This is a genomic window from Tropicimonas sp. IMCC6043 (genome assembly GCF_004146235.1).
Taxonomy (GTDB): domain Bacteria; phylum Pseudomonadota; class Alphaproteobacteria; order Rhodobacterales; family Rhodobacteraceae; genus Tropicimonas.
Genome location: NZ_SELO01000005.1, coordinates 1 through 110,366, shown reverse-complemented (window position 1 = coordinate 110,366; position 110,366 = coordinate 1). Strand labels below are relative to the sequence as shown.

General features: G+C 65.8%; 115 protein-coding genes, 1 tRNA gene and 1 riboswitch (1 of these 117 running past the window's edge). Of the genes, 64 read left to right on the top strand and 52 right to left on the bottom strand.

All coding sequences use genetic code 11. From position 1 onward, the window contains the following. Positions 1–328, bottom strand: the 5' portion of a protein-coding gene (locus EU800_RS07670) for a LysR family transcriptional regulator (RefSeq protein ID WP_371685592.1). It extends 578 nt beyond the left edge of the window; 328 of the gene's 906 nt are visible here — the first part of the coding sequence; its start codon is at positions 326–328; its stop codon lies off the left edge, out of view. A 103-nt stretch (positions 329–431) separates the two neighbouring features. On the opposite strand from EU800_RS07670, the gene EU800_RS07665 reads away from it, so the two are divergent. Beyond that, positions 432–1,352, top strand: coding sequence for an epimerase (locus EU800_RS07665; RefSeq protein ID WP_129630245.1), 921 nt, complete (start codon positions 432–434; stop codon positions 1,350–1,352). Here the strand turns inward: EU800_RS07665 and EU800_RS07660 are convergent. Beyond that, positions 1,272–2,210, bottom strand: coding sequence for an endonuclease/exonuclease/phosphatase family protein (locus tag EU800_RS07660; protein ID WP_242500441.1), 939 nt, complete (start codon positions 2,208–2,210; stop codon positions 1,272–1,274). The two genes, EU800_RS07665 and EU800_RS07660, sit on opposite strands and share 81 nt — an antisense overlap. Positions 2,211–2,356: 146 nt before the next feature. Next, the gene (locus EU800_RS07655) at positions 2,357–3,196 is read right to left on the bottom strand and encodes a hypothetical protein (RefSeq protein ID WP_242500433.1); all 840 of its coding nucleotides are present in this window, start codon (positions 3,194–3,196) and stop codon (positions 2,357–2,359) included. A gap of 382 nt (positions 3,197–3,578) precedes the next feature. Here EU800_RS07655 and ilvD point away from each other — a divergent pair, with 382 nt between their 5' ends. The 3 genes from ilvD (at position 3,579) to metG (ending at position 8,063) form a co-directional block, all read left to right on the top strand. Beyond that, positions 3,579–5,417, top strand: a complete 1,839-nt coding sequence (gene ilvD, locus EU800_RS07650) for a dihydroxy-acid dehydratase (RefSeq protein WP_129630241.1) — start codon at positions 3,579–3,581, stop codon at positions 5,415–5,417. A 133-nt stretch (positions 5,418–5,550) separates the two neighbouring features. Next, a complete protein-coding gene (locus EU800_RS07645) occupies positions 5,551–6,177 on the top strand; it encodes an ImuA family protein (RefSeq protein WP_129630239.1) in 627 nt (208 codons plus the stop codon). Between the two features lie 167 nt (positions 6,178–6,344). Then, positions 6,345–8,063: a methionine--tRNA ligase gene (gene metG, locus EU800_RS07640; RefSeq protein WP_129630237.1), complete on the top strand. Its 1,719-nt coding sequence runs from the start codon at positions 6,345–6,347 to the stop codon at positions 8,061–8,063. 122 nt (positions 8,064–8,185) lie between these two features. Here the strand turns inward: metG and xylA are convergent, their stop codons facing one another. The 5 genes from xylA to xylF form a co-directional block, all read right to left on the bottom strand. Further along, a complete protein-coding gene (gene xylA / locus EU800_RS07635; RefSeq protein WP_129630235.1) occupies positions 8,186–9,490 on the bottom strand; it encodes a xylose isomerase in 1,305 nt (434 codons plus the stop codon). Beyond that, positions 9,487–10,926 (bottom strand): xylulokinase, encoded by a 1,440-nt coding sequence (gene xylB / locus EU800_RS07630; RefSeq protein WP_129630233.1) that lies wholly within the window; start codon positions 10,924–10,926, stop codon positions 9,487–9,489. The genes xylA and xylB overlap by 4 nt, the downstream gene beginning before the upstream one ends. After that, on the bottom strand, positions 10,926–11,699 hold the full coding sequence (locus EU800_RS07625) for an ATP-binding cassette domain-containing protein (RefSeq protein ID WP_129630231.1): 774 nt from the start codon (positions 11,697–11,699) through the stop codon (positions 10,926–10,928). The genes xylB and EU800_RS07625 overlap by 1 nt, the downstream gene beginning before the upstream one ends. A 3-nt stretch (positions 11,700–11,702) precedes the next feature. Next, positions 11,703–13,001, bottom strand: a complete 1,299-nt coding sequence (locus EU800_RS07620; RefSeq protein WP_129630229.1) for a sugar ABC transporter permease — start codon at positions 12,999–13,001, stop codon at positions 11,703–11,705. A 90-nt stretch (positions 13,002–13,091) separates the two neighbouring features. Beyond that, positions 13,092–14,117: a D-xylose ABC transporter substrate-binding protein gene (xylF, locus tag EU800_RS07615; RefSeq protein ID WP_129630227.1), complete on the bottom strand. Its 1,026-nt coding sequence runs from the start codon at positions 14,115–14,117 to the stop codon at positions 13,092–13,094. Positions 14,118–14,349: 232 nt separating this feature from the next. Between xylF and EU800_RS07610 the strand changes: the two genes are divergently transcribed. Both EU800_RS07610 and EU800_RS07605 read left to right on the top strand, forming a co-directional pair. Beyond that, on the top strand, positions 14,350–15,609 hold the full coding sequence (locus EU800_RS07610) for an ROK family transcriptional regulator (RefSeq protein ID WP_129630225.1): 1,260 nt from the start codon (positions 14,350–14,352) through the stop codon (positions 15,607–15,609). Next, positions 15,606–17,159: a CRTAC1 family protein gene (locus EU800_RS07605; RefSeq protein WP_129630223.1), complete on the top strand. Its 1,554-nt coding sequence runs from the start codon at positions 15,606–15,608 to the stop codon at positions 17,157–17,159. The genes EU800_RS07610 and EU800_RS07605 overlap by 4 nt, the downstream gene beginning before the upstream one ends. An 86-nt stretch (positions 17,160–17,245) precedes the next feature. On the opposite strand, the gene EU800_RS07600 is transcribed toward EU800_RS07605, so the two are convergent. Together EU800_RS07600 and EU800_RS07595 are read right to left on the bottom strand one after the other, a co-directional pair. Then, positions 17,246–18,565 (bottom strand): cytochrome-c peroxidase, encoded by a 1,320-nt coding sequence (locus EU800_RS07600; protein WP_242500432.1) that lies wholly within the window; start codon positions 18,563–18,565, stop codon positions 17,246–17,248. A 55-nt stretch (positions 18,566–18,620) separates the two neighbouring features. Continuing rightward, the gene (locus tag EU800_RS07595; protein ID WP_129630219.1) at positions 18,621–19,655 is read right to left on the bottom strand and encodes a LacI family DNA-binding transcriptional regulator; all 1,035 of its coding nucleotides are present in this window, start codon (positions 19,653–19,655) and stop codon (positions 18,621–18,623) included. A gap of 186 nt (positions 19,656–19,841) precedes the next feature. On the opposite strand from EU800_RS07595, the gene EU800_RS07590 reads away from it, so the two are divergent. The 6 genes from EU800_RS07590 to EU800_RS07565 all read left to right on the top strand — a co-directional run bounded on the left by EU800_RS07590 (position 19,842) and on the right by EU800_RS07565 (position 26,075). Further along, complete coding sequence (locus EU800_RS07590; protein ID WP_129630217.1) at positions 19,842–20,900, top strand: sugar phosphate isomerase/epimerase; 1,059 nt, start codon at positions 19,842–19,844, stop codon at positions 20,898–20,900. Position 20,901: 1 nt separating this feature from the next. After that, a complete protein-coding gene (locus EU800_RS07585; RefSeq protein ID WP_129630215.1) occupies positions 20,902–22,047 on the top strand; it encodes a Gfo/Idh/MocA family protein in 1,146 nt (381 codons plus the stop codon). A gap of 25 nt (positions 22,048–22,072) precedes the next feature. Then, on the top strand, positions 22,073–23,629 hold the full coding sequence (locus EU800_RS07580) for a sugar ABC transporter ATP-binding protein (RefSeq protein ID WP_129630452.1): 1,557 nt from the start codon (positions 22,073–22,075) through the stop codon (positions 23,627–23,629). A gap of 1 nt (position 23,630) precedes the next feature. Continuing rightward, positions 23,631–24,623, top strand: a complete 993-nt coding sequence (locus tag EU800_RS07575) for an ABC transporter permease (protein WP_129630213.1) — start codon at positions 23,631–23,633, stop codon at positions 24,621–24,623. A gap of 44 nt (positions 24,624–24,667) precedes the next feature. After that, the gene (locus EU800_RS07570) at positions 24,668–25,618 is read left to right on the top strand and encodes an ABC transporter substrate-binding protein (protein WP_165354589.1); all 951 of its coding nucleotides are present in this window, start codon (positions 24,668–24,670) and stop codon (positions 25,616–25,618) included. Between the two features lie 193 nt (positions 25,619–25,811). Further along, the gene (locus tag EU800_RS07565) at positions 25,812–26,075 is read left to right on the top strand and encodes a hypothetical protein (protein ID WP_129630211.1); all 264 of its coding nucleotides are present in this window, start codon (positions 25,812–25,814) and stop codon (positions 26,073–26,075) included. 18 nt (positions 26,076–26,093) lie between these two features. Here the strand turns inward: EU800_RS07565 and EU800_RS07560 are convergent, their stop codons facing one another. Next, on the bottom strand, positions 26,094–26,333 hold the full coding sequence (locus tag EU800_RS07560; protein WP_129630209.1) for an Lrp/AsnC ligand binding domain-containing protein: 240 nt from the start codon (positions 26,331–26,333) through the stop codon (positions 26,094–26,096). Between the two features lie 90 nt (positions 26,334–26,423). Further along, the gene (locus EU800_RS07555; protein ID WP_129630207.1) at positions 26,424–26,996 is read right to left on the bottom strand and encodes a hypothetical protein; all 573 of its coding nucleotides are present in this window, start codon (positions 26,994–26,996) and stop codon (positions 26,424–26,426) included. Positions 26,997–27,200: 204 nt separating this feature from the next. Between EU800_RS07555 and EU800_RS07550 the strand changes: the two genes are divergently transcribed. Beyond that, entirely contained in the window at positions 27,201–27,554 is a 354-nt protein-coding gene (locus tag EU800_RS07550) for a hypothetical protein (protein ID WP_129630205.1), read from the top strand. A 19-nt stretch (positions 27,555–27,573) separates the two neighbouring features. Here EU800_RS07550 and EU800_RS07545 read toward each other — a convergent pair whose 3' ends face one another. The 3 genes from EU800_RS07545 to EU800_RS07535 form a co-directional block, all read right to left on the bottom strand. Then, entirely contained in the window at positions 27,574–28,629 is a 1,056-nt protein-coding gene (locus EU800_RS07545; protein ID WP_129630203.1) for a YeeE/YedE family protein, read from the bottom strand. A 55-nt stretch (positions 28,630–28,684) separates the two neighbouring features. Then, positions 28,685–29,065: a helix-turn-helix transcriptional regulator gene (locus tag EU800_RS07540; RefSeq protein WP_129630201.1), complete on the bottom strand. Its 381-nt coding sequence runs from the start codon at positions 29,063–29,065 to the stop codon at positions 28,685–28,687. A 155-nt stretch (positions 29,066–29,220) separates the two neighbouring features. Then, on the bottom strand, positions 29,221–29,568 hold the full coding sequence (locus EU800_RS07535) for a thioredoxin fold domain-containing protein (RefSeq protein ID WP_129630199.1): 348 nt from the start codon (positions 29,566–29,568) through the stop codon (positions 29,221–29,223). 121 nt (positions 29,569–29,689) lie between these two features. On the opposite strand from EU800_RS07535, the gene EU800_RS07530 reads away from it, so the two are divergent. The 10 genes from EU800_RS07530 (at position 29,690) to EU800_RS07485 (ending at position 38,654) form a co-directional block, all read left to right on the top strand. After that, positions 29,690–30,424, top strand: coding sequence for a cytochrome c biogenesis CcdA family protein (locus EU800_RS07530; RefSeq protein WP_129630197.1), 735 nt, complete (start codon positions 29,690–29,692; stop codon positions 30,422–30,424). Between the two features lie 31 nt (positions 30,425–30,455). After that, a complete protein-coding gene (locus EU800_RS07525; RefSeq protein ID WP_207209872.1) occupies positions 30,456–31,022 on the top strand; it encodes a thioredoxin family protein in 567 nt (188 codons plus the stop codon). Positions 31,023–31,220: 198 nt separating this feature from the next. After that, positions 31,221–31,700: a sulfur oxidation c-type cytochrome SoxX gene (gene soxX / locus EU800_RS07520; RefSeq protein ID WP_129630195.1), complete on the top strand. Its 480-nt coding sequence runs from the start codon at positions 31,221–31,223 to the stop codon at positions 31,698–31,700. A gap of 64 nt (positions 31,701–31,764) precedes the next feature. Then, the gene (soxY, locus tag EU800_RS07515) at positions 31,765–32,181 is read left to right on the top strand and encodes a thiosulfate oxidation carrier protein SoxY (RefSeq protein WP_129630193.1); all 417 of its coding nucleotides are present in this window, start codon (positions 31,765–31,767) and stop codon (positions 32,179–32,181) included. Positions 32,182–32,203: 22 nt separating this feature from the next. After that, a complete protein-coding gene (gene soxZ, locus EU800_RS07510; protein WP_129630191.1) occupies positions 32,204–32,533 on the top strand; it encodes a thiosulfate oxidation carrier complex protein SoxZ in 330 nt (109 codons plus the stop codon). Between the two features lie 81 nt (positions 32,534–32,614). After that, positions 32,615–33,472: a sulfur oxidation c-type cytochrome SoxA gene (soxA, locus tag EU800_RS07505; protein ID WP_129630189.1), complete on the top strand. Its 858-nt coding sequence runs from the start codon at positions 32,615–32,617 to the stop codon at positions 33,470–33,472. Between the two features lie 102 nt (positions 33,473–33,574). Then, on the top strand, positions 33,575–35,278 hold the full coding sequence (gene soxB, locus EU800_RS07500) for a thiosulfohydrolase SoxB (RefSeq protein ID WP_129630187.1): 1,704 nt from the start codon (positions 33,575–33,577) through the stop codon (positions 35,276–35,278). Between the two features lie 71 nt (positions 35,279–35,349). After that, positions 35,350–36,621 (top strand): sulfite dehydrogenase, encoded by a 1,272-nt coding sequence (gene soxC, locus EU800_RS07495; RefSeq protein WP_129630185.1) that lies wholly within the window; start codon positions 35,350–35,352, stop codon positions 36,619–36,621. Positions 36,622–37,042: 421 nt separating this feature from the next. Continuing rightward, positions 37,043–38,116 carry a c-type cytochrome gene (locus EU800_RS07490; protein WP_129630447.1) on the top strand — a complete coding sequence of 358 codons (1,074 nt, stop codon included), beginning with the start codon at positions 37,043–37,045 and terminating at the stop codon, positions 38,114–38,116. 112 nt (positions 38,117–38,228) lie between these two features. Further along, positions 38,229–38,654 (top strand): DUF302 domain-containing protein, encoded by a 426-nt coding sequence (locus EU800_RS07485; RefSeq protein ID WP_129630183.1) that lies wholly within the window; start codon positions 38,229–38,231, stop codon positions 38,652–38,654. 16 nt (positions 38,655–38,670) lie between these two features. Here the strand turns inward: EU800_RS07485 and EU800_RS07480 are convergent, their stop codons facing one another. Next, positions 38,671–39,567 (bottom strand): hydrogen peroxide-inducible genes activator, encoded by an 897-nt coding sequence (locus EU800_RS07480; RefSeq protein WP_129630181.1) that lies wholly within the window; start codon positions 39,565–39,567, stop codon positions 38,671–38,673. Between the two features lie 165 nt (positions 39,568–39,732). Here EU800_RS07480 and katG point away from each other — a divergent pair, with 165 nt between their 5' ends. Beyond that, a complete protein-coding gene (gene katG, locus EU800_RS07475) occupies positions 39,733–41,907 on the top strand; it encodes a catalase/peroxidase HPI (protein ID WP_129630179.1) in 2,175 nt (724 codons plus the stop codon). A gap of 108 nt (positions 41,908–42,015) precedes the next feature. On the opposite strand, the gene EU800_RS07470 is transcribed toward katG, so the two are convergent. Beyond that, complete coding sequence (locus EU800_RS07470; RefSeq protein WP_129630177.1) at positions 42,016–42,714, bottom strand: hypothetical protein; 699 nt, start codon at positions 42,712–42,714, stop codon at positions 42,016–42,018. Between the two features lie 244 nt (positions 42,715–42,958). On the opposite strand from EU800_RS07470, the gene EU800_RS07465 reads away from it, so the two are divergent. Further along, the gene (locus tag EU800_RS07465) at positions 42,959–44,182 is read left to right on the top strand and encodes a PepSY domain-containing protein (RefSeq protein ID WP_129630174.1); all 1,224 of its coding nucleotides are present in this window, start codon (positions 42,959–42,961) and stop codon (positions 44,180–44,182) included. Here EU800_RS07465 and EU800_RS07460 read toward each other — a convergent pair whose 3' ends face one another. The 3 genes from EU800_RS07460 to EU800_RS07450 all read right to left on the bottom strand — a co-directional run bounded on the left by EU800_RS07460 (position 44,183) and on the right by EU800_RS07450 (position 49,792). Next, positions 44,183–47,542 carry an efflux RND transporter permease subunit gene (locus EU800_RS07460; RefSeq protein WP_129630173.1) on the bottom strand — a complete coding sequence of 1,120 codons (3,360 nt, stop codon included), beginning with the start codon at positions 47,540–47,542 and terminating at the stop codon, positions 44,183–44,185. Then, positions 47,542–49,062, bottom strand: coding sequence for an efflux RND transporter periplasmic adaptor subunit (locus tag EU800_RS07455; protein WP_165354588.1), 1,521 nt, complete (start codon positions 49,060–49,062; stop codon positions 47,542–47,544). The genes EU800_RS07460 and EU800_RS07455 overlap by 1 nt, the downstream gene beginning before the upstream one ends. 145 nt (positions 49,063–49,207) lie before the next feature. Continuing rightward, positions 49,208–49,792, bottom strand: a complete 585-nt coding sequence (locus EU800_RS07450) for a GNAT family N-acetyltransferase (RefSeq protein ID WP_129630169.1) — start codon at positions 49,790–49,792, stop codon at positions 49,208–49,210. Between the two features lie 134 nt (positions 49,793–49,926). Here EU800_RS07450 and EU800_RS07445 point away from each other — a divergent pair, with 134 nt between their 5' ends. Then, positions 49,927–50,640: an AzlC family ABC transporter permease gene (locus EU800_RS07445; RefSeq protein WP_129630167.1), complete on the top strand. Its 714-nt coding sequence runs from the start codon at positions 49,927–49,929 to the stop codon at positions 50,638–50,640. Further along, a complete protein-coding gene (locus EU800_RS07440; RefSeq protein WP_129630165.1) occupies positions 50,637–50,963 on the top strand; it encodes an AzlD domain-containing protein in 327 nt (108 codons plus the stop codon). Before EU800_RS07445 ends, EU800_RS07440 begins: the two co-directional genes overlap by 4 nt. Positions 50,964–50,986: 23 nt before the next feature. Here EU800_RS07440 and EU800_RS07435 read toward each other — a convergent pair whose 3' ends face one another. The 6 genes from EU800_RS07435 to EU800_RS07415 all read right to left on the bottom strand — a co-directional run bounded on the left by EU800_RS07435 (position 50,987) and on the right by EU800_RS07415 (position 55,508). Next, positions 50,987–51,622, bottom strand: a complete 636-nt coding sequence (locus EU800_RS07435; protein WP_129630163.1) for a hypothetical protein — start codon at positions 51,620–51,622, stop codon at positions 50,987–50,989. Between the two features lie 41 nt (positions 51,623–51,663). After that, complete coding sequence (locus EU800_RS07430; RefSeq protein ID WP_129630160.1) at positions 51,664–51,804, bottom strand: aa3-type cytochrome c oxidase subunit IV; 141 nt, start codon at positions 51,802–51,804, stop codon at positions 51,664–51,666. A 154-nt stretch (positions 51,805–51,958) separates the two neighbouring features. Beyond that, positions 51,959–52,132 carry a hypothetical protein gene (locus EU800_RS26745; protein WP_165354587.1) on the bottom strand — a complete coding sequence of 58 codons (174 nt, stop codon included), beginning with the start codon at positions 52,130–52,132 and terminating at the stop codon, positions 51,959–51,961. A 173-nt stretch (positions 52,133–52,305) separates the two neighbouring features. Beyond that, positions 52,306–52,740 carry a DUF6173 family protein gene (locus tag EU800_RS07425; RefSeq protein WP_242500431.1) on the bottom strand — a complete coding sequence of 145 codons (435 nt, stop codon included), beginning with the start codon at positions 52,738–52,740 and terminating at the stop codon, positions 52,306–52,308. Between the two features lie 16 nt (positions 52,741–52,756). Beyond that, positions 52,757–53,797, bottom strand: a complete 1,041-nt coding sequence (locus EU800_RS07420) for an MBL fold metallo-hydrolase (RefSeq protein WP_129630158.1) — start codon at positions 53,795–53,797, stop codon at positions 52,757–52,759. Between the two features lies 1 nt (position 53,798). Then, positions 53,799–55,508, bottom strand: a complete 1,710-nt coding sequence (locus EU800_RS07415; protein ID WP_129630156.1) for an acyl-CoA dehydrogenase — start codon at positions 55,506–55,508, stop codon at positions 53,799–53,801. A 127-nt stretch (positions 55,509–55,635) separates the two neighbouring features. Between EU800_RS07415 and EU800_RS07410 the strand changes: the two genes are divergently transcribed. After that, the gene (locus EU800_RS07410) at positions 55,636–56,583 is read left to right on the top strand and encodes an L-threonylcarbamoyladenylate synthase (RefSeq protein ID WP_129630154.1); all 948 of its coding nucleotides are present in this window, start codon (positions 55,636–55,638) and stop codon (positions 56,581–56,583) included. Here the strand turns inward: EU800_RS07410 and EU800_RS07405 are convergent. Both EU800_RS07405 and EU800_RS07400 read right to left on the bottom strand, forming a co-directional pair. Beyond that, positions 56,546–57,037 (bottom strand): hypothetical protein, encoded by a 492-nt coding sequence (locus EU800_RS07405; protein ID WP_129630152.1) that lies wholly within the window; start codon positions 57,035–57,037, stop codon positions 56,546–56,548. The two genes, EU800_RS07410 and EU800_RS07405, sit on opposite strands and share 38 nt — an antisense overlap. A gap of 160 nt (positions 57,038–57,197) precedes the next feature. Further along, on the bottom strand, positions 57,198–57,764 hold the full coding sequence (locus EU800_RS07400; protein WP_129630150.1) for a TlpA disulfide reductase family protein: 567 nt from the start codon (positions 57,762–57,764) through the stop codon (positions 57,198–57,200). Between the two features lie 26 nt (positions 57,765–57,790). Here EU800_RS07400 and argH point away from each other — a divergent pair, with 26 nt between their 5' ends. Both argH and EU800_RS07390 read left to right on the top strand, forming a co-directional pair. After that, the gene (gene argH / locus EU800_RS07395) at positions 57,791–59,191 is read left to right on the top strand and encodes an argininosuccinate lyase (RefSeq protein ID WP_129630148.1); all 1,401 of its coding nucleotides are present in this window, start codon (positions 57,791–57,793) and stop codon (positions 59,189–59,191) included. Positions 59,192–59,202: 11 nt separating this feature from the next. After that, complete coding sequence (locus EU800_RS07390) at positions 59,203–59,394, top strand: argininosuccinate lyase (protein WP_129630146.1); 192 nt, start codon at positions 59,203–59,205, stop codon at positions 59,392–59,394. Positions 59,395–59,444: 50 nt separating this feature from the next. On the opposite strand, the gene EU800_RS07385 is transcribed toward EU800_RS07390, so the two are convergent. Next, entirely contained in the window at positions 59,445–60,230 is a 786-nt protein-coding gene (locus tag EU800_RS07385; RefSeq protein WP_129630144.1) for an ankyrin repeat domain-containing protein, read from the bottom strand. Positions 60,231–60,325: 95 nt separating this feature from the next. Here EU800_RS07385 and EU800_RS07380 point away from each other — a divergent pair, with 95 nt between their 5' ends. Then, a complete protein-coding gene (locus EU800_RS07380; RefSeq protein WP_242500430.1) occupies positions 60,326–60,940 on the top strand; it encodes a hypothetical protein in 615 nt (204 codons plus the stop codon). A 31-nt stretch (positions 60,941–60,971) separates the two neighbouring features. Here the strand turns inward: EU800_RS07380 and EU800_RS07375 are convergent, their stop codons facing one another. Continuing rightward, entirely contained in the window at positions 60,972–61,691 is a 720-nt protein-coding gene (locus EU800_RS07375) for a lysophospholipid acyltransferase family protein (protein WP_129630142.1), read from the bottom strand. A gap of 227 nt (positions 61,692–61,918) precedes the next feature. Between EU800_RS07375 and lysA the strand changes: the two genes are divergently transcribed. Beyond that, on the top strand, positions 61,919–63,187 hold the full coding sequence (lysA, locus tag EU800_RS07370; RefSeq protein WP_129630140.1) for a diaminopimelate decarboxylase: 1,269 nt from the start codon (positions 61,919–61,921) through the stop codon (positions 63,185–63,187). A 49-nt stretch (positions 63,188–63,236) separates the two neighbouring features. Further along, the gene (locus EU800_RS07365; RefSeq protein ID WP_242500429.1) at positions 63,237–65,798 is read left to right on the top strand and encodes a TIGR02302 family protein; all 2,562 of its coding nucleotides are present in this window, start codon (positions 63,237–63,239) and stop codon (positions 65,796–65,798) included. Between the two features lie 140 nt (positions 65,799–65,938). Here the strand turns inward: EU800_RS07365 and EU800_RS07360 are convergent, their stop codons facing one another. Then, complete coding sequence (locus EU800_RS07360; RefSeq protein WP_129630138.1) at positions 65,939–66,313, bottom strand: hypothetical protein; 375 nt, start codon at positions 66,311–66,313, stop codon at positions 65,939–65,941. A gap of 72 nt (positions 66,314–66,385) precedes the next feature. Here EU800_RS07360 and EU800_RS07355 point away from each other — a divergent pair, with 72 nt between their 5' ends. Both EU800_RS07355 and EU800_RS07350 read left to right on the top strand, forming a co-directional pair. Further along, positions 66,386–67,153 (top strand): alpha/beta fold hydrolase, encoded by a 768-nt coding sequence (locus EU800_RS07355; RefSeq protein WP_129630136.1) that lies wholly within the window; start codon positions 66,386–66,388, stop codon positions 67,151–67,153. 73 nt (positions 67,154–67,226) lie between these two features. Continuing rightward, positions 67,227–67,502, top strand: a complete 276-nt coding sequence (locus tag EU800_RS07350) for a hypothetical protein (RefSeq protein ID WP_129630134.1) — start codon at positions 67,227–67,229, stop codon at positions 67,500–67,502. A gap of 44 nt (positions 67,503–67,546) precedes the next feature. Here EU800_RS07350 and EU800_RS07345 read toward each other — a convergent pair whose 3' ends face one another. Both EU800_RS07345 and EU800_RS07340 read right to left on the bottom strand, forming a co-directional pair. Continuing rightward, the gene (locus EU800_RS07345; protein ID WP_129630132.1) at positions 67,547–67,729 is read right to left on the bottom strand and encodes a CTP synthetase; all 183 of its coding nucleotides are present in this window, start codon (positions 67,727–67,729) and stop codon (positions 67,547–67,549) included. A 183-nt stretch (positions 67,730–67,912) separates the two neighbouring features. Next, positions 67,913–68,176: a hypothetical protein gene (locus EU800_RS07340; protein WP_129630130.1), complete on the bottom strand. Its 264-nt coding sequence runs from the start codon at positions 68,174–68,176 to the stop codon at positions 67,913–67,915. Between the two features lie 171 nt (positions 68,177–68,347). On the opposite strand from EU800_RS07340, the gene EU800_RS07335 reads away from it, so the two are divergent. Beyond that, complete coding sequence (locus tag EU800_RS07335; RefSeq protein WP_129630128.1) at positions 68,348–68,608, top strand: hypothetical protein; 261 nt, start codon at positions 68,348–68,350, stop codon at positions 68,606–68,608. 34 nt (positions 68,609–68,642) lie between these two features. Here the strand turns inward: EU800_RS07335 and EU800_RS07330 are convergent, their stop codons facing one another. The 7 genes from EU800_RS07330 to EU800_RS07300 form a co-directional block, all read right to left on the bottom strand. Beyond that, complete coding sequence (locus tag EU800_RS07330) at positions 68,643–69,224, bottom strand: VOC family protein (RefSeq protein ID WP_129630441.1); 582 nt, start codon at positions 69,222–69,224, stop codon at positions 68,643–68,645. 144 nt (positions 69,225–69,368) lie between these two features. Continuing rightward, positions 69,369–70,616, bottom strand: coding sequence for a TCR/Tet family MFS transporter (locus EU800_RS07325; protein ID WP_256369759.1), 1,248 nt, complete (start codon positions 70,614–70,616; stop codon positions 69,369–69,371). A 64-nt stretch (positions 70,617–70,680) separates the two neighbouring features. Continuing rightward, positions 70,681–71,466 carry a 3-oxoadipate enol-lactonase gene (gene pcaD, locus EU800_RS07320; protein WP_129630124.1) on the bottom strand — a complete coding sequence of 262 codons (786 nt, stop codon included), beginning with the start codon at positions 71,464–71,466 and terminating at the stop codon, positions 70,681–70,683. Between the two features lie 86 nt (positions 71,467–71,552). Beyond that, the gene (locus EU800_RS07315; protein WP_165354586.1) at positions 71,553–72,080 is read right to left on the bottom strand and encodes a GNAT family N-acetyltransferase; all 528 of its coding nucleotides are present in this window, start codon (positions 72,078–72,080) and stop codon (positions 71,553–71,555) included. A gap of 23 nt (positions 72,081–72,103) precedes the next feature. Continuing rightward, complete coding sequence (locus tag EU800_RS07310) at positions 72,104–73,072, bottom strand: threonine/serine dehydratase (RefSeq protein ID WP_129630120.1); 969 nt, start codon at positions 73,070–73,072, stop codon at positions 72,104–72,106. Continuing rightward, positions 73,069–73,905, bottom strand: a complete 837-nt coding sequence (locus tag EU800_RS07305; RefSeq protein WP_129630118.1) for an alpha/beta fold hydrolase — start codon at positions 73,903–73,905, stop codon at positions 73,069–73,071. Before EU800_RS07305 ends, EU800_RS07310 begins: the two co-directional genes overlap by 4 nt. Continuing rightward, complete coding sequence (locus EU800_RS07300) at positions 73,902–74,591, bottom strand: haloacid dehalogenase type II (protein ID WP_129630116.1); 690 nt, start codon at positions 74,589–74,591, stop codon at positions 73,902–73,904. The genes EU800_RS07305 and EU800_RS07300 overlap by 4 nt, the downstream gene beginning before the upstream one ends. A gap of 131 nt (positions 74,592–74,722) precedes the next feature. On the opposite strand from EU800_RS07300, the gene EU800_RS07295 reads away from it, so the two are divergent. Continuing rightward, entirely contained in the window at positions 74,723–75,172 is a 450-nt protein-coding gene (locus EU800_RS07295) for a VOC family protein (protein ID WP_129630114.1), read from the top strand. A gap of 262 nt (positions 75,173–75,434) precedes the next feature. Here the strand turns inward: EU800_RS07295 and EU800_RS07290 are convergent, their stop codons facing one another. From EU800_RS07290 to fabA, 3 genes are read right to left on the bottom strand one after another with little or no spacing between them, the layout of a single operon-like run. Continuing rightward, positions 75,435–76,223: an enoyl-ACP reductase gene (locus EU800_RS07290; protein ID WP_129630112.1), complete on the bottom strand. Its 789-nt coding sequence runs from the start codon at positions 76,221–76,223 to the stop codon at positions 75,435–75,437. Positions 76,224–76,229: 6 nt separating this feature from the next. Beyond that, positions 76,230–77,459 (bottom strand): beta-ketoacyl synthase N-terminal-like domain-containing protein, encoded by a 1,230-nt coding sequence (locus EU800_RS07285; protein ID WP_129630110.1) that lies wholly within the window; start codon positions 77,457–77,459, stop codon positions 76,230–76,232. A gap of 28 nt (positions 77,460–77,487) precedes the next feature. Then, positions 77,488–78,000 (bottom strand): bifunctional 3-hydroxydecanoyl-ACP dehydratase/trans-2-decenoyl-ACP isomerase, encoded by a 513-nt coding sequence (fabA, locus tag EU800_RS07280; RefSeq protein WP_129630108.1) that lies wholly within the window; start codon positions 77,998–78,000, stop codon positions 77,488–77,490. A 174-nt stretch (positions 78,001–78,174) separates the two neighbouring features. Here fabA and irrA point away from each other — a divergent pair, with 174 nt between their 5' ends. From irrA to ybgC, 5 genes are all read left to right on the top strand, one after another. Then, positions 78,175–78,591 carry an iron response transcriptional regulator IrrA gene (irrA, locus tag EU800_RS07275; protein ID WP_129630106.1) on the top strand — a complete coding sequence of 139 codons (417 nt, stop codon included), beginning with the start codon at positions 78,175–78,177 and terminating at the stop codon, positions 78,589–78,591. Between the two features lie 172 nt (positions 78,592–78,763). Continuing rightward, the gene (locus tag EU800_RS07270) at positions 78,764–79,828 is read left to right on the top strand and encodes an HlyD family secretion protein (protein ID WP_129630104.1); all 1,065 of its coding nucleotides are present in this window, start codon (positions 78,764–78,766) and stop codon (positions 79,826–79,828) included. Continuing rightward, the gene (locus EU800_RS07265; protein WP_129630102.1) at positions 79,818–80,894 is read left to right on the top strand and encodes a DUF2955 domain-containing protein; all 1,077 of its coding nucleotides are present in this window, start codon (positions 79,818–79,820) and stop codon (positions 80,892–80,894) included. The genes EU800_RS07270 and EU800_RS07265 overlap by 11 nt, the downstream gene beginning before the upstream one ends. Next, positions 80,891–81,529, top strand: a complete 639-nt coding sequence (locus tag EU800_RS07260) for a hypothetical protein (RefSeq protein ID WP_129630100.1) — start codon at positions 80,891–80,893, stop codon at positions 81,527–81,529. Before EU800_RS07265 ends, EU800_RS07260 begins: the two co-directional genes overlap by 4 nt. Before the next feature lie 162 nt (positions 81,530–81,691). Continuing rightward, positions 81,692–82,084 (top strand): tol-pal system-associated acyl-CoA thioesterase, encoded by a 393-nt coding sequence (gene ybgC / locus EU800_RS07255; RefSeq protein WP_129630098.1) that lies wholly within the window; start codon positions 81,692–81,694, stop codon positions 82,082–82,084. A 236-nt stretch (positions 82,085–82,320) separates the two neighbouring features. Here the strand turns inward: ybgC and EU800_RS07250 are convergent, their stop codons facing one another. Further along, positions 82,321–83,436, bottom strand: coding sequence for a DUF389 domain-containing protein (locus EU800_RS07250; protein WP_129630096.1), 1,116 nt, complete (start codon positions 83,434–83,436; stop codon positions 82,321–82,323). Positions 83,437–83,712: 276 nt separating this feature from the next. Next, positions 83,713–84,888, bottom strand: coding sequence for a phosphoglycerate kinase (gene pgk, locus EU800_RS07245; RefSeq protein ID WP_129630094.1), 1,176 nt, complete (start codon positions 84,886–84,888; stop codon positions 83,713–83,715). Positions 84,889–85,030: 142 nt separating this feature from the next. Between pgk and EU800_RS07240 the strand changes: the two genes are divergently transcribed. The 7 genes from EU800_RS07240 to metK all read left to right on the top strand — a co-directional run bounded on the left by EU800_RS07240 (position 85,031) and on the right by metK (position 92,227). Next, positions 85,031–85,534, top strand: coding sequence for a peptidylprolyl isomerase (locus EU800_RS07240; RefSeq protein ID WP_129630092.1), 504 nt, complete (start codon positions 85,031–85,033; stop codon positions 85,532–85,534). Then, the gene (locus EU800_RS07235) at positions 85,524–86,141 is read left to right on the top strand and encodes a peptidylprolyl isomerase (RefSeq protein ID WP_129630090.1); all 618 of its coding nucleotides are present in this window, start codon (positions 85,524–85,526) and stop codon (positions 86,139–86,141) included. The genes EU800_RS07240 and EU800_RS07235 overlap by 11 nt, the downstream gene beginning before the upstream one ends. Positions 86,142–86,817: 676 nt before the next feature. Then, the gene (locus EU800_RS07230) at positions 86,818–87,834 is read left to right on the top strand and encodes a PhoH family protein (protein WP_129630088.1); all 1,017 of its coding nucleotides are present in this window, start codon (positions 86,818–86,820) and stop codon (positions 87,832–87,834) included. A gap of 105 nt (positions 87,835–87,939) precedes the next feature. Then, on the top strand, positions 87,940–88,440 hold the full coding sequence (ybeY, locus tag EU800_RS07225; RefSeq protein WP_129630086.1) for an rRNA maturation RNase YbeY: 501 nt from the start codon (positions 87,940–87,942) through the stop codon (positions 88,438–88,440). Between the two features lie 38 nt (positions 88,441–88,478). Then, positions 88,479–89,420 (top strand): hemolysin family protein, encoded by a 942-nt coding sequence (locus tag EU800_RS07220; RefSeq protein WP_129630084.1) that lies wholly within the window; start codon positions 88,479–88,481, stop codon positions 89,418–89,420. Between the two features lie 14 nt (positions 89,421–89,434). After that, entirely contained in the window at positions 89,435–90,991 is a 1,557-nt protein-coding gene (gene lnt, locus EU800_RS07215; RefSeq protein WP_129630081.1) for an apolipoprotein N-acyltransferase, read from the top strand. Between the two features lie 11 nt (positions 90,992–91,002). Further along, a riboswitch (SAM-SAH riboswitch) is annotated at positions 91,003–91,054 on the top strand. Positions 91,055–91,057: 3 nt separating this feature from the next. Then, complete coding sequence (gene metK, locus EU800_RS07210; protein ID WP_129630080.1) at positions 91,058–92,227, top strand: methionine adenosyltransferase; 1,170 nt, start codon at positions 91,058–91,060, stop codon at positions 92,225–92,227. Positions 92,228–92,339: 112 nt separating this feature from the next. On the opposite strand, the gene EU800_RS07205 is transcribed toward metK, so the two are convergent. The 3 genes from EU800_RS07205 to EU800_RS07195 all read right to left on the bottom strand — a co-directional run bounded on the left by EU800_RS07205 (position 92,340) and on the right by EU800_RS07195 (position 93,590). Then, positions 92,340–92,534 (bottom strand): hypothetical protein, encoded by a 195-nt coding sequence (locus EU800_RS07205; protein WP_129630078.1) that lies wholly within the window; start codon positions 92,532–92,534, stop codon positions 92,340–92,342. 176 nt (positions 92,535–92,710) lie between these two features. Beyond that, positions 92,711–92,929, bottom strand: coding sequence for a hypothetical protein (locus tag EU800_RS07200; RefSeq protein WP_129630076.1), 219 nt, complete (start codon positions 92,927–92,929; stop codon positions 92,711–92,713). 7 nt (positions 92,930–92,936) lie between these two features. Beyond that, positions 92,937–93,590, bottom strand: a complete 654-nt coding sequence (locus EU800_RS07195; protein WP_129630074.1) for an alpha/beta hydrolase — start codon at positions 93,588–93,590, stop codon at positions 92,937–92,939. Positions 93,591–93,744: 154 nt separating this feature from the next. On the opposite strand from EU800_RS07195, the gene EU800_RS07190 reads away from it, so the two are divergent. From EU800_RS07190 to EU800_RS07145, 11 genes are all read left to right on the top strand, one after another. Further along, complete coding sequence (locus EU800_RS07190; RefSeq protein ID WP_129630072.1) at positions 93,745–94,218, top strand: Rrf2 family transcriptional regulator; 474 nt, start codon at positions 93,745–93,747, stop codon at positions 94,216–94,218. A 71-nt stretch (positions 94,219–94,289) separates the two neighbouring features. Further along, positions 94,290–95,333 carry a cysteine desulfurase family protein gene (locus tag EU800_RS07185; RefSeq protein ID WP_129630070.1) on the top strand — a complete coding sequence of 348 codons (1,044 nt, stop codon included), beginning with the start codon at positions 94,290–94,292 and terminating at the stop codon, positions 95,331–95,333. 26 nt (positions 95,334–95,359) lie between these two features. Further along, positions 95,360–96,883, top strand: a complete 1,524-nt coding sequence (gene sufB / locus EU800_RS07180) for a Fe-S cluster assembly protein SufB (RefSeq protein ID WP_129630068.1) — start codon at positions 95,360–95,362, stop codon at positions 96,881–96,883. Positions 96,884–96,904: 21 nt separating this feature from the next. Next, the gene (locus EU800_RS27895) at positions 96,905–97,036 is read left to right on the top strand and encodes a hypothetical protein (protein ID WP_256369758.1); all 132 of its coding nucleotides are present in this window, start codon (positions 96,905–96,907) and stop codon (positions 97,034–97,036) included. Beyond that, on the top strand, positions 97,033–97,344 hold the full coding sequence (locus tag EU800_RS07175) for a heavy metal-binding domain-containing protein (RefSeq protein ID WP_129630066.1): 312 nt from the start codon (positions 97,033–97,035) through the stop codon (positions 97,342–97,344). Before EU800_RS27895 ends, EU800_RS07175 begins: the two co-directional genes overlap by 4 nt. A gap of 76 nt (positions 97,345–97,420) precedes the next feature. After that, positions 97,421–97,726, top strand: coding sequence for a hypothetical protein (locus tag EU800_RS07170; RefSeq protein WP_129630064.1), 306 nt, complete (start codon positions 97,421–97,423; stop codon positions 97,724–97,726). Positions 97,727–97,905: 179 nt separating this feature from the next. Next, entirely contained in the window at positions 97,906–98,661 is a 756-nt protein-coding gene (gene sufC / locus EU800_RS07165) for a Fe-S cluster assembly ATPase SufC (RefSeq protein ID WP_129630062.1), read from the top strand. Between the two features lies 1 nt (position 98,662). Further along, entirely contained in the window at positions 98,663–99,964 is a 1,302-nt protein-coding gene (locus tag EU800_RS07160; RefSeq protein ID WP_129630060.1) for a SufD family Fe-S cluster assembly protein, read from the top strand. Between the two features lie 4 nt (positions 99,965–99,968). Then, a complete protein-coding gene (locus EU800_RS07155; RefSeq protein ID WP_129630058.1) occupies positions 99,969–100,475 on the top strand; it encodes a YIP1 family protein in 507 nt (168 codons plus the stop codon). Between the two features lie 10 nt (positions 100,476–100,485). Next, complete coding sequence (locus EU800_RS07150) at positions 100,486–101,100, top strand: Yip1 family protein (RefSeq protein WP_129630056.1); 615 nt, start codon at positions 100,486–100,488, stop codon at positions 101,098–101,100. Then, complete coding sequence (locus EU800_RS07145) at positions 101,093–102,313, top strand: cysteine desulfurase (protein WP_129630054.1); 1,221 nt, start codon at positions 101,093–101,095, stop codon at positions 102,311–102,313. Before EU800_RS07150 ends, EU800_RS07145 begins: the two co-directional genes overlap by 8 nt. A 19-nt stretch (positions 102,314–102,332) precedes the next feature. Here EU800_RS07145 and EU800_RS07140 read toward each other — a convergent pair whose 3' ends face one another. Continuing rightward, a complete protein-coding gene (locus tag EU800_RS07140) occupies positions 102,333–103,415 on the bottom strand; it encodes a hypothetical protein (protein ID WP_165354585.1) in 1,083 nt (360 codons plus the stop codon). Between the two features lie 169 nt (positions 103,416–103,584). Between EU800_RS07140 and EU800_RS07135 the strand changes: the two genes are divergently transcribed. After that, a tRNA-Arg gene (locus tag EU800_RS07135) sits at positions 103,585–103,661 on the top strand. A 579-nt stretch (positions 103,662–104,240) separates the two neighbouring features. Here the strand turns inward: EU800_RS07135 and EU800_RS07130 are convergent. Then, entirely contained in the window at positions 104,241–104,483 is a 243-nt protein-coding gene (locus EU800_RS07130; protein WP_129630050.1) for a helix-turn-helix transcriptional regulator, read from the bottom strand. 361 nt (positions 104,484–104,844) lie between these two features. On the opposite strand from EU800_RS07130, the gene EU800_RS07120 reads away from it, so the two are divergent. Then, entirely contained in the window at positions 104,845–105,039 is a 195-nt protein-coding gene (locus tag EU800_RS07120) for a hypothetical protein (RefSeq protein WP_129630046.1), read from the top strand. A gap of 350 nt (positions 105,040–105,389) precedes the next feature. After that, positions 105,390–107,195, top strand: a complete 1,806-nt coding sequence (locus tag EU800_RS07115) for an amidohydrolase (RefSeq protein ID WP_129630044.1) — start codon at positions 105,390–105,392, stop codon at positions 107,193–107,195. A 327-nt stretch (positions 107,196–107,522) separates the two neighbouring features. Here EU800_RS07115 and EU800_RS07110 read toward each other — a convergent pair whose 3' ends face one another. Both EU800_RS07110 and EU800_RS07105 read right to left on the bottom strand, forming a co-directional pair. Next, a complete protein-coding gene (locus EU800_RS07110) occupies positions 107,523–108,314 on the bottom strand; it encodes a DUF1194 domain-containing protein (RefSeq protein WP_129630042.1) in 792 nt (263 codons plus the stop codon). Between the two features lie 387 nt (positions 108,315–108,701). Further along, positions 108,702–108,896, bottom strand: coding sequence for a hypothetical protein (locus EU800_RS07105; RefSeq protein ID WP_129630040.1), 195 nt, complete (start codon positions 108,894–108,896; stop codon positions 108,702–108,704). A gap of 648 nt (positions 108,897–109,544) precedes the next feature. Between EU800_RS07105 and EU800_RS07100 the strand changes: the two genes are divergently transcribed. Further along, a complete protein-coding gene (locus EU800_RS07100; RefSeq protein ID WP_129630038.1) occupies positions 109,545–110,072 on the top strand; it encodes a DUF6647 family protein in 528 nt (175 codons plus the stop codon). Positions 110,073–110,366: the final 294 nt, after the last annotated feature.

Below are 110,366 nucleotides of genomic sequence, written 5' to 3'. Positions count from 1 at the left end.
GAAGGATGTGCAGCGAGACGAAGTTGCTCGCCGTGAGCCGCACCGTGCCGGCAATCTCTGCCGATCGCCCGGCCGCGGCGAGGGCCAGCCGGCCGGCGGCCTCGCGCATGGCACGGGCGGCCGGCAAAAGCTCCAGCCCGACCTCGGTCGGGACCAGCCCGCGCGGCTGGCGGACGAAGAGGCTGAGCCCGAGCGCGTCCTCGAGCGCCTTGATCTGTCGCCCGAGCGTCGGCTGCGAGAGGCCGAGCTGGCGGGCGGCGGCTGTGAGCGATCCGGTCTCCGCGACGGCAGCGAAGGCCTGGAGACGGGACCAGTCGAGGTCTGTCACGGAGGTGCCCATGCAAAATTGAATATCATATGTAGATTTCTGGGCAATTTCACTTCGCATGTGAATGGAGATATCGGTTCTGTCTCAAACGAAAGGACATGCGATGACACGGACAGCTCTCATTCTCGGCCCGACCGGACGGTTCGGGCGCAACATGGCCGACGCCTTCGAGGCAGCCGGCTGGAACGTCATCAGGTTCAGTCGGACGCGGGATCGGCTGGAAGACGCCGCGCGCGATGCCGAGGTGATCGTTCACGGCTGGCATCCTCCCTATCACCGCTGGGCAAACGAGGTGCCGGCGCTGACGAACAAGCTGATCGCCGCGGCACGGCAGAACGACGCGCTGGTGATCGTCCCGGGGAATGTCTACCCCTACGGTGCTGACGCGCCGGAACGGCTTACCGCGGAGACGCCGCATGCCGCGCGCAACCCGCTCGGCCGGATCCGTGCCGGGATGAACGCGGCCTTCCGCGAGTCCGGCGTGCGGACGCTTATCCTTCGCGCGGGCGACTTCATCGACACCGCGCCTTCGGGCAACTGGTTCGACAGGATCCTCGCCTCCGGGCTCCGGCAGGGCCGGTTCAGCTATCCTGGCCCGATGGACCGGATCCATACCTGGGCCTATTTGCCCGACATGGCGCGCGCGGCGGTCATGCTGGCGGAGCGGGCGGATCGGCTCGATCTTTTCACGGACCTGCCCTTCCCGGGATACGGCCTGACGGGCACCGAGATGCACGCCGCGCTGGAACGGGTCGCAGGGCGGCCGCTCCAGGTGCGCCGGATGGGATGGTTGCCACTCCGCGCGATCGCCATGTTCCTGCCGACGTGGCGTGGTCTGGTCGAGATGCGCTACCTTTGGAGCAAGCCGCATTTCCTCGACGGAGCGGCCTTCCGGGATGTGCTGCCGGAATTCGAGCCGACGCCGCTCGAGACGGCCCTCGCCTCAGCTATCCGGCACCAGGTCAACCCAGACGAGACGGTGGCGAGACGCCCGGCGCACAGTGGCGAGCGCGTCGCCGTCTGAGGGCCAATGGACGCCGCTGGCCGCGACCTCGAGATCCGCCGAGGGCAGGACGTAGTCGACGCGGAGGTTCCCCGGACCGCCCTCTGCGGAGGCCCGCCATTCGGCGGTGTCGTGTGCCGGGTCCCCACTGTGCTGGGGGTCGGAGGCTGCAGCGGCGCCGCGGCTCGTGGGCGCCGGATCCTGCAGGCGGGGATCCGAGAGGAGCGCGTCTGCCGCGCCGTGGCGACCCTCGCCATCCACGGGGTCGAGATTGGCGTTGCCGAGGATCACGTAAGGCGCCTGCGGCGCCGGCGTTTCGAGCGCGCCGTTCAGCAGAGCGAGCCAGAGCCGAATCTCGTCCGCATTGCGCAGGCCGTTGCGGTCCTCTGGTCCATCGAAGACCGGCGGCGTGGCGCTGAAGGCAAGGAGCGACAGCGCGCGGCGGCCCGGCCAGCGGATCGGGACGATCCAGTGGCCAGTGGTGGACAGGCGCTGGACCGCCTGGGCTTCGGGTGAGGGGAAGGGCGCACCGCCTGCCAGAGGCAGCTCGGCACCGGGCAGGTCCGCCCAGAGCAGCGCGGACAGATTCCGCACGCCGGACGTGTCGATCGGGAAGCGACTGAGCAGGGCCATGCCACCCTGGCCGGCAAAGCGACCGTAACCCTGGGCATCGCGCGGCTCGCCGAGGCGTCCGTTGCCGTCCATGTCGAGGCCAGTGGCCATGCCGGTATTGGGGCGCAGGCCGAAACGGTGGGGGTAGGGCGCACCGGCCGCAGCCAGCCGATCGGCGAAGGCGCCGAGCGCAGCCAGGCCGGCGTCGAAGTCGAAGCCCGTCAGCATCAGGATGTCCGGGTTCACCTCGGCGATGACGTCGATCACCGCGGCGATCTGGTCGTCCTCGCCTTTCAGGATATCACGCAGAAGAAGGCCCGGCCCGCCACGCGAGAGGTCCGGCGAGAAGCTGGCGATACGGACCGTCTCAGCCGCCGCCGTTCCGGCCAGCCATACGGCCAGCAGCGCTGCGATCAGGTGGCGAAGACCTCTCCGTTCGCAGCGGGCGCTGTCGAGCGCCGCCGGATCTCGAGGATCATGTCGGCGACCCGCGACATGGCGATGCCGCGCATGAAGAGGCTCAGCGGCAGGAAGGCCCATAGCGCCACCATCCAGATCATCGTCTGCGCATCGGTCAGCATCACGTCGTCAAAGATCGCCGCCGCCGCCTTGCCGATCGCCGGGATCAGGAATGGCAGAAGAAACCCTAATGCCGTGTTAACGCGCGCGTCGCGATTCAGCCGGTCCACCACGTCGCCGCCGGCGGTCGGGTCGAAGGTCGGCAGGTTGATCCAGACGTTGAAGGCGCCCGAGCGCGACGGCCAGTTATAGAGCCGCAGGATCAGGTAGAAGAAGGTGAGCGCGAAGAGCGAGATCAGATAGGCCATGCCGGCGGCCGAGCGCACGGCGTGGATCTGGGCCGGTGTGGCGCCCTCGGGAAGCGACAGGATGACGAGTCGCACCGGGCTGTAGGGGAAATCGAGCGCTTGTCCGATCAGCGACCCGATGGCCTGGATGAAGAGCGTGAGGCCCGAAGGATCATACTGACCGCGCGCCAGCACCGAGAGGAAGAAGACGGTCAGGAAGAGGGACAGGTAGCGGATCCGGTTGAAGGGCGGGGCGTCCCGGAACTCGACCAGGCTGGGATAGACGGTGGAGTATTCCGACAGCGTCAGCAATCCGCAGGCCAGAGCCACCAGAACGACGATCTGCGAGGAATCCGCGCCCGCATTGGGAACGAGCAGCGACGGCAGCAGGATCACCACCATCACCAGGATTGCGCGCGTAAAGGCGCTGGTCGCCTTCGAGAACACTGCTCGATACCTCCTGCCGGATGGCCGCTTTACGATGCCGCTTCGTTGCTCCGGCGTGGAAATGTCCTGATGGACGGTGTGCCACAATTCTACGGAACCATTGCCGGCAACACGGCCACCTCTCAAGTCGCTGTTAAGGTTAATTGTTCCTTTTGGGCAGTTTTGGGAACGAATTGGTGCGCCAATGCATCAAGTTTGTGATGAAAAAGTGGCCCTTGCGGTCCGGCGCGGGCGGGGGACGAGATCTGGTGGTCGTCGACCGCGAAACGGGCGGCCAATCGGGCAATGCGGTACGTCGAGCAGCGTTCAGTCTTGTTTCTTGGCCGCATAGGCGGCATGTGGGGGCAAGCGCGAAACGAGAAACAACACGAGTCATCCGAAAATGCCCCACTACCGTTCCAGAAGATCCACCCATGGGCGCAACATGGCCGGGGCGCGCGGCCTCTGGCGGGCCACCGGTATGACGGATGGCGATTTCGGCAAGCCGATCATCGCCGTGGTGAACAGCTTCACCCAGTTCGTTCCGGGTCATGTGCACCTGAAGGACCTGGGCCAGATGGTCGCGCGCGAGATCGAGGCGGCGGGCGGCGTGGCCAAGGAGTTCAACACGATTGCTGTCGATGACGGCATCGCGATGGGCCATGACGGGATGCTCTATTCGCTTCCCTCGCGCGAATTGATCGCGGATTCGGTCGAATACATGGTCAACGCGCATTGCGCCGACGCGATGGTCTGCATCTCGAATTGCGACAAGATCACGCCCGGCATGCTGATGGCGGCGATGCGGCTGAATATCCCGGCGATCTTCGTCTCCGGCGGCCCGATGGAGGCCGGCAAGATCGACATCGCCGACCTGGAGATGACGAAGATCGACCTCGTGGACGCGATGGTCGCGGCGGCCGATGACCGGTTCACCGACGAGCAGGTCCAGCATATCGAGGAGAACGCCTGCCCGACCTGCGGCTCCTGCTCGGGCATGTTCACCGCCAACTCGATGAACTGTCTCGCCGAGGCGCTGGGCCTAGCACTGCCGGGCAACGGCTCGACGCTGGCCACGCACGCGGACCGCAAGGAGCTTTTCCTCGAAGCCGGTCGCAAGATCGTCGAGATCACCAAGCGCCATTACGAAGGCGAGGAAAAGGGCCTTCTGCCGCGCGAGATCGCGACGTTCGACGCGTTCGAGAACGCAATGAGCCTCGATATCGCCATGGGCGGGTCGACCAACACGGTTCTGCACCTTCTTGCCATCGCCTATGAGGGCAAGGTCGATTTCACCATGGCCGACATGGACCGCCTGTCGCGCAAGGTGCCCTGTCTCTGCAAGGTCGCGCCGAATATCCACAACGTTCACATGGAGGACGTGCACCGCGCCGGCGGCATCTTCTCGATACTCGGCGAACTGCATCGCGGCGGGTTGCTGCATACCGATGTCTCCACCGTGCATTCCAGCACGATGGGCGAGGCGATCGCCAAATGGGACATCACGGTCGCCAACAACCCGGAGGCCGAGCAACTCTTCCGCGCCGCCCCTGGGGGCGTGCGCACCACGGTCGCCTTCAGCCAGGCCAACCGCTTCAAGGAGCTGGACACGGACCGCGAGAAGGGCGTGATCCGCTCCGTCGAACACGCCTTTACCAAGGAGGGCGGGCTTGCGGTGCTCTACGGCAATATCGCCGAGAATGGCTGCATCGTGAAAACCGCCGGCGTGGACGCGAATATCCTGCAATTCTCCGGCCCGGCCCGCGTTTTTGAGAGCCAGGACGCGGCGGTCAACGGTATCCTGACGAACCAGGTGTCCGAGGGCGAGGTCGTGGTCATCCGCTACGAGGGTCCGCAGGGTGGCCCGGGCATGCAGGAGATGCTCTACCCGACCTCCTATCTGAAGTCGAAAGGGCTGGGCAAAAAATGCGCCCTGCTGACCGATGGCCGCTTCTCGGGCGGCACCTCGGGCCTTTCCATCGGCCATGTCTCGCCGGAGGCGGCCGAGGGCGGTTTGATCGGGCTGGTGGAAACCGGAGACCTGATCGATATCGATATCCCGAACCGCTCCATCAGGCTCGCCGTCGCCGATGAGGTGCTGGAGGAGCGCCGCGCGGCCAAGGGCGCGCTTCCCTGGACACCGGCGGAGTCGCGCAAGCGGGCCGTTTCCACCGCGCTCAAGGCCTATGCGATGCTGGCCAGCTCGGCGGCGAAGGGCGGGGTGCGTATCCTGCCGGAGTGATCGCGGAGCCGGTGTCGCTGAGATCGGCGCGGCTTGACCGCGCCGGCCCGGCTTTCGCTTTGCGTCCGGCCCATTTTCGCGCGTTGCACGATTCCATAGTTGAGAACAAAACGGAAACATTTTACACTTCCCCATGTCTCGCCACGCCGCCCTGCTCTCAGGCGCGCCCCTGTCCGGCCGCCCCGCTTTGCCCGTTCTGGGCGAGATGGCGTTAGTGCTGGCGCGCACCCACGAATTCTGCGGCCCCGCCCGCCGCACACTCGCGCTGGAGCTCGCGGCCGCCTGCAACGGCCCCGTGCTCTGGATCACGCCCTCCTGGGCCACCGAATGGCTGGGCGGCGAGGGCATCTGCGAGAGGATCGACCCCGGCCGCCTGCTCCTGCTGAGCGCGCAGCGCGAAGAGGACCTGCTCTGGTCGATGGAGGAGGCGCTCCGGAGCGGCGCCGTGCCGCTGGTCGTGGCGGATCTTCCCGCTCCGCCCGGCCTCACGCCGGTCCGTCGCCTGCATCTCGCCGCCGAGGCGGGAGCGGCCGTCGCCGCCGGCCCCGCACCGCTGGGCCTGCTGCTGACGCCGGGCGAGGGGGGCGCTGCCGGGATCGAGAGCCGCTGGTCGCTCGCGCCCTGCCATGGCGCGGGGCGCTCTGCCTGGCGCCTCGAGCGGCTGCGCAGCCGCAGCGCGCCACCGGCCGGCTGGCGGCTCGAGGAGCGGGCCGCCGGACCGGATGGCCGCCTGCGCCTCCGCCCCGCCGCCTCCGACTGACGCCCTGCTTCCGGCCGATGCGCGGGCGGGGCGGAGTCCGGAACCGGAAATGGCGGCGACACGGGTCGCGGCACCCGGAACCCGGACTACCCGACGCAGCCTGTCCGCTTCCCCTCCGCCCCTGCATCGGCTAAAGCCTGCCGCGAACGAAACGGAGCAGGTCCCGCATGTCGCGCATTCTGATCACCTCGGCCATTCCCTACATCAACGGGATCAAGCATCTGGGCAATCTCGTCGGAAGCCAGTTGCCGGCCGACCTCTTCGCCCGCTATTGCCGGGCCCGCGGCCACGAGGTGCTTTTTCTCTGCGCCACCGACGAGCATGGCACCCCGGCCGAACTCGCCGCTGCCAAGGCCGGAATGCCGGTGGCGGAGTATTGCGCCCAGATGCACCGCACCCAGGCGAAGCTCGCCGCCGGCTTCCGGCTCAGCTTCGATCATTTCGGCCGCTCCTCCTCGCCGCAGAACCACCGGCTGACCCAGCATTTCGCCGGCAAGCTGGCCGAGAACGGTTTCATTGCCGAAGTGACCGAGAAACAGGTCTATTCCCACGCCGATGGCCGCTTCCTGCCGGACCGTTATATCGAGGGCACCTGCCCCAATTGCGGCTACGACAAGGCCCGCGGCGACCAGTGCGAGAACTGCACCAAGCAGCTCGACCCGACCGACCTGATTGAACCCCGTTCCGCGATCTCGGGCTCCACCGATCTCGAGATCCGCGAGACCAAGCATCTCTACCTGCGCCAGTCGGCGCTGAAGGACGATCTCGACGCCTGGATCGACTCCAAGACCGACTGGCCGGTGCTCACCACCTCGATCGCCAAGAAGTGGCTGCATGACGGCGACGGGCTCAAGGATCGCGGCATCACCCGCGACCTCGACTGGGGCATCCCGGTTAGGAAGGGCGAGGAGGAGTGGCCCGGCATGGAGGGCAAGGTCTTCTACGTCTGGTTCGACGCGCCGATCGAATACATCGCCTGCGCCGCCGAATGGGCCCAGGCACAGGGGCTCGACGAAGCCGACTGGCAAAGCTGGTGGCGCACCGACGCGGGCGCCGACGACGTCCGCTACGTGCAGTTCATGGGCAAGGACAACGTGCCCTTCCACACGCTCTCCTTCCCGGCGACCCTGATGGGCTCGCGCGAGCCTTGGAAGCTCGTCGACTACATCAAGTCCTTCAACTACCTCAACTATGACGGCGGGCAGTTCTCGACTTCGCAGGGGCGCGGCGTGTTCATGGACCAGGCGCTGGAGATCCTGCCAGCCGATTACTGGCGCTGGTGGCTGCTCTCGAACGCGCCCGAGACCTCGGACAGTGAGTTCACTTGGGAGAAATTCCAGGGCGGCGTGAACAAGGACCTCGCCGATGTTCTGGGCAATTTCGTCTCCCGCGTCACCAAGTTCTGCCGCTCGAAATTCGGCGAGGAAGTGCCGGTCGGCGGAGACCTGACCGAGGAAGGCGCAAAACTCATCGCCGAACTCGACACACGGATTGCGGCTTATGTCGCGCACATGGATGCGATCGACATCCGCAAGGCAGCGACCGAGTTGCGCGCCATCTGGGTCGCCGGCAACGAGTTCCTGCAAACGGCTGCGCCCTGGACCAGCTTCAAGACCGACCCGGACCGCGCCGCGTCCGACATACGACTCGCGCTCAACCTGATCCGGCTCTACGCGGTGATCTCCGCGCCGTTTCTTCCGGATGCCTCGGCGAAGCTGATGGAAGCGCTGCGTTGCGAGACCGCCGACTGGCCCGGGGACGTCGGCGAGGCGCTCGCCTTCATGAAGCCCGGCCACAGCTTCGTCGTGCCGAACACGCTCTTCGCGAAGATCCCGGACGAGGACCGCGAGGACTGGGCGGAACGTTTCGCAGGACAACGCACCTGAGCGGTCCCTGGCCAGGAAGGCTGCGGGACGCATGCCGCTCACGTATCAACGAGGCGGTCGGATCAGCGAAGTAGACGGGTCGGGAGGACGACGTCCCCCCGACCCGCGGCGTCGATCGTGTCTCAGACGAAGCGGTTGACGTAGTTTTCCAGCCGCTCCTGCTGACCCGAACGCGGCTCGGGATTGATGCCTTCGGCCAGAACCCGCTCTGTGATGCTTTCGAGCGAACCGTTGGCGAGCATGTCCCTCGCGACATCGCCGTCCCAGCCGGCGTAGCGCGCCGACCGGGCCGCTTCGAGACCGCCATCCTCGAGCATCGCGGCCGCCGCCTTGAGCCCGCGGGCGCAGACATCCATGGCGCCGACATGACCGGCGATCAGGTCTTCCGCGTCGAGCGACTGGCGCCGCAGCTTGGCGTCGAAATTGGTGCCGCCCGTGGTGAAACCGCCGGCCTTCAGGATTTCGTAGTAGGCCAGCGCGACTTCGGGCACGTTGTTGGGGAACTGGTCTGTGTCCCAGCCCGACTGGTAGTCGTTGCGGTTCATGTCGATCGAGCCGAGCAGGCCGAAGGCGGCGGCCATCGCCAGTTCGTGCTCGAAGCTGTGGCCGGCGAGGATCGCGTGGCCCTGCTCGATATTCATCGCCACCTGGCCTTCCAGCCCGAACTCCTTGATGAAGGAATAGACCGTGTTCACATCAAAATCATATTGATGCTTGGAGGGTTCCTGCGGCTTGGGCTCGATCAGGATCTGGCCCTTGAAGCCGATCTTGTGCTTGTAGTCCACGACCATTTGCAGGAAGCGGCCGGCCTGCTGACGCTCCCGCACGAGATCGGTGTTGAGCAGCGTCTCGTAGCCCTCGCGCCCGCCCCAGAGGACGTAGTTCTCGCCGCCGAGCTTTTGCGTCGCATCCATGCAGGACTTCACCGTCGCCGCGCACCAGGCGAACACGTCCGGATCCGGATTTGTCGCCGCGCCCGACATGAAGCGGCGATGTGTGAACATGTTGGCGGTGCCCCAGAGCAGTCTTGTGCCTGTGGCCTCCATCTTCTCGCCGAAATAGTCGACGATCTCCTCGAGGTTCCGCTTGTATTCCGGGAAGCTGTCGCCGCCCGGGGCAACATCGGCGTCGTGGAAGCAGAAGAAGGGCTGGCCCAGGATGTCGAACATCTCGAAGGCCACGTCGGCCTTCAGCCTCGCCATCTCCATGCTGTCCTGCGGATACCATGGCCGGTCGAAGGTGCGTCCGCCGAACGGATCGCCGCCCTCCCAGGCAAAGCTGTGCCAATAGGCCACCGCGAAGCGCAGGTGGTCCTCCATCCGCTTGCCCAGCAGGATCTCGTCGGGATTGTAGTGTCGGAAGGCCAGGTCGGATGTGGAATCGGGGTCGTAGGCGACCTTGTCGATACCGTCGAAGAAGTTCGTCATGAGAGTCCTCTGAGGGCTTGGTAGGTGTCCCGATACCGTTCATGGGCATCGGCGAAGGCGACCGTCAGACCCTTCACGGGTTCGACGGTCTTGCTGATTTCCGGAACCGGCGCGACTTCCGCGCCGGCACCGGTCGCGGCCATCAGCGCTAGCCGCGCGGCGCCGAAGGCGCCGCCGAAATCGCCGGCGACAGGCACTTGCACCGGAATGTCGAGCGCGGTGGCGATGGCCTTGAGCCAGTAGTCCGAGCGGGACCCGCCGCCGACTCCGATCAGCCGCTCGAAGCGGGTGCCGGTCGAGGCAAGCGCATCGTAGCAGTCGCGGATCGCGAATGTGACGCCTTCGAGCACCGCCGCCGTTCCCGCGGCTGTGTCGGTGGCGTGTTCCAGACCGGTGAAGCTGCCGCGGATCTGCGCATCGTTATGCGGCGTCCGCTCCCCGCCGAGATAGGGCAGGAAGAGCGTGCGTCCGGGCGCGCGCAGATCGCCGAGCGATCCGGTCAGCGCCGCCGCGTCGGAACCGACGAGACCGGCATACCAGTTCAGCGCGTCGGTCGCGGCGAGGATGACGCCCATCTGGTGCCAGGTGTCCGGCAGGGCGTGGCAGAAAGTGTGGACGGCCGTCGCCGGATCGGGCTGGTAGGCGTCAGAGGCAGCGAAGAGAACGCCCGACGTGCCGAGCGAGATGAAGGCGTCGCCCGCCTTGACCACGCCAACACCCACGGCCGAGGCCGCGTTGTCACCGCCGCCGCCGGCAACGATCACGCCCTCCCGCAGGCCCCAGCGGTCCGAGAGCTCCTTGCGAAGCGTGCCGGAGGCCTCCGAGCCCTCGACCAGGCGCGGCATGTGATCCCGCGAGAGGTCGGAGGCGGAGAGCAGCGCATCGGACCAGTCCCGCTTGCCGGTGTCGAGCCAGGAGGTGCCGGCAGCGTCCGACATCTCGGACACCGCCTCGCCGGTCAGCCAGAGCCGCAGGTAGTCCTTGGGCAGCAGGACTTTCGCCAGCTTCTCGAAGATCTCCGGCTCGTGCTTCTGGACCCACATGACTTTTGGCGCGGTGAAGCCCGGAAACACGATATTGCCCGATACCTCGCGCCAGAGGGGCGCGGCGTCGAGCGCGGCGGCCTCTTCGTGGGAGCGCGTGTCGTTCCAGAGCATGCAGGGGCGGAGAACGTTCTCCGACGCGTCCAGCAATGTCGCGCCATGCATCTGCCCCGAGAGGCCGATACCCTTCACTTCGGCGAGCGACGCCGCGGCCGCCAACCCGTCCATCGCCGCCGAAGCGGCCGCAAGCCAGTCGGCGGGCGATTGCTCCGACCAGCCGGGATGGGGGCGCGAGACCGACAGCGGCGCTGTCGCCTCGGCGACCACCTTCTGATCGGAATCGATGAGAAGCGCCTTGAGCCCGGAGGTTCCGAGATCCAGACCGATATACATTACTCTACTCCACTCTCCGGGTTCTTGCCGAGGATGATCATCCCCAGAATGTCGTCCTCACTCACCTCGTTCACGCGTACGGTTCCCACGAGCTTGCCGTTCTTCATCACTGAGGCCCGGTCGCAGAGCTGCTTCACGGCGTGGATGTCGTGGTCGATGAGGAAGATGCCGAGCCCCTGATCCTTCAGTTCCTCGATCAGCTTCGAGACCATGGCCGTCTCCTCGACTCCGAGCGCCGCGGTGGGCTCGTCCATGATCAGGATCTTCGCGTTGAAATAGACCGCACGGCTGATCGCCACCGATTGCCGCTGGCCGCCCGAGAGGCCGGCCACAGGGGTGTGGAAGCGCTGGAAGTTGGGGTTGAGCCGCCCCATGATCTTGCGCGTCTCGGCCTCCATCATCGCGTCGTTCACCAGCCCCGTCGAGGTCACGATCTCGCGGCCGAGAAAGAGGTTGGAGGCGGCGTCGAGATTGTCGGCCAGCGCCAGCGTCTGGTAGATCGTCTCGATATTGTAGTTCCGCGCGTCTCGGGGCGAGTTGATATGCGCCTCCTGGCCGTTGACGAAGATCTGACCACCGTCGCGCTTGTAGGCGCCCGAGAGCATCTTCATCAGCACCGACTTGCCGGCGCCGTTATGGCCGAGCACGCCGACCACCTCGCCGGGGTAGAGATCGAGGGTGACGTCGTCGACGGCGTGGATTCCGCCGAAGGACTTGCGCATGTTGCGCATCTCGACCAGCGGCGTGCCATTGTTTGCGGTGTCAAGTGGCATGAGTCAGTCTCCTGTCCGCTTGCGGTAGAGGATGTCGACATAGACGGCGAACACCAGCACGATACCGACGACGATGTTCTGGTAGGGCGCCTCGACGCCGACCATCGCCATGCCCGATTGCAGCGACTGCATGATCAGCGCACCGAGGATGGCGCCATAGATCGTGCCGATGCCGCCCGAGAGCGCCGTGCCGCCGATGACCGCCGCAGCGATCACGCGGAGTTCGTCGAGCGTGCCGATGTCGTTGGAGTGGAAGTTGAGGCGCGCCGAGGCCACCACCGCCGAAAGGCCGCAGAGAAAGCCGACGATTGCGAAGACCTTGACGGTCAGCAGCCGCGTGTTGATGCCGGCCAGCTCGGTGGCCTCCGGGTTTCCGCCGGTGGCAAAGATGTAGCGTCCGAGGCGCGTGCGTTGCGCCACGACAGTCATCACCACGGCAACGAGAATCAGTAGAAGCACCGAATAGGGAACGCCATAGACGGCGGAATAGCCCTCCGGCATGGCCTCACCACGTTCCTCGAAGACTCGGCGCAGGCGGCCGATCGGGATCTCGTAGGAATTGAGGATCCAGACGAAACCGAGGATCGCGCCGACCGCGATGGCGACGATGACCGTTTCGGCCCAGATCGGCTTCAGCGGGAAGCCGTGCGCTTTCTTGTTGCTGCGGGCCTTGAAGAACAGGAACAGGGTGACAGCGGAGGCCAGCAGGCCGAGGATCCAGGATCCCGTGGCGCCCATCGTGCCCTCGATGCCGCCGAGCGTCACGAAATTGGCGTCGAGCGGGCCGACGGTCTGGCCTCGCGAGAGGTGCCACGCGACGTTGCGCCAGACGAAGAGGCCGCCAAGGGTGACGATGAAGGCGGGGATAGTCAGGTAACCGATCAGCCAGCCATGGAAGCAGCCGATGGCGACGCCGACGATCAGGCCGACGATGATGGTGACGGGGGCGATCACGGAAGATCCGAGTTCGAGGCCGAACCATTGCGGCAGGACCAGCGTCTGCATCATGGCCATGATGGCCGAGCAGGTGGCGAGCACGGCGCCGACCGAGAGGTCGATATGGCGGGTGACGATCACGAAAACCATGCCGGTCGCCATGATGGCAACGGAGACGGTCTGGATCGTGAGGTTGAAGATGTTGCGGGGGGTGAGAAACCGGCCGCCCGTCCAGACGTCGAAAACGATGCAGATGATGACGAATGCCCCGATCATGCCGAGCAGGCGGGTATCGACTTCCATCGTGTCGAGGATGTTCCGGCGGGTATGAGTCGGCAGGTCGCGCTGTGCGGTGCTGTCAGACATGTGGGCGCTCTCCGGGATGCGCGTTCCGTTTGCCCCCGCCGTAATCGGCGGGGGCTTGCTTCAGGACTCGTTTGCTCGTGCGAGTGGCGCTCAGTTACAGGGAGCGGGGCCGCTCTCGACGCCCTGACAGAGCGCATCGACCGAGATCCAGCCGGCATCGGTGACCACGGTCAGGTTCTCGGCAGTCACCGGGACCGGTTCGAGGAACTTGGCGGTCATCGTGGTGCCCGACGGCGAGGTCCATTCGATGGCCCCGTCGATATCGGCCATCGCCGTGCCGCCCGCGAGCGCCACGGCGATTTCGCCGGCGTTGCGGCCGAGGTCGCGCGCGTCTTTCCAGACAGAGACCGTCTGGGTGCCCTTGGCGACGCGGTTCAGAGCGGCATGGTCGCCGTCTTGGCCGGAGACCGGGATCCCGTCCATGCCCTGAGCGGTAAGCGCGGCCACGACTCCGCCGGCGGTGCCGTCGTTGGAGGCAACCACGGCATCGACCTTGTTGTCGTTGGCGGTCAGGATCTGCTCCATGTTGCGCTGTGCGTTGGCGGGCAGCCAGCCGTCTGTATAAGCCTCGCCGACGATGGTGATGTCACCGGAATCGATCGCCGCCTGCAGGATTTCCTGCTGGCCGCCACGGAGGAAGTCCGCGTTCGGGTCGGTGGGCGAGCCCTTGATCATTACGTAGTTGCCCGTCGGTGCAGCGGCAAAGACCGCGCGGGCCTGCATCCGGCCGACCTCGACGTTGTCGAAGGTCAGGTAGAAGGCGCGCGGATCCTCGATCAGGCGGTCATAGGCGATGACCGGGATGCCCTCGTCGGCAGCAGCCTGCACGGCAGGGATGATTGCCTCGGTGTCCTGGGCAAGCACGATCAGCGCGTCGACACCCTGGGCCATCAGCGCTTCGATATCCGAAAGCTGCTTGGAAGACGAAGATTGCGCGTCCGCCGAGACGTAGTTGGCGCCACCGGCCTCGAGGGCTGCCACCATCGCGGCCTCGTCGGTCTTCCAGCGCTCTTCCTGGAAGTTCGACCAGCTGACGCCGACCGTGAGGTCCTGCGCGAGCGCGGTCGTGGTGAAAGCGGTTGTCAGTGCGGCAGCCGCGATGAAAAGGTTACGCATGAATTCCTCCCGAATTGTCTGCCCTATGCGTTTTGGGCGGACGGCTCCTTCGCAGGCAGCCGTTCCACACAAGAGGATTGACTAAATTAATTTACTTGTCAAAATAAAAATCAGGCTTGTGACGGCGTTTGGCACCAGAAAATGACTGGATCATACGAGAAATGCATGTTTGCGGTCACAGTTTCTGCGATGCAGAAAGTGATTTCTTTGGAGGGGTGAAGGAAATGCGCCAGTGAACGCGCGGGATCTGCCGGCCGCAAGTCTCCCGCCCGCAGGATGTGGCCCGATCTTTCCGGCCCATGATTCGACGGTGCCGCCGCTCCGGCAGCAGATCTTCGATTGCGTGCGCTCGCAGGGGCAGATCCCGCGAATCGACGTCGCGAAGCGGCTCGCGGTGAGCCCGGCCACCGTGAGCACGCTGGTGGCCGACCTGAAGTCGTCCGGTCTTCTGGTTGAGGTCGAGGCGCCGCGCGAGCCCGGCGGCCGTGGCCGTCCGCCGGTCGCGCTCGCCGTGCGTCCCGAGGCCGGTTATGTCGCCGGCATCAAGCTCTCGGACCTGATGCATACCGGCGTCATCGTCGATTTCGCCGGTCAGCCTGTGGCCGAGGCAAGCCTGTCGCGCAGCAGTCTTCGGTCCGATTTCGAACTGCTGGCCGGGGAGGCCGAGGATCTGCTGGCGCGGATGCTGGCCGAGGCCGGAATGCGCCGCGACGCGCTGTCCGCTGTCGGAATCGGTGTGCCCGGGATGGTCGACCACGCCCGGGGCATCTCGCTCTGGTCGCCGATCATCCGCGAGACCGGGCTTCCCATCGCTGCGATGATGTCCGAGCGACTCGGTTTGCCGGTCGAGGTCGACAATGACGCCAACCTGCTGACGCTGGCGGAGTTATGGTATGGCGCTGGGCGTGAACTCGCCGATTTCGCCGTGGTGACGCTGGAATACGGCGTCGGCATGGGGCTGGTGATGAACCACCAGCTCTATCGCGGCGCCCATTCGGTCGGCATGGAACTCGGCCACACCAAGGTGCAGCATGACGGGGCGCTCTGTCGCTGCGGCCAGCGCGGCTGCCTGGAAGCCTATGTCTCGGACTACGCGCTTGTGCGCGAGGCCGGGGTGGCGCTCGACATGCACCGCACGGCCTCGGGCTCCGCACAGGTGATCCTTGAGAGCCTCTACGACCAGGCCAAGGCGGGCAACGAGGCGGCCCGCACGATCTTCCGCCGCGCCGGTCGCTTCCTCGCCGCGGGGCTGGCCAATGTCATCAACCTCTTCGATCCCTCGCTTGTGATCCTTTCGGGCGCGCGGATGAGATATGACTATCTCTATGCGGAGGAGGTGTTGCGGGAGGCGCGCACGCTGTCGCTGAATGTCGGTCGCGCCCTGCCGCCGATCGAGACCAACGCCTGGGGCGACCTTGTCTGGGCCCGCGGCGCGGCGACGCTGGCGCTGGCTAAGGTCACGCAGGAGAGGGCGCGGGAGGCGTCGGGATGAAAGCTGCCATGATCCTGGCCCTGATGGCCGGACCTGCCTTTGCCGGCGAGGTCCGCTTCGTCGACGCGCGCGCGGCGCTGCCCGTCGAGCACGTCTATTCCGGCGGCTGGGAGCATTTCGTCGGCGGAGGCCTGGCGGTCTTCGACTGCAACGACGACGCGCGCCCGGAGATCTACGCCGCCGGTGGCACCGCGCCGGCGCGGCTCTTCGTGAACCGGACGGAGAGTCCGGGATCTGCTCTTGAATTCGAGCTCGGCGAGGGCGTGCCGGAGCTTTCCGGCGTCACGGGCGCCTATCCGCTCGACATCGACAGCGACGGCATCCTTGACCTCGCCGTGCTGCGTGTCGGCACGAACATTCTCCTGCACGGGCAGGGCGATTGCCACTTCGAAGACGCGACCGCCGCGCTCGGTTTCGATGGCGGCGCACGCTGGTCCACTGCCTTTTCCGCGACATGGGAACCGGGAAATACCCTGCCCACGCTCGCCATCGGCAATTACGTCGACCGCGACGACCCCGAGGGCCCGTTCGAAGCCTGCGACGTGAACGAACTGCACCGGCCCGAGGGCGAGCGCTATCGCCCGCCCCGGATCCTCGAGCCCGGCTTCTGCGCCCTCTCCATGCTCTTCTCCGACTGGACCCGCAGCGGTCGCCAGGACCTCCGCGTCTCAAACGACCGCCATTACTACGTGCGTGGCGGTTCGGAGCAGATGTGGCGCATGGACGAGGAGCCGCGCCTGCTCGGAGACGCGGATGGCTGGGAGAAGATCTCGATCTGGGGCATGGGCATCGCCAGCCGCGACATCTCGGGCGACGGTCGTCCCGACTTGGTGCTGACCTCGATGGCCGACCAACTGACACTTCTGTCCGATGGCGAAAGCGGCTACCGGCTCGCGCCCTATACCATCGGCACCTTCGCGCAACGGCCGCATCTGGGCGACGATGGCCGCCCCTCGACCGGCTGGACGGCGCAGTTCGGCGATGTGAACAACGACGGCCGAGACGACCTGTTCATCGCCAAGGGCAATGTTGACCAGATGCCCTCGAACGCGATCAACGACCCCAACAACCTGCTGATCCAGCAGGCTGACGGCACCTTCGCCGAGCGCTCGGTCGAAGCCGGCGTAGCGACGCTCGATCGATCGCGCGGTGCTGCACTGGCCGATTTCGATGGTGACGGACGGCTCGATCTCGCCGTGGTCAACCGTCGCGCACCCATGGAGCTCTATCGCAACGCGACCGAAGCCGCCGGCAACTGGTTGCAGATCCGTCCCCGCCAGGACGGTGTGAACGGTTTCGCAATCGGTGCCTGGGTCGAGTTGCGCGGGGCGGACGGCGCGATCGTGGCGCGTGAACTGACCTCCGGCGGTGGCCACGTTTCGGGCCGGAGCCTGCCGGAGCATTTCGGCCTCGGCGCGGCGGAGGAGGTCGAGGCTCGCGTGATCTGGCCGGATGGCGCGGTGAGCGACTGGCAAAAGATCCACGCCAATTGCTCCGTCGAGCTTTGGCGCGGGCAAGACGGTGGCCTCGACATGAGCGTGATCGAGTAGTCCCGGCGTCTTCTGTTCGAAAATGTCCCGGGGGAGTCGTCGCGCAGGCGGCGACGGGGGCTGCGCTCCGTTCGCGGCCGGTGATGTTAGCGATCCACTGGCAATCCGCTCGGAACGGTCTCGGGTATGCCCAGCCGGCCGTCTGCTCCCATGTCGCCGGTCAGACTCTCCAGGAACGCCAGGAGCGCAGCGAGATCGGCCTCGGACAGGTTGACCGGCGTGGTGTCGAGCGCAGCGAGGATGCGGCCTTTCTCCTCGGGGTCGTCCAACGCGGCCCAGAGCGGCTTGCCGTCGAACTCCTGAAGGATCGTCTGGCTCCGGTCGAACTGCGCGATCCCGGTGGCCGGGTCGAGGTGGTAGGCGATGAATCCGCCGAGGTCGCGGTGGGAGCCGGTGTGGCCATAAGGGGCGGTGAGCGTCACGTTGCGCAGGGATGGGGTTCGGAAGGCATAGAGGTCTTCGGCGTGGCCAGTGACACGAAAGCGGCCCTCGTCGCGCGAATGACGTTCGAAACGCTCGGCCTTTCCGGGACCGAACTGCGGCACGCCCATCGCGTGGAAGGCGTGGTCGGTCTGGAATGGGCCGGAATGGCATGTGGAGCAGCCGGCATCGCCGTAGAAGAGTTCCATGCCGCGCAGCGCCTCACCGGTGAGCGGCGCCTCGCCGCGCAGGTGGCGGTCGAAGGGGCTGTCGTCGGAGCGCCATTCCCATGCGACGAAATCGGCGATGGCGTCCGAGACGTCGGTAAAGGCGATCGGCCTGCCTGCGGCCACCTCCGGCAGCGCGGCCGCGAAGGCCGCCTGGTATTCCGGGATCGCCCGCACCCGGGCCGCAATCAGATCCCAGGCGCCGCCGTCGCCGGTGATCCGGCCCGAACGAACCGCCTTGGAGACCTCGTTTTCGCTGTAATGGCCCGCCATCTCGTCCTGCGAGAGCACCGGGAACATGGTCTGCGCCGAGAGCACGCCGGAGAAGCCCTGGACCATCTCCTGGTCGAGCGGCGTGCGCAATCCGCTGGGGCGGTCCGGGTCCGTCTGGATCCGGCCGTCGTGGAACAGCGTGGTGAATTCCGTCGCTCCGAGGTTGAAAAGCCCGGGCGCGTTTCGCGGGATGCGCTGCTCGGGCATGTTGTCGGGGTCCGGGCGGCGGTCCGGTCCGAGCCCGGTCGCGCCTTCGCCGAGATCGAGTGAGACACCGTCCGACGTGCCGAAACGCGGGTGGTGGCAGGTCGCACAGGAGATGTTCCGGTTGCCCGAGAGGATCGGGTCCCAGAACAGCAGGCGCCCGACTGCGACCAGTCCTTGGTTTACCTCGGCATATGCCGCGTCGGTGACCGGTAGCGGCAGGTCCGCGGCAGCGGCCGGGGCGGCGAGGAGGCAGGCGAGAAGCGGGGCAAGACGTGTCAACGGGACCTCCGGGTGTTTCGGGCGAGTGTAGCGCCGGGACGCGGGCTTGCGAAGATCAGCGCGGCGGGGGCGCGGTGCTTTCGCGCACCGCCAGCGTGACCGGCAAAACGACATGCGGGGCAGGGCGGGCGACCCGTTCGGCCGGTGCCAGTAGCATCCGCTCCAGCAGCATCCGCGCCGCCGCCCTTCCGATATCGGCGCGCGGTTGGTGGATCGTCGTCAGGGCGGGGACGGCGTGGCTCGCCATCTCTAGGTCGTCGAACCCGACCACCGAAATCTCGTCCGGCACCTTGATCCCACGGCGTTGCGCCTCGCCGATGAAGCCGAGGGCCATCTCGTCGGAAGCGCAGAAGACGGCCGTCGGGCGATCTGCTGCCGCGTGCCAGGCGCGCGCCGCCGCCGCGCCGGATTCGAGCGAGAAATCCCCCGGGAAGGCCCAGGCGTCGGGAAGCGACAGGCCTGCCTCGGCAAGCGCCGCCCGCGCGCCCGCGAGCCGGGCGATGCTCAGCACGTTCCCAGGCGGTCCGCAGGCGTGACCGATTCGCCTGTGCCCGAGCGCCAGCAAGTGGCGTATCGCCTGCGCCGCCGCGGCGTGGTTGTCGATCGTGACCTTCGGCCGCGCGACCTGCTCGATCCATTCGCAGGCGAAAACCAATGGCGGACGAAGCTCGGGCGGGCCTCGGTCGAGCAGCGCGTCGTGGCGCAGCATCCCGTCGAGGACGATCAGCCCGTCGACATGGGCGTGGCTGGCATATTCCGGGAACCGGTGCTCGTCGCGCGTCACCGGCGTGGTGTCGTTGATGAAGACGTTGAGCCCGGCTTCCGACATCACCTCGGCGATGCCCGAGAGGATGCGCGAGAAGAACGGGTTGGCGATATTTGGCAGGAGCACGGCCACTGCACCGGTCTCGCGCCGGCGCAGGTTCCGCGCCGCCTGATTGACGACATAACCGGTCTCGCGAATGGCGCGGAAGACCGCCTCGCGCGTGATCTCGCTGACCACGTCGGGATTGGTGAGCGTTCGGCTCACGGTTGCCGTCGATACCCCGGCGGCCTGGGCGACATCGCGAATGGATGGCGCGCGCAGCATCTTTCTCCTTCGGTTCCGCGACGGATCGATGCCGGATGCGTCGATCTGCAGCCTGCGCGGATTTGGCCTTGTAATCGATTACACGCAAAATATTATGCCGATGTAAAGGATTACATCAACGATTCGCATATGCCGGGGAGGGGCTGCGCGGAGCGCGGTTCTCGTTGACCGGCAGGGAGGCAAGCGATGAAGACGATCAAGGGGCCCGCCCTGTTCCTGGCGCAGTTCGCCGGCGACGCGGCGCCGTTCAACTCTTGGGACAGCATCACCAAATGGGCCGCCGATTGCGGCTATGCCGGCGTTCAGGTGCCAAGCTGGGACGGGCGCCTGATCGACCTCGCGAAGGCGGCCGAGAGCAAGGATTACTGCGACGAGTTCAAGGGCGTGGCGGCGGCCAACGGCGTCGAAGTGACGGAACTTTCGACGCATCTCCAGGGCCAGCTCGTGGCTGTCCACCCCGCCTATGACACCGCCTTCGACGGTTTCGCGGCCCCTGAGGTGCGCGGCAACCCGACAGCACGCCAGGAATGGGCGGTCGATCAGGTGAAGAAGGCGCTCACGGCGTCGCGTAACATGGGAATCACGGCGCATGCGACCTTCTCCGGCGCGCTGGCCTGGCCGTTCATCTATCCCTGGCCGCAGCGGCCGGCGGGATTGATCGACACCGCCTTCGACGAGCTGGCCCGGCGCTGGAAGCCGCTCCTGGACCATGCCGAGGAATGTGGCGTGGATGTCTGCTACGAGATCCATCCGGGCGAGGACCTGCATGACGGGGTGACCTACGAGATGTTCTGGGAGCGGACCGGCCGCCACGCGCGCGCCAAGATGCTCTACGATCCGAGCCACTACGTCCTGCAATGCCTCGATTATCTGGACAATATCGACATCTACAAGGACCGGATCGGGATGTTCCACGTCAAGGACGCGGAGTTCAACCCGACCGGCCGGCAGGGCGTCTATTCCGGCTACCAGCCCTGGGTGGACCGTGCCGGGCGGTTCCGGTCGCTCGGCGACGGGCAGGTCGATTTCGGCGCGGTCTTCTCGAAGATGGCGGCCAATGATTTCGACGGCTGGGCCGTGGTCGAATGGGAATGCTGCCTCAAACACCCGGAGGACGGGGCGCGGGAAGGGGCGCAGTTCGTCCGCGATCACATCATCCGCGTCACCGAGGTGGCTTTCGACGATTTCGCCAGCGGCGGGACCGACGAGGCAGCGAACCGGAAGATGCTGGGAATCGGAGACTGACATGGCACGTATCAAGCTGGGCATGGTCGGCGGCGGCAAGGACGCCTTCATCGGCGCGGTCCACCGCATCGCGGCGCGGATCGACGGGGAATACGAACTGGTGGCCGGGGCGCTCTCCTCCACGCCGGAGCGGGCGAAGGAGAGCGGCGAGGCGCTCGGCCTTGCTCCCGACCGGATCTATTCGGATTTCCGCGAGATGGCGATTCGCGAGAAGCGGCTGAAGGACGGGATCGAGGCGGTGGCGATCGTCACGCCGAATCACGTCCACTACCCGGCGGCGCGGGAGTTCCTTAAGCGCGGCATCCACGTGATCTGCGACAAGCCGCTGACATCGACGCTGCCGGATGCGCGCAAGCTCGCCAAGCTCGCCGCCGAGAGCGACGCGGTCTTTGCACTGACGCATAATTACACCGGCTATCCGATGGTGCGGCAGGCGCGCGAGATGGTCGCGGCGGGCGAGCTCGGCACGATCCGCGTGGTGCAGGTCGAGTATCCGCAGGACTGGCTGACCACGGCGGTCGAGCAAACCGGGACCAACAAGCAATCGGAATGGCGCACCGACCCCGAGCGCTCCGGCGCAGGCGGCTCGACCGGCGACATCGGCACCCACGCCTTCAACCTCGCGAGCTTTGTCAGCGGGCTCGAGCTGGAAGCGCTGGCGGCCGATCTCCAGAGCTTCGTGCCGGGCCGCCGGGTCGACGACAACGGCCACGTGATGCTGCGCTTCAAGGGCGGTGCGCGGGGCATGCTCTGGTGCTCCCAGGTCGCGCCGGGCAACGAGAACGCCCTTCGCATTAGGGTCTATGGGGATAAGGGCGGCCTGGAATGGGCGCAGGAGGATCCCAACTACCTCTGGCATACGCCCTTCGGCGAGCCGAAGCGGCTGCTGACGCGCGCGGGCGCCGGTGCCCGGGACGTGGCGGCGCGGGTCTCGCGCGTGCCCGGTGGTCATCCGGAAGGGTATCTCGAAGGTTTCGCGAATATCTACACCGAGGCCGCTCGCGCAATCCGCGCCAAGCAGGCGGGCGAGGCGATCCCGAAGGACGTCCTGTTCCCGACCGTCGAGGACGGGCTGCTGGGCGTGGCCTTCGTCGATGCCTGCGTGCGCTCCTCGGCGCGCAACGCGGCCTGGGTCACGCTCGCATGAGGTTCGGATGACCATCACCGAGGCGATGGAAACCGCCAAGCGCGGCGGACCGAAACCGGCCCCTGTGGCCGGGCCGGCCGCCGCGCCTGTGCTCGCGCTGCGCGACGCGCAGCGGTCCTTCGGGCCGGTGCAGGTCCTCTTCGACATTTCGTTCGAGTTGTTCCCGGGCGAGGTCCACGCGCTGATCGGCGAGAATGGCGCGGGCAAGTCGACGGCGATGAAGATCATGTCGGGCTATCTCGCGCCGACCGGTGGCACGGTCGAACTCGACGGCGCGCCGGCCCGCTTCGCCAGCTCGCGCGAGGCCGAGGCGCGCGGCGTGACGCTGATCCACCAGGAGTTCAACCTCGCGCAGCTTCTGAGTGTCGAGCAGAACATCTTTCTCGGTCACGAGATCCGGCGCGGGCCGCTGCTCGATCATCGGGCGATGCGGGCACAGGCGCGCGAATTGCTGGAGCGGCTGGAGACGCCGCTCGACCCGACGGCGCGCACCGCCGATATCTCGGTGCCGGAAAAGCAGATGGTCGAGATCGCCAAGGCACTGACACGCAAGGCGCGCGTGCTGATCATGGACGAGCCTACGGCGGCGTTGACGACGCGCGAAACCGAGGTTCTGTTCCGCCAGATCGAGAGGCTCAAGGCGGAGGGCACGGCGATCCTCTATACCTCGCACAAGCTCGACGAGGTGGCCCGGATCGCCGATCGCATCACCGTGATGCGCGACGGGCACATCGTGCGGACTGCGCTTCGGGGCGAGATGAATGAGGACCAGATGGCCGAAGCCATGGTCGGGCGCGACCTCTCGGACATGTTTCCGCCGAAACGCCCGGCGGACGGCACCGAGCCGGTGCTCGAGGTGCGCGGCCTCTCTGTCGGGAATGTCGTCCGGGACGTGTCCTTCTCGCTGAGGCGTGGCGAGATCCTCGGCTTTGCCGGGCTGGTCGGTTCTGGCCGCACCGAGTTGATGGAAGCGCTCTTCGGCGTGCGCGACGCCACCGGAACGGTCTCGATCAACGGCCGGCCGCTGACGCTCGGCTCGGCCGAGGCGGCAATGGCGGCGGGCCTTGTCTATCTGCCCGAGGACCGCAAAGAGCACGGGCTGATCCTGACCCAGGACATGCGGCGAAACCTGACGCTCCTGGCGCTGAAGAAGTTCTCGCGCGGGTTGATCGACCGCAAGGCCGAAGAGGCTGCGCTCGACCGGGCGATCGATGAGTTCGACATCCGCGCGCCGTCGCGCGAGGTGCTGGTGGGCAACATGTCGGGCGGCAACCAGCAGAAGGTCCTGCTGGCCAAGATCATGCTGGCCGATCCGCAGATCGTGCTGATCGACGAGCCGACCCGCGGCATCGACGTCGGCACCAAGCAGCAATTCTACACCTTCATCCACCAGCTTGCCGAGACCGGCCGCTCGGTGGTGGTTGTCTCGTCGGAGATGACCGAGGTGATCGGGCTCTGCGACCGGGTCTGCGTCATGCGGCGCGGCCGGATCGAGGGCGAGGTGAGCGGCGACGAGGTGACCGAGGACGCCATCGTGCGCCTCGCTATGGGACTCGAGCAGAAGGGCAATGGCGATGGCTGACATGACCGGGACTGCCCCGGCAACACGACGGCGCAGGTTCGAACTCCAGGCGCTCGGGCCGATCCTTGCGCTGGTGGTGCTGGTGGTGATCGGAACGGCGCTCAACCCCGATTTCCTCGCCTCCAGGAACATCACCAACGTGCTGTCGCGCTCGTCCTTCATTGGAATCATGGCCGTCGGCATGACCTTCGTCATCACCGCGGGCGGGCTCGACCTTTCGGTGGGGTCGATGACCGCCTTCATCGCCGGCATCATGATCATGGTGATGAACGCGCTGATCCCCTCGCTCGGCACGAGCTGGAACGTGATCCTCATCGGCATGGGGGCCGGCCTCGCGCTCGGGGCGCTCGCCGGCGCGGTCAACGGTTTCCTGATAACGCGCATGGGAATTGAGGCATTCATCGTCACACTGGGTTCGATGGTGATCTTTCGCTCGCTGGTCACCTGGATGGCGGACGGCGGAACGATCTCGCTGAATTTCTCGCTCGGTTCGCTCTACGAGCCGGTCTACTACGGCGGTCTCTTCGGCATCCGCTGGCCGATCATCGTCTTCGCGCTCGTCGCCGTGCTGGGCGAGATCGCCATGCGCCACACTGCCTATGGCCGCCATTGCGCCGCCATCGGTTCCAACGAACAGGTGGCGCTCTACTCGGCGGTCCGCGTCAAGCGCGTGCGCATGATGACCTATGTGGTGCTCGGCACTCTGGTCGGTCTCGCCTCGGTGCTCTACGTGCCGCGGCTTGGCTCGGCCTCGAACTCCACGGGCCTGCTCTGGGAACTCGAGACCATCGCCGCGGTCATCATCGGCGGCACGTTGCTGTCGGGCGGCTTCGGCCGGGTCTGGGGCACCGTCGTGGGGGTCCTGATCCTCGGGCTCATCGACAACATTCTCAATCTCACGGACCTTGTCAGCCCCTATCTCAACGGGGCGATCCAGGGCGTGATCATCATCCTGGCGGTTGTGCTGCAGCGCGCCAGGAAGTCATCCCGCTGACGGGAACAAGGCCCCGTCGCGGGGCAAAACATGGGAGGAAGGCAATGAAAATGAAGCATCTCTTCGGAGCGACGGCGATTGCGATGGCGCTCGGCGCGACCGGGGCCCTGGCGCAGGAGACCACGGTGATCGGCGTCTCGATCCCGGCCGCGACCCACGGCTGGGCCGGTGGCATGAATTTCCACGCGCAGGCAGCGATCGACCGGCTCGAGGCGACCTATCCCGAGCTCGACTTCGTGCTCGCGACCGCCTCGGATCCGGCCAAGCAGGTCAACGACATCGAGGACATGATGGCCACGCGCAACATCGACGCGCTGGTCGTGCTGCCCTTCGAGTCCGAACCGCTGACCGCGCCGGTCAAGCGCGTGAAGGAGTCGGGCGCCTGGGTAACGGTGATCGACCGCGGACTTTCCGAGGAAGGAATCGAGGATCTCTATGTGGCTGGCGACAACCCGGGCTTCGGCCGTGTCTCCGGTGAGTTCTTCAAGGAAATGATGCCCGACGGCGGCAAGATCGTCGTTCTGCGCGGCATTCCGACGACGATCGACAACGAGCGTGTCGAGGGCTTCCAGGCAGCGATCGAAGGCACCGGCATCGAGATCCTCGGCATGGAGCATGGCAACTGGAACCGCGATGACGCCTTCACGGTGATGCAGGACTTCCTGTCGAAATATCCCGAGATCGACGCCGTCTGGGCTTCTGACGACGACATGGCGATCGGCGTACTGGCCGCGATCAAGGAATCCGGCCGGATGGACGAGATGTGGGTGCTCGGCGGCGCCGGCATGAAGGAGATGGTCAAGCGCGTCGCCGACGGCGACCCCTACGTGAAGGCAAACGTGACTTATCCGCCGTCGATGTCGGCCACGGCGATCGAGATCACGGCGCTTAACTACGTCTCGAACGCGCCCGTCTCGGGCAAGTTCGTCATCGGCTCGGTGTTGATCACCAAGGACAACGCCGAGAAGTTCTACTACCCCGACAGCCCCTTCTGATCCCGCGGGATCGACTTCCCCATGGGGCTTTGCGTCCGGCGGAACACTCCGCCGGGCGCATCTTGTTTCGGCGCCCTTAGCGGGCGGTGTCGCTGGCGTCAGGCTTCCGGACATGAATTGGATGGCCGGTTCCGGCTGGTCACTGGCACGGCGACCGCTACCATCGCTGGCAGCAACAGATCGAGGACATGGCATGTCGAAAGAAGAGCTTATCACCGCGCTCGATTACCTGAGTGCCGGCAATTTCCAACCAGGGCCGGAGATGGAGGAGGCGCACCGGATCTGCCAGGCGCAGGAAGGCGTGTCGGAGTACGACTGGATCCACGCTCTGGTCCACCGGATCGAAGGGGACGACGCGAATGCAGCCTACTGGTACCGCCGTGCCGGCAGGACTCGTCACCCGGGACCGGTCGAGGAGGAATGGAGCCTCGTCCGGTCCTCTCTCGAGCAGCGCTGATCGCGGTGCAGGCCGCGATCAGAATGCGCGGAAAGTCATTATGGTCAGCGTGCGCTGGACATTGGGGATACGGGCCACGTTCTCGTTGATGAAATGGCCGATATCCTCCTCCTCGGGGATGTAGAGCTTCAGAAGAAGGTCGTATTCGCCAGAGGTCGAAAACAGCTCGGAATGGATTTCGCGGAGCGCGATGGCGTCGGCCACCTCGTAGGTCGTGCCGGGGGCGCAGCGGATCTGGACGAAGACGCAATGGCTCATGCGGAGGTGCCTTTCGGTATCGGCGGACCGGCCGGCGGTCCGGATCTCGGTTGGCACGACACTAGCCGACATGGCGCCCGGCGCAATCGCCTATCTGCCCGGCCGCGCGCTGCGGCACATCGCGACGAGACGGGGCGGGTCGAGCTCGTCGGGTGCGATACCCAAGAGCGTCACGGTTTCGCCGGCGGGAAAGTGCAGGCGGGCATTCCCGTCGCCATCGTCGCGAACTGCGATCTGTTCGGGCCGGACGGATACACCGAAAGCGGCGGAGAACTCGCCGAGGTCCAACCGGTCCGGATACGGCCCGTCTAGCGTGAAACCGGTGATCACGGCATGGCCGAAATCATCGATCTGCGCGATCCAGTCGTCGCTCTCGGCGTCGGCAGGCCGGCGGCGCCGCCGGCGGACGCGGCCGCCCGACATGCAGCGCGCGACCCGGAGCCAGTCCGAATCCGAACGCGCCTCCCAAGGCGCGTCTCTCCCGGTCTTACGAAAGACGATCGTGTCGACGCCGAGGTCGAAGAGCTCGCCGAGGCTCGGAGCCTCGCGGATCGAAGCGGCGGCGGTGGCGACCCGGTCAGGTTTAGAGAGCGGCGCCTCGTTCCGCGCCGCGTGCCTGCGGGAGGGGGCGGTGAAATCTTCCCGGACGGTCGCGTTTGCCATGGCATACCTCACTTTCCCGCCTTTCATCGCGCAGATCCCTTAAGGAATGCCTTACCCGGAACGCGGCACGGAGCGCGGTCGCGATGCAGCTTGTTGTCAGGGCATTCCGGGCCGCTGCCGGTGTCGTGCAAAGCCGAGCCGCCCGAGCGTCGCTGTTGCCGTTCAAGCGATTCGGGCGCAGGTTGTCATGGTGGAGGAGGTTGCATGCCGATCTGGATGTATTTCACCAAGCCAGTCGAGTCGCCGAAGGATATCCCGCCAAGCGCGATACCGGTTTATTCCCGCCACCCGCCCGGAGCGAACCGGAGACCCCGGAACGACGATGACCGATGGGTCGTGGTGGCGCTGCCGCGTGGACAGTCCCTAGCCAATCTCGCGGTGACAAAGCGTATCAAGGCCGAGATGACGATCTCGATGGCGAAGGACGGTGCATTTTTCCAGCACGAGTTCTTTACCCGGGTGACGTTTACGTCCTTCTCGTACCAGGACAACACCCACGGGCCGCACTCGGCGAGCGTCGCCTTCTCCTACCTGGACGCCGAGACCATCCAGCCCTGATGAGGGCGCGCCTTCCGGCTCAGAGCGTGGCGAAGCCGCCGATCAGCTGGCGCAAGCCCAGCCAGGCGCCGATCACGATGGCGCCGAGAGTGAGCGGTGCGGAGAAGGCGAGGAGCGAGAAGGCCGAGAGGCCCTGTCCCACCGAGCAGCCGACGGCGATGGCGCCGCCGAAGCCCATCAGAACCCCGCCACCGATCTGGCGCCGCAGTTCGCGCGGGTCCTCGCAGGCCTCCCAGCGGAAATGGCCGCGCCGGAGCGAGCCAATGCAGGCGCCGCAGAGCACACCGACGACCGAACCGACGCCGAAGCTGACTTTCATCCCCGAGGCCAGCATGGTGAAGAGCACGGTGTCGCCGAGTGGCGCGGAGAACGTATGGCTCTCGACCGGCACCGCGCCGAAGCTGCGGTCAGCGACCCAGGCGGTGCCTGCCCAGCCGGCGGTTATGGCGAGGCCGACGACCACCGCCCAGAACACTGCCTTGCGTGCGTGGCGCATCCGCGCGGGCGCGAGCGCCGCGGCCAGGATCAGTGCGCCGAAGGCAATGCCGACGGGGATCGGCGACAGGCCCGTCGCACCGGCAAGAAGATGGGCGAAGCCCGCGGGGGCGTCCGTCGCCCAGAGGTTGTCAGGAAAAATCGTGACGCGCAGCGCGGCAAAGGGGCCGGAGATCACCGAATAGGCGGCGATTGCCATCACCAGCACGATGACGAAGGCGCGCAGGTCGCCGCCGCCGACGCGTGCCAGGACGCCGTAGCCACAATTGCCCGCCAGCGCCATGCCATAGCCAAAGAGCAGCCCGCCCAGGATGTGGGCGACGGGGTTCCAGCCACGGTTGAGATAGAAGCTTGTCTCGGGATCGAACAACCCGGCGGCGGCAAGCGCGAAACTGCCGATAACCGCGGTGCCGATCGCGATGGCCCACATGCGAAGCCGGATGTCGGAGCCGCCATAGAGTGCGTCCTCGATGGCGCCGAGGGTGCAGAACCGGCCGAGCCTTGCGGCCAGCCCGAGTCCCAGACCTCCCAGAAAGCCGAAGATCGCCACCAATGTGGCGTCTCCCAGTGCGTCGCCCATTACAGCCCTCCCCAGCTGGCTCGCCGGACAGGCGTCTGATGCGCGCGTTACCGGTCTAGCAGGCGTCGCTGTCCTTGCAGAACAGCTCGTAAACGGTCTCGAGTATCTTGCGCGGGCGGTCGTCGGTCAAGGAGTAGTAGATTGTTTTGCCGTCGCGGCGCGGCTGCACCAGCCCCTCGAGCCGAAGCCGCGAGAGTTGCTGGCTCACCGCCGCCTGGCGTGCGGAGAGCAGTTTCTCCAGCTCGGTCACAGATTTCTCGCCGGTCACGAGGTGGCACAGGATCATCAGCCGTCCCTCGTGGCTGATCGCCTTGAGGAAGGTCGATGCCTGCGTGGCCTTGTCGACGATCTGGTCAATTTCCTCGTCCGTCGTCAGCTCGCTGATGATCGGCAAAATGGCCTTGGCCTTGGATTCGCGGTTCGAAAGGTCTTCCATGTCCATTCCATTCCTTTCCAAGCGCTATGGCAGGGTTGCCATCTGCTGGGGCGCCGTATGACAGCACCCCCATAATAGTGGTCCGCGAGGACCGCTCGGAGGCGGCTCATCCCGGAAACCGGGCTGCACCTCGCGAATTCCCTTCGCGACTGGACCTAGCTCCCGCCCTGATCCAGCGGTTGGAAATCCGTCACATCCGAGAGCATCTTTCCCAGAAGCCCCCAGAAGAAGTCTTCGCCCGGATAACCTTCCAGGCGAGCAAGTTCCACGCTGGCATCGTCGACCAGCACGAAGGTCGGGGTGAAACTCACCCGACGTTTGAGAGAGAGTGCGTTCATCGCCTCGCTCCCGAGTTCAACGCGACGCAGCGGTGCATAGGCGCCCTCCGACGTCTTCGGATAGATCGGACCGATCTCCGCATTCCACCGGGTGCAGTAGACGCATCCATGTTGCTCGACCATCACAAGCTCGACCGCCCCGGCGGCAAACGCTGTCAGGCTCATCGCGCCTCCGACAATCGCAGCGCGCAGAATGCATGCAAGATCCGACATGAAGGTCCGATTGACTGTCCGATTTCTTACCAACATAATCTGAATGTGTGAATGGGACAAGGGGAGGAGATCGATGCCCGAGGTTACCTGGGCGGGTGCGGCCCTCGCGGGGCTGCTGTCATTTCTCTCACCCTGCATCCTGCCGATCGTTCCGTTCTATCTCTCCTACATGGCTGGCGCCGGCATGCAACAGATAACGGCCGAGGGAGAGGTCCCGGCGCATGTCCGTCGCCGCGCGGTTCTTGCGGCAAGTTTCTTCGCAGCCGGGATTCTGACCATTTTCATGGCGCTCGGGGCCTCGGCCTCGGTCTTCGGACAGCTTGTCGGCCAGTACATGGACATCCTGCGCCTCGTCGCCGCAGCGATTATCATCGCCATGGGGCTGCATTTCCTCGGGATCATCCGGATCGGTTTTCTCTATCGCCAGTTCCGTGCCGATGCAGGCAATACCTCCAACGTGTCGCTTCTCGGCGCCTATGTGATCGGGCTTGCTTTTGCCTTCGGCTGGACGCCCTGTGTCGGGCCGGTGCTGGCGGCGATCCTCTTCACGGTCGCTACCGAGGGCGGTGGTATGGGGCAGGGCGCGCTGATGCTGCTCGTCTACGGGCTCGGCATGACGCTACCCTTCGTGGCGGCCGCCTTCTTCATCGGCCCGTTCATGCGCTGGATGAAGGGGTTCCGGAAGCATCTGCCGGTCGTGGAAAAGGTCATGGGCGTGCTGCTCGTCGCTTTCGGACTGCTGATCGGGACCAACTCGGTCAACCTGATCGCGGAATTCATGCTCAACTACATGCCCGTCATCGGATAGCGCTGGCGGGCGACATCAGGGGAGGACGCCCATGTTGAAACGCGTGATCGGCGCCATTGCGGCGCTCCTTCTTGCTGCGCCGCTGGCGCTGGCGGAAATCGGCGACGACGGGCTCCACAAGGAGCCTTGGATGCGCGACACGTTTAAGGATCTGCGCGAGGATCTCGAGGAAGCCAATGCCGAGGGCCTCCGGCTGATGCTGATCTTCGAACAGCGGGGCTGCATCTATTGCAAGAAGATGCATGAGGAGGTCTTCTCCAAGCCCGAGATCAGTGACTACATCGCAGAAAATTTCTTTGTCGTGCAGCTCAACATGCACGGGCAGACCGAGGTCACCGATTTCGACGGCGAGGTGCTCACCGAATCCGACATGGCCAAGAAATGGCGGCTGATGTTCACGCCGCTGATTCTCTTCCTGCCGGAGGATTTGCCGGAGGACATGTCGGCCGCCGAGGCCGCGGTGGCGACGATGCCCGGCGCGTTCGGCGCCTCGACGACCGGCGACCTGCTCGTCTGGGTGGCCGAGAAGGGCTACGAAGGCGAGGAGGATTTCCAGCGCTACCACGCCCGGAAGCTCGCCGAACGCCGCGAAAACTAACGATTTCACGAAAGAATATGACCGGGTGGCGCAACATCTGCCATGATGCGCTGCACCCACCGGGCGGAATCTGTCCGGACTTAAAATTCATGAAAGCGAATTTGTTGTTGCTTCCGGCGAGGCCGGTGCGCTAATGTGTCCCGAGCGAACGGAGGAACAACGCAGCAATCGCCGCCAGGCGTCGCTTCGGGAGGACATATGAAACGCGCATACTTTGCGGCCCTTGCCGCCACCATCCTTGCACCCGCCGCCCTGGCAGACGTCGTCGCCCCGGGCGACGTCGTTTTCGACGAGGCCGGCGCGCTCGAGACGTCTCTGACCAGCCAGCCGGGCAATCCGGAGGAGGGGGCCAAGGTGATCTCGACCAAGTCGATCGGAAACTGCGTTTCCTGCCACGAGATCGGCGCGATGCCGGATGTGCCATTCCAGGGCAATATCGGTCCTGCGCTCGACGGCGTAGCCGATCGCTGGTCCGAGGCAGAGATCCGGGGGATCGTTGCCAACGCCAAGAAGACCTACGATGGCACGATGATGCCCGCCTTCTACAAGGTCGATGGCTTCATCCGTCCGGGCGAAGGCTACACCGGCAAGGGAATCGCCGAGGCGGACATCACGCCGCTTCTGACCGCTCAGCAGATCGAAGATGTCGTCGCCTACCTCGCGACGCTCAAGGAATAACGGATATCAACCCCATTCGGAGCCGCGCCCCGCGCCCGGCGCCGTCCCAACCAAGGAGAGAGAGATGGACATCTCACGACGCGAGACGCTGGCCCTCGGTCTCGGCGCCGCCGCGCTGGCCTTTCTGCCCTTCCGCGTGAATGCCGCCACCGAAGACGCCATTGCTGCCTTCACCGGTGGCGCCGAGATCGGCGAAGGCGGCATCACTCTGGATGCCCCGGAGATTGCCGAGAACGGCAACACGGTTCCGATTGGCGTGAATGCGCCGGGCGCCGCGGCGATCCTGGTGCTTGCCACCGGCAACCCGACGCCGGGCGTGGCCCAGTTCAAGTTCGGCGAGCTGGCTGGTTCGCAGTCGGCCTCGACCCGGATCCGCCTTGCCGGCACGCAGGAAGTCATGGCCATCGCCAAGATGGCCGACGGCAGCTTCGTCAAGGCAAGCTCGACCGTGAAAGTCACCATCGGCGGCTGCGGCGGCTAACAGAGTTTCAGGAGACAAGAAAATGGCTGAAGGTGTTAAGCCCCGCGTCAAGGCGCCCAAGAAGGCCGCCGCTGGCGAGACCGTCACGATCAAGACCCTCATCTCGCATCCGATGGAATCGGGTCAGCGCAAGGGCAAGGACGGCAATCTGATCCCGCGCTCGATCATCAACCGCTTCACATGCGAGTTCAACGGCAAGTCGGTCATCGACGTGACCATGGAGCCGGCGATCTCCACCAACCCGTATTTCGAGTTCGATGCGGTGGTGCCGGAAGCGGGTGATTTCAAGTTCACCTGGTACGACGACGACGGCTCGGTCTACGAGGACGTCAAGTCGGTCGCCATCGGCTGAGCCCCGACACAGGGTGTGCGAAGGAATGTCCGCTCCGGCGTGAACACCGGGGCGGGTCACCCAAGAGGGAGGACACGAGACATGAAATTCAAGGCAATGACGGCGCTGGCCGGTCTGCTTGCCATCTCTGCCGTCGGAGCCGCGAATGCCGACCCGGTGGAGGACGAGCTGGTGATCAACGACGAGATCGAGATCGTCACAAGGACCGCCGCTCCCGAGCACATGGAGTATATCGACGAGATCATGTCGGGCTGGCTGTTCCGCGAGGACGACACTCGTGACATGGAGCGCGACGATTTCGACAACCCGGGCATGCTTGCCGTCGAGGCGGCGATGGAGGTCTGGGAAACGGCGGACGGCACCGAGGGCAAATCCTGTGCCGATTGTCACGGCTCGGTGGAAGAGGCCGACATCGCCGGCGTGCGCGCGGTCTATCCGAAATGGCACGAGGCGTCTGGCGAGGTCCGTACCCTCGAGATGGCGATCAATGACTGCCGCACCGAGCAAATGGGTGCTGAGCCTTGGGGCTACACGAGCGCTGACCTGACCAACATGTCCGCGCTGATGTCCTACATGTCGCGTGGCCTGCCGATGAACGTCGCCATCGACGGACCGGTCCAGGCGACCTGGGAACGGGGCAAGGAAATCTACTACACGCGCTACGGTCAGCTCGAACTTGCCTGTGCCAACTGCCACGAAGACAACTATGGCAACATGATCCGTGCCGACCACCTGAGCCAGGGTCAGACCAACGCCTTCCCGGCCTACCGCCTGAAGGACGCGGCCCTCGTTCCGATCCACAAGCGCTTTCAGGGCTGCATTCGCGACACCCGCGCCGAGACCTTCTCGCCGGGCAGCCCGGAATTCGTGGCGCTCGAACTCTACGTCGCCTCGCGCGGCAACGGCCTGTCGGTCGAAGGTCCGTCGGTCCGCAACTGAGAACCGGATTGCCCTGCATGGTCCTGGACTGTGCAGGGTTTTCTGTAACGTGATTCATTCAATTTTGCGCATATGTTTTGCGCATACAGGGGAAATAGACGCATGATCTCGCGCCGTGACTTCCTTCAGGTCTCGATGGCCGCCTCCGCCATCGTGGGTGCGTCGGGCTTCGGCAACTGGGCCCGTCTGGCCGCGCAGCAGACGCTCACGCAGGACCAGCTTCTGGAATTCGACACTTTCGGAAACGTCACGCTGATCCATGTCACCGACATCCACGCGCAGCTCAAGCCGATCTATTTCCGCGAGCCGCAGATCAATATCGGGGTGGGTGAAGCCCGCGGGCGCGTGCCGCATGTCACCGGCGCCGACTTCCGCAAGCTCTACGGCATCGCGGACGGCTCGATGCCGGCCTATGCCCTGACCTATGACGCTTTCTCTGCGCTCGGAAAGGAATATGGCAAGGTTGGCGGGCTCGACCGGGTCGCCACTGTGGTGAACGCCATCCGCGCCGCCCGTCCCGATGCGCTGCTGCTCGATGGCGGCGACACCTGGCACGGCTCCTATACCTGCTACCATTCGGCCGGCGCCGACATGGTCAACGTGATGAACAAGCTCGCGCCCGACGCGATGACCTTCCACTGGGAATTCACGCTTGGCTCGGAGCGGCTGCTGGAACTGGTGGAGGAACTGCCCTTCGCCGCTCTCGGCCAGAACATCTTCGACAAGGAGTGGGACGAGCCCTCCGAGTTTTTCGAGAGCTACAAGATGTTCGAGCGCGGCGGTACCAAGATCGCCGTGATCGGCCAGGCCTTCCCCTATATGCCGATCGCCAACCCGGGCTGGATGTTCCCGGAATTCTCCTTCGGCATTCGCGACGAGCGGATGCAGGAAATGGTCGACGAGGCCCGCGCCGAAGGCGCCGAGCTGGTGGTGGTGCTCTCCCACAACGGTTTCGACGTGGACCACAAGATGGCCTCCCGCGTCTCCGGTATCGACGTGATCCTGTCCGGCCATACCCACGATGCGCTGCCGGAGCCGGTGCTGGTCAACGACACGATCATCATCGCGTCGGGCTCGAACGGCAAGTTCGTCTCCCGCGTCGACCTCGACGTGCGCGACGGCCGGATGATGGGCTTCAAGCACAAGCTGATCCCGATCTTCTCCGACGTGATCGAGCCCGATGCGGAGATGACCCAACTCATCGACGAACAGCGCGCGCCCTATCTCGACCAGCTTACCGAGGTGATCGGCCAGACCGCGGACGACCAGCTGCTCTACCGGCGCGGCAATTTCAACGGCACCTGGGATGACCTGATCTGCGATGCTCTGATCGAGGAGCGCGATGCCGACATCGCGATGTCGCCAGGCGTCCGCTGGGGGCCGTCGATCCTGCCCGGCCAAGACATCACGCGCGAGGATATCTGGAACGTCACCTCGATGAGCTATGGCAAGGCCTACCGCACCGAGATGACCGGCGAGTTCATCCACGTCATCCTCGAGGACGTCGCCGACAACCTGTTCAATACCGACCCCTATTACCAGCAGGGCGGCGACATGGTTCGCATCGGCGGCATGGGCTACACGATCGACGTCTCCAAGCCACAGGGTGAACGGATCAGCGACATGGTGCACCTGAAGTCGGGCGAAAAGATCGATCCGGCGAAAACCTATGTCGTCGCCGGCTGGGCCTCCGTCAACGAGGGCACCGAGGGGCCGGAGATCTGGGACGTGGTCGAAAGCTACATCCGGCGCCAGGGCGTCGTGAGCTTGGCGCCCAACACCTCCGTCGTCGTCAACGACATCTGACACACCCATTCCGAACACATGGCCACCGGCCTCCCCGGTGGCGAAACGCAACACATGGAGGGACATCTCCGATGACCAGGAAGAGCAAGGGTCTCGAGACTTCTCGGCGCCGGTTCCTGACCGGGGCCGCGGCTGCCGGCGCGGGCGCCGTGGCCGCAGCCACCGCCCGGGCCGCCACGCCCGATCCGCTGATCACCGAGGTTCAGGACTGGGCCAGCATCACCGGTGAGGGCGTCGACGCCACGCCCTACGGCCTGCCGATCAGATACGAGGCCGACGTGATCCGCCGCAACGTGCCGTGGCTGACGGCCGACCCGATCTCCTCGATTAACTTCACGCCGATCCATGCGCTTGACGGCACGATCACACCGGCCGGCTGCGCCTTCGAGCGCCACCACTCCGGCGCGATCGAGCTGCGCAAGGAGGATTACCGCCTGATGATCAACGGCCTGGTCGACAAGCCGCTGGTCTTTACCTACGAGGATCTGGAGCGCTTCCCGCGGGAAACCCGCGTCTACTTCCTCGAATGCGCCGCCAATACCGGCATGGAATGGGCGGGGGCTCAGCTCAACGGTGCGCAGTTCACGCATGGCATGATCCACAACATGGAATATACCGGCGTGCCGCTGCGGACCTTGCTGAACGAGGCAGGCGTGCAGCCGGAGGGCAAGTGGATCTATGTGGAAGGCGCCGACGCCTCCTCGAACGGCCGTTCGATCCCGCTCGAAAAGGCGCTTGACGACTGCCTCGTGGCTTTCAAGGCCAATGGCGAGGCGCTCCGGATGGAGCATGGCTACCCTGCCCGCCTGGTCGTGCCGGGCTGGGAAGGCAACATGTGGATCAAGTGGCTGCGTCGGGTCGAGGTGACCGAGGTGGCGGTCGAGAGCCGCGAGGAGACCTCGAAATACACCGACACGCTGGCCAATGGCGTCAGCCGCAAATGGACCTGGGAGATGGACGCGAAGTCGGTCATCACCTCGCCCAGCCCGCAGGCGCCGATCACCCACGGACCCGGCCCGCTGGTCATCACCGGGCTTGCCTGGTCGGGCCGCGGCGCGATCACCGGCGTCGACGTGTCGCTCGACGGGGGCATCAACTGGCAGAAAGCGCGGCTGGCGGCGCCGGGAGAATCCCGGGCGTTGACGCGCTTCTATCTCGATATCGACTGGCAGGGCGAGGAGATGCTCCTGCAATCGCGGGCACGCGACGAGACCGGCTATGTCCAGCCGACCAAGAACCAGTTGCGCGAAGTGCGCGGGCTGAACTCGATCTACCACAACAACGGCATTCAGACCTGGTGGGTCAAGCCGGACGGGGAGGCTGAAAATGTCGAAATTTCCTAATCAGCTCGCCCTTGTCAGCGTGGTCGGCGTCTCGGCCATCGCGCTGGCGGTCGGCCTCTCCGAACGCGCCGCGCAAAAGGCGGCCGAAGCCGCCCATGCCGAGGCGATCCAGGTCGCCGAAGCCTTGGCTGCGGAGCAGCGGGCGGCCGGGGAGGTCGCAGCGGCTGAGCCTGCCGAGGCAGCACCCGTGACTGATGAGGTCGCAACGGCCGAGCCTGCAAACGTGGAACCTGTGACCGAGGAGGTCGCAGCGACCGAGTCCGCCGATGCGGCACCAGTGACCGAAGAAACCGCTGTGACCGAAGCGGCGCCTGCGCCCGACGCGGCACCGGCCGCTGTCGCCAGCGCCACGCTGGACGGGACGACCGACACGCTGGAGGGGCAGGGCGACACCGATCGGCTCGCCGGCGACGACACCGCGATGGCGCATGGTCCCTATGGGCTCGGCCGCCTGGCCCTGCCCGAGGAAATCAACGCCTGGAACCTTGACATCCTTCCCGACGGCACCGGTCTGCCCGATGGCGAGGGCGATGTCTGGACCGGCGACGAGATCTTCTCCGAATACTGCGCCGTCTGCCACGGCGACTTCGCCGAAGGCGTCGACAACTGGCCCAAGCTGGCCGGCGGCATGGGCACCCTCGACCGCGAGGATCCGTTGAAGACGGTCGGGTCTTACTGGCCGTATCTTTCGACCACTTTCGACTATGTGCGCCGCTCCATGCCTTTCGGCAACGCCCAGACCCTGACCGATGACGAGGTCTATTCGATCGTCGCCTATATCCTCTATTCCAACGATCTCGTGGACGAGGATTTCGTGCTCTCGAAGGAAACCTTCCTCGATGTCGAGATGCCGAACGCCGATGGCTTCATTCTCGACGACCGAGCGGAAACCGAACTGGAACGCTTCTCGCAAGAGCCCTGCATGGAGAATTGCAAGGACTCGGTCGAGATCACCATGCGTGCCGCGGTGCTTGACGTGACGCCGGAAGAGACCCGCGCCAAGACGATTGCCAAGCTGATAAAGGACACCGACCCGAAGGCGCCGAAGGCCGAAGCGGCGGAGGCCGAGGGTGTCGAGACGGCTGCGGCACCGGTGGCCGAGGCCGCACCCGCTGCCGAGGAAACGGCGCCTGCTGTCGAAGCTGCGGCTCCCGCCGCGTCGGAGGCTGCGCCCGATCCGGCCCTGGTTGCTGCCGGCGAGGCGGTGTTCAAGAAGTGCAAGGCCTGCCACATGGTGGGCGATGGCGCCAAGAACCGGGTCGGCCCGGCGCTGAACGGCGTTGTCGGCCGAACGGCGGGATCGGCTGAGGGCTTCAAGTATTCCAAGCCGATGCTGGCGGCCGGCGAGGAGGGGTTGGTCTGGGACGAGGCCGCGCTGCATGAATACCTCGCCGACCCGAAAGGCTATATCAAGGGCAACAAGATGGCCTTCGCCGGCCTGAAGAAGCCCGATGACGTCGATGCGGTGATCGCCTATCTGAAGGCGCATCCGTGAGCCTGTGCCGCGGACACATCGCTGACATGCCATGCTGACAGAATGCCGGGCGGCCCTGCGCCGCCCGCGCGTCCCGGGGGGCAACCCCTGACCCTAGCAAAGTGAGGATCCCATGAAAGCGTATCTTGCCGCCGCCTGCCTTGCCGCAGCTCCCGCCCTTGCCCAGGACGCCGTGCTGACCGATTTCAACGGCAGTTTCGACGACGCGACCTTCGCGGTGGAATCCGCGATCGTCGGCCAGGGGCTTGTCATCGACTATGTCAGCCACACCGGCGAGATGCTGAACCGGACAGGTGCCGATGTCGGCAGCGACGTGAAGATTTTCGATGCCGCCGACATCTTCCTCTTCTGCTCGGCGAAACTGTCGCGCGAGGTGATGGAAGCCGACCCGATGAATGTCGTCCATTGCCCCTACAACGTCTTCGTCCTCGACCGGGACGGGAAGGTGCAAATCGGACACCGGACCTATCCCGAAGGGCCGATGCAGAAGGTCCAGGAACTGCTCGCAAGCATCGTCGCGGAAGCCGCGGCCGACTGACGGCCGCTCAGCCGCGTCACGCGGCGCGGGTCGCCGTTTCCCGCACCAGCTCGGCGATCTCCGTGAAATGCGCGGTAAGCGGCGAGGTCTTGCGCCACACCATGCCGATCACCCGCTTCGGGCGCGGCGCTGGCAGGCGCGCGACCGAAACCGCGGCCGAGCGGGTCTCCACCGGGACGGCCATTTCGGGGATCAGCGTCACGCCGATCCCCGCGCTGACCATCTGCACCAGCGTCGACAGCGAACTGCCCTCCATCAATTCCCTCGGCGAAGATGACGAGAGCTGACAGAAGGAGAGCGCCTGGTCCCGGAAGCAGTGCCCTTCTTCCAACAGCAACAGGCGCATTTCGCGCAATGTGTCCGGGTTCGGAACCGGCAAGTTGGCCTCCGCGAGCGGGCGCACCAAAACGAACTCCTCGTCGAAGAGTGCATGCTCCACGAGCGCCGGTTCCGAGATCGGCAGGGCGACAATGGCGGTGTCGAGCCGTCCCTCCAAAAGGCTCTCGATGAGCCGCGCGGTCACCGCTTCGCGCGGGAACGGCTCGAGCCCGGGGAAGCGGTTCGGCATGGCGCGGATCAGCCGCGGCAACAGATAGGGCGCGACGGTTGGGATCACGCCGAGCCGGAGCCGGCCGGTCAGGGGCCCGTTGGCGCGGCGGGCGAGGTCCTCGATCTCGTCGACGGCGCGCAGGATGCCGCGCGCATGGTCTGCCATCGCCTCGCCGAGCCCGGTGAGCCTTACCCGCCGTGTCGTTCGCTCGATCAGCGGCGCGCCGACAAGCGCCTCGAGTTCCTTGACCTGCACCGAGAGCGCGGGCTGGGAGATTGCACAGGCGTCGGCCGCCTGGCCGAAATGGCCGCAGCGCGCCACCGCCTCGAAATAACGGAGATGTTTCAGGGTGAGGCTTTTCATAAGCAAATCCTATCGGACCTATTTGAACATCCAAATTCCTCCTATTGAATGACTCTGCTAGAAACAAGCTCGAACGAGAGCGGAGATTCGCCGGAGCCACGCGCCCGGTCTCCGCGCCCGACCCGGAATGGCCCCCGAGGGGGTACGTCAGCGATGGAGGAAAAGATGGACGGCAACGATTCACCGACGGCAGGCAAATGCCCGGTCATGCATGGCGGAAACACCGCGATGGGAACGGGGGTCATGGATTGGTGGCCGAACGCGCTCAATCTCGACATCCTGCACCAGCATGACACCAAGACGAACCCGATGGGGCCCGACTTCGACTACCACGAAGAGCTCAAGAAGCTCGACGTGAAGGCACTGAAAGCCGATCTCACCGCGCTGATGACCGACAGCCAGTCCTGGTGGCCGGCCGACTGGGGCCATTACGGCGGATTAATGATCCGCATGGCCTGGCACGCGGCCGGGTCCTACCGTCTTGCCGACGGCCGCGGCGGCGGCGGTACCGGCAACCAGCGCTTCGCGCCGCTCAATTCCTGGCCGGACAATGTGAGCCTCGACAAGGCCCGCCGCCTGCTTTGGCCGATCAAGAAGAAATACGGCAACGCGGTGAGTTGGGCCGACCTGATCATTCTCGCCGGCAACATCGCCTACGAGTCGATGGGCCTCAAGACCTTCGGCTTCGGCTTCGGCCGCACGGATATCTGGCATCCGGAGAAGGACACCTATTGGGGCGCCGAGAGGGAGTGGCTTGCGCCGTCCGACGAGCGCTACGAGGATGTCGGCAACCCGGCGACCATGGAGAACCCGCTCGCCGCGGTGCAGATGGGCCTGATCTACGTCAACCCCGAGGGGGTGAACGGCAAGCCCGACCCGCTGAAGACCGCCGAACAGGTGCGCGAGACCTTCGCCCGGATGGCGATGAACGACGAGGAAACTGTGGCGCTCACCGCCGGCGGCCACACCGTCGGCAAGACCCACGGCAATGGCGACGCGGATGCGCTCGGCCCGGACCCGGAATCGGCCGGCCCCGAGATGCAGGGCTTCGGCTGGGCCAACCCGAACATGCACGGCAAGGCGGCGAACGCAGTGACCTCGGGGATCGAGGGTGCGTGGACTTCGGAGCCGACAAAATTCGACATGGGCTTCTTCGACATGCTCTTCGGCCATGAATGGGAGCTTCGGAAATCGCCCGCCGGCGCAAACCAGTGGGAACCGGTCGACATCAAGGAAGAGGACAAGCCGGTCGATGCGACCGATCCGTCGGTCCGCCACAACCCGATCATGACCGATGCCGACATGGCGATGAAGATGGACCCGGCCTACAACGCGATCTGCCAGAAATTCATGGCCGATCCGGAGTATTTCCGGGACACCTTCGCCCGCGCCTGGTTCAAGCTCACCCATCGCGACATGGGGCCGAAAGTCCGCTACATCGGCCCGGACGTTCCGGCGGAGGACCTGATCTGGCAAGATCCGATCCCGGCCGGGCCGACCGGCTACGACGTCGCAGCGCTCAAGGCGAAGATCGCCGGCTCCGGCCTCTCGATCTCGGACATGGTCTCGACCGCCTGGGACAGCGCCCGCACCTATCGCGGCTCGGACATGCGCGGCGGCGCCAACGGCGCGCGCATTCGCCTCGCGCCGCAAAAGGACTGGGAAGGCAACGAGCCCGAGCGGCTGGCGCGGGTGCTTTCGGTGCTCGAACCGATCGCCGCGGAAGCGGGCGCGAGCCTCGCTGACACGATCGTGCTGGCGGGCGGCGTCGGCATCGAGCAGGCGGCGAAGGCGGCCGGTCACGAGATCGAGGTGCCCTTCGCGCCGGGCCGCGGCGACGCCACCGACGAGATGACGGATGCGGACTCCTTCGACGTTCTGGAACCGCTGGCCGATGGCTACCGGAACTGGCTGAAGAAGGACTATGTCGTTAGTCCCGAGGAGCTCCTCCTTGACCGCACGCAGCTCATGGGGCTCACCGCGCCGGAGATGACGGTTCTGATTGGCGGCATGCGCGTGCTCGGCACCAACCATGGCGGCACGGCGCATGGCGTGCTGACCGAAAGGGTCGGCGCGCTGACTAATGACTTCTTCGTCAACCTGACCGACATGGCCTATCGCTGGGTGCCCGCTGCCGACGGCAGCTACGAGATCCGCGACCGGGCGACCGACGCGGTCAAGTGGACCGCCAGCCGCGTCGACCTCGTCTTCGGCTCGAACTCGGTTCTGCGCGCCTATTCGGAGGTCTATGCCCAGGATGACAACGCCGGGAAGTTCGTCAAGGACTTCGTCGCCGCCTGGGTCAAGGTGATGAACGCGGACCGGTTCGACCTCGCCTGAGGCGGCAGAACTGCGCAAATTGAAAGCCGGCCCCGCGATTCGGGGCCGGCTTTTTCATACGGAAGACCCTTCCGCAAGTTTCTAGTGCCTGCCTTTCCGACAGAACAATCAGCGGCTGCAGATCCCCTCCGTCTCTGCCTCCTTCCAGGGAAGTTTGACGCGCCCCGGCGGGTCTTGGCGCTCTAGGCCGGAGAAGACGGGCTTCAAGATCGCGTAGAGCCGCCCCGTACGGCTTCCGTCGGGATCGAGGGCGCGGCAGCATACGAACTCCCCGACGAGCGATGCCTGCTGCTCGTAGCCATACTCATCAAAACGGCGATCGGGGGCGAGGTCGTAGAGATAAGGGTCATCCTTGCTCCCATGCTCCGACGCGGCCCGCCAGGGCGCGTATCCAGTGCTGTCGCGGTGTTGCCACTGCCAGACATGGGTCATCTCGTGGGCTAGGAACATCGCGTCGGCGAGCGGCAGCGCGTCGGGATAGCCGGCGAGAAAATCGTCCTCCCAGACCTTCCGCGAAACGAAGAGGCGTTCACCGAGAACGAAGCCGGCGACTTTCCACCGGACTTTCGGCTTGGTCTCCTTCGGGTAGATCCGCTCGCGGCAGGTAACATACGGGCGGGGTGGGCGGTTGGCAGGAACCCCCGCGATCACCGCGCCGCGGGTGACACGCACCGCTTCGGTGTCGAGGGCGGTCCCCTGGACGGTGGCGCTGAAGGCCCGCTCGGCACCGGTGAGCGATCGCGTGGTGCAACCGCCGAGAGCCAGCAGCAAAATGGCCAGGCAGGTAAAGAAGGAAGGGCGGGGCATTACGGCTCCTGTTGCCGAACGATGCGAGAGGTCTGCGTGCCATCACCCCAGGGAGGTGGCTGCCCGTCGGAAGCTCGCTGGGGAAGATGGTCGTGTCGTCTATATCAGCTTCCGGACCGGTCTTCCGGCATTTTCGCCATGCGTAACGAGCCGGGCAGGCGCCTTCCCTCGCGGCAAAGGGCGACGGAAGCCGAGTGCCGGGGCGTTCAAGGCTCCGTGTGTCATCTGTAATCGGATCCCCTAAATGACCTTCCGCAAGATTCTCTTCTGGAGTCATCTGACCGCCGGCATCTCCGCCGGCTTCGTCATTCTCGCCCTCGCAATCACCGGCGTGTTGCTGACCTATGAGGTTCAGATCACCCGCTGGGCCGAGCACGGCCTCGAGGTGAGCATGTCGGAGGGCGCGCCGCTTCCGGCCGACCGGCTCTCCGAACTCGCCCTTGCTGCGACCGATGGCCAGGCTTCGACACTCGTTTTCGAGAACGCCCCCGCGGCCCCGGTCACCGCAACCATCGGGCGAAATGACAAAGTCTTCCTTGATCCCTACAGCGGCGAGGTCCTTTCCTCCGGGCCAACCGCCATACAGGATTTCTTCGGTGCGGTGATGACATTGCACCGCTGGCTCTCCCTCTCCGGCCGCAGCGAGACCGGCGCGGCGATCACCGGCGCGGCCAATCTCGTCTTCGCCTTCCTGCTGCTCTCCGGCGCCTGGCTCTGGCTGCCTCGGATCTGGCGATGGGGCATGCTGAAGTCGCGGCTTCTGTTCCGGCAGACCTACCCGGACACGAAGGCCCGCGACTTCGCCTGGCACCATGTCTTCGCATTCTGGAGTGCCATCCCGCTCTTCCTGATCGTCCTTTCCGGCGTCGTGATTTCCTATCCCTGGGCCAGCGACCTCGTCCTTGCGGCCTTCGGCGAGGAGACGGTGGCCACGACGGAGAGCGACGGGCACGGAACCGGTGGCGGCCGCGGGCTGGGCAGGGGGCTCGGCATGGGACGTGGCGGCGGTGAGGGCGGCGATCATTCGGAGCATGAGGACGCGGACGCGGGCAACGGGTTGCTGCTTCTGCCCGGCGGCGTCGGGCTGCAGGCGATCCTCGAGACCGCCGAGGCGCATGACCCGGCGTGGCGCCGGGTCGTGTTGACGCTTCCCAAGGAGGCGCCGGCCATCGAGGTCAGCGCGACGGTGGACACCGGCACTGGCCGGCAACTCGCGCGTCAGGAAACGCTCGCGGTCTCGCAGCGGACGGGCGAGGTTGTCAGCGTCACCGGATATTCCGACCGCCCGGCCTCGACACGGGCGCGGATGTGGCTGCGCTTCATCCATACCGGCGAAGTCTACGGGCTCGCCGGGCAGACGATCGCCGGGCTCGCCTCGCTGGCGAGCGTCTTCATGGTCTATACCGGCCTCGCGCTGAGCTACCGCAGGCTGATCCGGCCGCTCTTCCGGCGCCGCAGCCCTGCCTGATCAGGCGCGCTTCCGCCGGCTCGACACCCAGGCAATGGCGGTGAAACCCGCCGCCACGGCAAGGCTGCCGGCGATGGCCAGAAGCAACCGTCCCAGTCCGGGCGGCAGACCCTCCGGCAAGCCGGGCATGGGGGTCGCCGCGCCGGGCCAGAACAGCGCGAGGTTGACCGCGATGACCAGCGCCGCCGCCAAAGCGGCGAGCGCACGGATCCCGGCCGCCATCCGGTGCCCCCTGAGCATCCGACCGAGCGAGCGAAGCGCGCGGGTGGCGTCGGCCTGGATCACCATCAGCGAGGGCACCATCATCAGCACGATGAAGAAACCGACGGAGAGGCCGTAGACCAGCGTGACAACGGTGGGCTTGAGAAAGAGCGACTGCCGGCTCTCCTCGAACATCAGCGGCGCGAGGCCGAGCACCGTGGTCAGCGTGGTCAGCAGGATCGGGCGCAGCCGCTCGACGCTGCCGGCGACGGCCGCAGGAAGGATCGCCATGCGGCGGGCGTAGTCCTGAATCGTCGTCACCAGCACGATGGCGTCGTTGATGATGATGCCGGACATGCCGATGAGGCCGATTACCGTGAAGAGCGACATCGCGAGGCCGAACTGCGCATGGCCCCAGATCGTGCCGATCAGGCCGAAGGGGATGACGGCGAGCACGATGAGCGGGCGGAACCAGCTGCCAAAGACCCAGCCGAGCACGAGGTAGATGCCCAAAATACAGAGCAGGAAGCCGACCAGAGCCTCGCCTAGGAAATCGTCCTCCTGCATCGACAACCCGCCGAGTTCCCACTCGACGGAATGGCGCGCGGCGATGTCGGGCAGGATCTCCGTCCGAAGCGCGGCGCCGATCTCGGCCGCGCGCTCGGGGCTGTCCTCGGCGAGGCTACCGGTCACGGTGACCTGCCGGCGGCCGTTCTCGCGGTTCACGGTGGAGAAGGCGGGCGTGCTCGTGGTTGTCGCGATCTCGCCCAGCGGCACGTAGTCGCCCGAGGGTGTGCGCATTCGCGTGGTCTCGAGGAAATTGCCGGACTGTTCCTCCTCCGGCAGGCGCACGGTGATCGCGGTGGTCCGCGTGCCGGACGGAAATTCCACCGCGGTTATACCGTTCAGCCGCCCGAAGAGCTCGGCGCCGATTGCCTCGGTGGTGAAGCCGAGCGCTTCGCCCGCCGGCGTGAGCTCGAGAACCATGTCTTCCTTGCCCATGGGTAGGCTGTCCTGAAGACCGGTCACTTCGGGATACTGGCCGAGCGCCGCGATCAGCTCCTCGGCGGCGGCCTTGAGCGCGAAACTGTTCGGCCCATAGAAATTGACCGCCAGCGAGTCGCCGCCCGGGCCCGCGCCCTGGCTCCGGAAGGAGAGCAGCGCGAGCCCGGCCGGGCGGACGACCTCCTGTTGCAATGCGCGGACGAATTCCTGTGCCGAGAACTCCCGAAGGTCGGCGCCGACAAGCCCGATATCGATCGAGCCGAGCGTGTCGGGATCCATCGTCGACTCACCGGGGATACCCTTTGCGGCGGTTCCGCCGACCTGGGTCACGGAATGCACCACCGGATAGATGCCGCTGCCGGCCTCGAGCTCTGTCGCAACGGCGGCGACGGCGCGGTCGAGCTCGCGGGTGAGGTCCCGCGCATCCTCGCGTGTCGCGCCGGGCAGGAAGGCGAAATTGCCGGTGACCGAGCCGCGCTCGGGTGCGGTGAAGAAGGCCCAGGGCACGTCGCCGCGCAGCACATGGGAGAAGGAGAAGGCCAGCAGCAACAGCATCGCCGAGACGACGAGATAGCGCAGTCGCAGCACCCAGTGCATCAGCGGCGCAAAGACGGTCTCGGAAACCCAGGCGAAGCCGCGATTGAACTGGTAGCTCGGCCAGTCGTACCAGCGTCGTCGGGTACCGGCCGCCAGCGCGTGGCGCATGTGGTTGGGCAGGATCAGGAAGCTCTCGATCAGCGAGGCGACCAGCACCGCGCTGACCACGAAGGGAATGTCGGCGATCAGTGTTCCGAAACCGCCGCCGACGAAGAGCAGGCCGAGGAAGGCGAGCACTGTCGTGGCGGTCGAACTGAAGACCGGGCCGATCATCCGCCGCACCGCGTTGACGGAAGCGAGATCGGGGCTCTCGCCGAGCTTGCGGGCGCGGAAATCGGCGTGTTCTGCCACGACGATGGCATCGTCCACCACGATGCCGAGAGTGATGATGAGCGCGAAGAGCGACATCATGTTGATGGTCAGCCCGCCGGCATACATCACCGCCACAGCCGCCAGCATCGAGATCGGGATGCCCATGGCGACCCAGAGCGCGGTGCGCGCGGAGAGGAAGAGGAAGAGCACGACGAGTACGAGGACGAGGCCGGAGAGGCCATTGTCGAGCAGGATGTCGAGCCGGTCGGTGATGTCCTGCGCACGGGTGTTGATGAGGCGGATATCGACGCCTTCGGGAAGTTCCGGCCGGAGGTCCTCCGCCAGCCGCCGCACAGCGGCTTCGATCTTGATCGCGTCACCTTCGGCGGAGCGGTCGACCCGGATCAGAACTGCCGGCATGTCGTCCACGAAATAGGCGCGGCCGGCATCCGAGGAGGTCACGACAACCTGCCCGAGATTGCGGACATAGAGCTTGGTCGCGTCCGGGTTTACCCGGACGGGAAGGTTGCGGATGGCGTCGGCGTCGCGGGTCTCCTCGCCGGCGCGCAGCCGCACTGCACCACCCGGAACGTCGCCTGCGGGGCGTGTTTCGACCTCGCGCGCGATGCCCTCGGCGATCTCGCGCAGCGAGATGTCGTGGCGGATGCGGGCGACTTCCGGCACTTCGACCTCGATCTGCGGCGCGGCGACGCCGAGGATCGAGGTGCGGGTGATGCCCTCGCGGTAGAGCCGGGCGAGAAGGTCGTCGCCGATCAGGCCGAGCTGGTCGGGGCCGATCGGCCCGTAGAGGATGACCTCGGTGACCTTGTCACGCCAGACGCCGCGGCGGACCACCGGCTCCTCGGCCGCTTCGGGCAGGGTCTTCACCGTTTCGACGGCGGCTTTCACCTCCTCGGTGGCGCGCGCCATGTCCCATCCAGGTTCGAGAACGAGGGTGATCGTTGTCGAGCCGTCCCTCGAGACGGCGGTGGAATCACTCACCCCCTCGACGCCCTGCAGCGCCGGCTCCAGCAGCGCCACTACCGCGCGGTCGATCTCCTCCGGTCCGGCGCCGTCCCAGTCGACAGTCACGGTCACCGTGTCGATCACCACGTCTGGGAAGAACTGCGAGCGGATCTTGCCAGTGGCGACGAGGCCGAGCACCAGCATCACCACCATCAGAAAGCTCGCCGCCGTGCGATGACGGGTGAAATAGCCCAGCACGCCGCCTGTCCCGCCGGTCATCACTGGCCCTCCGCCATCTTGGCTTCGAACTTCTCGACCGTCTCGCGCGGCACTTCCGGATGTGCGAGCTGCTCCAGCCATTCGGCGCGTTTCTCGGGCTTCATCTGCTCGCTGGCCTCGATGAAGGCGACGATCGCGGCGCGACGCGCGTCATCGAGCGCGATCATGTCGGGACCGGCGGCGGGCGCGGTTTCGGGTGCCGCGGCGGCCTCGGTGGATTCCGGCGCTGCGCCGGCCTCGGCCGGGGCAGGCGCGGCGACCGGCGCGACCTGGATGCCGGGGCCAAGCTGCAATGCCCGCTCGGTTACATAGCTCCGGCCAAAGGGAACGTCGCCGAGGATCACGCTGTCGCCCTGGTGGCGCAGCATCGTCGCCTGAAGCTCCTCGAGCCGGTTGTTCTCGCCGATGAGCAGCAGGCGCCCGTCGGTCGTCACCGCCGTCGCCGGCACACGGGCGACGTTTTCCAGCGGGCGCTCGGGGATCTGCACCGTGACGAAGTCTCCCGGCTGGACGACATTCGGATCGGGATCGATGAGGCTGGCATAAACCAGGCGGCCGATCTGCCCTTCGTCGCGCTCGGCGCCGGCGCGGTCGAGCCGGGCGGGCAATGTGGTGACGCCGCGGCCGCGCTGAATCAGCACCTCGATCTCGGCCTTCCGCAGCGCGCCGCTGTCGTTCAAAAGCCGGGAAAACTGCGTGTTGGTGACCCGGAACGCGACTTCGATCCGGCTCGGATCGACCAGCACCCCGAGTTGTTCATTGGCCGAGGCCAGCCCGCCCTCGACGGCGCTCACCTCGCTTACAACACCCGCGAAGGGCGCGCGCAGGGTCGCGTCTTTCAGCGCCCGGCGCGCTTCCTCGAGCGCGATCTCGCGCCGGCGCAGGGTGATCTCGGCCTGCGCCAGCCGCGCCTCGTCGCCGGCCACCACCTGGCGGCGGTTGAGCAGCGTCTGTTCGGCAGCGGCGCGGGCCAGAACGGCCGCTTCGACATCGGCCTCGGTCGCGACGCCGCGCGCGCGCAGCCCGGTCTGGCGGTCCGCGGCCTGTTTGCGCAGGTCGAATTGTTCCTCGGAGGCATCGGCCTCGAGCCGCGCCAGTTCCAGGGCCGATTGCGCTTCGGCGCGCCCGGCCTCGGCTTCCGCGAGATCGGTTTCGGCCAGCGCGACCGTGCTGGCGAGCTTCGCGGGGTCGATTGAGAAGAGCTCCTCGCCTGTCTCGACCAGCCCGCCATCTCGGAAGTTCTCGGAGAGCGACACCAGTTGTCCAGGGACGGCGGCGCGCAGCTCGAGCGTCCGGCCGCTGACGAGATGGCCGTAGGCGGTGATGACCGGCGCGAGCGTCGCGGCCTCCAACGTGCCGACATTCACCGAATAGGCGCGTTCGCGCGGCTGTTTCTTCGCCGCAGAGCTGCCGACGCGATCGCCCCAGGCATCCACGAGGATATTTCCCGCCGCGAGCAATAGCGCGAGCGATACGCCTCCAACGGCAAGCCCGAAACCGGCGCGGAAAATGACACCCATCCCATTAACACCCATGAATATGTTGTTGCGATTTTTCCATCAGGAACACGAGACCGCAGCCGCGGTCAAGGTCCGTCGAACCGGTTTGACCTGACGGCCGGTCTCCGCAACGTGCCCGACAACCCGTCCCGCCAAAGGTCGGAACTCACCCGGGCAGTCGCAGGCTCATTGTCGTTGCGTGCCGGAAGCCGAAGAGCCGCGAGAATATCCCGAGTTCCTTTTGCTCCGTCGGCGTGAAGCCGATGCGCTCGTAGAGTGCGCGGGCGCGCGGGTTGCTGTCGACGACGTCGAGCCGAACCTCGGCCATTCCGCGCCGTGCCGCTTCGGCCATCACCGCCGCGATGAGTGCCGAGCCGATCCCCTGGCCGCGGGCGGCGCAGGTGACGAAGATCCCGTCCATCAGCAACTGTCCGTCTCCAAGTGGTCGGTCCAGAAGATCCAGCAACGGCCCGCGCCAAGCCGCGCCCAGCAGGCCGTAGACCCGCGCCATGTCGCCGAAGCCGGCGGTGATCAGCCCGCCGGTGGCGGTCTTGAACCCGGCCACGCCGAGAAGCACCCCCTCCCCCGAGACCGCACAGAGCGCATGATCGGAGTTTAAAGCAGAGGCAATGAAGCGCAGCGCCTTGTCCTCCGGCGCCAGAAGCCGCCCAAGCTTCCCCGAGAATGCTTCCCAGAAGAGCGCCGCGACCCTCAGGCGATCCGCCTCCGGAAATCCGGCCTCGATCTTCATCCCCTTGTCACCCTGCCCACCGACTCCATGCCGCGCAGTCTGGGCCGGGCGGCCGGGCAGGGCAAGCCGCCGGGGACGGTTGCATGCCGCAGCGCAGAGGCGTAAGCGGCAGGGGCCAGTTCTGGAAAACATCCATGTTCGCAACAGCCTCCGTGACGTCCTTCTTCGAAGGTCTACGCGTCTCCATGCCCTTCCTGCTCGTCGCCGGCCCGTTCGGCCTGCTCTTCGGTGTCGTGGGCACCGAGGCGGGGCTGAACATCGCGGAAGTGATGGGATTCACCATCTTCGTCGTCGCCGGTGCGGCGCAGCTCACGGCGCTGCAGCTTCTGGCCGATAACGCGCCGGTGGTGATCGTGCTGCTCTCCTCGCTCGCGGTGAATCTGCGGATGGCGATGTATTCGGCCTCGCTCGCGCCGCATCTCGGCGCCGCGCCGCTCTGGCAGCGGGCGCTTGCCGCCTACTGGATGTTCGATCCGAACTATGCCGTCGCGATGGCCCGCTATGAGACCGGCCCCAAGATGCCGCTCGCCGAGCGGGTGGCCTTTTATTTCGGCTCGTCAATGGCGATCGCGCCGCTCTGGTACGCGATGACCTTTGTCGGCGCCCTGATCGGCCGCACCGTGCCGCAGGGACTGGCGCTCGATTTCGTCCTGCCGATCAACTTCCTCGCCCTGATCGGGCCGGTCCTGCGTACACCGGCGCATGTGGCTGCGGCGCTTGTGGCGACGCTGCTGGGGCTGCTGACGGCGGGGATACCCTACAATCTCGGCCTGCTGGTCGCGGCCGCGGCCGCCATCGCCACCGGCGCCGAGGTCGAGCGGAGGATGAACCGGAGGACTGTCGCGTGATCCCCGAGACCTTGAACCTGTGGCCGATCATCCTCGTCCTGGGGCTCGGCACCTTCCTGATCCGGTTTTCCTTCCTCGGCCTTTTCGCCGACAAGGAGCTGCCCGGCTGGCTGCTGAGGCATTTGCGATACACGCCGGTGGCGGTCTTTCCGGCGCTGGTCGCGCCGCTCGTTGCCTGGCCCGAGGCTACTGGCGGCGCGCCCGATCCGGCGCGGATGCTGGCCGCCTTTGCCACGCTCGGCGTGGGCTACTACTGGCGCAACCCTCTTTACGGATTTCTGGCCGGTTTCGCGACGCTCTATCTCGGGCTGGCGCTTCTCTAGCTGGCAGTCAACAGCGGCCCGGCTCAGCGCGGGTCGGGGCCGTATTCCACCAAGATGCCTTCGCGTGCTGCGGGTGAATCGACGATGTCGGAGCGGTCGTCCGGGCTGTCGTCGTAATAGCGCCGGATGGTCACGCCGGGGACCTTGTCAAAGGCCCGCATCGTCGCCTTGGGGAAGGGCGAGCGCGGGACCCATTCAAATCCGGGAACGCGGCGAAGGATCGTGTTGATCGAGGTGGTGCAGAGCGCGTTGGCCACCGCCCCGCGCGCCTCGACGCCTTGCAGGACCATCTCTGCCTGCTCCGGTGTGACCACCACGTCATGGCGGATCACGCGGTAGGTTTCGCGGGCATGGTAGTCGATGAAGAAATCGACCTTCTCGTCAGTGATGCCATAGAACAGGTCTGCCCGCTGGGCCAGGAACGGGTGCTTGAACGTGCCGGCCGGGTTGAAGATCACCCGTTGAGAGGCACTCACCATGAGGGCGCTGTGGGCGCCCTCGTTGGAGCGGTTGTTGACCATGGTGAACAGCGTCACCATCGGCGGGCCGTCGTCGCGATACGCAACGCGTGCGACATCCGCATCGCTGGCCCAGGGGCCAGGATCGCCGCAGGCCGCGAGCAGGATTGGCAGGCAGAGGGCCAGCAGGAGCTTTCGCATCAGGCCCTCCCCGGGCAGCTTTGTCACGGATTGCGGTCGGATCAGCCGTTGACGATGGCGAGCAAGATCAACACCAGGATGCATGCCACGATCGTCTTGGCAACAAAGCGAACGAAGCCCTCGAAGGTCTTCTCATGCACGGCAATGTCCATGCTCCCGGCGCTCGATTTCTTCTCGGACATTGGCGTGTCTCCTCATCAGTCTGTCCTGTCGCCCGACCTGACTACCCGAGTTTTTAGGTCCTGTTAAGACCGGGCGGACGGAAAGAAAAGGATCCGCGGCGACATGTGAATTCCATCGCCGCGGAGAGCCGGCCGGGACCGGCGCGCGGTGCCGCTAGAGATAGAGGCCGGGGTTCTTCTGCCGGCGTTTTTCCTTCTCCGCCGTGAGCCGCCGCAGGGTATGTTCCATGTTCTCCGCCGCTGCGGGGACCTTCTCGTGGTCGGTCGGCTTCGCCTGGGGCGCGGGCTCCTTTTTTGCGGCGTCCGGGGTCTTCGATGTGTCGGTCATGGATGTTCAGCCTCCACGCCTCCCGAATCGGGATGGCTCTCCTCCTGTTGGTTTCCTGTCCCGGCCGCCGGTTGCCGCGTCGGCCCGGACCGATGAAATGGTGCCACGCTTTGCCGGTCTGTCCACATGATTCGGATCAACTGGCGGTCCGGTTCCCACCGGCCCGCCGCGCGTCAGCCCCGATCCTCGCCTTCGGCAAGCTCCTGCGCCAGGCGGAATCCGATGCGGCGCGCGGCGGTCGCCTGCGGTTCCTTGGGCAGCGCCCGCAGAATCACGTTGAGTTGGCTTACATGCTGGATGAGCTGGGTGCGCGTGCCGTCCGCGTCCATGCCATAGAAGGTCACGATATCGGGGTCGAAATAGCCGATCCCCTCGATTCGCAGTACGCCGGCGGTGGCGCCGGTGAAACCCATTGCGATCTCGTGCTCGCCGTCGAGTTGTTCCTCGAAATTCTTGATGTAGAGGATTAGCCGCTCATAGGCCCATTTCGCCGGGCTCTTGCGCTCCGGCGATTCCAGCACCCGCTCGGGCAGCGGCTCGATCTCGACGCTGCGGGTCTTGGGGTCGGCATGGATTGCGCGGGCACAGGGTGCCTTTGTCTCGGTCATCGCGTCTCCCCACCGCTCAGGCGCGGCGCCAGAGCCAGGCCCCGTCGGCGCGTCGCGCCCGTGTTGCCTGGCGGGTTTGCAGGAGATGATTGAGGTGTCCGACGGATTCCGCAAGGGCAAGCCCGTATTCGCCGGCGCCGATCTCGCGCCGGAAGAGCGGTGCGAAGCAGTCCTGCGCGGTGCGGGGCTCGCCAAGGTAGCTCAACAGGCGCTCGAGAGCGGAATGGTGGTTCTCGATCAGCTGTTCCATGCGCGCCGGCAGGCCGGTGAATGGCAGCTTGTGGCCGGGCAGGACGAGTTGGTCCTCGCGGGCGAAGGCAGAGAGGCGGGTGCAGGACTCGATCCAGGCGCCGACCGGGTCCGCCTCGGGCTCGGTCGGGTAGACGCCGAGATTGGGCGAGATCGAGGGTAGCAGTTGGTCGCCGCCGAGCACGAGGGCGTCATCACGGCTCCAGAAGGTCGCGTGTTCGGCGGCGTGGCCGTCGCCAATGCGGATGTCCCAGTCGCGCCCGGCCATGCGGATCACCTCGCCCTCGGCCAGCCGGGTGAATCCGAGTGGCATCGGCCAGACGACGTCGGCGAAGTTGAAAGGCCGCTCGGCGGCGCGTTCGGCATAGGTCTCCGGGTCCATCCCGGCCGCGCGCCAGAACGCCAGGGTCTCCGGCGGCGGGAGGTGCTGCTCGTCGAGCGTGAGCATCCGCGCGTAGAGCCAGGCGGTGCGGGTGGTGGCAAGCTCGGCGCCGTGCTCGGAACGGAACCAGCCGGCGAGCCCGACATGGTCTGGGTGATGGTGTGTGACAATCACCCGGATGACCGGCTTGCCGCCAAGCGGCCCGGACAGAAGGGCTTCCCAGATCGCGCGGGTCTTGCGGCTCGACAGGCCGGTATCGATCACCGTCCAGCCGTCGCCCTCATCGAGGGCATAGATGTTGACGTGATCGAGCGCCATCGGCAGCGGCAGCCGAAGCCAGAGCACGCCCTCGGCGATCTCGAGCGCGGTGCCCTCGGCGGGTGGTGTCTCATGCGGGTAACGGATCGGCCCGGCGGCGTCTCGCATCTCAGACCGCCTCCAGCGCGTCGACCGAGAGCGCGTAGAGACCCGCCGCGCCCTCGCGCAGTTCGGCGATCAGCGCCGCGTGTTCGGGCAGGATGCGCCGGATGAAGACGCCGGCGAGCGCGCTGCGCGGGCCGTCGCCACCCTCTTCCATCGCCGCCATGAGGTGATAATGCGCACCGAGCACGCGGGCGAAGGCGCGCAGATAGGCGGTGCAGCCGGCGAACCGGTCCTGCATTTCCTGAGCGACGAGCCACTCGGTCGCCTCGCGGAGGTTCTCGGCGGCCTCGAAAACGGGCTGGGCGAGATCCGGCAACCGTTTCCGGGCTGACTCGGCGACGGTCTCGACTTCGTCCAACAGCGCCTGCGCCGCCGCGCCGCCATCGGCCATCTTGCGGGCCACCAGATCCATCGCCTGGATGCCGTTGGTGCCTTCGTAGATCTGGGTGATGCGCACGTCGCGAGCAAGCTGCGCCGCGCCGGTCTCCTCGATATAGCCCATGCCGCCATGGACCTGGAGACCGAGCTGCGCCACCTCATGTCCGATATCGGTGCCGTGCGCCTTGGAGATCGGCGTCAGCAGGGCGGCGCGCGCCTCCCACTCGCCCTCGCCGGTTGCCCGGGCGAGGTCGATCGCCACCGCATTGGCAAGCGCGACGGCGCGCGCTGCAAAGGTCTCTGCCTTCATCCGCGTCACCATCCGGCGCACGTCCGGATGCTCGATGATCGTGCCGGTGCCACCGACGCGGCCCTGCTTGCGCTGCGTCGCATAGGCGATGGCCTGCTGCGTCGCCGCCTCTGCGAGCCCGATCCCCTGGGTCGCGACACCGAGCCGGGCGTTGTTCATCATCGTGAACATCGCCGCCATGCCGCCATTCTCCGCGCCGACGAGCCAGCCCGTCGCGCCGTCGAACTCCATCACGCAGGTCGGGGATCCGTGGATGCCCAGCTTGTGCTCGACGGACAGGACCTTCACCGCATTGGCCGCCCCCGGCCGGCCCTCCGCATCGGGCAGGTTGCGCGGCACCAGGAAGAGCGAGATGCCCTTGGTGCCCGCTGCGGCGCCTGGCAGCCGGGCCAGCACGAGATGGCAGACATTCTCGACAAAGTCGCAATCGCCCCAGGTGATGAAGATCTTCTGCCCGGTGACGGAATAGGTGCCGTCGCCGTTCGGCTCGGCCCGCGTCACCAGTGCGCCGACATCCGAGCCCGCGCCCGGTTCGGTGAGGTTCATCGTCCCGGACCATTCGCCGGAGATGAGCTTCGGCAGGTAGAGCGCCTGGATCTCGGCGCTGGCATGGGCGCTCAGCGCCTCGATCTGACCCTGTGTCAGCAGCGGATGGAGTTGCAAGGAGAGGCAGGCCGAGGACATCATGTCGTTGATCGCGGTCTGCAACGCGACCGGCAGGCCCATCCCGCCATGGGCCTCGGGCGCCGAGACGCAGACCCAGCCGCCCTCGGCCAGCGCGTGATAGGCCTCCGCATAGCCCGGCGAGGACCGCACCCGTCCGTTCTCCAGCACCGACGGGTGGAGGTCGCCGGCCCTGTTGACCGGCGCAAGTGCCTCTTCGCAGAGCTTTCCGGCCTCCGCGAGGATCGCCTCGACCATGTCGGGTCCGATCTCGTCAAAGGCCGCTGTCTCGCGCAGCCGGTCGAACCCCACGACCTTCTCAAGCAGGAACCGGAAATCGGTGAGCGGCGCACGGTAGGACACTGAAATCTCCCTCGACGTCTTGGCCTTGGCTTGGGCCGGCGCGGGGCGTATCACCCCCTGAATCGCGTTTCACCCTAGCCAGTGCCGGAACGCGGAACAAAGTTGGACGCAGCGTCACGGAACTCGCATGGACCGGAACACCGATTGCCTCGCCGCCGATCCGGCCGGCATCGACCGCGCCTCGGAGCTTCTGGCGGCTGGCCAGCTCGTAGCCTTCCCGACCGAGACGGTCTACGGCCTCGGCGCGGATGCGCGGCAAGGTGCGGCGGTGGCGCGGATCTTCGAGGCCAAGGGACGGCCGCGGTTCAATCCGCTCATCGTCCATGTGGCAGATCTCGCGACAGCGGAGCGATACGGGCACTTCGACCACGACGCGCTGGCGCTCGCCAATGCCTTCTGGCCGGGCCCGCTGACCCTCGTGGTGCCGATCCGTGCCGAGGCTGGCCTCTCCGATCTTGTCACCGCCGGGCTGGGGACCGTCGGCCTCAGGGTGCCGCGCGGTGACGTGGCGCAGACGCTCCTGCGTCGCTTCGCAGGGCCGGTCGCCGCGCCCTCGGCCAATCCCTCAGGCAAGATCAGCCCGACCCGCGCCGAGCATGTGCTGGATGGGTTGGCGGGGCGCATCGCTGCGGTTCTCGATGGCGGCGCGGCCGAGGTCGGCGTCGAATCGACGATCGTCGGCTGCTACGACCATCCGCGACTGCTGCGCCCCGGCGGGCTTCCGATCGAGGCGATCGAGGCCGCTCTCGGCCGCAGCCTTGCCCATGCGCCGCCGGGCGGAACGCCCAACGCGCCGGGCCAGCTCGCCTCGCACTACGCGCCGGATGCGGCGTTGCGGGTTGGGGCGGAGACGGCCGAGGCGGGGGAGATCCTGATCGGCTTCGGGCCACAGGCCAGCGACGCCGCGTTCAACCTCTCGCCCTCGGGCGATCTGGTGGAAGCGGCAGCCAATCTCTTCGAGATGCTGCGCCAGGCGGATGTGTTGGGCCGTCCGATTGCCGTATCGCCGATCCCGGAGCACGGGCTGGGGCGGGCGATCAACGACCGGCTGAGTCGCGCTGCGCATCCGCGCTGAGCGGCTGTCCATCCGCGACGTCGGACGCGTCCGGCTCGAGCGCGAGGCCGAGCCGCTCTCCGACGTCCGTATCCGCAAGCCCCAGGCAGTCCAGCGCCTCGCGCGCGCTGCGGAAGTTCTCGATCTCGAGAGCTTCGATATCGGACATGAGCGACTGCATCATCCGCGCCATGCCAAAGGCGAGGTCACCATATGCAAGATGGACCCATTTTACCCGTCCGGCGAGCCCTTCGTAGCTCGTCCGCAGGCGCTTGTGCAACTCGTGCTGGTCCTGAAAGCCGATATCCGTCGAGGTCACATCATGCACGTGAACCAGTTTCGCCATGTCAAAGCGGTGTCGCGGATCGGCAATCACGCTGGACAGAAGGTCCTGCTGATCCTGCCGAGTCACGTCACCCCAATATTCGACGTAGAGCAGATCGATGTCCGCAAATATGAGGTATCTGTAAGGCAATCGCCGTCTCTCGAGCTGGCACGTTCGCCTTATGATTTTATCATGCGCGTCGAGGTTAGTGAAACGCCGTTGCCGAATAGGTGCTATTCTCTCAGACGCGATCCGCGTCGCCAGATAGGTCCGCCTGGCGCGGCGCCGGGCGGTCCGGGCGTTGGAACTTTCAGCTTCCGGTTGAGAGTGCCTCTAGGATCTGCCGGGCCGAGTCGCTGTCCCATTCGGCATCGCCAATCAGGCGGCCCACCTCGGCGCCCTCCGGGTCGAGGATCACTGTTACCGGCAGGCCCAGCACTGCGAAGGAGCGGGCGAGCGCTTGGCGCGGGTCGCGATACTGCACCAGATCGGTGGCGCCGATCTCCTCCATGAACCGCGTGATCGCGGCCGGGGGATTGCGACCAACGGCGACGGTGATCACCTCGACCGGTTTGCCTGCCATCTCGGATTGCAGGTTCGCGAGCGTTGGCATCTCCTTGCGGCAGGGCGCGCACCACGTGGCCCAGAAATTGACCACCAGCCACTTGCCGCGATGGTGGGCGAGGCTCACGGGGGCATCGGACATGTCGACGACGTCGACCGCTTCGACCGACTTTGGTGCATCGTGCAGAACGAGCTTTTTCATGTCGCCTTCGCGCAGCGCCGCGATTGCCTCGATATCCGCGGCGAGCCCGGGCGCCGTATTTGCCAAGAGCGCGAGGCAGGTATAGACCGTCGCGGCCACGAGATGCTTCATTTCCAATCCTTCCGGGGTCCGAGACCATGAGTGATGCCAGAGCCGAGGCCGCCAACCAGATGTGGGGCGGGCGCTTTTCCAGCGGGGTCGATGCGATCATGGAGGCGATCAACGCCTCGATCGGTTTCGACCGCCGCCTTGCCCGACAGGATGTCGAAGGCTCCCGCGCTCACGCCGCGATGCTGGCCGCGACAGGCATCATTAGCGATAGCGACGCAGAGGCGATGCGGGAAGGGCTGCTCACAATCTTGTCAGAGATCGAAGGCGGTGCGTTCGAGTTTTCCACTGCGCTGGAGGACATTCACATGAATGTCGAGGCGCGGCTGAAGACGCTTATCGGCGAGCCCGCCGGCCGGCTGCACACGGGCCGCTCGCGCAACGACCAGGTCGCGACCGATTTCAAGCTCTGGGTGCGGGACCAGTATGACGCGGCGATTGCAGGGGTGGAGGCACTGCAACGGGCACTGCTGGCACAGGCCGAGGCCGGTGCCGACTGGGTCATGCCGGGCTTCACGCATCTTCAGGTCGCCCAGCCGGTGACCTGGGGCCATCACATGCTGGCCTATGTGGAGATGCTGGGCCGTGACGCGGGCCGCCTTCGCGATGCCCGCGCCCGGATGAACGAGAGTCCGCTCGGCGCCGCGGCGCTGGCCGGCACCTCCTTTCCTATCGACCGGCACATGACGGCCGCCGCGCTCGGCTTCGACCGGCCGGCGGCGAATTCGCTCGACGCGGTGAGCGACCGGGATTTCGCGCTGGAATTCCTCTCCGCGGCGAGCATCTGCGCGATGCATCTGAGCCGGCTTGCCGAGGAACTGGTGATCTGGTCCTCCGCGCAGTTCCGTTTCGTCACCCTGTCGGACGCATTCTCCACCGGCTCCTCGATCATGCCGCAGAAGAAGAACCCCGACGCGGCGGAGCTGATCCGGGCCAAGATCGGCCGGATCTTCGGCGCCAATGTCTCGTTGATGGTGGTGATGAAGGGGCTGCCGCTGGCCTATTCAAAGGACATGCAGGAGGACAAGGAACAGGTCTTCGACGCCGCCGACAGCCTGATGCTGGCACTGGCGGCGATGACCGGTATGGTCGCGGACATGAGCGCCAACCGGCCGGCGCTGGAAGCCGCGGCGGCGAGCGGCTTCTCGACAGCAACCGACCTCGCCGACTGGCTCGTTCGCGCGCTCGGCTTGCCGTTCCGCGAGGCGCACCATGTCACCGGCGCGCTGGTGGCGATGGCCGAGGCGGCGGGCTGCGACCTGCCGGATCTGACGCTGGAACAGATGCAGTCGGTTCATGCGAAGATCGACTCCTCTGTCTTCGAGGTGCTCGGCGTGGCAAACTCGGTGGCAAGCCGGACGTCCTATGGCGGCACCGCGCCGGTTCGGGTGCGCGAGCAGGTGGCGGCCTGGAAAAAGCGGCTTGGATGAGGAGGGGCGCGATGCGACGCAAGGCGGCACTTTTCGGGCTGGTTCTGGCGGCGGGGCTCGCGGGCTGCGGCGCCGACGGGCCGCCGATTCCGCCCGACACGCGGGAGCAGCCGCGTGCTGGGATCACGATCTCGGGCAAGGCACAGATCGGCGTGGCCGGTGGGTCGGGCGGCACGCGCACGGTGAGCCGGATCACAAACTGAGCCCGCCGATGCGTCGGTGGCGAGGCGGTTCCCGGCCCCATGTCTTGCGGTCAGTCCTGAACGCCCAGATCGCTCAGGATCTCGACGATTTCTTTGTAGGCTGTGACGTTTCGACTCTTAGCCCAGTCGAGAGGCGTGAGGCCCGACAGATCCCGTGGAGAGGTCTCGACACCCCTGTCGACGAAAAACCGGATGAGTTCGTCGCTACCGACATTTCGAAAGGATTCCGTCGTGGTCGAATAGAAGAAGGGCGTGCGGCCGTTGGCGCTGACCGCCTCGATATCGGCGCCGGCTTCCACCAGAAGCTTCACGAGATCGACATCGCCTTGCAGGCTTGCGATCAAGAGCGGCGTCATGTTTTTGGCGGGCTCGCGGCTGTCGACCACTGCGCCGGCGTCGAGAAGGGCCGCGACCACAGCGGCATGGCCAGCCCTCGTCGCAAGATGGCTCGCTGTTTGTCCGCTCTGGCTTCGGGCCCGCAGATCCGCGCCATTGGCCAAGAGCAGCATGACCATGTCGTGATCGCCGAGTTCGGCCGCGATGTGGAGCGCCGTCTTTCCATCGATTTCGCTGGCCCCATTGATCATGGCGCCGCTCTCGAGGAGACGGAGTACAATGGCGGGACGTTGCTCGACCACCGCGACATGGAGCGGCGATCCGATGCGGAAGTCGGTCTGGTCAACGTTCTCCGTATCGCGCAGCGCCGCGTCGACCGAGGCGATGTCTCCGGTCCGCACGGCGGCGTGCAGCGCGTCGGCCTGCGCCGCATCGCCGGTAGAGGCAAGGGCGAACGGTAGGAGAAACAGATACTGTCGGAACGGAAAAATGAGCGACATCGTGATTGTCTCCTGTCAATGGTTTGGGGCAGCCTCTCGAGCCTAACACGATCTCGTGCGACCTCCGAGGCAACAGAACAAAGGGAACCGACCAGATGAGGGATATTCCGAACGACCCGACCCGGCGCCGGGCGATCAAGGTGACGACATTCCTGGCGGCGGTCACGCTGCCTGTCCTGCTCGCCGCGGCCGGAGCGCAGGCGCAGGGAATGGGGCCCGCCATGGGGCCGGGGATGCATGGGCATGGCGCATTTGGCGCCGGGCATGACGAGGTCACCATGCCGGGGCTCCGGGGTCTCAACGCGACGCCGGAGGAGAGCGCCGAACTGGCCGTCATGTTTCGGAACTTCCCGACGATCAGCCGCGTGGTCACCAACCTGCCGGATGGCATCCGCACGGTGACGCGCTCCTCAGATCCCGCGGTGATGGATGTACTGGTCAGCCATGTCGCCGGGATGATCGGGCGGGTCGAGGAGGGCGACGACCCGCAGATCTTAATCCAGAGCCCGACGCTCGACATCTTCTTCGCCCGCGGCGACCGGATCGAGTCCGACATTTCCGTCACCGATGACGGCATCGTCGTCGTCCAGACCTCCGAGGACCCGGAGCTTGTCGAGGCGCTGCAGGTCCATGCGGCCGAAGTGTCGGCCATGGCCGACCGCGGCATGCAGGCGGTGCACGAGATGATGATGCGCCGCGCGGGCAACTGAACGGCCCCTAAAGTGTGCGGCGGAGGAGGTGTCAGGCGATCAGCCCGTCATGCCCCATCCGTTGGTCGGCCTCGAGAGTCAGCGCATCGAGATCCTGCTGGAGCTTGAGCCGCAGCGCCTCCCGCGCCTGCGGGTCGAGCTTCTTGGGGACCTCCGCGTCCCATTTGCGATACATCATCACTCCGCGCCCGCCGGGTCGGGGCAGCAGCATGTCGTCCCAGCTCGGAAGGGTGCGGTAGCGCTCGACGGAGTTGGTGTAGAGCCAGATCGGCGCGCCGGTGAGGCGGGCCCAGTCGATCGGGATCGGCTTGGCGACGCGCTTGGGCCCCTCGGGGCCGTCGATGGCAAAGCCGATCGTGGTGCCGCCGCGAACCATGCGCGCCACCTGCAACACGGACGCCGTGTTGCTGCGCTTGATCTTCATCGGCATCGTGTCGAGGTCGAAGCGGCGCATGACGCGGCCCACCAGCCGGCCCGGGATCTGCGCCGATGTGACGACGCAGAAGGGGCTCCAGGCCGGGTCCCAGCCGCGGGCGGACATCGCCAGGCGCCCGTGCCAGAGGGCGAAGATGATCGGCTTTCCGCCGGAGACGGCATCGATCACAGCCTCGCGGCCGTCATACTCCCAGTCCGTCCTGCGGTGGAGCCGGTCGATATGGCCGGCGACGAGACGGGCGACCGGGCCGGAGACCGCGTCGCTGGCTGCGGCGGCCTCGAGCCGCTTGCGGATGCGTTTTTCCATCGAGGCCATGGGCCGGCTCTCCCTCCTGTTCGGGCGGTTCTTGCAGCGGGTGGGGGCGGCGGCAAGCGCCAATGTCCGGGTCCGGGGGCGTGTCCCCGAAATGTGACCCGGTCCGCGTCGGGGAAGGGCACCGATGGCCGGCGCAGGTGTGTCCGCGGTCTGGCCCGCGTGTGGATTGCCCCGCGCCGCCGCTGTGGTAAGAGCGGGGCTTGGAGCAGCCAGGACGGGAGCGCCCGATGGATCATTTTCTCTACCGCGACGGCGTGCTCTTTGCCGAGGACGTACCGGTTTCCGAAATCGCGGCCGCCGTCGGAACGCCGTTCTACTGCTATTCCACCGCGACGCTGGAGCGGCATTTCCGGCTCTTCGACGAGGCGCTGGCGCCGCTGCCGCATCTCGTCTGCTTCGCGATGAAGTCGAATTCAAACCAGGCGATCCTGAAGACGTTGGCGGCGAAGGGCGCGGGGATGGACGTTGTCTCCGGCGGCGAATATGCACGGGCGGTCGCGGTGGGCGTGCCGGGCGAGCGGATCGTCTTCTCGGGCGTGGGTAAGACGGTGAGTGAGATGCGGGCGGCGCTGGCAGGCGGTATCCGGCAGTTCAACGTCGAGAGCGAGCCCGAGATGGAGGTGCTGAACGCGGTGGCGGTGTCGATGGGTCTCCGGGCGCCGGTCGCGATCCGGATCAACCCGGATGTCGACGCGCGGACCCATGCCAAGATCGCCACAGGAAAGTCGGAGAACAAGTTCGGTATCCCGATTTCCCGGGCCCGCGCGGTCTATGCGCAGGCGGCCGCGCTGCCGGGGCTCGAGGTCGTGGGGATCGACGTTCATATCGGCTCGCAACTGACTGAGCTCGAGCCCTTCGAACTGGCCTATCGCAAGGTGGCCGACCTGACGGAGGCGCTGCGCGCGGACGGACACGAGATCCGGCGGCTGGATCTCGGCGGCGGCTTGGGCATTCCCTACACGCGGTCGAACGAGGCACCGCCGCTTCCAAGCGACTATGGCGACCTCATCAAGCGGACGGTCGGCCATCTCGGCTGCGAGGTGGAGATCGAGCCTGGGCGACTGATCTCGGGCAATGCCGGGATCATGGTGAGCGCGGTGATCTACGTGAAGCGTGGCGAGGGGCGGGATTTCCTGATCCTCGACGGAGCGATGAACGACCTCGTGCGGCCCTCGATGTATGATGCGCATCACGACATCGTCCCGGTGGTGGAGCCCGAGCCGGGCGTCGAGCCGGCGCATTTCGACATCGTCGGCCCGGTTTGCGAGACCGGCGACACCTTCGCCCGGCAGCGTGCGATGCCGCCGCTGGCGCCGGGCGACCTTGTCGCCTTCCGCTCGGCGGGAGCCTACGGCGCGGTGATGTCCTCGGAATACAACACCAGGCCGCTGATTCCGGAGGTTCTGGTGAAAGGGGATCACTTCGCCGTCATCCGGCCGCGTCCGACCTTTGACGAAATCATCGCGCGCGATAACATTCCCGAGTGGCTCCTGTAACGGAGCCCCCCTGGGTTCGCGGGGCGTGCGGGCCGCCGAAAGGAGCGGGATGACCGACCAAACGGCCCGAGACACCGCAATGCGGCAGCTTGCGCGACCGTTGCGCCTGACCCGTTTGGGGATGGCGGCGGAGCGATTCACCTACTGCTTCTGGCGTGCCTGGTCGGTCTTTTTTGCCGTGCTCGCGGTCCTCATGCTCGGATTGCACGATTCGGCGCCGCTGGAAGTCGTCTGGGCCGGTGCGCTGGTCACCGGCGCTGCGTTCCTCTGGTTCCTCTTCGTCGGACTGCGCTGGTTCCGCTGGCCGAGCCGCGCGGAGGCGTTGGAGCGACTTGACGCGACGCTGCCGGGTCGCCCCCTTCAGGCGCTCGGCGACGATCAGGCGATCGGCGCCGGAGACGCGGCCTCGGAGGCGGTCTGGGCGGCGCATCTGGAGCGTATGGCGGCGCGGGCGGCCGCGGCACGGCGGGTGCCGCCGGATCTGCGACTGGCGCGCCGCGATCCCTACGCGTTGCGATACGTGGCAGTGACGGCGCTGGCGATGGCGCTGCTCTTTGGCTCCGTCTGGCGCGTCTCGACCATCACCGAGGCGGTGAGTCCCGGCAGCGGCGAGACACTGGCCGCGGGTCCTTCCTGGGAGGGATGGATCGAACCGCCCGCCTATACCGGCAAGCCGAGCCTCTATCTCAACGATATTGCCGCCGGCCCGCTCGTGGCGCCGCGCGGCAGCCAGGTCTCGATCCGGCTCTATGGCGAGGTCGGAGCGCTCACGGTCGACGAGACCGTGTCCGGGCGCACCGGCGAGGGCATCGAGCCGGCGACCGCAGCGGCTCAGAGCTTCGACATTACGCAGGACGGGCGGCTCGTCATCCACGGGCCCGGCGGGCGGGAGTGGGCGGTTACCATCGCCGATGACGCGCCGCCAAGGGTGCGGTTCGAGGGCACGCTCGAGCGCGAGGCGAGCGGCCGAATGCAGCAGGCGTTCCACGCCGAAGACGATTACGGCGTGGTTGCCGGGCGCGGGCTGATCGCGCTCGATCTCGAGGCGGTGCAACGGCGCTACGGGCTCGAGGTGGAACCCGACGCGCGCGATCCGATCGAGATCGACCTGCCGATGACGATCAGCGGCGACCGCGCTGATTTCGTCGAGACGCTGGTGGAGGATTTCTCCAAGCATCCCTGGGTCGGCCTGCCCGTCACGCTCACGCTGACGGTCGCGGACGCTGCCGGGCAGGAGGGCAGCTCGGTGCCGCTGGAGATCGCGCTGCCGGGGCGGCGGTTCTTCGATCCGCTGGCGGCGGCGCTGATCGAGCAGCGCCGCGATCTGCTTTGGGCGCGCGTGAATGGCGCCCGCGTGGCGCAGATCATCCGCGCCGTGACCAACCGGCCTGACGAGATCATCCGCGACGGCGCGGCCTACCTGCCGCTCCGGGTGGCGCTTCGGCGGCTCGAGGCGGGCGTGGCAGCGCCCGGCGGGCTGCCAACGGAGGTGCAGGAAGAGGTGGCTGAGGCGCTCTGGACCATCGCGGTGAAGATCGAGGAGGGAGATCTCTCCGATGCCGCGGAGCGTCTGCGCCGGGCGCAGGACCGCCTCGCCGAGGCGATCCGCAACGGCGCGACGGACGAGGAGATCGCGCAGCTGATGGAGGAACTGCGGCAGGCGATGCAGGATTACATGCGTCAACTCGCCGAGCAGCAGGACCCGAGCCAGCAGCAGCAGCTTTCCGAGAACGCGCAGACGATCACCGGCGACCAGCTCCAGCAGCTCCTGGACCGTCTCCAGCAGTTGATGGAGGAAGGGCGGACGGCCGAGGCAATGCAACTCCTCGAACAGCTCCGTCAGATGATGGAGAACATGCAGGTCACGCAGGGCCAGCCGGGGCAGGGCCAGAGTCCGGGTCAGCAGGCGATGGAAGACCTCGCCGAGACGCTGCGCGACCAGCAGGGGCTGTCGGACGAATCCTTCGACGAGTTGCAGAACCAGTTCGGTCAACAGCAGGGTCAGCAAGGGCAACAGGGTCAGCAAGGGCAGCAGGGCCAACAGGGTCAACCAGGCCAACAAGGGCAGCAGGGACAGGGGCAACAGCCCGGCCAGGGCGGCGAAGGCGGCGCGCCGGATCCGCGGTCTCTGGCCGAGCGGCAGGGCGCGCTGCAACGACGCCTGGACTCGCTTCGCCAGAACCTTCCTGGCGCGGGGACCGAGCCGGGCGACGCCGCCCGGGAAGCGCTGCGGCGCGGCAGCGAGGAGATGGGGCGGGCCGAAGACTCCCTGGACAACGGTGACCTCGCCGGCGCGCTCGACAGCCAGGCCCGCGCCATGGAAGCGATGCGCGAGGGCATGCGCGATCTCGGCGAAGCGATGGCGCAGCAACAGCAGCAGAACGGACAAGGCCAGCAGAACGGCCGCGCCGACGCCCCCGGCCAGCGCGATCCGCTCGGGCGGCAGGCGGGAACGACCGGAAATTTTGGAAGCGACGACAACATGTTGCAGGGCGAGGATATCTACCGTCGGGCGCGCGACCTGCTCGACGAGATCCGCCGTCGGTCGGGAGAACGCGAGCGGCCGGAGCTCGAGTTGGACTACCTGCGGCGTTTGCTGGATCGGTTCTGACACATCGCAGCATGCAGATGGCCCTTGCCCACGTCCTAAAGGGCGTTGGCGAGGCCGCGCCGCACTCTGCCCGTAGGGTGCTCGGGCGCTGCGATCGTCCGGTCGCCCCCAATGCTCCCGAAAGTTCGTGTTCCTGCCGCCTAAAGCCGCCCGGTCATCACCATCCAGGTCACGAAGACGGCGAAGATCAGGAGGATGTTGAGCATCAGCGGTGCAAGGATTCCGATGAACCGTCCGATCAGGCGGTCGCGCGGGTCGACCGCTTCGAGGAAGCGGCGAAGCGCCGTCTGCGCCTTCACGACCTTCGCGGGATCAATCTGCCGGCGCAGCTTCGGATTCTGCCAGAGCCGCTCCATCTCGATCAGATACCGCACCTCGGGCTTAAGTCTGCGGGGCAAGGTGCCCGGCGCGCGCTTCAGCTTGGCCGCCAGCGTGTCGCGTCCGCGCACGCCGAGCTGCTGGCGCCACAGAAGGGCCAGTTCGGCGTTGGTCTCGGGCAGGTCGCTCTGCGTCATGGCGTCCTTCTAGCCGGTTGATCCTTCGCCCGAAACAGGGAATCAACGCCACACCCAACCGCAGGACCCGCCATGCTCCATACCCTCCGCCACGGCCCCGACTCCGGCATTCCGCTCCTCATCGTCCACGGCCTCTTCGGCTCCGCGCGCAACTGGGGCGTGCTGGCGAAGCGACTCTCTGTCGACCGGCCGGTGCTGGCGGTCGACATGCGCAACCACGGCGAATCGTTCCGCGCCGAGGCGCATGGTTACGAGGACATGGCGGCGGATCTGGCGCGGGTCATCGAGGCGAACGACGGGCAGGCCGACCTGCTCGGCCACTCCATGGGCGGCAAGTCGGCCATGGTGCTGGCGCTGACCCGGCCGGAGCTTGTGCGCCAGCTCGTCGTCGCCGACATCGCGCCGGTCGCCTACGAGCACACGCAGTTGCATCTTGTCGAGGCAATGCAGGAACTCGAGATCGAAGGTCTTCGCCGGCGCAGCGAGGCCGACGCGGCCCTGCGCCAGCGGGTGCCCGACAGTGCCACTCGCGCCTTCCTTCTGCAATCGCTTGACCTAAAAGCCGAACCGCCGCGCTGGCGGCTCAATCTCGACGTGCTGGCCGAGGAGATGGACAAGATCCTCGGCTGGCCCGAGATCGACGGCCGATACGAGGGCCGCACCCTGTTTCTCTCCGGCGGCGCCTCCGACTATGTCCGGACCGAGCATCGGCCGGCGATCAAGGCGCTGTTCCCGGCGGCCCGCTTTGTGAAGATCCCGGACGCCGGCCACTGGCTCCACGCCGACCGGCCGCGGGAGTTCGAGTCCACTGTCGCGGTCTGGCTCGATACGAAGAATTGATTTCGGTTAAGGACTCCCGCGCTCCGATTGTGATAGAAAGAACCTAGTGGATCAGCCGAAAGGGGAGGATAGGATGATCGCACTTGACGATGTCGAGAGCATGAACTGCCTCGACCGGGAGCAGATTGCCGCCATTGCCGAAAACGCGCCTGTCGGGGAGCCCGACGCAGCGGTGATGCGTGCCTACTGCAAGCATCTCCACAAGGGACGTCGGAAGGTTCAGCAGATGATCTGCGACGACCTCCGCGTGGCGATGCGAAACGGAGATCTCGCGCAGGCCAAGACGCTTTTCCGGACGCTCCGGTATTTCATGGGGGATCAACCCGAAGCGAACCGGGGGGCTGCATGAACACTAATATCAGACTGTTTACGAGCCGCTTTTCGGGCGCGGATTCACTCCTCGTAGAGTTCTTTCGCAATCAGCCGGGCTATCGGCCAGCCGAATACCAGGCCGCCAAGGATCGCGGCCCCGATGGCTATGCCCGAAACGTAGCCCAGCACGAGCGCGGCAGTGATTCCGGTGCCCATGAGGACCGTCGATACGATCGCGTGTAGCAGGAGCGTCAATCGGAACACGATTGGCGGCCTCTCGCGTCGGTCAGGGACAGAGGCCGGCTAGCAGTTTGTTAGTCTAGGGTCGTTGATTCGGATCAAGGCGATGCCGGTGCTGCGCGCCGAACCGGACGGACCCTTCGACCCCTTCGACCGGAACGGGCCGGGAGATCCGGCCCGCCGCTTGTGTCAATCCGGCCAATCCTGTCAGGAGGCGAGGTCGATCGACTCGAGGATGCCGGCATTGTCGGTATAGCACTGCCACACGGTGCCGGTGCCGTTATCCTGCACCTTGATCGACATGCCGTCGATCGCCGGCTCCCGCGAGACGAGCGTGGTGCCGGCGCCGCTGTTGGATTGTGCCGCGACGGCGGCCTTGCAGGCCATGACATCGGGCGGATCCATTTCCACATTGCAGGCGGCCACGGCGGTCAGGAGAATCGCGGGCAGGGCGAGGCGGGAAAGTCTCATGATCTCATCCTTCAACTGGTCTGCGGTCGGCGGGGCGCGCCGGACCCGTCAACAGGTTAGCGGGGAAATCGCGCGACACAAAGCGCCGTGATCGCGCGCCGTGGAACGGCCCTTGCCTTGAGCCGCTTCGGAGCGCCTGATTGGATGAGACGAAACGTGGGGGATGAGCGTATGGCACTGCACCAGATTGCGCGGGACGCGCTGGAAGAGATCAAGGCTATCGAGGGGACCAGCGTCACCGAGGGGCACGAAGCGGAGATCCTGGCGGCGATCGACAAGGCGATGCACCGGGCCATGGAGGTCTGCTGCCGCGAGCACGCCGAGGTGGTCGATGAGCATCTCGACCACAGCCGCGGCGTCGCCCGTCAGATCAATGAGGAGACCGAGCGGCGGCGCAAGTTGCTCATCGCCAACCTCTCGGCGCTGCGTTGAGGGTCGGGCCTGTTCTCGGTTCGCGGACCAGCGCTCAATAGGGATTCCGCGCTCCGCGATCGGCCGAGAGCGACTGTTGCCGGCGCTCGACCAGCAATTCGATGGCGTCGGCGAGATGCGCGCGGTCGATATGGTGGTCGCCACGGGCGACGCGGATCCGGTGGGCCTCGATCATCACGTCGGCATGCCGACAGCCCTCCGGCGGCTCGAAACGATAACTTGCGAGCTCGATCCGGAGGCCGAGCGGGTCGCGGAAATAGATCGAATCCATGAATCCCCTGTCGACGGGCCCGGAATGCGCGACGCCGCGGGCGTCGAGCCGTTCCGCCACCTGCCAGAAGGTCGCCTGGCTCACGTTGAGCGCTAGGTGATGGAGCGAACCGATGGCCTCGGGCACCGGATCCGCGTCCGCCTTGCGTCCTTCGTTGGTAAAAATTGTGATTAGCCGACCGTCGCCCGGGTCGAAATAGAGGTGCCCCTCGTCAGGATTGTCGAGATTGGGCTGGTCGAAGACAAAGGGCATGCCCAGCACGCCTTCCCAGAAATCGATCGAGGTCTGCCGATCTGCACCGATGATCGTGATGTGATGCACGCCCTGGGTCTGGATCTTGCGGATTTCGGTTTGTGTCATGGTGTCCTCCCGGTCTCTTCCTCTCCACCGTCCAGGCGCCATTCGCCGCGGAACGCCGGTGTTCTCCGTCGAGGATGCCGCGCGGCGTCGTGCAAGTCACGGCCTCGCTGCGGGGAGAAGTGACCCGATCTATCCCCTCTCGGCATCCGCCTGCGGTCGGCGGGTGCCGGTGAGATAGAGCACCACGCAGCCAACCATCAGCAGGGAGGCCAGCAGGAAGGCTGCGCCGGGGTGATGCCAGGCCGCGGCCTCCCGCGTCGAGAGATAGAAAACCTGGGTCATGACCAGCGGCGCAAGCAGGGTCGCCAGCGACAGGACCGAGGTGACGACGCCCTGCAATTCACCCTGTGCGTCGTCGCCGACGCGTTTCGACATGACGCCTTGCAGCGCCGGTACCGCGACCGAGCCGAAGGCCGAGGCGGGGGTGAGCATCAGCGCGAGCGGGCCGGAAGTAATCACCCCGAGCGTCGCCAGAATGCAGGTCTCGAAGGCGAGGCCGAGAAGGATCGTGCGCTCCTCGCCGAGCCAGCCGATGACCGGTCCGACCAGAACCGCCTGGACGATGGTGTAGCCGATCCCGAACGCGGCAAGCGACAGACCGACCATAGTGCTGTCCCAGCCGAAGCGGAGCGGGGTGAAATAGGCCCAGATCGCCGGGTAGACGAAGAGCGCGAACTCGTAGACCGCGAGCACCGCGAGAAGGCGTCCAAGGCCGGGCAGGTGGGTCACATGCGCGATCGCACCGAAGGGATTGGCGCGGCGCCAGGAGAGCGGGCGGCGGATCCGGTCCGTCACGGTCTCGGGCAGGACGAGGAAGCCGAGTGCCATGTTTGCAAGCGCCACCGCAGCGGCGGCGTAGAACGGGGCCCGCGGGCCGAGGGCGCCGAGCAGCCCGCCGATCAGCGGGCCGATGACGAACCCCGCCCCATAGGCGGCATGGGTGAGGGCAAAGCGGCGCGCCTTGTCCTCGGGGCGCGAGATGTCCGCGACAAATGCCATGGCAGTGGCATGGGTCGCGGCAAGGATGCCACCGACGATCCGGGCGGCGAGCAACACCCAGATAGAGTCGGTCAGGGCCATGACAAGATAGTCCGCGGCCATCGCTGCGAGCGAAACGAGCAGGACCGGCCGGCGGCCGAACGCGTCGGAGAAGGCACCGAGGACCGGGCCGAACAGGAACTGCATCGCCGCGAAGCCGGTCGCCAGGATGCCGCCCCAGACCGCCGCCTCGCCGAGCGAACCACCGCGCACCTCGCGGATCAGATCCGGCATGACCGGCAGAATCAGCCCGATGCCCATGGCGTCGATGACGAGCGTCGTCAGCACGAAGGCGAGCGAGAGGCGCGGAGTCTTGGGTATGTGGGGCGCTGCGCGCAAGCGGACCTCCCGTGGTGCAGGTGCCATCGAAGGACGTGTCCGGACGCCGCCAGGGGCAGCCGGACTAGTGACCTATCGCGGCGAGAAACTCGGTCAGGCGGGCGGCATAGGCGTCAGGCTGCTCGACGGGCGCGATGTGGCCGGCACCCCGGATGAGGTGGAACTCAGAGCCTTTGACGAGCTGTGCAGTCTCGCGCACGAGGTCGGGCGGGGTCGAGCCGTCCTCCGAACAGGCGATGGCCAGCGTCGGCAGGGTGAGCGCGGCGGTGGTTGTATAGAAATCCGTGCCGGCAATGGCCTGGCAGGTGCCGACATAGCCCTCCGCCGGGGTCCGTGTGACCATGTTGCGCCAGAGCCGGAGCTCCGGCGTGGCGCGAAAGGCGCGGGTGAACCATTTCTCCATCGTGCCGTCGGCCAGTGCCTCGATGCCACTTGTCCCAACAGCGGCGACCCGCTCCTCCCAGGTCTCCCGCGTGCCGATTTTCGCCGCCGTGTTGGAGAGCACCAGCGCGCGCACGAGGTCGAGCCGCTTGGCCGCCAGCCCCTGCGCCACCATGCCGCCGACCGAGAGGCCGACGAAGACGCAGTCCTTGACGCCGAGCCGGTCCAGCAGCTGCTCGGCGTCGCGCACGAGTGCGCCCATGGAATAGGGCGGGGGCGGGCAGTCCGACAGACCGTGGCCGCGCATGTCGTAGCGGATAACGCGAAAGCGCGCGGGCAGGCGGGCGACCACATCGTCCCAGATCCGGAAATCGGTCGCGAGCGCATTGGCAAACACCACAGGCGGGCCGGAGGGCGCACCGTCCTCACGCCAGTGAAGCGCAACATCGCCGAGGTCTGCCATATGCATCGGATGCTCCTCCCGGTGGTCTCCCTGCTTCCCTATCCCGCCCGGAGCCATGGCGGAAGGGTGCCTCTGGGTCGCACGCGCCAGGGTCAGGCCAAAACGAGACGGTAGATCGCGGTGTCGACGGTGCCACGCGCGGGGTCGTTGGTGAAGCCGGCCTTTTCCAGCACCCGGGCGGAGGCGGGGTTGGCCCGGTCGACGCCGGCGACGAGCGTGACGGGCGCCAGCGAGGACGCAGCGATGACCAGCCCGGAGACGAGTTCGGAGCCCAGCCCCCGGCCCCAGGCAGTTTCGGCGAGCAGGTAGCCGACATGCAGGGACGGGCTGCCGTCGTGCTTTCGCAACTCTGCGAGGATCAGCAGGCCGAGCAGGGTCGGTTCGGACCTGTCGTCGATCCTCAGCACTCGGCTTTCGGCGGCGCGCGCATCGATCCAACCGGAGATGTCCGGCGCTGTTGGGGAGAGGTGCAGCGGCGGCGGAAGATGCGCGAGTACGGCCGGGCTCAGGATCGCGGCGAGCCCGGCTTCGAGCGCCCGGCGGCGGTCGGGGTCCGCCAGATCGGCCTGCCAGCTTGTTGCCTTGAGCCGCTCGGTTGTAAACGATTCAAGGGGTTTCACGGCAGGTCGTCCGGGCCGGCCGCTCACGCGGCGAGACTGTCAAGCGCGCGCCGGAAGACCGCCGGATCGACATTGCCACCCGACGCGGTGCAGACCACGGCTCCGTCCTCAAGCGCCTCGCCGTGGAACAGGGCTGCGGCCAGTGCCGCCGCGCCTCCCGGTTCGATCACGACCTTCAGCCGCAGGAAGGCCAGCGCCATCGCTTTCAGGCAGTCCTCGTCGCTCACCACGAGGCCCGGGCCACAGAGCCTCTTCAGGATCGGGAAGGTGAGCTTTCCGGCCGAGGGCGTGACGATCGCGTCGCAGATCGACCGGCTCTGCACCGCGTTGCGCAGGATCTCGCCGGCTTCCAGCGAGCGGCGCACGTCGTCGGAATCCTCCGGCTCGACCGGGCGGACCCGGAGCCCGGGCGCCCGCGCCTCGAGTGCCAGTGCGATCCCGGAGGTCAGCCCGCCACCGCCGCAGCATGTCAGTACGGTGCCGTCCGTGACGCCGAGTTCGGCCGCCTGTTTGGCGATCTCCAGCCCGCAGGTGCCTTGCCCCGCGATGACATTGGCGTCGTCGAAGGGCCGGATCAGCGCTAGCCCGCGTTCCGCGGCGAGCCGTTCGCCGATGGCGTCGCGATCCTCTGTCGCGCGGTCGTAGAGAATGACTTCCGCGCCGTAGGCGGCGGTATTGGCACGCTTGAGCGCCGGCGCATCGGTCGGCATGACGATGACGGCGGGCAGGCCCCGCTGCCGCGCGGCCAGCGCGACGCCCTGGGCGTGATTGCCGGAAGAAAAAGCGATGACGCCCTTTGTGTCGTCAGGAAGCGCCGAGACCGCCGACCAACCGCCGCGGTACTTGAAGGAGCCGGTATGCTGGAGGCATTCCGCCTTCACCAGAACCCGCCGGCCGGCGATCTCGTCGAGAAAGGGTGAGCTTAGCATCGGTGTGCGCCGGGCGCGGCCGCTCAGGCGCCCGGCGGCGGCTTCGATGGCGTCGATATTCATGCGACCTCGTCCAGATATTTTTCGATGATGCCGAGCGCCGCTGGCTCATCGAGAAAGGGGACATGGCCGCGATCGGCCACTTCGCCAAAGAGGATGCCAGGGTGGCGGCGGCACATCTCCGCGGCGGTATCGGCCGAGAGGATGTTGGAATTCGCGCCCCGGATCAGCCCGACCGGAAGGGGCGCGAGCGCCTCGAAGAGCGGCCAGATCTCGGGAAGGGTGCCGTCGGCGGCGGCTTCGAGGATCGAGCGGCGCAGCGCCGGGTCGTAGCGGATGTCGAGCCCCTCGGGCGTCTCGATCCAGAGCGCCTCGGCATGGGCGCGCCAGGTCTCCCGCGGAACGCCTTGAAAACGCGGTGCCATTGCCGCCGGCAGCCGCTCCGTAGCGTCGTCATAGCTCGCGTAGCCGGGCCGCATGCCGATATAGCTCGCGATGTCGGCGAGGCCCTCGGGCTCGACCACCGGGCCGATATCGTTGAGGATCACGCCCGCAAGCCGGTCCGGACAGCTCGCGGCGAGGCCCATCGCGATCAGCCCGCCACGCGAGGTACCCAGGATCGAGACCTTTTCGAGGCCCAGGTGATCGAGCAGAGCCAGTGCGTCCATACCTTCACGCAGGACGTTGTAGTTCCTGTAGTCCGGGTCCCGGTCCGACTGGCCGCGGCCGCGGTTGTCGAGCCGGAGGATGCGGGCGCGGTCGGCGAAGCTGGCGACGACGGGCAGGAAATCGGCCATGTTGCGCGAGAGACCTGGCAGGCAGAGAAGGGGGTGGCCGCTGCCCTGATCGTCATAGGCCAGGCGCAGGCCGTCGTCGGTGGTGAAGAACTGTGTCATGGGGTTGTGGCGAGCTCCGGGATCTGGGTGAGATCGGTGAGGACATGGGCGGGCGCGGCGGGCAGCCGGTCGCGCGGCAGGCCGGCGCGGTTGACCCAGACGGTGGTAAAGCCGAATCCTGCGGCGCCGGCGGCGTCCCAACCGTTCGACGATGCAAAGAGCACCTCGCCGGGCGCGCAGCCGAAGCGGTCCGGGACCAGTTGGTAGACCTTGGCGCTGGGCTTGAAAATGCCGACCTCCTCCACCGAGATCACCGCGTCGAGCAGCGGGCCGATGCCGGCGGAGGTGACGGCGTCCATCAGCATATCGGGCGACCCGTTGGAGAGAATCGCCGTGGGCAGGCCGGCTGCCTTCAGCCGCTCCAGCATCGGCGGCACCTCCGGATAGGCATCGAGTTCGCGATAGAGCGCCAGGAGGCGGTCGCGCAGCGTAGGCCGGCCGGAAAGCCCGTGGGCGTCGAGCGCATAATCCAGAGCTTCGGTCGTGACCTGCCAGAACGGCGCGTGGTCGCCGGTGATCGCCCGGAGCCAGCTATATTGCAGTTGCTTGTCGCGCCAGGTGGCGGCGAGTGCCTGCCAATGGCGGGCGAGCTTCTCGCCGCCGGGCTCGGCGGCGGCGCGGCGGGCGGCGGCGGCAATGTCGAATAACGTGCCATAGGCATCGAAGACTGCGATCCTGATCGTCATCGGCTCCTCCCTCGGGGCGGAGACTGGCACAGCGGCACGGCGATGGGAACGGCGGAGTGGCCAGGTCGCGGCGGCTGCGATAGAGTGTCGTTGCGCGACGGGATGAAACACAGGGCAAGCGGGAGGCTGGCATGAGTTTCAATCACGGATCGGTCTGGTGGAGCGAGCTGATGACTCGCGACGTGGCGTCGGCCGTGGCCTGGTATCGCGACATCTGCGGATGGACGTTTGAGGCGACGGAGATGGAGGCCGGCACCTACCAGGTTGCGATGGCGCATGGCGAGCCGGTGGCCGGAATCATGGACATGTCGGGCATGCCGCATCTCGACGGGGTGCCGCCGCACTGGTTCACCTATTTCGCTGTCGATGACGTCGACGCGGCGCTGACACAGGTCAAGGCCTTAGGCGGCGCTTTGATCCGGCCGCCCTTCGACGTCCCAGGCATCGGGCGGATCGCCCTCGTGCAGGACTCGACGGGTGCTGCGCTTGGGCTGATTACGCCGCATTTCGCCACCGACGACCTGGTCGAGGCAGACAGGGAAGACGAGGAGGCGGACCCGGAGGAGAACTTCCCGGTGTGATACGAACTCCGGCTGATCGGTTCGGGCTATAGTTGCGAATGACTTCAAGCCGACCTCGACCGGGGCCGGTGGCAGAGCACCGCTGACAACGGGCCGTGGGGGCGGCCCGGCGATGGCGCGGCGGCCTTCGGCCGCTGCTCCGCGCCATAGTGCCGAGTTGGAGCGTCGGCTCGAGCACAATGACCGGCCGATGGCGGAACGGATCAAATGCAGTCCACTCGATTTCCGCAGCTCTGTCCCCTGCCGAGGCCGCATGCGCCTTTCAGAGATTGTCCGGCTGCGGCATGCCGAGCACGTGGTAGCCGCCATCGACATGGATGATCTCGCCGCTCGTGCAGGCGCCTGCCCCCGAGGCGAGATAGACCGCCGTTCCACCCACCGCGTCCAGCGTCGCGTTCGAGCGTAGCGGTGCGTTGGTGTCGGTGTGGCGGAAGGTGGCCCGCGCGCCCGAGATTGCAGCGCCCGCGAGCGTCTTCATCGGGCCAGGCGAGATCGCGTTGACGCGGATGCCGTCGGGGCCGAGATCGTTGGCGAGGTAGCGTACCGCCGATTCCAGCGCCGCCTTGGCCACGCCCATCACGTTGTAATAGGGCGTGACCCGGTTCGAGCCCTGGTAGGTCAGGGTCAGGATCGTGCCGCCCTCGGTCATCAGCGGCGCCGCCCGGCGGGCCACGTCGATCAGCGAATAGCAGGAGATGGTCAGCGACGTCTGGAAATTCGCCCGCGTCGTGTTGATGAACCGGCCGGCGAGTTCTGACTTGTCGGAATAGGCAATGGCGTGGACGAGGAAATCGAGACGTCCCCAACTGTCCTTCAGCTCCGCGAAAGCCGCATCGAGCGAGGCGTCGTTCATCACGTCCGCATCGATGAGGATCTCCGAGCCGAGCGATTCCGCAAGCGGCGCGACCCGCTTGCCGAAGGCCTCGCCCTGGTAGGTGAAGGCGAGTTCTGCGCCCTCCGCGGCCATTGCCTTGGCAATTCCCCAGGCGATGGAGCGGTCATTCGCGACGCCCATGATCAGGCCGCGCTTGCCCTGCATCAGTTCAGCCATCGCACCCTACCCGTCGAGTTTCGAAAGCAGCATGGACCCGTTCGTCCCGCCGAAGCCAAAGGAATTGGTCATCACCGTGTCGAGGCCGGCATTCTCCACCAGCGCCGTCGCGATCTCTGCCGGCTTCAGCGCCGGATCGAGCTCGGTGATGTTGATCGACGGGGCGATGAAGTCGTCATCCAGCATCAGCAGACAGAACACCGCCTCCATCGCGCCGGCCGCGCCCTGCGCATGGCCGGTCATCGACTTGGTTGAGGAGACCGGCGGCGTGGCGCCGTCGCCAAAGACGCGGCGAACCGCTTCGATCTCGCCGACATCGCCGACCGGCGTCGAGGTGCCATGCGCGTTGATGTAGCTGACCTTGCGGCCCTCGGGCAGCGTGTCGAGCGCCAGCCGCATCGCCCGTTCGCCGCCCTCGCCGGAGGGCGCGACCATGTCGTGGCCATCCGATGTCGCGGCGAAGCCTGTCACCTCGGCATAGATCTTCGCGCCGCGCGCCCGCGCGCGCTCAAGCTCCTCGAGCACGACGATGCCGCCGCCGCCGCCGATGACGAAGCCGTCCCGGGTGGCGTCGAAGGCGCGCGATGCGGTGGCCGGTGTGTCATTATACTTGGAAGACATCGCGCCCATGGCGTCGAACAGGCAGGAAAGCGTCCAGTCGAGTTCCTCGGCGCCGCCAGCGAACATCATGTCCTGCTTGCCCATGATGATCTGTTCCGCGGCACTGCCGATGCAATGCAGCGAGGTCGAGCAGGCGGAGGTGATCGAATAGTTGATCCCCTTGATCCGATAGGCGGTCGCGAGATTGGCCGAGATCGTCGAGGACATGCATTTCGGCACCGCGAAGGGGCCGATCCGCTTGGTCGCGCCGCTTTTCAGCACCGTCTGATGCGCGGCGAGCATCGCCGAGGTCGAGGGCCCGCCGGATCCCGCGATGAGCCCGGTGCGCGGGTTAACCACGTCTTCCTCGCCGAGCCCGGCATCGGCGATCGCCTGGCCCATGGCGATATAGGCATAGGCCGCACCCGGCCCCATGAACCGCAGCGTGCGCTTGTCGATATGCGCGGCCGGGTCGATGTTCAGCTGTCCGGAGACCTGGCTGCGGAAACCGTGCTCGGCCATCGTCTCGTCGAAGGCGATGCCGGAGGTCCCGGCCTTCAGGTTGGCGGTGACTTCCTCGGCGGAATTTCCGATCGGGGACACGATGCCCAGACCGGTGACGACGACGCGACGCATGGTGGATCTCCCCGAGATCGATTGCGGATCAGGATTCGGCTTCGGCCAGACCGACCTTCAGCCCGGTCACAGTGTAGATCTCCTCGTCATCGGCGAACACCTTGCCATTGGCCACACCCAGCTTGAGCTTGCGGTCGATGATACGGGTATAATCGATCCTGTAGGTGATCTTCTTCGTGTCCGGGCGCACCATGCCGGCGAACTTCACCTCGCCGGCACCGAGCGCGAAGCCCTGGCCCTTGAGCCCGCGCCATCCCAGCCCGAAGCCGGTGAGCTGCCAAAGACCGTCGAGCCCGAGGCATCCCGGCATCACCGGGTTGCCGGGGAAATGGCATTCGAAGAACCACAGGTCCGGCGTGATGTCGTATTCGGCGACGATATGGCCCTTGCCATGCTCGCCGCCATCTTCGGAGATCTCGATGATCCGGTCGGCCATCAGCATCGGCGGCAACGGCAGCTGCGCGTTGCCAGGGCCGAACATCTCGCCGCGGGCACAGGCCAGCAGGTCCTCTTTGTCGAAATAGGTTTGCCTCTCGGACATGCGCCTGCCTCCCATCCGCCGCATCGCGTGTTTCGCGCTCACTATCACCCTGCGCGCGCGCGGCGCAAGGGGGCCGCGGCAGGCCACCGATAGCAGTTGAGATCTGTTTTCAATTGAAATCCCGCGTGAAACCGGCATATTCGGAAGACCATGAAGAGGGAGCGTCTGGACAGCATGGGGACTGGGGAAGTGAAGCGCGGATCGGAGTGGTTGGCCGGAGGCGGGCTGCGCCCGACGCGGCAGCGTCTCGCGCTGGCGGAGCTCCTGGTGGGCGACGGCAAGAACCGGCACGTAACCGCGGAGAGCCTTTTCGAGGCTTGTCGGGACGCTGGCGAACGGGTCTCGCTGGCGACGGTTTACAACACGCTCAAGGCGTTCTGTGATGCCGGCCTGATGCGCGAGATCGTGGTTGACGGCTCCAGGAGCTATTTCGACACCTATACAGCCGATCACCCGCATTTCTTCTGGGAAGACACCCATCAGCTCACGGACGCGCCGGCCACGGACCTCGAGATCTCTAAATTGCCGCAGGCGCCCGATGGGGCGGAAATCGCCAGCGTCGACGTGGTGATCCGGCTTCGGCGGACCTGACGCAGACCCCGCGCAACCAGTCCTCCTCACATCCCACAGAAACCGCCCGGCTGCCGCTCCCGTTCACCTGCGGCGCTTGTTGCGTCGTCGATCCGCGTGATAGATCTTGCGCGCTGCCGCCTCCGGTCTTCAACCCGGCAGGGCGTCCGCGTGACGGGAGGAGGGACACCGGATGAAGCGCCCAATCGTGATCTCTGCGATCGTGCTGGCCCTGTTTCTGGGATGGTATCTGGCCGCGGACCGGTTGACGCCCTTCACCGGGAACGCCCGGGTCAAGACCATTGCGACCGAGATCGTGCCGCAGGTCTCGGGCGTCGTGACCGAGGTTCTTGTTGCCAACGGTCAGCTCGTCGCGGCTGGAGAGCCGCTGATCCGGATAGATCGCAGGCGCTACGAGATCGACCGCGCCGCCGCGCGGGCCGATCTGGAGGCGGCGACACAGGAGGTCGGCGCCTCTTCGGCCGATGTCAGCGCCGCGCAGGCAAGGCTGGCGCGCGCCGGTGCCGATCTCGACACGATCCGGCTCCAGGCCGAGCGGGTCTTTGCCCTCGAAGCGAAGGGGCTGATCGCGGTCGCCAAGGCGGATGACGCGCGCGGCCGGGTGGCCGAAGCCGAGGCGGGGGTGGAGAATGCCGAGGCCGAGCTCGAGAAGGCCAAGCAGCGCCTCGGCTCGGAGGGGCGGGACAACCCGAAGATCCAGCGCGCTCTGGCCGCGCTTGCCGCAGCGGAGCTGAACCTCGAATGGACCGAGATCCGGGCGCCGGCGGAGGGCATCGTTTCCAATCTGCTGATCGCGCCGGGAAGCTATGCCCGCGCTGGCAGTGACCTTCTGGTCTTCATCGATATCCGCGATGTCTGGGTGGAGGCCTACCTGACCGAGAACAATCTCGGCCGCGCCGAACTCGGCGCGCCTGCCGACGTTGTGCTCGACATGCATCCCGGCCGGGTGATCCCGGGCAAGGTCGAAAGCTTCACCCCGGGTGCCGCGCTCTCCGGGGCCGACAGGCCGGGACGGCTCGCCAGTGCGCCGAGCACAAAGGGATTCCTCCGCGAGCCCGAGCGTTTCGCGGTGCGGATCGTCCTGCCGGGCTACGAGGCCGGAGACCCGGAAGACGACCTTCGGATCCTGCTAAACGGCCAGGCCGACGTCATGCTCTACCTGAGCGACAATTCATTCCTTAACACTCTCGGCAGGGCCTATATGCGCCTCGTGGCCTTCCTGTCCTATGCCTACTGATATCCGGCGGGCGTTCGGCATCACCGCGGTGTTTGCCGCGGGGTTGTTTCTCGGCTGGCCGATGGCGGTGGTCGGCGCGGTACTGACGGCCCTGCTCCTGCGCGCGCCCGCGGCGCTTTCCCTGTCGGCGATCCTGCGGCTCGTTCTTGTTACTGCGGGGATGTCGTTGTTGTCCTGGCTCCTGTTCTCGGCGCTTCTGCCCTATCCGGCAGTCTATCTCGGCGCGATGTCGGTCGGGGTCGTCCTCTCCTTCGCCTGGGTGGTCTCCGGCGCCGGAACGGTGGCGGGCGTGCTCGCGCTGTTGGCCACGATGCTCCTGCCGAACGTCATCCTCATGTCGCGTGACCTGGGGCTCACCCTCGCAGTCTGGATTCCGCTTAACCTGCTCATTGCAGGCATCGTGAGCGGGCTGGCGTTCAGCCTTTTCCCGACCTCGCCGAGTGACGCCCCGGCGCGGCAGGCACAGGAGCAGGCGGATTTCCGTCCGGCGCGGCGGATCACGCGGATGTCCCTCGTGACGCTGCCCTTCGCGCTGGTCTTCTTCCTCTCGGGATCGTCGGCGGTTCTGGTGCTTTTCTTTGTCGCCTTGCTGAGCCTGCAACTTGCCGCAACGCCAGACGCCGGACCGGCTGTCGCGCGCGCCATGTTGCGCTCGAATGCCCTCGGAGCGGCGGTCGCGGTCCTCTGTTACGAACTGACAGTGGTTGCGCCCTCCGAGGTGACGCCGGTGCTGCTCTGCCTGCTGACCTGCCTGTCGCTGGACGCTCTGGCGCGGTCGGAACATCCGTTCGCGCCCTATGCCGGCTCGGCCATCACAACGGCGCTGATCGTCTATGGGGGCTCCATCGGACCCTTTGCTGACGAAGCGGACGTCAAGGGGATCACCCGGGTCCTCCAGATCGCCGGCGCGGCACTCTACGTGAACCTCGCCTATATCGTCGTCGACGCGTTCTGGCCGGAGGAGCCGTCGGGAGAGGCCCTGCGACGCAGCCTGCGCGAGGCCATATACGCCGGGCGCCGACACCGGAGCGGTGCGTCCGGAACGGCACCGAAGGAGATACCATGATCGACGCCGACGTGACCGACCTCTTCACCTGCGCCGACGGAAGCTACCGCTTCGCCCGCTGGTCGCGACCCATCGTGCCGGTGGTCTTCGGCGTCGAGGACCAGACGCTCGCCGTGGTCAAGGGCGCTTGCGAGGCCATGGTCGCGCTTGCCGGTCACCATATGGCCGAAACCGACCCCGAGATGGGTGCCAACCTGATGGTGTTCTTCTTTCGCGACTGGGAGGAGTTGCTCGAGGTTCCCGATCTCGACCGTCTGGTGACCGGGCTGGACGATCTGGTTGCGCAGCTGGTCGCCGCCGGAGCGAACCAGTATCGGGTCTTCCGCTTCGAGGAGGGCGGTGCCATCCGTGCCTGTTTCGTCTTTCTCCGGATGGATGCTGCGCTCTCGGAGGTGCCGGCAGAGGATCTCGCCCTTGGCCAGATGGCGCAGACGATCCTGCTCTGGTCCGACCGCGCCTTCGCCAAGCGCTCACCGCTGGCCACGCTGCCGTCCGGGCAGGTCGTGCTGCGGCCGGAGATCGGCGCGGTGATCCGCGCGGCCTATGATCCCCTGATGCCGGAGGCGGCACAGGACGCGAGCCATGCGCTGCGGCTTTCGGCGCGTCTCGCCGCCGCCGGCAGGGCGACGGAGTGAACGACGGACCGCGCGCAGGGAACGCCTCCTGCGGGACTGCACCGGTGAGATTGCCGCGTCTCCGAGGCCGGTTGCAACACGTGCGAAGCGGACACCGCGGCCCGCCTTGTGCCGCTGCCGCGAAGGGTCTATTCGTCCGATGAAAACACTCGGGAAATTGCCATGCCGCATCTGCTCGATATCAGGGTCTATTACGAAGACACCGACATGGCCGGGATCGTCTATTACGCCAACTACCTGAAATTCATCGAGCGCGGGCGGTCGGACTGGGTGCGCGAAGTCGGAATCGACCAGGCAGCGCTCAGGGACAAGGAGGGGATCGTCTTCGCGGTCCGCCGGGTAGAGGCCGATTTCCTTTCCCCGGCCCGGTTTGACGATGTCCTGACGGTGGAGACCGAGCTTGCGGAAATCGGCGGCGCGCGGTTCGTGGTGTCCCAGCGGGTGCTGAGGGGCACCGCGGTGCTATTTTCGGCGCGGGTGACGGTCGTCACCATGTCGCTCTCCGGCCGGCCGCAGCGGCTTCCGGCAGATCTCCGCGCAAAGATCGGCGGTTGACGCGCGGCTTCTGTTGTTCGGCGGCAACGGCCCGGTGCGGTCAGCGCGATGCAGGCTTCCGGATGCCACGCGTCGGCGTATGACAGGAACATGCCTGTCCCAATGGCTGGGTGGAGCATCCCCCTCCACCGGACGCGCCCCGTGCTCTGCTGCACGGGGCGTTGTCTTACCGGACTGTTGCAAGATGCATCAGACCGGCCGCGGGTTTGGCAGCGAACCTCGAGCCAAAAGGCTGGTCACCTGTTTGATCCGGCCGCCTGATCGGGCGCAGATACCTCATGCACAACAACGTCGATCGGAATGATCTCCAGCCGCAGAGAGACCTCCTCGCCCAGTTGCTTGGCGAGAAGGCTTCGAAAGGTCTCTGCCGCGGTGTCTACTCGGTCGAGATTGTCGCGTAGACCGAGCAGGACGACGGAGACCGCCAGCCGGCCATCGACGCGCTCCCCGCGTACCTGCCAGATGTAGCTGTCCTCGCTCACGATTTCCGTGTTTTGGTTGACCGCCTCGACGTACAGCCGTTTGACAAGATCCTCGACGAAGATGATCTCCAGGCGCCGATCGAGCCGATCCACCACGAAGAACGACGCAAGTGTCAGGACGGTGGCAACAGCGAAAGGCTTCCGCCAATGTCCATAGCCCTGAAGCCCAAAAACCAGCATTGCTGCCGCGACGATCCCGAGGAAATTCGTGACGAAGAGCAGGAATGCGCCTCCTGCCATGGAGGTACCGTTGCCCTGGTGGTGGAAATCCGACATGGCGATCGCCTGGGCGGATACGGCGCTGTCGCCGAGAGCCAGGCCGATTCCGACCACGGAAAGCGGTGGGACCAGCGCTACGGCGATTGCCACACCCGCGATCGAATTGGCAATGCCGATCCGCGAATGCGCGAATGCGGCCACGGCTCCCGAGCAGAGGGCGACCAGAAGGTCGAGGGTCGAGGGCGCCGTTCGCGCCATGATCTCGGACCCGACCACGCGCAGGCCGATCGCGATGGTGCAGGCGAAAGCTATTCCGATCACAAGAGCGATGCCAGTGAGGATGGACACGAGCGAACGCAACGCCAGTCCGTTCGCTCCCATGATCGCCGCGAAGGAGAAACCGACGATCGGCGACATCAGGGGCGCGACGATCATCGCTCCGATGATAGCCGGCGCGCTGTTGCTGAGCAGGCCGAACGATGCGATCGCTGTCGCCATGCCGAGCATAAAGTAGAAATTGAGGCTTGGGACCGAGGCTTGTTCGATCTGATCGAAAAGGAGGTCGCTGTCCTTGGCCACCTTGCTGGAGGCGCCGCCGCGCGGGCCATTGAAGAGTGGTTGATCCGACTTCGTCTCTTGGTGGTTCTGCACCGGGAAGATCTCCGACGCCGTCCCGTGCTGACGGCCAGCGCGGTTCTTCGCCGTCCATCACATAATAGTAAGGGAAACACAGACGCAATTGCGATCTGCGGCGCTTCGATCCCGGAGAACCGTGGCTGTCCCGGGTCGGTGCGGCGAAGACGTCGACAGCGGTCCGATCGCCACCAGTACTGTCTCGCCGGCGCGCCTCGGCCGGCCATCGTCAAACGCGCCCGCAGAGGTCCGCGAGCGCTTGATCCCTTCCTGATCGGGTGTCTGTCTTCGCCTTCAGCCGAGTGCGGCGACCCCCGGCAGTTCCTTGCCTTCCATCCATTCGAGGAAGGCGCCGCCGGCGGTGGAGATATAGGTGAAATCCTCCGCTGCGCCGGACTTGTTCAGCGCCGAGACCGTGTCGCCGCCGCCGGCGACCGTTTTCAACTTGCCGGCCTTGGTGAGCGCTGCCGCGGCGAGCGCCGCATCGAAGGTACCCTTGTTGAAGGGCTCGATCTCGAAGGCGCCGAGCGGGCCGTTCCAGATCAGCGTCTTGCTCTGGGCGAAGACGCCCTTCAGCGCTTCGACCGTGGCCGGGCCGGCGTCGAGGATCATCTTGTCGGCGGGGCACGCGTCGACGGGCAGCACCTCGTTGGCGGCGCCGGCGGCGAATTCGGAGGCCACGACGATGTCGACCGGAAGGTGGATCGTGCAGCCGGTGGTCTCGGCCTTGGCGAGGATCTCGCGGGCGGTGTCGGCCATGTCGCGCTCGGCGAGCGAGGTACCAATCTCAACGCCTTTCGCCACCAGGAAGGTGTTGGCCATGCCGCCGCCGATGACCAGGTGGTCGACCTTCTCGATGAGGTTGCCCAGCAGGTCGAGCTTGGTGGAGACCTTCGCGCCGCCCACGACGGCGACCACCGGACGCTCGGGATTGCCGAGCGCGCTTTCGAGCGCGCCGAGTTCCTGCGCCATCAGCCGGCCTGCGCAATTCGGCAGGAGCTTGGCCACGCCCTCGGTGGAGGCGTGCGCGCGGTGCGCGGCGGAGAATGCGTCGTTGCAATAGACATCGCCGAGAGAGGCGAGGAACTTCGCCATCTCGGGGTCGTTGTCGGTCTCCATCTTGGTGAAGCGGGTGTTCTCGACCAGCACCACCGCGTCGGCAGGGAGCGCGTCGAGCGCCTCGCGCGACGGTATCTCCATGAAGGTAACCGGCTGGCCGAGCTTTTCCTCCAGCGTCGGAACGGTGATGCGGAGGCTCATCTCCGGGACGACCTGGCCCTTGGGGCGGCCGAAATGGGCAAGCATCACCGGCTTGCCGCCCTTGGCGAGGATGTCCTTGATCGTCGGCACGATGCGTTCGATGCGGGTGGCGTCGGTCACCGCGCCATCCTTGACGGGCACGTTGATGTCGACGCGGACCAGCACGATCTTGTCGGCGAGATCCATGTCATCGAGTGTCTTCCAGGTCATGCGATGCTCCTTCATGAGAGTCGCGCCACGCATACCCCATGCTCGGGGACGCAGCTATGGGCTTCCGGTTTCCGCTAACGCGGTTTAGGGTCGCGCCAAATTCGCGGGAGGATACCCGCAAAGGACAAGGAAGGAGATGCCCATGGCCGAGATCAAGGATCCGGAGAACACCGTCATCATCGAGCTTGAGGACGGCAACGTCGTCATCGAGCTCCTGCCTGACGTGGCACCCGCGCATTGCGAGCGGATGAAGGAGCTCGCCCGCGCCGGTGCCTATGACAATGTGGTGTTCCACCGCGTCATCGACGGCTTCATGGCCCAGACCGGCGACGTGCAGTTCGGCAAGGCCGACGCCGATGTGCGCATGGCCGGTCGCGGCGGCTCGGACCTGCCGGATCTGCCGGCGGAGTTCTCCAAGCTGCCGCATGGCCGCGGCACGATCGGCGCCGCCCGGTCGCAGAACCCGAACTCGGCCAACAGCCAGTTCTTCATCAACTTCACTGACAATGACTTCCTCACCGGCCAGTACACGGTTTACGGCCGGGTGATCGACGGCATGGAGCATGTCGATGCGATCACCCGCGGCGAGCCGCCCGCGAGCCCCGACAGGATGATTTCCGTAAAGGTGGCCGTCGATGTTGCGTGACCGTCTGATCGCCGGCGGGATCTTTGCCGCCGGGCTCGCCGTGCTCGCGATCTTCGCGCTGGTCCAGAGCGGGGCGCTGTCGCCCGCGACGGCGGCCGAGGACGGCCCCGGCCCCAACCTCGTGCTCACAGTGGTGGGCGGCGTGCAGGGCCGGATCGTGATCGACCTGCTGCCCGAACTCGCGCCCAAACATGTCGACCGTCTCGTGACCCTGGCCGAGGAGGGCGCCTATAACGGCGTCGTCTTTCACCGGGTGATCGACGGGTTCATGGCCCAGACCGGTGACGTGCAATTCGGCCGCGCCGGCGGCGACACCTCGCGGGCCGGCATGGGTGGTTCGGATTTGCCGGACCTGCCGGCGGAATTCTCAAACGAGCCGTTCGAGCGCGGCACGGTCGGCATGGCGCGGTCGCAGAATCCGGACTCGGCGAACAGCCAGTTCTTCATCATGTTCGCGCCGGCCCCGCACCTCAACGGACAATATACCGTTGTCGGCCGGGTGGTTGACGGAATGGACGTGGTGGACGCGATCAAGAAGGGGAAGGCGGCCGCCAATGGGGCTGTCGACGCCCCCGACAGGATCGGGACAGCGACCGTTCAGCCCTGACTCGAACGCTTTATCTCAACGCGCGCCGCTGCATGGCGGCGGCGCTGCCACCGACCGTTCGAGCCGGACCCCCGACGCGAACTCAGCTTCCCGGAGGCGTCCTGCGCAGTATCGCGCGCATCGCGTCGGGCCGATACGTTCCATATCCGATGCTACGCTTGTCGCGACAGATCCGCTCGCCGATCGCGGCGGCCTGCGGGTATGTGGAGCCGAGTTCGACGAGGTCCTTGATGAAGATCGGGGTGGGACGGTCCCGGGCATCGACATTTCGCAGCGCGCCACGGCAATCAATCCTGTCGTCAAATCCTTGTCCTTCCGGTCCGGCGGGCGCCGGTGCCCGGGCCTCGACCCAAGCTGTTGGAACGGGCGCGGGATCGGATCCTGTTCGCCGCGAACCAAAGGCTGCCGCCCGCAAAACGGGAAGGATCGAGGCAGGAACGGGTGCATTTGCGGCCGTATTTTCAGACCATGTGGCAGGCGCAGCCGAACCGGGGAAGAGACGCGCCGCCCCGAGCAAGCCCGCTTGGCCGCGCTGGTCCACAACATATCCGGCAAATTGTCGCCTTTGGGGGCGTATTTTGTGTCACTCGCGTGAAATTTCGTATCCGGTGCTTGCCCGAATCCGAAAGCCCGGTCAGCATGGGGGCGAGACAACCCGAGCAGTGGAGCGTCATTTTTGGGAATCAGCGCCCTGACCGACCCGACCAGAGCCGAAGAGATCATCGAGACGCCTCTGGAATTTCCTGACAATCGTCTTCTTGTCGAACTCTGCGGCGAATTCGACCGTAACCTTTCCCAGATCGAGCATCAGCTCGGACTTCAGATCATCCGCCGGGGCAATCAGCTGGCGCTGATCGGCGACAGCGAGGCGCGGGCGAAGGGCTCGGTGATCCTGCAGGAACTCTATGTGCGGCTCGAGGCGGGGCGGTCGCTGGAACCCGGCGATATAGACGGCGCGATCCGGCTCGGCACGCTCGAGGATCTGGCGGCGCCGCGGCCGGCGGACCAGCTCGAGATGTTCCAGGGCGGACAGGTCGAGATCAAGACCCGCAAGAAGATCGTCGAACCGCGCACGGCGGCGCAGAAGGCCTATGTTCGCAGCCTGATGAGCCACGAGCTCTGTTTCGGCATCGGCCCGGCGGGTACCGGCAAAACCTATCTCGCGGTGGCGGTGGCGGTGAACCTTTTCATCGGCGGCCATGTCGACCGGATCATCCTCTGCCGGCCGGCGGTGGAGGCGGGCGAGCGGCTGGGTTTCCTGCCGGGCACGCAGGAGGAGAAAGTCGATCCCTACATGCAGCCGCTCTACGACGCGCTGAACGATTTCCTGCCCTCTCGGCAAGTGGCCAAGCTGAAGGAGGAGAAGAAGATCGAGGTCGCGCCGCTGGCCTTTATGCGGGGCCGGACGCTGGCCAACGCCGCGGTTGTGCTTGACGAGGCGCAGAACGCGACGACGATGCAGATGAAGATGTTCCTGACGCGGCTCGGCGAGGGGAGCCGGATGGTCGTCACTGGCGACCGTACGCAGGTCGACCTGCCGCGGGGCGTGACCAGCGGGCTTGCCGAGGCGGAGAAACTGCTGAGCTCGATCGAGGGCATCGCCTTCAACTATTTCACCTCCAAGGACGTGGTCCGGCATCCGCTGGTGGCCAAGATCATCGAGGCCTATGACGCGGATTATGCGCAGGGCTGAGAGGGGTGGGGGGCGCTGCCCCGCGCGCTCTTGCGAGCGCTCCCCCCGGGAAATTTCCAAGCAGAAGAAACGACAGGGAAGCTCCCGCCCGGTCGGGGAGGCGAGATGGTCGCGACCGTCGATATCGTGATCGAGGCGGAGGCATGGGAGGCGCTCGGCCTGGAAGTGCTTGCCAACCAGGCGGCGGAGGCCACACTGCGCCATCTTGCTCTGACCGAGGCGGCTGAGCTGTCGCTGCTGGCCACGGATGACGCCCGGATCGCCCGGCTCAACGCCGATTTTCGCGATCGGGACGCCCCGACCAACGTGCTCTCCTGGCCGGCCGAAGACCTCTCGCCGGAGACTCCCGGCGGCCAGCCGGCGCGACCTGAGGCGGGTTTTCCCGGCGAGCCGGCCTTTCTCGGCGATATTGCGCTTGCCTGGGAGACCTGCGTGCGTGAGGCCGAAGCGGCAGGAAAACCACTCCGGGATCATGTCACGCATCTGATTGTTCATGGTCTGTTGCATTTGTTGGGGTATGACCACATCTGCGATGAAGATGCCCTCTTGATGGAGGGCCTCGAGGTTGCGATACTTCGCGAACTCGGTCTGCCGGACCCGTATTGAGGGGTGCCGCTCGGGCCGGCGCTTGTTGGAAAGGTAAGATGGGCGACACAGACGACGGGTCTCCTGGAGCAGCGCGCGGCGCGCAGGACCCCCAGATAGCCCCGAGACAGGGCTTGCTCCGCCGGGTGGCGGGGTTTCTTGGCGGCTACGACGCTGCCCAATCAGATCACTTCGATGAACCGACCACGGGACCTGCGCAGGCTGCCACCGACGGTTTTCGGCGCGGGATGGCGAACCTGCGCCGCATGCGGGTCGAGGACGTGGCCATTCCACGGGTCGAGATCGTCTCGGTTCCGGTCGATATCGCGCTCGACGATCTCGTCAGCGTGTTTCGCGAAAGCGGCAATACGCGGCTTCCGGTTTATGACGGCACGATCGACAATCCGCTGGGCCTCGTGCACCTCAAGGACGTGGCGCTCAGCCACGGCTTCAACGGTCATGACGCCGACAGCTTCCACCTCGCCGGTATGCTTCGCCCGCTGATCTTCGCGCCGCCCTCGATGCCGATCGGGGTGCTGCTGCAGAAGATGCAGGCGGACCGGCAGCACATGGCGCTGGTGATCGACGAATATGGCGGTGTCGACGGTCTCGTGACGATCGAAGACCTTATCGAACAGGTGATCGGCGAAATCGCGGACGAGCACGATATCGACGAGGAGGCCTTCTGGACGCAGGAACGTCCGGGCTCCTATCTCGCGCTGGCCCGCGCGCCGCTCGAGGAGTTCGAATCCGAGATCGGCATGAAGCTCGCCGAGGAGGGCGACGAGGAGGAGATCGATACGCTGGGCGGGCTGGTCTTCATGGAGATCGGCCGGGTGCCGGCGCGTGGTGAGGTGATCCCGCATCCCTCCGGCGCGCAGTTCGAGGTGGTCGATGCCGACCCGAGGCGGATCAAGCGGCTGCGCGTGCGGCTGCCCGGGTCGGCCCCGGCGCCGGGACCGGGCCAGATCTCTCCGCATCTGCGTCCTGCTGCCGAATAACCCGTGAGCACGGCATGAGCGGCCTTCTGCCGAGGACGGCCGCGGCCGTGCGAACGCCCGTTACGCTGTGTTTCGCGCTCGGCCTTGTCGCCGCCACCGGGCAGGCGCCGCTCGGCTGGGCCTGGGGCGCGCTCGCGGCCTATGCCGGCGCGATCGCCCTGATCTCCCGTCCTGACAGCTGGCGACGCGCCGCGCGCCGTGGCTGGGCCTTTGGCACGGGCCATTTCGCGGGCGCCCTGTTCTGGATCGTCGAACCCTTTCTCGTGGATATTGCCCGCGACGGCTGGATGGCGCCGTTCGCGCTGGCCCTGCTGTCTGGTGGGCTGGCTCTGTTCTGGGCAGCCGCCGGGGGGATCGCGGCGCGGATCGGGCCATCGCCGCGTCTGCGCGCGGGCTGGCTCGTCCTGACGCTGACCAGTGCCGAGATTCTACGCTCGGTCATCTTCACCGGTTTTCCATGGGCGCTGATCGGTCATATCTGGATCGGCGCGCCGCAGATGCAGGCCGCTGCTCTGGTCGGTGCCCATGGCCTGACTCTCCTGACGCTGACCGCCGCCGCTCTGCCGAGCCTCGTAGGCGCGCGCCACGCCGCGATCGGCACGCTTGCAGGCATCGCGCTTGTGGCACTTCCAGGCGGCTGGGGCATGCTGCGCCTGCCCGCCGGTGCCGCGGTGCCTGCCGATCCGGCCGTCACGGTTCGCCTGATCCAGCCCAACGCGCCGCAGCACCTGAAATGGGCGCCCGAGATGATCCCGGTCTTTTACGAACGCCAACTCGCGCTTACCGCCGCACCGCCGGAGCCCGATGTGCCGCGCCCCGATGTGGTGATCTGGCCCGAGACCTCCGTCCCCTGGATACTGGAGGCCGCCGCCCCGGCCTTCGTGCAGATGTCGGACGCCGGGCAGGGGGCGCTGGTCCTCGCGGGGCTACAACACCGGACCGCCGACGCGGAGTGGTTCAACAGTCTCGCCGTGGTCGCGCCCGACAGCCATCTGATGGACCGCTACGACAAGCATCACCTCGTTCCGTTCGGCGAATACATGCCCTTCCTGTCGGTCTTCGCGCAGTTCGGGATTTTCGGCCTCGCTGCGAACGAGACGGGGGGCTACACAGCGGGGCCGGGGCCGCGGCTGCTCGACCTCGAGGCGGCGGGGCAGGTGCTGCCGCTGATTTGTTACGAAGTGATCTTTCCCGATGAGATCGCCCGCGCGCCGGGGCGTGCCGACTGGATCGTCCAGATCACAAATGACGCCTGGTTCGGCCGCGCTGCGGGCCCCTGGCAACATCTCGCGCTTGCCCGGCTCAGGGCGGTCGAGCAGGGCCTGCCGCTGATGCGCGCGGCCAATACCGGGATCTCCGCCGCGATCGACCCCTATGGCCGGGTGACCGGAGCGTTGCCGCTCGGCGAGGCGGGCAAGCTCGATGCCCGGCTCCCGGCGGCGCTTGCCGCCACGCCCTATGTTCGTTTCGGCGACGTGCCGGTTCTTGCGCTCCTTGCCGCTGCGGCTGCGGCCCTTGCCATTTGGTCGCGCCGTCGGCTTTCTGTTGACCGGCCGGGCGGAGGCGCATAGTCACATCCGGACAAACGCCACAACGGCTTCCTGACGTGGCGCCATTTCTGGACCAATGGAGCACTCATGTCCCGCGCGAACTACACATTTACCTCCGAATCCGTTTCGGAGGGGCATCCCGACAAGGTCTGTGACCGGATCTCCGATGCCGTCCTCGACGCGTTCCTTGCCGAGGAATCTCAGGCGCGTGTCGCCTGCGAAACCTTCGCGACCTCGGGCATGGTGGTCATCGGCGGCGAAGTCGGGCTTAGCGACGAAGGGCGGATGAAGACCTTCATGGGCAGCATCGGCCAGATCGCCCGCGATTGTATCCGGGACATCGGCTACGAGCAGGACCAGTTTCACTGGAACACCTGCCGGGTGTTGAATTTCCTCCACGAGCAGTCAGCGCATATCGCGCAGGGCGTCGACCGCGAGGGCGCGGGCGACCAGGGGATCATGTTCGGCTATGCCGTCGACGAGACGCCGGAGCTGATGCCGGCGCCGATCCAGTATGCCCACGCCATCCTCCGGCGACTGGCGGAGGTGCGCAAGTCCGGCGCGGAACCGAGCCTCAGGCCAGACGCGAAGTCGCAGCTCTCGATCCGCTACGAGGGGGGCGAACCGGTTGAGGTGACGTCGATCGTGCTCTCGACCCAGCATTCGGACGAAAGCCAGACCTCGGACGACATCCGCGCCATCGTGGAGCCCTATATCCGCGAAGTGCTTCCCAGGGACTGGATCACCGCGAAGACCGAATGGTGGGTCAACCCGACCGGCACCTTCGTGATCGGAGGGCCGGACGGCGATGCGGGCCTCACGGGGCGCAAGATCATCGTCGATACCTATGGGGGCGCTGCCCCGCATGGTGGTGGTGCCTTCTCGGGCAAGGACCCGACCAAGGTCGACCGCTCGGCGGCCTATGCCGCGCGCTATCTGGCCAAAAACATCGTCGCCGCCGGCATGGCCAAGCGGTGCGCCCTGCAGCTGAGCTATGCGATCGGCGTTGCCAAGCCACTGTCGATCTATGTCGACACTTACGGCACCGGCACGGTGGACGAGGCGGCGATCGAGGCCGCCGTGAGCAAGGTGATGGACCTGACGCCGCTCGGCATCCGCACCCATCTCGACCTGAACAAGCCGATTTACGAGCGCACGGCGGCCTATGGCCATTTCGGCCGCGCACCGGAGGCGGACGGTGGTTTCAGCTGGGAAAAAACCGACCTCGTCGACGCGCTGAAGAAGGCCGTGGTCTGAACCCGGAACTTCGTCCCGGCTCATGTCGCCCGCCTCCGTCGCGAGGCGGGCGTTTTCGTGATATGTGTGCGGCACGTTTACCGGCCAGCCAGACGTGGTCCGGCGCGGTCGATCAGACCTCTTGACCCACGCCGCCCCGCAGGGCGGCGTCGACCTGCGGGGCGGCGGTACACCACTCCTCCTCGCGCGCAAGCCAGACCGCGTCGCGGAGCTCGGCATGGACGACGATCCGGTCCGGGCCGGTCTCGACGATGTGCTGCGGCAGCAGGGAGAGAAAGAGCATCAGGGCTTCGGGGGAGAGACACATGGCGGGTCCTTCCTGTTTTCAGGACATCCTCCCTCCCGCAAGCCTGTGACTGTTCTGTGATGCGGGGCAACCGAGGCGGGCGCTCGCGAGGGCCGTCTCCCGCGATGGCAAGTGATCTGCTGAGAATTTAGGCGAACTGAGCGAAATACTGGCTGGATGACGTTAGGTCACCCTGATCAACCGTCCAGCGAGGCCAATCGGCTCGTGAGGAAGCGCCGAGCCCGGCGTTCGGCGAGGCGAACGCGGAGCGACGTGCGATAGTTCTCTTCCATGGTCTGGGACGTCGCACCGAGCTGCTTGGCGACCTCCTCGAGGATGTCGTCGTTGCCAAGTGTCTCGGCGGCTTCGATGGCGTCGGCAGCGAGGCTGTCGGCGAGATCCTCCAGAACGCCCATCTCTTCCTCAGCGCGTGTTTTCGGTCAGCCGGCGGCGCACGTAGCTGTCGACATGGTCCAGCATTGGCTGCATGTAAGGATCTTCGAAGAAATGCCCTGCGCCCTCCATCTCCTCATGGGTGATGGTGATGCCCTTCTGCTCGTGCAGCTTCGCCACCAGCGCCTGCGTGTCGCGCGGCGGCGCCACGCGATCGGCGCTGCCGTTGATGATGAGTCCCGAGGAGGGGCAGGGGGCGAGGAAGGAGAAATCATACATGTTGGCCGGCGGGCTGACCGAGATGAATCCGGTGATCTCGGGCCGCCGCATCAAGAGCTGCATGCCGATCCAGGCGCCGAAGGAGAAACCCGCGACCCAGCAATGCTTGGCATTCTGGTTCATCGACTGCAGGTAGTCGAGCGCCGATGCGGCGTCCGAAAGCTCGCCGATCCCCTGATCGTATTCGCCCTGACTCCGGCCGACGCCGCGGAAATTGAACCGCAGCACGGTGAAGCCCATCCGGTGGAAGGTGTAATGAAGGTTGTAGACGACCTTGTTGTTCATCGTGCCGCCGAACTGGGGATGCGGGTGCAGGATGATCGCGATAGGGGCGTCCTTTTCCTTCTGCGGGTGGTAGCGGCCCTCGAGCCGCCCTTCGGGGCCGGGAAAGATCACCTCGGGCATGTGCGCCTTTTTCCTTGTCGCATGCCTGCGCCGTCGGTTGACCCTTTCGGTCAGGCAAACTAGATCGATTGCATTGCCGCCGCGGGAAAACTGCGCAGCGAGACGCAGTTAAGCTCACATGCCGGTGGCGTCAACCTTTGCGGGAGAGCGGGGCATGAAACTCAGCACCAAGGGACGCTACGCGATGGTGGCGCTGACGGATCTGGCGCTGGCGCCGGGGGACAGTCTGGTGACGCTTTCGGAGATCTCCGATCGGCAGGACATTTCGCTTCCCTATCTCGAGCAGCTCTTCGTCAAGCTGCGCCGGGCCGGGCTCGTGGAATCGGTGCGCGGCCCCGGCGGCGGCTACCGGCTCGGGCGGCCTGCGGAGCGGATCCGGGTGTCGGAGGTGCTGGCGGCCGTCGACGAGACGGTGAGCGCGCTGCACACCGGTGCGGGCGCCAAGGGCGGTGTCAGCGGCAGCCGGGCGCAGTCTCTCAACAACCGGCTGTGGGAGGGGTTTTCGGCGCATGTCTATGTCTTCCTGCATCAGGCGCGGCTTTCGGATGTCGTCGGCAACTCGCTCGCACCCTGTCCCGCCGTGCCCTCGCTGTTTCAGCTCGAGGATGAAGAAATCGAGGACGCCTGAGGCAGTGCGTCCACCGAGCGCGGTCCTGCCGACGCACGTCATGCAGCCGTAAGGAAAGGTCGGGTTCGGCGATGAAAAGATGCTATCTCGACTGGAACGCCACGGCGCCGCTTCGCCCGGAGGCGAAGGAAGCGATGATCGCGGCCATGGACCTGGTGGGCAACCCGTCGTCGGTCCATGCCGAGGGCCGGGCGGCGAAGGGGCTCGTCGAGCGGGCGCGGCGGCAGGTGGCCGAGGCGCTTGGCGCGCAGGCCGCCGATATCGTCTTCACCTCCGGGGCGACCGAGGCGGCAGCTCTGGCGCTGGAGGGTCGTGGTCTTCTGGGAAGTGGTATCGAGCATGATGCAGTGGGCGCCTGGATCGATCCGTCGTTGCCGGCCGATGGCAACGGGCGGGTGGAGGTCCGGGACCCGGCACGGTCCGTGCTCCAGCTGGCGAACTCCGAAACCGGCGTGATCCAGGACCTGCCCGAGGGGCTGGCGCTCAGCGACATGACCCAGGGATTCGGAAAGATCCCGCTGGCCTTCGACTGGTCAGGTGTCGAGATGGCGCTTGTCTCGGCCCACAAGCTCGGCGGGCCGAAGGGCGTGGGGGCGCTGGTCCTGAAGCGCGGGCTGGAGATCGCGGCACGCCTGCGCGGTGGTGGACAGGAGATGGGGCGGCGCGCAGGCACGGAGAACGTCATCGGCATCGCCGGGTTCGGCGCCGCTGCGGAGGCAGCGCAGCGCGATCTGGAGGCCGGCGTCTGGGAGCGGGTCGAAAAACTTAGAAGGATTCTAGAAAAAGCGCTGGAAACTTCCGCCGAAGATAGTATTTTTGTCGGGAAATCGGCGCGGCGACTCCCCAACACGACCTGCCTGGTGGTGTCGGGGTGGCGCGGCGAGACCCAGGTGATGCAGATGGACCTTGCGGGCTTCGCCATTTCGGCGGGTTCGGCGTGTTCGTCGGGCAAGGTCAGGGCGAGCCGGGTGCTGCGCGCGATGGGGTTTGACGAGGGCGAGGCGAGTTGCGCGATCCGGGTATCGCTCGGCCCGCTGACGACAGAAGAAGACGTGCTGCGCTTCGCGGATGCCTGGGGCGCGCAGTATCGCAAGATGAAGGCCAGGGCGCGCTGAGCGCCGGTGACAGGATTGGATGGACGATGACGGGTGTGAAGGAAGAGCTTGAAGTCCGCGAGGGCGTGGATCGGGAGACCGTCGAGACCGTCCAGAACATGGGCGCCTACAAATACGGCTGGAACACCGAGATCGAGGAGGAGCGCGCGCCGAAGGGGCTGAACGAGGACATCGTGCGGCTGATCTCGGAGCGCAACGAGGAACCGGAGTGGATGCTCGAGTGGCGCCTCGAGGCGTTCCGGCGCTGGCAGCAGATGGAAATGCCCGAATGGGCGATGCTGAAGATCCCGGAGATCGACTACCAGGACCAGTATTACTATGCCCGGCCCGCCTCGATGAAGGAGAGGCCGAAATCGCTCGACGAGGTCGACCCGAAGCTTTTGGAGACCTATGCCAAGCTCGGTATCCCGCTGAAGGAGCAGGCGATTCTCGCCGGGATCGAGGGCGCGGGCGCGACTCCGGAGGAGGGCCGAAAGGTCGCGGTGGACGCGGTCTTCGATTCGGTCTCGGTGGGCACGACCTTCAAGAAGGAACTGGCCGAGGCCGGCGTGATCTTCTGTTCGATCTCCGAGGCGATCCGCGAGCATCCCGAGCTCGTGAAGAAATATCTCGGCTCGGTCGTGCCGGTGACGGACAATTTCTTCGCCACGCTGAACTCGGCCGTCTTCTCCGACGGCTCCTTCGTCTACGTGCCGCCCGGCACGCGCTGCCCGATGGAGCTTTCGACCTATTTCCGGATCAATGCCGAGAATACCGGCCAGTTCGAGCGCACGCTCATCATCGCCGACAAGGAGGCCTATGTCTCCTATCTCGAGGGCTGCACCGCGCCGCAGCGCGACGTGGCGCAGCTCCATGCCGCGGTGGTCGAAATCGTGGTCCTCGATGATGCCGAGGTGAAATACTCCACGGTGCAGAACTGGTTCCCCGGCGACGAGAACGGCAAGGGCGGGATCTACAACTTCGTCACCAAGCGGGCCGACTGCCGCGGCGCGCGCTCCAAGGTGATGTGGACCCAGGTCGAAACCGGCTCGGCGATCACCTGGAAATACCCGTCCTGCGTGCTGAGGGGCGAGGAGAGCCAGGGCGAATTCTATTCCATCGCCATCACCAACAACCACCAGCAGGCCGATACCGGCACCAAGATGGTGCATCTGGGGCGGAACTCGAAGAGCAGGATCGTCTCGAAGGGTATTTCGGCCGGCAAGTCGCAAAACGTCTACCGCGGGCTGGTCTCGATGCACCCGAAGGCGAAGGAATCGCGCAACTACACGCAATGCGACAGCCTGCTGATCGGTGGCGAATGCGGCGCGCACACGGTTCCGTATATCGAGGTGAAGAACAATTCCTCGCGCGCAGAGCATGAGGCCACCACGTCGAAGGTCGATGACGATCAGCTCTTCTATTGCCGGAGCCGCGGCATGGACGAGGAGGAGGCGGTGGCGCTCGTGGTCAACGGCTTCTGCCGGGAGGTGTTGCAGGCGCTGCCGATGGAGTTCGCGCTCGAGGCGCAGCAACTCGTGGCGATCTCGCTCGAAGGCTCTGTGGGCTGACGCCGGACCCAGGAGGCAAGGATGACCGACCCGGTCCTGCAGATTGACACGCGGGAGGGGCTACCGGCCGGACCGGATATCCGGACCGTGCATCGGCACGTCCCGGGCGAAGACACCGACGGCCTGCGCGACAGCGAAGGAGACGAGACATGATCGTGACCACTACGCCCGCCATCCAGGGCCGCCAGATCGACGCCTATCTCGGCATCGTCGTCGGCGAGGCGATTCTGGGCGCAAATGTGTTCCGCGATGTTTTCGCGGGCATCACCGACATCATGGGAGGGCGCTCGGGCGCCTATGAGAAGAGCCTCGGTGAGGCGCGCGAAACCGCGATCCGGGAGCTCGAGGAGCGCGCCGCGGCGCTCGGGGCCAATGCCGTGGTGGGAGTGGACCTCGACTACGAGGTGATCAACAACATGCTCATGGTCTCGGCTTCCGGCACGGCTGTAAGGCTTTCTTAAGTGCCGATTCCGTCGAAATATCGCCCGTTTTCAGCGGCAGGATCTTCGCGTGGCAGGGAGCTGTGGGGAAGGAAACATGCCGGCAGACCAGGCATTCATGGATCGCGTGCACCGGATCGAGTGCGGCAGGACCTGGGCGCCCGAGGGCGTCATTCATGGCGGACGGCGCCATCGCCCGTCGGGCATGTTCCGGGCGCGCCAGCGGACCGTGAGTCTCGTTCTCTTCCTGACCATCAGCCTCGGCGTCCTTCTGGCCTTCTCCAAGGTCCAGCCGGAACTCTACAGCGAGTTCATGGCGGGCGATTTCTCGGCAGTGACCGGCGTGCTGGAGAAGCTTCCGGTCGAGGACCTGCCGCTTCCGGAGAGCGTGACGGACGCCTGACGCGCCGGAACGATTCTGCGGATCGTGCTTCCGGCAGGGGAAATTTCGAACAGAACAAGACTGGGGGCATCGCCCCGATGGACGGCGTTGCGTGGGCCTTGGCCTCCGCAGTCCGCCTGAGTGATACATATCGAGCCGGCGCCTTGGGGCGCACGGCTCTCTTGGCATGAGGATTGAAAATGCTGGAAATCAGGAACCTGCACGTCGAACTCGCGGAAGAGGGGAAGAAGATCCTCAAGGGCGTGGACCTGACGGTCGAGGACGGCAAGGTGCATGCGATCATGGGGCCGAACGGGTCGGGCAAGTCGACGCTGAGCTACGTGCTCTCGGGGCGTGACGGCTACGAGGTTACCAAGGGGTCGGCCAGCATGGATGGCCAAGACCTGCTCGACATGGAGCCCGAGGAGCGGGCTGCGGCGGGGCTGTTTCTTGCCTTCCAGTACCCGGTCGAGATTCCGGGGGTCGGCAATATGACCTTCCTGCGCACCGCGCTCAATGCGCAGCGCAAGCTGCGCGGCGAGGACGAGATCAGTTCGGCAGACTTCCTCAAGCTCATTCGCGAGAAAGCCAAGGCGCTGAAGATCGACGCCGATATGCTGAAGCGCCCGGTGAACGTGGGCTTCTCGGGTGGCGAGAAGAAGCGCAACGAGATCCTGCAGATGGCGCTGCTGGAGCCGAAGATGTGCATTCTTGACGAGACCGATTCCGGGCTCGACGTGGACGCGATGAAGCTGGTGGCCGAGGGCGTGAACGCGCTTCGCAGCGAGGGGCGCTCCTTCCTCGTCATCACCCACTACCAGCGGCTGCTCGACCACATCAAACCGGACGTGGTGCATATCATGGCCGATGGTCGGATCGTGAAGACCGGCGGTCCGGAGCTCGCGCTCGAGGTCGAGCACGAGGGCTATGCCGACATCCTGGCCGAGGAGGCGTAAGATGGCGCTGCCGCAGAAGAAACAGCAGAAATCGGACGCGACCGCGGCGCGGCTCTCTGCGCTGAACCTGCCCGAAGGCGGCGCCTGGGCGCGCGAGGCCCGCGGCGCGGCGAAGGCGCGAGTCGAGGCGATGGGCCTGCCGCATCCGCGCGACGAATACTGGAAATACACCCGTCCGGAGACTTTGGTGGCACCCCAGGCACCCAAGGCGGCGACCTTTGCGCCTTATGAATCGGCCGTTTTCGGCGATATCGATCGGGTCAACCTCGTCTTCGTGGACGGTGTGTTCGACCCCGCCCGGTCGGACGACCCGGCGATCGGGGGCGTCGAAATCGAGCCGCTGGCCGGTGTCGCGGCGAAGGACATCCACTGGGCGCGCGACCTCTATGGCGTGCTCGAGGCGCGCGGTCAGGCACCGGTCGAACGGCCTTTGGCGGCGCTCAACACCGCCTATGCCACCGAGGGCGTGGTGATCCGGGTGACCGGAAAGGCCGCTAAGCCGGTGAACCTGAGCTATCTTCAGGAGGCGCTGGACACCGATGTGATGATCCACAACCTCGTCAAGGTTGAGGCAGGGGCGGACCTGACGCTTCTGGAAAACGGCCCGGCGGCCGGCCGGCTCAGCAAGGTGCTTGAGGTCGAGGTAGCCGATGGCGGCGCCTTCCACCATGTGCGCACGCAGGGGCGGGCGCATGAGCGCCGGGCGGCGACGCATATCTTTGCGCGGCTCGGCAAGGAGAGCACTTTCAAGAGCTTCACGCTCACGGTGAACGGGGCGCTGACGCGCAACGAGGCGGTGATCGAGTTCACTGGCGACGATGCGGTGGCGCATGTGGCCGGCGCCTGCCTCGGCGACGGCAAGGATTTCCACCATGACGACACCGTCTTTATCACCCATGACGCGGTGAACTGCGAAAGCCGGCAGGTCTTCAAGAAGGTGCTGCGGAACGGCGCGGTAGGTGTCTTCCAGGGCAAGATCCTGGTAACGCCGGTGGCGCAGAAGACCGATGGCTACCAGATCAGCCAGTCGCTGCTGCTCGACGAAGACAGCCAGTTCCTCGCCAAGCCCGAACTCGAGATCTATGCCGACGACGTCGCCTGCTCGCACGGGTCGACCTCCGGGGCGATCGACGAGGAGGGGCTCTTCTACCTGCGCTCGCGTGGCGTGCCGAAGGCCGAGGCGACCGATCTCATGGTCATCGCCTTTGTTGCCGAGGCGCTCGAGGAGATCGAAGACCCGGTCATCGCCGCCGATGTGCTCAGCCGGCTCGAGGGTTGGCTGCACCGCCGGCGCAACGGTTGAGGCCATGTCGGCCACAGGCGAGATCCTCCGGACCTACCGGGCGCCGCGCGCGGTGATCCGGCGCCTGCTCGGCGCGCTGAGCGGCGACGACCGGCCGGAGGCACGGCTGCTGGTCTACCTGCTGGCGGGATGTTTCATCATCTTCGTCGGTCAGGTGCCGGGGCTCCTCGCGCTGCCGGTCGTGGCGCCGGATGCACCCCCGCGGGAAGCGATACTCGGTATCACGTTTTTCGGCTGGCTGTTCGTCTGGCCGCTGCTGTTCTACGGTCTTGCGGCGCTGGCCCATCTGGCTGCCCGCGCCTTCGGCGGCCGCGGCGACACCCGCGGCTCCCGCGCCGCGCTGTTCTGGACCGTGCTCGCCGTCTCGCCGCTGATGCTGCTGCGCGGCCTCGTCGAAACCGGGTTCGGTCCGGGCCCTGCGCTGATGGCCGCGGATTTCGTCGTCGGGGTTGCGTTCTGCGCCCTGTGGGTCATATCGCTCGTCGAGGCCGAAAGAGAGCCGGCGCGCTGAAGGCATTTTCATGAGCACAGAGATTCCCTCCATACCCGTCCTCGTTTGGCAGACGCTCCGCGCCCCGCGCCGGACAGCGGAGCGTATCCTCGGCCTCCGCCTGCCGCCGAACGTGCTCTGGGAGGCGCTGTTCCTGGGTGTCGTGATTACGGTGATCGCCGTTGTCGGTCTGATGCTCGCCGCACCGGCCGACCCGACCGACCCGGCGACAATGGCGTTGCAGGAGATGTATGCCCAGCCGATTCCGGTCGCTATCGGCCAGACACTCAGCGCGGTGATCACGGTTTTCGCGATTACCTGGATCGGCCGCTTCTTCGGCGGCACCGGGACGCTCGAGGGCGCGCTGGCCTTGGTCGCCTGGCACCAGATCTTCCTGCTCTCGGTGGCGCTCGCCGGCATCCTGGCCGGCCTGATCTTCCCGCCGATCCTGTCGCTCCTGCTGATCGCGATGATCGTTCTCTATTTCTACGTGCTGACGCAGTTCATCTGCGCGCTGCACGGATTCGCCAACCCGGTGGCTGTCTTCGGGATGATCCTCGTCAGCTTCTTTGCCCTGCTGCTCGCGGTTTCGGTCCTGACCGGGATTCTTGCGGCGATCTTCCTCGGAGGCACACCCCATGTATGACGTCGCCAAGGTGCGCCGCGATTTCCCGATCCTCTCCCGCGAAGTGAACGGCAAGCCGCTCGTCTATCTCGACAACGGCGCCTCGGCGCAGAAGCCTCAGGTGGTCATCGACGCGATCACCAGGGGCTATGCCGAGGAATACGCCAACGTCCACCGCGGCCTTCACACGCTCTCCAACATCTCGACCGAGCGATACGAAGGCGTGCGGAAGATTGTCGCGCGGTTCCTCGGGGTGCGGGACCCGGAGGAGATCGTCATGACCTCCGGCTCCACCGAGGGGATCAATCTGGTCTCCTATGCATGGGCCGCGCCGCGGCTGGAGCCGGGCGACGAGATCGTGCTCTCTGTCATGGAGCATCACGCCAATATCGTGCCCTGGCATTTCCTGCGGGAACGGCAGGGCGTGGTTCTGAAATGGGTCGATGTCGATGCGAAGGGCGATCTCGATCCGGACGCGGTGCTCGATGCCATAAGCCCGCGGACCAAGCTTGTCGCGATCACCCATATGTCGAACGTGCTCGGCACGGTGGTCGACGTCGCCACCATCGTCGCCGGCGCCCATGCCCGCGGCGTGCCGGTGCTGGTCGACGGCTCTCAGGCGGCGGTGCACGGGCCGGTCGATCTCGACAGCATAGGCGCGGATTTCTATGCCGTCACCGGGCACAAGCTCTATGGCCCCTCGGGGTCGGGCGCGATCCATATCCGCAAGGAGCGGATGGCGGAGATGCGGCCTTTCCTCGGTGGCGGCGACATGATCCGCGACGTGCGCAAGGACGGGGTGGACTATGCCGACCCGCCGATGAAATTCGAGGCCGGCACGCCCGCCATCGTCTCGCAAATCGGGCTCGGCGCGGCGCTCGAATACCTGATGGCGCTCGGTATGGAGAACGTGGCCGCACATGAGCGGGGGCTGCGCGACTATGCGATGGCGCGGCTCGGCGGGATTAACTGGCTCGATCTTCAGGGGACCTCGGCGACCAAGGGCGCGATCTTCTCCTTCACGCTCGCGGGCGGGGCGCATCCGCACGACATCTCCACTGTCCTTGACAAGAAGGGTGTCGCGGTGCGCGCGGGACACCACTGCGCCGGCCCGTTGATGGAACATCTCGGACTGACGGCCACCTGCCGGGCTTCCTTTGGCCTCTACAACACGCATCAGGAGGTGGACGTGCTGGTTGAGGCGCTGGAGCTCTGCCACGAGCTTTTCGCGTGAGCCGCAAGCGCCGCTGCCACTAGCGGAGATGGATGAAGACCGACTCGGCGAAGAAGACCTGGCGCAAAATGCCGATGGTTAGCACGAAGAGCGCCGGGTATCCCCACCATGTGACGTGCCAGTCGATCGCGCGCGCCCGTGCCTCCAGACCGGTCATCGACAATCGCCTCAACGCCACGTTGTAGACCACCGAGCCGACCGAGATGATGAAGATGGCCATCATCAGTGCGTCGAGGAAGGTCAGGTAGCCAAGCCGCGGCAGGTCGCCCGAGATGGTGAAGTTATAGGCGATCAGTGCGAGAAGGTTGCCGGTCGCGATGTCGATCCGGCGGCGGTATTCCTCGAGGAAGAGGTTGGCCCAGCCGATCAGCGTCAGCAGGATCACAGGCACGAAGATCCGCGCCCAATAGTAGAGAAGGTGGCGGTGGGCCTCGAAACCGAGCGAGAAGCGCGAACTGGTCAGGCCCGAGAGGCCGGTCACTTCGTCCACCTCGGTCCAGTCCGAGGCAACCACCCATTCCTCTTCGCCCAGCGTGTCGCCCAGTCCGCTGGCGCCCTGCAACGGGACCAGGCGGACGAAGCTGACCGGCCCGTTGGCGATGATCCGGAAATAGAATTTCTGGCTGTCGAAGGGGAACTGGACGAAATCGAAATCCGGCGCCTGCAATGTCAGGATGACTTCCTGCAGGAAGATTGCCGTGCCGTCGGCGAACCAGTTGACGACACTGGCTTTCTCGAAACTTCGCGACTGCTGGTTCTCGATCGTGAAAGCGGGCAGGTTGATGCCCATCCTGCGGGCAAGGACGTTGAAATCGTCACTCTTCATCGACTTGAGGCGGGTCCCTTCCGTCGCTTCGTCGAAGGCCAGGTCGGGGTCCTGCCAGCGCATCCGGATGCGCGCGACAACGCCGAAATTCTCGGCTCTCTGATCTACTCCGGTGATCTGGGTGATCTCGACGCCGACGGCGACTTCGAGCGGCGCCTCGGGCGCGATACCGGCGACAAGCGCGTCGAGGTTCGTGTCGCCTGGTGCGGCCGTGGGCGCGATCACCAAGAGCGCTGCGATCAGATAACCGGTCCATCTGCTAAGGATCGTGGCCACGTCATTCCTCGTGATTTGACCGCTTCTGCAAGGACATGTGATATTGACCGCAAAAGCAAGCCTCTGCGCGGTCGTGGCCATCCGAAAGTCCCGAAGCCGAGTAATCCAGTCGGGACCATACGCAGGCGCTTGCAAAGCCCGCCGCGACTTGTTACGTCCCGCCCACGACGGTCGCTTAGCTCAGCTGGATAGAGTGTCGCCCTCCGAAGGCGAAGGTCACAGGTTCGAATCCTGTAGCGACCGCCATTAATTTTATTTAATCCATTGATTTAGTGATGAAATCCGCCTTTTACATTTCGTCGTTCCCCCAATAATTCCCCCTTGTGAGGCTGGAACCCGCCGGAAAACGTCGGAACGTACGGCCACCATTTTCGGCATCTTAGTCGTCGTTCTTCTGCTTCGGGCATGGTCTGACTTGTCGTCGTCGCCTTCTGATGTGCATGGCCGGAGGAACTGGACAAGCATACATCGCGCCGACACGAGCACTCCCCGCTCTGTGTTTCAGCGTCTCGCGCTCAAGAACCGCCAGGATACCGAACGAACGATGGCCCGCTCGCCGGACGCCTTGGAGTGAAGGAACTCCTTTGCGAAGCGCTCGAACTGGGCATCAACATAGGTCTTGGACAGGTGCGGAAGTTGCGTTCCTGGCGACGTAAGCAGTAACGGACGCGTACGAACCGCGTCCAAGTCTTTCCCACGCATGGCATCCCCCTATAGCCACAGGAGCCATACAAGCCCAAGACGGTTAACGTCAGGTTAAGGGGTGGTGTCACCTTGTGAGCTGGCAGGGCGAGTTATCTCAGGCCCAGCGACGTTCAGACTCAATCAGGTGCGTTCGCGCGCGCGTGGACGGTGTCGAAAATACGGCAAGACCTCGATGCCGAGCACCTTGAACATTCGCCCAGGTGCCCAGCCCTTCAGGTCCACGACGGGCTTGGTCTCCCAATAGCTAACGGCATGGCGCCCAATACCAGCGCGTTCCGCCAACCTGGACTGAGACAGTCCGGCGAACTTTCGAATGGCCGCCAGATCCGCGCCGCTCATGCATCGGAAAGCGCGGTCGCTCATCTGCGATACATCCTCCTACTCCGCGCCGCCCTCTTCCGGCATCCTTCGCAGCAATACCGCGCATCCACGCGCCGCCAATCCGGCAAGGCATCACCGCACCAGCGACACGTCCAGTCGCCGCGAGCGAGACGGCGCAGCATCGCAATGGCGCGCTTGCGACGGTTTCCGTTGTTCCCTGTCCAGCAATAGGCTTGGTACGTGACGGTCGGACGGTCTGCCTCCTCGTCAATCCAGAGGGCTTCGGGGTCAGGTCCAGGCATCGGCATTCCCTTTTTCGGCACCTATAGACGGGTCAAGTCGCTTGAAAGGCTATCGGTTGAGAATATACCTACCATAGAACAAATGAGGAACAATAACCATCATGTCCCGACGCAGACAACGCGGCAGCGTGGATGACTTGCTGCCCGATGACATTGTGCCCTGGGCGAGGGATGTCTGGCGTGACCGGGTGGAACTCGCCAAGCTAGACGGCGGGCCGTGGATGCTCAGGAAGGCCACCGAAGGGCTGGGCATCGACCAAGAAGAGGTGGACAAGCTGCTTGGGTCGAAGAAATGAAATCGCCCGCGTCGGCTTCGTCGGCAAACTTGCCCTTCCGGCGCGGGCGGCGATGCCGGTGCGCCAGCAACGACGCCGACGGCAGCTCACTGCGCATAGCTGCCGATCGCGGCCAATGAGAGCTTCGCTCGTGCAGCATCCTAGTTGACCCGAAAGCTGCCACTTGTTCCCGGGGCGGCGAAGTTCTGGATCGAGCCTAAAGCAATTTTTTTCTGCTCCCGGAGAAAGTTGTTCCAAACGTGAATACTGGACGCGGCACCCTTCGTTGTGCGTGTGACTGGCGTCATGACTGACTGGCGTCATGACCTACTGCTGTGTCTTGATCGAGTGATGTGGGGAGGAATTCACTGATGCCAGGATTTTTGAACCTTGTCTATCTGGCGAGTTTGGCGGTTGCAGCCGGAGCCGCGAGTGCCCAAGAATTTGCCGACACGATCTATACCGGCGGTCCGATCCTGACGATCGACGATGAGAAGCCGCGGGTAGAGGCCGTAGCAGTAAAGGACGGGCGCATCCTCGCCGTTGGTCCTCTCGCTGAAGTTACCTCGCATCAGAGTGACACAACTGAGGTGTTCGACCTCGATGGGCGGACGATGCTTCCGGGCTTCGTCGACAGCCACGGGCACGTGGTCATGGGCGGCCTGCAGGCGCTGTCGGCCAACCTTCTGGCGCCGCCCGACGGCGATGTTACCGACATCCCCAGCCTGCAGGCGACCCTGTCAGGGTGGGCGGAAGGCAACGCCGAGGTGGTCGAAACGGTGAAGATGATCATCGGCTTTGGCTACGACAATGCGCAACTCGCGGAACTCCGGCACCCGACGCGCGAGGATCTTGATGCCGTCTCGACAGAGTACGCGGTCGTGATCGTGCACCAATCGGGTCATCTCGGCGTCGCCAACTCCAAGGCGCTGGAAAGGGCCGGAATCGACGCATCGACTGAGAACCCGGCGGGCGGCGTAATCCAGCGTGGTTCGGATGGAGAGCCGAACGGAGTGCTGGAGGAGTACGCGTTCTTCACTGTGCTCGTACCGCTGCTCGCGAACCTTGGCGACGAGGGCCTCAACTCGTTTGCCCGCGCTGGTGCCGAGCTCTGGGCAAGTTTTGGCTACACCACCGGGCAGGACGGCCGCTCTTCCGGCGGTGTGGTCGAGGCCCTGAAGAGGATCGACAGTGTGGGAGCGTTACCCATCGACGTCGTTGCCTTTCCGGACATTCTCGAAGCGCAGGACTACATCGATGCGAACGTATCGAGGGAGTACACCGGCCATGTTCGGGTCGGCGGCTGCAAGCTTACCATCGACGGCTCGCCGCAGGGATTCACGGCGCTTCGCGACCGGCCCTACTATGATCCGGTAGGCGACTACCCTCCCGGCTATGCGGGCTACGCTGCAGTTACAATGGAACAGGTCCAGAATGCGGTGAACTGGTGCTATGCGAACGGCATCCAGATCATTACCCACGCCAACGGTGAAGGCGCATCTGACATGCTTATCGCGGCATTGCGAGCAGCGCAGGCGGAATACGGGGACCCCGGCAATCGACCGGTCCTGATCCACGGACAGTTCCAGCGAGAGGACCAGGTAGACAGTTTCAAGGAACTCGGAGTGTTCTCGTCGCTCTTCCCGATGCACACCTTTTACTGGGGAGACTGGCATCGCGACCACACCGTTGGGCCGGTAAATGCCGAGAACATCTCACCGACGGGTTGGCTGGTGGAGCGCGACTTGATGTTTGGCTCGCACCATGACGCTCCCGTCGCCTTCCCCGACAGCATGCGAATCCTCGATGCAACAGTGACGCGACGGACCCGGTCCGGAGACATCCTGGGGCCGCACCAGCGGGTCGACGTGATGACAGCACTCAAGGCGCTGACGATCTGGCCCGCCTGGCAGCACTTCGAAGAGGACGACAAGGGTTCGATCGAGGCGGGTAAGTTCGCCGACTTCGTGCTTCTGTCAGACGATCCAACCACCGTGGACCCGGAATCGCTCGACACGATCCGTGTGCTGGCAACGATCAAGGAAGACGAAGTCATTTACGAAGCTGAAGAGGGCGTGCAGAAAGGCGAACTGACCAGACCGAATTTCGCATTCGATCCGGTCATGGCCGACCAGTTCCTCCACGCAATGTACGACGGACTCAGTCCGCACATTTAGTCCTCCGGAGCGGGTAACGAGCCGCTGGCGACTGTCACCGTCAGTGGCCACTTGGTCCGCTGACTTTCCATTGTTGTGGGTCGCCGCGAACGTCCGGCTTTTCCTCGCATGGACCGCCGTTGAGTGACGACGCCGAGAATTGCTGCGCTGGCAGCGAACGGCTGCTAGGTCGGCAAACCCGCCGTTCGATCCAGTCCGATGACAACCAGGACTGAACCGACAACCCCAACTGCAGTGAACTGTGCCAAGCCGACATCGTTCTGCGTCCTTTTCACAGGTGCGGCAATGCAATCGTATCGGGCGAGCGTTTGGCCCCGGGGTTAGACGTTAACGCAACGCGTGGCGAATGGCGGCAAGCCCGAAACGGAGGCCAGAGTCACGGACCGGACGGGTGCTTAATGCGCCGAAGACAAATGGTTCGAGAGAGTCAGATGAGTAGGCGGGGCTAAGTTCACGCAACAGCTTCTTCTTGATAGCCCGCGGGTAGTCCGAAAATCCGATTGTGGCCAGGCTGAATGCGCCCGGACCATGTATTACTTCTCCGGTGAAGTAGTCCCAAAGATGAGGTCGAGATTTCCCACCGACAACGAGCGCATTTACGGTTACCTCTGTAGGGCTTTTCCCGGCGTAGAACTCGCCTGGGGTCATCCCGTCACTGCTGTATCCATCACTTGAGATATCGACCACTTCTCGGACACATCCGGGCCCCTCTTCCAGAAGAGCATAAGAGAAATCCAGAGCCGATCCCATCCCGGTCTTTTGACCAAGCCCTCCGCGCTCATGGTTTTCCAGAGCGCTAGCAAATTCTTCGATGTCCTCACGGGATCGAAGGATCGACCAGTCATGCACCAACTGCTGGTAATTCTGCCCGCTCCATTCAAAGGCGCTCAAAGCTACCGGCGCGGCTTGGCCGAGGATGGCTGCCTGAACTTCCGCACTTCTCAGAGCTGCGGCCGTGCCATGAAACTCGAGTTCGAAGTCCGAGCTATCCATACTTTTTGATGCATCCATCGCAAGAACCGGTGCCAGACTGCAGCCCTCAGCGAATGTCTCAGCGCTGCCGAGCCCGAGCGCGAACCCGACTCCCAAAATCGCGGAAATTGAAGTCCTGGCGTCCATGAATAGACGTCCCCGAGATAGGCAACATTCAAGGATGGATGACCGCGCAATCTTTCAACCTGTCTTCTTGAGCTTATCACAAACCTCGATTCTCGGCCATCGGCACGGCCGGGGTCGTTTGTGCCTTCACGACATTGGCGCTCGCTTGAGTGCGCGCAGGAGTAGATGCCGGTGACCGGATGTCCCGGAATCCGTGACCGGATCAAATTGGAATCACTGACCGGATGCTATCGGAATGCCCGACCGGATCGTCCCGGAACGCGCAGACCGATCAACGTCTCCCGTTCAGGAACCGCAAACCATGCTGCGTGTGCGAGGTGCCGTGACCTGCCAACGGCAGGATTGCGCAGGGAGCGGCCTTGTAGGTTGAAGCCGACGCGAGCGATTTCATTGCTTCGACCTACGCAGCTTGTCCACCTCTTCCTGGTCGATGCCCAGCGCGTCGGCGGCCGTCCTGAGCATCCACGGCCCGCCATCCAGTTTCGCAAGTTCCTGCCGGTCGCGCCAGACTTCTCTCGCCCAGGGCACAATGTCATCGGGCAGCAAGTCATCCACGCTACCGCGTTGTCTGCGTCGGGACATGATGGTTACTGTTCCTCGTTTGTTCTATAGCAGGTATATTCTCAACCGATAGCCTTTCAAGCGACTTGACCCGGCTATGGGTGCTGAAAAAGGGAATGCCGATGCCTGGACCTGACCCCGAAGCCCTCTGGATAGACGAGGACGCAGACCGCCCGACCGTCTATTTCCAAGCCTATTTTGGTACCGGAAACAACGGAAACCGGCGTAAGCGCGCCGTGGCGATGCTGCGCCGTCTCGCTCGTGACGACTGGACGTGTCGCTGGTGCGGTGGTGCCTTGCCGGATTGGCGGCGCGTGGATGCACAGTATTGCTGCGAAGGATGCCGGAAGAAGGCAGCGAGAGAGCGGCGAGCCCACGTCGCAGCGCTGCGCCAATATCGAGCCAAACTCGCAATTGATTTCGGAAAAACCTGAGGCGGCAGATGGGCGGAATAGGCAGCGGAGAATCCAGCTTTCCCGACGCCGCGCAGAATATCCAGATCAGATGCCGAGGACCGACCTGCCGCCGACTTCGGCAGGTCGATGACAGAAACACGGTGATTTGATCGGAATCACAGTGAAACAGCTTTTTGGATCGATAAACAGTCGCGCCCGGCTTGCGCGGGTGTGCGACAATGTCTCCACCTCCTTTACCTCGGGGGAGAACACCATGCGCTGGATGCTTCTGGCAGGGTTATCGGCGTCGTGGCCGAATTGTGCTACGGCTGATAACTGTCTTTTTCTGTCCCAAAGCACGCACACGGTCCAGGTTGCGGAGGCAACAGACCTATGGACATGGGTTACCGACAAAATGGAAATTGATGTTGAAGGCAAGCCGCCATGGATTTGTGCTGTTCCGGAGGAAATTCTCGTCAGCCTTCGGTACGGCAGTGACGTCTCGGTGCCACCAGCCGTGGGCATCGAAGCACTCTACGATAGTGCGAGTCGACATGTGCTCGTATCAGATACTTGGAAAGGTCTCGACCCGGCGTCCCTGTCCGTCCTCGTCCATGAGTTTGTTCATCATGCTCATGCCGTGACCGGAAGACGCTTTGCCTGCGCCGAGCATGGCGAGAAAGAGGCTTACGCAGTCCAAGCCGTGTGGCTCAAGCAGTGGAATCTGGATCTGCAGACTGCCATTGGCATCGATGACTTTACACTCCTGGTGCTGACTACCTGTTCTTATTACTGGTTCTGACTATTGTTGGCGCATATCCGCCAAAGAAGAGTGAACTATGAGGGGCGCCTATTCTTCCTTTAATGGCGACTTGCAATCGATCATCCCTCCCGAAGTGATGCCGCAATTGCAAAAAGCCCAAGAAACGCGAACGGCAGTTATGCGCAGAAAGCCAACTTGTTAGACAAGGGGGGGCCGGTCTCGCCCGGCGCGGCCGCCAATGGCAAGTTCGCCGACTTTGCAGCCGATCGCTTCGCGAGCAGCGTCACCTTTCGCTCCCACGCGATGCACAGCTGCTTGCCGAGAACCGGACCC

Bases quoted from the DNA above. Each gene is read 5' to 3' on its own strand.
- EU800_RS07665 (WP_129630245.1), top strand. From the start codon at position 432: ATGACACGGACAGCTCTCATTCTCGGCCCGACCGGACGGTTCGGGCGC.
- ilvD (WP_129630241.1), top strand. From the start codon at position 3,579: ATGCCCCACTACCGTTCCAGAAGATCCACCCATGGGCGCAACATGGCC.
- EU800_RS07645 (WP_129630239.1), top strand. From the start codon at position 5,551: ATGTCTCGCCACGCCGCCCTGCTCTCAGGCGCGCCCCTGTCCGGCCGC.
- metG (WP_129630237.1), top strand. From the start codon at position 6,345: ATGTCGCGCATTCTGATCACCTCGGCCATTCCCTACATCAACGGGATC.
- xylA (WP_129630235.1), bottom strand. From the start codon at position 9,490: ATGACGAACTTCTTCGACGGTATCGACAAGGTCGCCTACGACCCCGAT.
- xylB (WP_129630233.1), bottom strand. From the start codon at position 10,926: ATGTATATCGGTCTGGATCTCGGAACCTCCGGGCTCAAGGCGCTTCTC.
- EU800_RS07625 (WP_129630231.1), bottom strand. From the start codon at position 11,699: ATGCCACTTGACACCGCAAACAATGGCACGCCGCTGGTCGAGATGCGC.
- EU800_RS07620 (WP_129630229.1), bottom strand. From the start codon at position 13,001: ATGTCTGACAGCACCGCACAGCGCGACCTGCCGACTCATACCCGCCGG.
- xylF (WP_129630227.1), bottom strand. From the start codon at position 14,117: ATGCGTAACCTTTTCATCGCGGCTGCCGCACTGACAACCGCTTTCACC.
- EU800_RS07605 (WP_129630223.1), top strand. From the start codon at position 15,606: ATGAAAGCTGCCATGATCCTGGCCCTGATGGCCGGACCTGCCTTTGCC.
- EU800_RS07595 (WP_129630219.1), bottom strand. From the start codon at position 19,655: ATGCTGCGCGCGCCATCCATTCGCGATGTCGCCCAGGCCGCCGGGGTA.
- EU800_RS07590 (WP_129630217.1), top strand. From the start codon at position 19,842: ATGAAGACGATCAAGGGGCCCGCCCTGTTCCTGGCGCAGTTCGCCGGC.
- EU800_RS07585 (WP_129630215.1), top strand. From the start codon at position 20,902: ATGGCACGTATCAAGCTGGGCATGGTCGGCGGCGGCAAGGACGCCTTC.
- EU800_RS07580 (WP_129630452.1), top strand. From the start codon at position 22,073: ATGGAAACCGCCAAGCGCGGCGGACCGAAACCGGCCCCTGTGGCCGGG.
- EU800_RS07575 (WP_129630213.1), top strand. From the start codon at position 23,631: ATGACCGGGACTGCCCCGGCAACACGACGGCGCAGGTTCGAACTCCAG.
- EU800_RS07570 (WP_165354589.1), top strand. From the start codon at position 24,668: ATGAAAATGAAGCATCTCTTCGGAGCGACGGCGATTGCGATGGCGCTC.
- EU800_RS07565 (WP_129630211.1), top strand. From the start codon at position 25,812: ATGTCGAAAGAAGAGCTTATCACCGCGCTCGATTACCTGAGTGCCGGC.
- EU800_RS07560 (WP_129630209.1), bottom strand. From the start codon at position 26,333: ATGAGCCATTGCGTCTTCGTCCAGATCCGCTGCGCCCCCGGCACGACC.
- EU800_RS07555 (WP_129630207.1), bottom strand. From the start codon at position 26,996: ATGGCAAACGCGACCGTCCGGGAAGATTTCACCGCCCCCTCCCGCAGG.
- EU800_RS07550 (WP_129630205.1), top strand. From the start codon at position 27,201: ATGCCGATCTGGATGTATTTCACCAAGCCAGTCGAGTCGCCGAAGGAT.
- EU800_RS07545 (WP_129630203.1), bottom strand. From the start codon at position 28,629: ATGGGCGACGCACTGGGAGACGCCACATTGGTGGCGATCTTCGGCTTT.
- EU800_RS07540 (WP_129630201.1), bottom strand. From the start codon at position 29,065: ATGGAAGACCTTTCGAACCGCGAATCCAAGGCCAAGGCCATTTTGCCG.
- EU800_RS07535 (WP_129630199.1), bottom strand. From the start codon at position 29,568: ATGAGCCTGACAGCGTTTGCCGCCGGGGCGGTCGAGCTTGTGATGGTC.
- EU800_RS07530 (WP_129630197.1), top strand. From the start codon at position 29,690: ATGCCCGAGGTTACCTGGGCGGGTGCGGCCCTCGCGGGGCTGCTGTCA.
- EU800_RS07525 (WP_207209872.1), top strand. From the start codon at position 30,456: ATGTTGAAACGCGTGATCGGCGCCATTGCGGCGCTCCTTCTTGCTGCG.
- soxX (WP_129630195.1), top strand. From the start codon at position 31,221: ATGAAACGCGCATACTTTGCGGCCCTTGCCGCCACCATCCTTGCACCC.
- soxY (WP_129630193.1), top strand. From the start codon at position 31,765: ATGGACATCTCACGACGCGAGACGCTGGCCCTCGGTCTCGGCGCCGCC.
- soxZ (WP_129630191.1), top strand. From the start codon at position 32,204: ATGGCTGAAGGTGTTAAGCCCCGCGTCAAGGCGCCCAAGAAGGCCGCC.
- soxA (WP_129630189.1), top strand. From the start codon at position 32,615: ATGAAATTCAAGGCAATGACGGCGCTGGCCGGTCTGCTTGCCATCTCT.
- soxB (WP_129630187.1), top strand. From the start codon at position 33,575: ATGATCTCGCGCCGTGACTTCCTTCAGGTCTCGATGGCCGCCTCCGCC.
- soxC (WP_129630185.1), top strand. From the start codon at position 35,350: ATGACCAGGAAGAGCAAGGGTCTCGAGACTTCTCGGCGCCGGTTCCTG.
- EU800_RS07490 (WP_129630447.1), top strand. From the start codon at position 37,043: ATGGCGCATGGTCCCTATGGGCTCGGCCGCCTGGCCCTGCCCGAGGAA.
- EU800_RS07485 (WP_129630183.1), top strand. From the start codon at position 38,229: ATGAAAGCGTATCTTGCCGCCGCCTGCCTTGCCGCAGCTCCCGCCCTT.
- EU800_RS07480 (WP_129630181.1), bottom strand. From the start codon at position 39,567: ATGAAAAGCCTCACCCTGAAACATCTCCGTTATTTCGAGGCGGTGGCG.
- katG (WP_129630179.1), top strand. From the start codon at position 39,733: ATGGACGGCAACGATTCACCGACGGCAGGCAAATGCCCGGTCATGCAT.
- EU800_RS07470 (WP_129630177.1), bottom strand. From the start codon at position 42,714: ATGCCCCGCCCTTCCTTCTTTACCTGCCTGGCCATTTTGCTGCTGGCT.
- EU800_RS07465 (WP_129630174.1), top strand. From the start codon at position 42,959: ATGACCTTCCGCAAGATTCTCTTCTGGAGTCATCTGACCGCCGGCATC.
- EU800_RS07460 (WP_129630173.1), bottom strand. From the start codon at position 47,542: ATGACCGGCGGGACAGGCGGCGTGCTGGGCTATTTCACCCGTCATCGC.
- EU800_RS07455 (WP_165354588.1), bottom strand. From the start codon at position 49,062: ATGGGTGTCATTTTCCGCGCCGGTTTCGGGCTTGCCGTTGGAGGCGTA.
- EU800_RS07450 (WP_129630169.1), bottom strand. From the start codon at position 49,792: ATGAAGATCGAGGCCGGATTTCCGGAGGCGGATCGCCTGAGGGTCGCG.
- EU800_RS07445 (WP_129630167.1), top strand. From the start codon at position 49,927: ATGTTCGCAACAGCCTCCGTGACGTCCTTCTTCGAAGGTCTACGCGTC.
- EU800_RS07435 (WP_129630163.1), bottom strand. From the start codon at position 51,622: ATGCGAAAGCTCCTGCTGGCCCTCTGCCTGCCAATCCTGCTCGCGGCC.
- EU800_RS07430 (WP_129630160.1), bottom strand. From the start codon at position 51,804: ATGTCCGAGAAGAAATCGAGCGCCGGGAGCATGGACATTGCCGTGCAT.
- EU800_RS26745 (WP_165354587.1), bottom strand. From the start codon at position 52,132: ATGACCGACACATCGAAGACCCCGGACGCCGCAAAAAAGGAGCCCGCG.
- EU800_RS07425 (WP_242500431.1), bottom strand. From the start codon at position 52,740: ATGACCGAGACAAAGGCACCCTGTGCCCGCGCAATCCATGCCGACCCC.
- EU800_RS07420 (WP_129630158.1), bottom strand. From the start codon at position 53,797: ATGCGAGACGCCGCCGGGCCGATCCGTTACCCGCATGAGACACCACCC.
- EU800_RS07410 (WP_129630154.1), top strand. From the start codon at position 55,636: ATGGACCGGAACACCGATTGCCTCGCCGCCGATCCGGCCGGCATCGAC.
- EU800_RS07400 (WP_129630150.1), bottom strand. From the start codon at position 57,764: ATGAAGCATCTCGTGGCCGCGACGGTCTATACCTGCCTCGCGCTCTTG.
- argH (WP_129630148.1), top strand. From the start codon at position 57,791: ATGAGTGATGCCAGAGCCGAGGCCGCCAACCAGATGTGGGGCGGGCGC.
- EU800_RS07390 (WP_129630146.1), top strand. From the start codon at position 59,203: ATGCGACGCAAGGCGGCACTTTTCGGGCTGGTTCTGGCGGCGGGGCTC.
- EU800_RS07385 (WP_129630144.1), bottom strand. From the start codon at position 60,230: ATGTCGCTCATTTTTCCGTTCCGACAGTATCTGTTTCTCCTACCGTTC.
- EU800_RS07380 (WP_242500430.1), top strand. From the start codon at position 60,326: ATGAGGGATATTCCGAACGACCCGACCCGGCGCCGGGCGATCAAGGTG.
- EU800_RS07375 (WP_129630142.1), bottom strand. From the start codon at position 61,691: ATGGCCTCGATGGAAAAACGCATCCGCAAGCGGCTCGAGGCCGCCGCA.
- lysA (WP_129630140.1), top strand. From the start codon at position 61,919: ATGGATCATTTTCTCTACCGCGACGGCGTGCTCTTTGCCGAGGACGTA.
- EU800_RS07365 (WP_242500429.1), top strand. From the start codon at position 63,237: ATGACCGACCAAACGGCCCGAGACACCGCAATGCGGCAGCTTGCGCGA.
- EU800_RS07360 (WP_129630138.1), bottom strand. From the start codon at position 66,313: ATGACGCAGAGCGACCTGCCCGAGACCAACGCCGAACTGGCCCTTCTG.
- EU800_RS07355 (WP_129630136.1), top strand. From the start codon at position 66,386: ATGCTCCATACCCTCCGCCACGGCCCCGACTCCGGCATTCCGCTCCTC.
- EU800_RS07350 (WP_129630134.1), top strand. From the start codon at position 67,227: ATGATCGCACTTGACGATGTCGAGAGCATGAACTGCCTCGACCGGGAG.
- EU800_RS07340 (WP_129630130.1), bottom strand. From the start codon at position 68,176: ATGAGACTTTCCCGCCTCGCCCTGCCCGCGATTCTCCTGACCGCCGTG.
- EU800_RS07335 (WP_129630128.1), top strand. From the start codon at position 68,348: ATGGCACTGCACCAGATTGCGCGGGACGCGCTGGAAGAGATCAAGGCT.
- pcaD (WP_129630124.1), bottom strand. From the start codon at position 71,466: ATGCATATGGCAGACCTCGGCGATGTTGCGCTTCACTGGCGTGAGGAC.
- EU800_RS07310 (WP_129630120.1), bottom strand. From the start codon at position 73,072: ATGAATATCGACGCCATCGAAGCCGCCGCCGGGCGCCTGAGCGGCCGC.
- EU800_RS07305 (WP_129630118.1), bottom strand. From the start codon at position 73,905: ATGACACAGTTCTTCACCACCGACGACGGCCTGCGCCTGGCCTATGAC.
- EU800_RS07300 (WP_129630116.1), bottom strand. From the start codon at position 74,591: ATGACGATCAGGATCGCAGTCTTCGATGCCTATGGCACGTTATTCGAC.
- EU800_RS07295 (WP_129630114.1), top strand. From the start codon at position 74,723: ATGAGTTTCAATCACGGATCGGTCTGGTGGAGCGAGCTGATGACTCGC.
- EU800_RS07290 (WP_129630112.1), bottom strand. From the start codon at position 76,223: ATGGCTGAACTGATGCAGGGCAAGCGCGGCCTGATCATGGGCGTCGCG.
- EU800_RS07285 (WP_129630110.1), bottom strand. From the start codon at position 77,459: ATGCGTCGCGTCGTCGTCACCGGTCTGGGCATCGTGTCCCCGATCGGA.
- fabA (WP_129630108.1), bottom strand. From the start codon at position 78,000: ATGTCCGAGAGGCAAACCTATTTCGACAAAGAGGACCTGCTGGCCTGT.
- irrA (WP_129630106.1), top strand. From the start codon at position 78,175: ATGGGGACTGGGGAAGTGAAGCGCGGATCGGAGTGGTTGGCCGGAGGC.
- EU800_RS07270 (WP_129630104.1), top strand. From the start codon at position 78,764: ATGAAGCGCCCAATCGTGATCTCTGCGATCGTGCTGGCCCTGTTTCTG.
- EU800_RS07265 (WP_129630102.1), top strand. From the start codon at position 79,818: ATGCCTACTGATATCCGGCGGGCGTTCGGCATCACCGCGGTGTTTGCC.
- EU800_RS07260 (WP_129630100.1), top strand. From the start codon at position 80,891: ATGATCGACGCCGACGTGACCGACCTCTTCACCTGCGCCGACGGAAGC.
- ybgC (WP_129630098.1), top strand. From the start codon at position 81,692: ATGCCGCATCTGCTCGATATCAGGGTCTATTACGAAGACACCGACATG.
- pgk (WP_129630094.1), bottom strand. From the start codon at position 84,888: ATGACCTGGAAGACACTCGATGACATGGATCTCGCCGACAAGATCGTG.
- EU800_RS07240 (WP_129630092.1), top strand. From the start codon at position 85,031: ATGGCCGAGATCAAGGATCCGGAGAACACCGTCATCATCGAGCTTGAG.
- EU800_RS07235 (WP_129630090.1), top strand. From the start codon at position 85,524: ATGTTGCGTGACCGTCTGATCGCCGGCGGGATCTTTGCCGCCGGGCTC.
- ybeY (WP_129630086.1), top strand. From the start codon at position 87,940: ATGGTCGCGACCGTCGATATCGTGATCGAGGCGGAGGCATGGGAGGCG.
- EU800_RS07220 (WP_129630084.1), top strand. From the start codon at position 88,479: ATGGGCGACACAGACGACGGGTCTCCTGGAGCAGCGCGCGGCGCGCAG.
- lnt (WP_129630081.1), top strand. From the start codon at position 89,435: ATGAGCGGCCTTCTGCCGAGGACGGCCGCGGCCGTGCGAACGCCCGTT.
- metK (WP_129630080.1), top strand. From the start codon at position 91,058: ATGTCCCGCGCGAACTACACATTTACCTCCGAATCCGTTTCGGAGGGG.
- EU800_RS07205 (WP_129630078.1), bottom strand. From the start codon at position 92,534: ATGTGTCTCTCCCCCGAAGCCCTGATGCTCTTTCTCTCCCTGCTGCCG.
- EU800_RS07200 (WP_129630076.1), bottom strand. From the start codon at position 92,929: ATGGGCGTTCTGGAGGATCTCGCCGACAGCCTCGCTGCCGACGCCATC.
- EU800_RS07195 (WP_129630074.1), bottom strand. From the start codon at position 93,590: ATGCCCGAGGTGATCTTTCCCGGCCCCGAAGGGCGGCTCGAGGGCCGC.
- EU800_RS07190 (WP_129630072.1), top strand. From the start codon at position 93,745: ATGAAACTCAGCACCAAGGGACGCTACGCGATGGTGGCGCTGACGGAT.
- EU800_RS07185 (WP_129630070.1), top strand. From the start codon at position 94,290: ATGAAAAGATGCTATCTCGACTGGAACGCCACGGCGCCGCTTCGCCCG.
- sufB (WP_129630068.1), top strand. From the start codon at position 95,360: ATGACGGGTGTGAAGGAAGAGCTTGAAGTCCGCGAGGGCGTGGATCGG.
- EU800_RS27895 (WP_256369758.1), top strand. From the start codon at position 96,905: ATGACCGACCCGGTCCTGCAGATTGACACGCGGGAGGGGCTACCGGCC.
- EU800_RS07175 (WP_129630066.1), top strand. From the start codon at position 97,033: ATGATCGTGACCACTACGCCCGCCATCCAGGGCCGCCAGATCGACGCC.
- EU800_RS07170 (WP_129630064.1), top strand. From the start codon at position 97,421: ATGCCGGCAGACCAGGCATTCATGGATCGCGTGCACCGGATCGAGTGC.
- sufC (WP_129630062.1), top strand. From the start codon at position 97,906: ATGCTGGAAATCAGGAACCTGCACGTCGAACTCGCGGAAGAGGGGAAG.
- EU800_RS07160 (WP_129630060.1), top strand. From the start codon at position 98,663: ATGGCGCTGCCGCAGAAGAAACAGCAGAAATCGGACGCGACCGCGGCG.
- EU800_RS07155 (WP_129630058.1), top strand. From the start codon at position 99,969: ATGTCGGCCACAGGCGAGATCCTCCGGACCTACCGGGCGCCGCGCGCG.
- EU800_RS07150 (WP_129630056.1), top strand. From the start codon at position 100,486: ATGAGCACAGAGATTCCCTCCATACCCGTCCTCGTTTGGCAGACGCTC.
- EU800_RS07145 (WP_129630054.1), top strand. From the start codon at position 101,093: ATGTATGACGTCGCCAAGGTGCGCCGCGATTTCCCGATCCTCTCCCGC.
- EU800_RS07130 (WP_129630050.1), bottom strand. From the start codon at position 104,483: ATGAGCGACCGCGCTTTCCGATGCATGAGCGGCGCGGATCTGGCGGCC.
- EU800_RS07120 (WP_129630046.1), top strand. From the start codon at position 104,845: ATGTCCCGACGCAGACAACGCGGCAGCGTGGATGACTTGCTGCCCGAT.
- EU800_RS07115 (WP_129630044.1), top strand. From the start codon at position 105,390: ATGCCAGGATTTTTGAACCTTGTCTATCTGGCGAGTTTGGCGGTTGCA.
- EU800_RS07110 (WP_129630042.1), bottom strand. From the start codon at position 108,314: ATGGACGCCAGGACTTCAATTTCCGCGATTTTGGGAGTCGGGTTCGCG.
- EU800_RS07105 (WP_129630040.1), bottom strand. From the start codon at position 108,896: ATGTCCCGACGCAGACAACGCGGTAGCGTGGATGACTTGCTGCCCGAT.
- EU800_RS07100 (WP_129630038.1), top strand. From the start codon at position 109,545: ATGCGCTGGATGCTTCTGGCAGGGTTATCGGCGTCGTGGCCGAATTGT.